General features: G+C 69.3%; 100 protein-coding genes and 1 riboswitch (2 of these 101 cut by a window edge). Of the genes, 56 read left to right on the top strand and 44 right to left on the bottom strand.

Annotated features, from left to right (window positions below):
- The 3 genes in view from OVA17_RS09825 to OVA17_RS09815 are tightly spaced (at most 48 nt apart) and all read left to right on the top strand, a layout consistent with a single transcriptional unit that may run on beyond the window.
- A protein-coding gene (locus OVA17_RS09825) for a glycosyltransferase family 4 protein (RefSeq protein WP_267786371.1) crosses the window boundary here: on the top strand, positions 1–654 show its 3' portion. Its footprint begins 408 nt before the window's first position; 654 of the gene's 1062 nt are visible here — the last part of the coding sequence; its start codon lies beyond the left edge, outside the window; the stop codon is at positions 652–654.
- Positions 655–691: 37 nt separating this feature from the next.
- Positions 692–1573, top strand: a complete 882-nt coding sequence (locus OVA17_RS09820) for a glycosyltransferase family 2 protein (protein ID WP_267786370.1) — start codon at positions 692–694, stop codon at positions 1571–1573.
- A gap of 48 nt (positions 1574–1621) precedes the next feature.
- Positions 1622–2563 carry a UDP-glucuronic acid decarboxylase family protein gene (locus OVA17_RS09815; protein WP_267786369.1) on the top strand — a complete coding sequence of 314 codons (942 nt, stop codon included), beginning with the start codon at positions 1622–1624 and terminating at the stop codon, positions 2561–2563.
- Between the two features lie 66 nt (positions 2564–2629).
- On the opposite strand, the gene OVA17_RS09810 is transcribed toward OVA17_RS09815, so the two are convergent.
- From OVA17_RS09810 to OVA17_RS09800, 3 genes are read right to left on the bottom strand one after another with little or no spacing between them, the layout of a single operon-like run.
- Entirely contained in the window at positions 2630–3508 is an 879-nt protein-coding gene (locus OVA17_RS09810; protein WP_267786368.1) for an alpha-1,2-fucosyltransferase, read from the bottom strand.
- Complete coding sequence (locus OVA17_RS09805) at positions 3505–4683, bottom strand: lipopolysaccharide biosynthesis protein (RefSeq protein WP_267786367.1); 1179 nt, start codon at positions 4681–4683, stop codon at positions 3505–3507. The genes OVA17_RS09810 and OVA17_RS09805 overlap by 4 nt, the downstream gene beginning before the upstream one ends.
- Before the next feature lie 59 nt (positions 4684–4742).
- On the bottom strand, positions 4743–6344 hold the full coding sequence (locus OVA17_RS09800; RefSeq protein WP_267786366.1) for a DUF2142 domain-containing protein: 1602 nt from the start codon (positions 6342–6344) through the stop codon (positions 4743–4745).
- 164 nt (positions 6345–6508) lie between these two features.
- On the opposite strand from OVA17_RS09800, the gene OVA17_RS09795 reads away from it, so the two are divergent.
- Together OVA17_RS09795 and OVA17_RS09790 are read left to right on the top strand one after the other, a co-directional pair.
- Positions 6509–7564, top strand: a complete 1056-nt coding sequence (locus OVA17_RS09795; protein ID WP_267786365.1) for a glycosyltransferase family 2 protein — start codon at positions 6509–6511, stop codon at positions 7562–7564.
- Positions 7561–8652 carry a UDP-N-acetylglucosamine 2-epimerase gene (locus tag OVA17_RS09790; protein ID WP_267786364.1) on the top strand — a complete coding sequence of 364 codons (1092 nt, stop codon included), beginning with the start codon at positions 7561–7563 and terminating at the stop codon, positions 8650–8652. The genes OVA17_RS09795 and OVA17_RS09790 overlap by 4 nt, the downstream gene beginning before the upstream one ends.
- Before the next feature lie 50 nt (positions 8653–8702).
- On the opposite strand, the gene OVA17_RS09785 is transcribed toward OVA17_RS09790, so the two are convergent.
- Positions 8703–9116 carry a DUF2304 domain-containing protein gene (locus OVA17_RS09785; protein WP_267786363.1) on the bottom strand — a complete coding sequence of 138 codons (414 nt, stop codon included), beginning with the start codon at positions 9114–9116 and terminating at the stop codon, positions 8703–8705.
- The gene (locus OVA17_RS09780; protein WP_267786362.1) at positions 9113–9841 is read right to left on the bottom strand and encodes a glycosyltransferase family 2 protein; all 729 of its coding nucleotides are present in this window, start codon (positions 9839–9841) and stop codon (positions 9113–9115) included. Before OVA17_RS09780 ends, OVA17_RS09785 begins: the two co-directional genes overlap by 4 nt.
- Before the next feature lie 844 nt (positions 9842–10685).
- Between OVA17_RS09780 and OVA17_RS09775 the strand changes: the two genes are divergently transcribed.
- Positions 10686–12071, top strand: a complete 1386-nt coding sequence (locus tag OVA17_RS09775; RefSeq protein WP_267786361.1) for a CgeB family protein — start codon at positions 10686–10688, stop codon at positions 12069–12071.
- Here OVA17_RS09775 and OVA17_RS09770 read toward each other — a convergent pair.
- The 5 genes from OVA17_RS09770 to rfbA form a co-directional block, all read right to left on the bottom strand.
- Positions 12068–13264, bottom strand: coding sequence for an ABC transporter ATP-binding protein (locus OVA17_RS09770; protein ID WP_267786360.1), 1197 nt, complete (start codon positions 13262–13264; stop codon positions 12068–12070). The two genes, OVA17_RS09775 and OVA17_RS09770, sit on opposite strands and share 4 nt — an antisense overlap.
- On the bottom strand, positions 13264–14175 hold the full coding sequence (locus tag OVA17_RS09765) for an ABC transporter permease (RefSeq protein WP_267786359.1): 912 nt from the start codon (positions 14173–14175) through the stop codon (positions 13264–13266). The genes OVA17_RS09770 and OVA17_RS09765 overlap by 1 nt, the downstream gene beginning before the upstream one ends.
- A gap of 78 nt (positions 14176–14253) precedes the next feature.
- Positions 14254–16161: a rhamnan synthesis F family protein gene (locus OVA17_RS09760; RefSeq protein ID WP_267786358.1), complete on the bottom strand. Its 1908-nt coding sequence runs from the start codon at positions 16159–16161 to the stop codon at positions 14254–14256.
- On the bottom strand, positions 16161–18044 hold the full coding sequence (locus OVA17_RS09755) for a rhamnan synthesis F family protein (RefSeq protein WP_267786357.1): 1884 nt from the start codon (positions 18042–18044) through the stop codon (positions 16161–16163). The genes OVA17_RS09760 and OVA17_RS09755 overlap by 1 nt, the downstream gene beginning before the upstream one ends.
- Positions 18037–18921, bottom strand: coding sequence for a glucose-1-phosphate thymidylyltransferase RfbA (rfbA, locus tag OVA17_RS09750; RefSeq protein WP_267786356.1), 885 nt, complete (start codon positions 18919–18921; stop codon positions 18037–18039). Before rfbA ends, OVA17_RS09755 begins: the two co-directional genes overlap by 8 nt.
- 82 nt (positions 18922–19003) lie before the next feature.
- Between rfbA and rfbB the strand changes: the two genes are divergently transcribed.
- Together rfbB and OVA17_RS09740 are read left to right on the top strand one after the other, a co-directional pair.
- Entirely contained in the window at positions 19004–19999 is a 996-nt protein-coding gene (gene rfbB / locus OVA17_RS09745) for a dTDP-glucose 4,6-dehydratase (protein ID WP_267786355.1), read from the top strand.
- A gap of 5 nt (positions 20000–20004) precedes the next feature.
- A complete protein-coding gene (locus tag OVA17_RS09740) occupies positions 20005–21423 on the top strand; it encodes a bifunctional dTDP-4-dehydrorhamnose 3,5-epimerase family protein/NAD(P)-dependent oxidoreductase (protein ID WP_267786353.1) in 1419 nt (472 codons plus the stop codon).
- Positions 21424–21497: 74 nt separating this feature from the next.
- Here the strand turns inward: OVA17_RS09740 and OVA17_RS09735 are convergent, their stop codons facing one another.
- The 9 genes from OVA17_RS09735 to OVA17_RS09695 form a co-directional block, all read right to left on the bottom strand.
- On the bottom strand, positions 21498–23927 hold the full coding sequence (locus OVA17_RS09735) for a hypothetical protein (protein WP_267786352.1): 2430 nt from the start codon (positions 23925–23927) through the stop codon (positions 21498–21500).
- A complete protein-coding gene (locus OVA17_RS09730; RefSeq protein WP_267786351.1) occupies positions 23924–24445 on the bottom strand; it encodes a hypothetical protein in 522 nt (173 codons plus the stop codon). Before OVA17_RS09730 ends, OVA17_RS09735 begins: the two co-directional genes overlap by 4 nt.
- A gap of 189 nt (positions 24446–24634) precedes the next feature.
- Entirely contained in the window at positions 24635–25444 is an 810-nt protein-coding gene (locus OVA17_RS09725; protein ID WP_267786350.1) for a glycosyltransferase family 2 protein, read from the bottom strand.
- Between the two features lie 26 nt (positions 25445–25470).
- Positions 25471–26574 carry a glycosyl transferase gene (locus tag OVA17_RS09720; protein ID WP_267786349.1) on the bottom strand — a complete coding sequence of 368 codons (1104 nt, stop codon included), beginning with the start codon at positions 26572–26574 and terminating at the stop codon, positions 25471–25473.
- A complete protein-coding gene (locus OVA17_RS09715; RefSeq protein WP_267786348.1) occupies positions 26571–28034 on the bottom strand; it encodes an LCP family protein in 1464 nt (487 codons plus the stop codon). The genes OVA17_RS09720 and OVA17_RS09715 overlap by 4 nt, the downstream gene beginning before the upstream one ends.
- Positions 28031–28498, bottom strand: coding sequence for a 5-(carboxyamino)imidazole ribonucleotide mutase (purE, locus tag OVA17_RS09710; RefSeq protein WP_267789377.1), 468 nt, complete (start codon positions 28496–28498; stop codon positions 28031–28033). The genes OVA17_RS09715 and purE overlap by 4 nt, the downstream gene beginning before the upstream one ends.
- Positions 28499–28592: 94 nt before the next feature.
- A complete protein-coding gene (locus OVA17_RS09705) occupies positions 28593–29726 on the bottom strand; it encodes a 5-(carboxyamino)imidazole ribonucleotide synthase (protein ID WP_267786347.1) in 1134 nt (377 codons plus the stop codon).
- A 130-nt stretch (positions 29727–29856) separates the two neighbouring features.
- On the bottom strand, positions 29857–30414 hold the full coding sequence (locus OVA17_RS09700) for a PH domain-containing protein (protein ID WP_267786346.1): 558 nt from the start codon (positions 30412–30414) through the stop codon (positions 29857–29859).
- Between the two features lie 59 nt (positions 30415–30473).
- Entirely contained in the window at positions 30474–31256 is a 783-nt protein-coding gene (locus OVA17_RS09695) for a biotin--[acetyl-CoA-carboxylase] ligase (RefSeq protein WP_267786344.1), read from the bottom strand.
- A gap of 157 nt (positions 31257–31413) precedes the next feature.
- Here OVA17_RS09695 and OVA17_RS09690 point away from each other — a divergent pair, with 157 nt between their 5' ends.
- Complete coding sequence (locus OVA17_RS09690; protein ID WP_373458845.1) at positions 31414–33003, top strand: acyl-CoA carboxylase subunit beta; 1590 nt, start codon at positions 31414–31416, stop codon at positions 33001–33003.
- Positions 33000–33236, top strand: coding sequence for an acyl-CoA carboxylase subunit epsilon (locus OVA17_RS09685; RefSeq protein ID WP_267786342.1), 237 nt, complete (start codon positions 33000–33002; stop codon positions 33234–33236). Before OVA17_RS09690 ends, OVA17_RS09685 begins: the two co-directional genes overlap by 4 nt.
- Positions 33237–33561: 325 nt before the next feature.
- Here OVA17_RS09685 and OVA17_RS09680 read toward each other — a convergent pair whose 3' ends face one another.
- From OVA17_RS09680 to OVA17_RS09665, 4 genes are read right to left on the bottom strand one after another with little or no spacing between them, the layout of a single operon-like run.
- Positions 33562–34596 (bottom strand): hypothetical protein, encoded by a 1035-nt coding sequence (locus OVA17_RS09680; protein ID WP_267786341.1) that lies wholly within the window; start codon positions 34594–34596, stop codon positions 33562–33564.
- Positions 34593–35849, bottom strand: coding sequence for a sensor histidine kinase (locus OVA17_RS09675; RefSeq protein WP_210072131.1), 1257 nt, complete (start codon positions 35847–35849; stop codon positions 34593–34595). Before OVA17_RS09675 ends, OVA17_RS09680 begins: the two co-directional genes overlap by 4 nt.
- Entirely contained in the window at positions 35842–36510 is a 669-nt protein-coding gene (locus OVA17_RS09670; protein WP_210072132.1) for a response regulator transcription factor, read from the bottom strand. The genes OVA17_RS09675 and OVA17_RS09670 overlap by 8 nt, the downstream gene beginning before the upstream one ends.
- A 59-nt stretch (positions 36511–36569) precedes the next feature.
- Positions 36570–37829 carry a class I SAM-dependent RNA methyltransferase gene (locus OVA17_RS09665; RefSeq protein ID WP_210072133.1) on the bottom strand — a complete coding sequence of 420 codons (1260 nt, stop codon included), beginning with the start codon at positions 37827–37829 and terminating at the stop codon, positions 36570–36572.
- 153 nt (positions 37830–37982) lie between these two features.
- Here OVA17_RS09665 and OVA17_RS09660 point away from each other — a divergent pair, with 153 nt between their 5' ends.
- Both OVA17_RS09660 and OVA17_RS09655 read left to right on the top strand, forming a co-directional pair.
- Entirely contained in the window at positions 37983–38630 is a 648-nt protein-coding gene (locus OVA17_RS09660) for a Maf family protein (RefSeq protein ID WP_210072134.1), read from the top strand.
- 77 nt (positions 38631–38707) lie between these two features.
- The gene (locus OVA17_RS09655) at positions 38708–40474 is read left to right on the top strand and encodes a biotin carboxylase N-terminal domain-containing protein (protein ID WP_267786340.1); all 1767 of its coding nucleotides are present in this window, start codon (positions 38708–38710) and stop codon (positions 40472–40474) included.
- Between the two features lie 383 nt (positions 40475–40857).
- On the opposite strand, the gene OVA17_RS09650 is transcribed toward OVA17_RS09655, so the two are convergent.
- The gene (locus tag OVA17_RS09650; protein WP_267786339.1) at positions 40858–42318 is read right to left on the bottom strand and encodes an NAD(P)H-quinone dehydrogenase; all 1461 of its coding nucleotides are present in this window, start codon (positions 42316–42318) and stop codon (positions 40858–40860) included.
- A 107-nt stretch (positions 42319–42425) separates the two neighbouring features.
- Between OVA17_RS09650 and OVA17_RS09645 the strand changes: the two genes are divergently transcribed.
- Entirely contained in the window at positions 42426–43259 is an 834-nt protein-coding gene (locus OVA17_RS09645) for a purine-nucleoside phosphorylase (RefSeq protein ID WP_267786338.1), read from the top strand.
- Positions 43256–44929 carry a phospho-sugar mutase gene (locus OVA17_RS09640; protein ID WP_116238537.1) on the top strand — a complete coding sequence of 558 codons (1674 nt, stop codon included), beginning with the start codon at positions 43256–43258 and terminating at the stop codon, positions 44927–44929. The genes OVA17_RS09645 and OVA17_RS09640 overlap by 4 nt, the downstream gene beginning before the upstream one ends.
- A gap of 77 nt (positions 44930–45006) precedes the next feature.
- Here OVA17_RS09640 and OVA17_RS09635 read toward each other — a convergent pair whose 3' ends face one another.
- On the bottom strand, positions 45007–47211 hold the full coding sequence (locus OVA17_RS09635; RefSeq protein ID WP_267786335.1) for a helix-turn-helix transcriptional regulator: 2205 nt from the start codon (positions 47209–47211) through the stop codon (positions 45007–45009).
- Between the two features lie 485 nt (positions 47212–47696).
- On the opposite strand from OVA17_RS09635, the gene OVA17_RS09630 reads away from it, so the two are divergent.
- From OVA17_RS09630 to wecB, 5 genes are read left to right on the top strand one after another with little or no spacing between them, the layout of a single operon-like run.
- Positions 47697–48998, top strand: coding sequence for a choice-of-anchor G family protein (locus OVA17_RS09630; protein ID WP_267786333.1), 1302 nt, complete (start codon positions 47697–47699; stop codon positions 48996–48998).
- Positions 48999–49002: 4 nt separating this feature from the next.
- Positions 49003–49197 carry a hypothetical protein gene (locus OVA17_RS09625; RefSeq protein WP_116238539.1) on the top strand — a complete coding sequence of 65 codons (195 nt, stop codon included), beginning with the start codon at positions 49003–49005 and terminating at the stop codon, positions 49195–49197.
- Positions 49194–50558 carry a glycosyltransferase gene (locus OVA17_RS09620; RefSeq protein ID WP_267786332.1) on the top strand — a complete coding sequence of 455 codons (1365 nt, stop codon included), beginning with the start codon at positions 49194–49196 and terminating at the stop codon, positions 50556–50558. Before OVA17_RS09625 ends, OVA17_RS09620 begins: the two co-directional genes overlap by 4 nt.
- Positions 50555–51289 (top strand): exosortase S, encoded by a 735-nt coding sequence (xrtS, locus tag OVA17_RS09615; RefSeq protein WP_267786330.1) that lies wholly within the window; start codon positions 50555–50557, stop codon positions 51287–51289. Before OVA17_RS09620 ends, xrtS begins: the two co-directional genes overlap by 4 nt.
- Positions 51286–52431, top strand: a complete 1146-nt coding sequence (gene wecB, locus OVA17_RS09610; protein WP_267786329.1) for a non-hydrolyzing UDP-N-acetylglucosamine 2-epimerase — start codon at positions 51286–51288, stop codon at positions 52429–52431. The genes xrtS and wecB overlap by 4 nt, the downstream gene beginning before the upstream one ends.
- 102 nt (positions 52432–52533) lie before the next feature.
- Here the strand turns inward: wecB and OVA17_RS09605 are convergent, their stop codons facing one another.
- Positions 52534–54462: a BglG family transcription antiterminator gene (locus tag OVA17_RS09605; protein ID WP_267786328.1), complete on the bottom strand. Its 1929-nt coding sequence runs from the start codon at positions 54460–54462 to the stop codon at positions 52534–52536.
- Between the two features lie 189 nt (positions 54463–54651).
- Here OVA17_RS09605 and OVA17_RS09600 point away from each other — a divergent pair, with 189 nt between their 5' ends.
- The 8 genes from OVA17_RS09600 to OVA17_RS09565 all read left to right on the top strand — a co-directional run bounded on the left by OVA17_RS09600 (position 54652) and on the right by OVA17_RS09565 (position 62433).
- On the top strand, positions 54652–54978 hold the full coding sequence (locus tag OVA17_RS09600; protein WP_267786327.1) for a PTS sugar transporter subunit IIB: 327 nt from the start codon (positions 54652–54654) through the stop codon (positions 54976–54978).
- Positions 54979–54998: 20 nt separating this feature from the next.
- Positions 54999–55274: an HPr family phosphocarrier protein gene (locus tag OVA17_RS09595; protein ID WP_210072145.1), complete on the top strand. Its 276-nt coding sequence runs from the start codon at positions 54999–55001 to the stop codon at positions 55272–55274.
- Between the two features lie 15 nt (positions 55275–55289).
- On the top strand, positions 55290–56972 hold the full coding sequence (ptsP, locus tag OVA17_RS09590) for a phosphoenolpyruvate--protein phosphotransferase (RefSeq protein ID WP_210072146.1): 1683 nt from the start codon (positions 55290–55292) through the stop codon (positions 56970–56972).
- Between the two features lie 51 nt (positions 56973–57023).
- Positions 57024–58688 carry a PTS mannitol transporter subunit IICB gene (locus OVA17_RS09585; protein WP_267786325.1) on the top strand — a complete coding sequence of 555 codons (1665 nt, stop codon included), beginning with the start codon at positions 57024–57026 and terminating at the stop codon, positions 58686–58688.
- A 104-nt stretch (positions 58689–58792) separates the two neighbouring features.
- Positions 58793–59230, top strand: coding sequence for a PTS sugar transporter subunit IIA (locus OVA17_RS09580; protein ID WP_267786324.1), 438 nt, complete (start codon positions 58793–58795; stop codon positions 59228–59230).
- On the top strand, positions 59227–60378 hold the full coding sequence (locus OVA17_RS09575) for a mannitol-1-phosphate 5-dehydrogenase (RefSeq protein ID WP_267786323.1): 1152 nt from the start codon (positions 59227–59229) through the stop codon (positions 60376–60378). Before OVA17_RS09580 ends, OVA17_RS09575 begins: the two co-directional genes overlap by 4 nt.
- Positions 60379–60496: 118 nt before the next feature.
- Positions 60497–61279 (top strand): alpha/beta hydrolase, encoded by a 783-nt coding sequence (locus OVA17_RS09570; protein ID WP_267786321.1) that lies wholly within the window; start codon positions 60497–60499, stop codon positions 61277–61279.
- A gap of 269 nt (positions 61280–61548) precedes the next feature.
- Positions 61549–62433, top strand: a complete 885-nt coding sequence (locus OVA17_RS09565) for a type IV toxin-antitoxin system AbiEi family antitoxin domain-containing protein (RefSeq protein ID WP_267786320.1) — start codon at positions 61549–61551, stop codon at positions 62431–62433.
- Between the two features lie 273 nt (positions 62434–62706).
- Here the strand turns inward: OVA17_RS09565 and OVA17_RS09560 are convergent, their stop codons facing one another.
- From OVA17_RS09560 to OVA17_RS09525, 8 genes are all read right to left on the bottom strand, one after another.
- Entirely contained in the window at positions 62707–63825 is a 1119-nt protein-coding gene (locus tag OVA17_RS09560; RefSeq protein WP_267789376.1) for an adenosine deaminase, read from the bottom strand.
- Positions 63826–63836: 11 nt separating this feature from the next.
- Positions 63837–65126 (bottom strand): thymidine phosphorylase, encoded by a 1290-nt coding sequence (locus OVA17_RS09555; protein WP_267786318.1) that lies wholly within the window; start codon positions 65124–65126, stop codon positions 63837–63839.
- Positions 65123–65524 (bottom strand): cytidine deaminase, encoded by a 402-nt coding sequence (locus OVA17_RS09550; RefSeq protein ID WP_013583709.1) that lies wholly within the window; start codon positions 65522–65524, stop codon positions 65123–65125. The genes OVA17_RS09555 and OVA17_RS09550 overlap by 4 nt, the downstream gene beginning before the upstream one ends.
- Positions 65525–65560: 36 nt before the next feature.
- Positions 65561–66838: an ABC transporter permease gene (locus tag OVA17_RS09545; protein WP_210072153.1), complete on the bottom strand. Its 1278-nt coding sequence runs from the start codon at positions 66836–66838 to the stop codon at positions 65561–65563.
- On the bottom strand, positions 66835–68163 hold the full coding sequence (locus OVA17_RS09540) for an ABC transporter permease (RefSeq protein ID WP_267786316.1): 1329 nt from the start codon (positions 68161–68163) through the stop codon (positions 66835–66837). The genes OVA17_RS09545 and OVA17_RS09540 overlap by 4 nt, the downstream gene beginning before the upstream one ends.
- Positions 68160–69677: an ABC transporter ATP-binding protein gene (locus OVA17_RS09535; protein WP_267786315.1), complete on the bottom strand. Its 1518-nt coding sequence runs from the start codon at positions 69675–69677 to the stop codon at positions 68160–68162. The genes OVA17_RS09540 and OVA17_RS09535 overlap by 4 nt, the downstream gene beginning before the upstream one ends.
- A gap of 152 nt (positions 69678–69829) precedes the next feature.
- Entirely contained in the window at positions 69830–70903 is a 1074-nt protein-coding gene (locus tag OVA17_RS09530) for a BMP family lipoprotein (protein WP_210072686.1), read from the bottom strand.
- A 258-nt stretch (positions 70904–71161) separates the two neighbouring features.
- Positions 71162–72280 carry a mannose-1-phosphate guanylyltransferase gene (locus OVA17_RS09525; RefSeq protein ID WP_103206556.1) on the bottom strand — a complete coding sequence of 373 codons (1119 nt, stop codon included), beginning with the start codon at positions 72278–72280 and terminating at the stop codon, positions 71162–71164.
- 214 nt (positions 72281–72494) lie between these two features.
- Between OVA17_RS09525 and sdhC the strand changes: the two genes are divergently transcribed.
- From sdhC to OVA17_RS09445, 16 genes are all read left to right on the top strand, one after another.
- Positions 72495–72929 carry a succinate dehydrogenase, cytochrome b556 subunit gene (gene sdhC / locus OVA17_RS09520; protein WP_013583715.1) on the top strand — a complete coding sequence of 145 codons (435 nt, stop codon included), beginning with the start codon at positions 72495–72497 and terminating at the stop codon, positions 72927–72929.
- The gene (locus OVA17_RS09515) at positions 72929–73387 is read left to right on the top strand and encodes a succinate dehydrogenase hydrophobic membrane anchor subunit (protein ID WP_210072155.1); all 459 of its coding nucleotides are present in this window, start codon (positions 72929–72931) and stop codon (positions 73385–73387) included. Before sdhC ends, OVA17_RS09515 begins: the two co-directional genes overlap by 1 nt.
- Positions 73388–73432: 45 nt before the next feature.
- The gene (sdhA, locus tag OVA17_RS09510; RefSeq protein ID WP_210072156.1) at positions 73433–75262 is read left to right on the top strand and encodes a succinate dehydrogenase flavoprotein subunit; all 1830 of its coding nucleotides are present in this window, start codon (positions 73433–73435) and stop codon (positions 75260–75262) included.
- Position 75263: 1 nt separating this feature from the next.
- Entirely contained in the window at positions 75264–76049 is a 786-nt protein-coding gene (locus OVA17_RS09505) for a succinate dehydrogenase iron-sulfur subunit (RefSeq protein ID WP_103206559.1), read from the top strand.
- A gap of 134 nt (positions 76050–76183) precedes the next feature.
- Positions 76184–77383: a YihY/virulence factor BrkB family protein gene (locus OVA17_RS09500; RefSeq protein ID WP_267786313.1), complete on the top strand. Its 1200-nt coding sequence runs from the start codon at positions 76184–76186 to the stop codon at positions 77381–77383.
- Between the two features lie 61 nt (positions 77384–77444).
- Positions 77445–78293 (top strand): exodeoxyribonuclease III, encoded by an 849-nt coding sequence (locus OVA17_RS09495; protein WP_267786312.1) that lies wholly within the window; start codon positions 77445–77447, stop codon positions 78291–78293.
- 121 nt (positions 78294–78414) lie between these two features.
- Positions 78415–79419, top strand: coding sequence for a tryptophan--tRNA ligase (gene trpS / locus OVA17_RS09490; RefSeq protein WP_267786311.1), 1005 nt, complete (start codon positions 78415–78417; stop codon positions 79417–79419).
- 196 nt (positions 79420–79615) lie between these two features.
- Entirely contained in the window at positions 79616–80173 is a 558-nt protein-coding gene (locus tag OVA17_RS09485) for a GNAT family N-acetyltransferase (protein ID WP_267786309.1), read from the top strand.
- A gap of 64 nt (positions 80174–80237) precedes the next feature.
- Positions 80238–81101, top strand: coding sequence for an Fpg/Nei family DNA glycosylase (locus tag OVA17_RS09480; RefSeq protein WP_267786308.1), 864 nt, complete (start codon positions 80238–80240; stop codon positions 81099–81101).
- 297 nt (positions 81102–81398) lie between these two features.
- On the top strand, positions 81399–82430 hold the full coding sequence (gene ribD, locus OVA17_RS09475; protein ID WP_267786307.1) for a bifunctional diaminohydroxyphosphoribosylaminopyrimidine deaminase/5-amino-6-(5-phosphoribosylamino)uracil reductase RibD: 1032 nt from the start codon (positions 81399–81401) through the stop codon (positions 82428–82430).
- On the top strand, positions 82430–83086 hold the full coding sequence (locus tag OVA17_RS09470) for a riboflavin synthase (protein WP_267786306.1): 657 nt from the start codon (positions 82430–82432) through the stop codon (positions 83084–83086). The genes ribD and OVA17_RS09470 overlap by 1 nt, the downstream gene beginning before the upstream one ends.
- Positions 83083–84351, top strand: coding sequence for a GTP cyclohydrolase II (gene ribA / locus OVA17_RS09465; RefSeq protein WP_267786305.1), 1269 nt, complete (start codon positions 83083–83085; stop codon positions 84349–84351). The genes OVA17_RS09470 and ribA overlap by 4 nt, the downstream gene beginning before the upstream one ends.
- A complete protein-coding gene (gene ribH, locus OVA17_RS09460; RefSeq protein WP_267786304.1) occupies positions 84351–84824 on the top strand; it encodes a 6,7-dimethyl-8-ribityllumazine synthase in 474 nt (157 codons plus the stop codon). Before ribA ends, ribH begins: the two co-directional genes overlap by 1 nt.
- A gap of 233 nt (positions 84825–85057) precedes the next feature.
- Positions 85058–85411, top strand: a complete 354-nt coding sequence (locus OVA17_RS09455; RefSeq protein ID WP_094735360.1) for a Fe-S protein — start codon at positions 85058–85060, stop codon at positions 85409–85411.
- 174 nt (positions 85412–85585) lie between these two features.
- Positions 85586–87037: an MFS transporter gene (locus tag OVA17_RS09450; RefSeq protein WP_267786303.1), complete on the top strand. Its 1452-nt coding sequence runs from the start codon at positions 85586–85588 to the stop codon at positions 87035–87037.
- 243 nt (positions 87038–87280) lie between these two features.
- Positions 87281–89155: an ABC transporter ATP-binding protein gene (locus OVA17_RS09445; RefSeq protein ID WP_267786302.1), complete on the top strand. Its 1875-nt coding sequence runs from the start codon at positions 87281–87283 to the stop codon at positions 89153–89155.
- 271 nt (positions 89156–89426) lie between these two features.
- Here the strand turns inward: OVA17_RS09445 and OVA17_RS09440 are convergent, their stop codons facing one another.
- Positions 89427–91319: a phosphoenolpyruvate carboxykinase (GTP) gene (locus OVA17_RS09440; RefSeq protein ID WP_267786301.1), complete on the bottom strand. Its 1893-nt coding sequence runs from the start codon at positions 91317–91319 to the stop codon at positions 89427–89429.
- 117 nt (positions 91320–91436) lie between these two features.
- Here OVA17_RS09440 and OVA17_RS09435 point away from each other — a divergent pair, with 117 nt between their 5' ends.
- Positions 91437–92876, top strand: coding sequence for an XRE family transcriptional regulator (locus OVA17_RS09435; RefSeq protein ID WP_267786300.1), 1440 nt, complete (start codon positions 91437–91439; stop codon positions 92874–92876).
- Between the two features lie 184 nt (positions 92877–93060).
- Here the strand turns inward: OVA17_RS09435 and OVA17_RS09430 are convergent, their stop codons facing one another.
- Positions 93061–94533, bottom strand: a complete 1473-nt coding sequence (locus tag OVA17_RS09430; RefSeq protein ID WP_267786299.1) for an NAD-dependent succinate-semialdehyde dehydrogenase — start codon at positions 94531–94533, stop codon at positions 93061–93063.
- 458 nt (positions 94534–94991) lie between these two features.
- Positions 94992–96836, bottom strand: a complete 1845-nt coding sequence (locus OVA17_RS09425; protein ID WP_267786298.1) for an FAD-dependent monooxygenase — start codon at positions 96834–96836, stop codon at positions 94992–94994.
- A 97-nt stretch (positions 96837–96933) separates the two neighbouring features.
- Here OVA17_RS09425 and OVA17_RS09420 point away from each other — a divergent pair, with 97 nt between their 5' ends.
- The gene (locus OVA17_RS09420; protein WP_267786296.1) at positions 96934–97638 is read left to right on the top strand and encodes an IclR family transcriptional regulator; all 705 of its coding nucleotides are present in this window, start codon (positions 96934–96936) and stop codon (positions 97636–97638) included.
- Positions 97639–97642: 4 nt separating this feature from the next.
- Here OVA17_RS09420 and OVA17_RS09415 read toward each other — a convergent pair whose 3' ends face one another.
- Both OVA17_RS09415 and OVA17_RS09410 read right to left on the bottom strand, forming a co-directional pair.
- Positions 97643–98284: a zinc ribbon domain-containing protein gene (locus tag OVA17_RS09415; protein WP_267786295.1), complete on the bottom strand. Its 642-nt coding sequence runs from the start codon at positions 98282–98284 to the stop codon at positions 97643–97645.
- A 1-nt stretch (position 98285) separates the two neighbouring features.
- Positions 98286–98873: a TetR/AcrR family transcriptional regulator gene (locus OVA17_RS09410; RefSeq protein WP_210072185.1), complete on the bottom strand. Its 588-nt coding sequence runs from the start codon at positions 98871–98873 to the stop codon at positions 98286–98288.
- Positions 98874–99094: 221 nt separating this feature from the next.
- On the opposite strand from OVA17_RS09410, the gene OVA17_RS09405 reads away from it, so the two are divergent.
- The gene (locus OVA17_RS09405) at positions 99095–100753 is read left to right on the top strand and encodes a thiamine pyrophosphate-binding protein (protein WP_267786294.1); all 1659 of its coding nucleotides are present in this window, start codon (positions 99095–99097) and stop codon (positions 100751–100753) included.
- 256 nt (positions 100754–101009) lie between these two features.
- Here OVA17_RS09405 and OVA17_RS09400 read toward each other — a convergent pair whose 3' ends face one another.
- Entirely contained in the window at positions 101010–102401 is a 1392-nt protein-coding gene (locus OVA17_RS09400) for an MFS transporter (protein WP_267786293.1), read from the bottom strand.
- A 122-nt stretch (positions 102402–102523) separates the two neighbouring features.
- Between OVA17_RS09400 and OVA17_RS09395 the strand changes: the two genes are divergently transcribed.
- From OVA17_RS09395 to OVA17_RS09370, 6 genes are read left to right on the top strand one after another with little or no spacing between them, the layout of a single operon-like run.
- Positions 102524–104062: a fumarylacetoacetate hydrolase family protein gene (locus tag OVA17_RS09395; protein WP_267786292.1), complete on the top strand. Its 1539-nt coding sequence runs from the start codon at positions 102524–102526 to the stop codon at positions 104060–104062.
- Complete coding sequence (locus OVA17_RS09390; RefSeq protein ID WP_267786291.1) at positions 104062–104748, top strand: GntR family transcriptional regulator; 687 nt, start codon at positions 104062–104064, stop codon at positions 104746–104748. The genes OVA17_RS09395 and OVA17_RS09390 overlap by 1 nt, the downstream gene beginning before the upstream one ends.
- A gap of 45 nt (positions 104749–104793) precedes the next feature.
- Entirely contained in the window at positions 104794–106302 is a 1509-nt protein-coding gene (hpaE, locus tag OVA17_RS09385) for a 5-carboxymethyl-2-hydroxymuconate semialdehyde dehydrogenase (RefSeq protein ID WP_267786290.1), read from the top strand.
- 55 nt (positions 106303–106357) lie between these two features.
- On the top strand, positions 106358–107515 hold the full coding sequence (hpaD, locus tag OVA17_RS09380; protein ID WP_267786289.1) for a 3,4-dihydroxyphenylacetate 2,3-dioxygenase: 1158 nt from the start codon (positions 106358–106360) through the stop codon (positions 107513–107515).
- Between the two features lies 1 nt (position 107516).
- On the top strand, positions 107517–108302 hold the full coding sequence (locus tag OVA17_RS09375) for a fumarylacetoacetate hydrolase family protein (protein ID WP_210072192.1): 786 nt from the start codon (positions 107517–107519) through the stop codon (positions 108300–108302).
- A complete protein-coding gene (locus tag OVA17_RS09370; RefSeq protein WP_267786288.1) occupies positions 108287–109093 on the top strand; it encodes an HpcH/HpaI aldolase family protein in 807 nt (268 codons plus the stop codon). Before OVA17_RS09375 ends, OVA17_RS09370 begins: the two co-directional genes overlap by 16 nt.
- An 18-nt stretch (positions 109094–109111) precedes the next feature.
- Here OVA17_RS09370 and OVA17_RS09365 read toward each other — a convergent pair whose 3' ends face one another.
- Positions 109112–109951 carry a helix-turn-helix transcriptional regulator gene (locus tag OVA17_RS09365; RefSeq protein ID WP_210072194.1) on the bottom strand — a complete coding sequence of 280 codons (840 nt, stop codon included), beginning with the start codon at positions 109949–109951 and terminating at the stop codon, positions 109112–109114.
- A 100-nt stretch (positions 109952–110051) separates the two neighbouring features.
- Here OVA17_RS09365 and hxlB point away from each other — a divergent pair, with 100 nt between their 5' ends.
- Complete coding sequence (gene hxlB, locus OVA17_RS09360) at positions 110052–110630, top strand: 6-phospho-3-hexuloisomerase (RefSeq protein WP_267786287.1); 579 nt, start codon at positions 110052–110054, stop codon at positions 110628–110630.
- A gap of 29 nt (positions 110631–110659) precedes the next feature.
- Positions 110660–111283, top strand: coding sequence for a 3-hexulose-6-phosphate synthase (hxlA, locus tag OVA17_RS09355; RefSeq protein ID WP_210072196.1), 624 nt, complete (start codon positions 110660–110662; stop codon positions 111281–111283).
- Between the two features lie 66 nt (positions 111284–111349).
- Here hxlA and OVA17_RS09350 read toward each other — a convergent pair whose 3' ends face one another.
- The 3 genes from OVA17_RS09350 to glyA all read right to left on the bottom strand — a co-directional run bounded on the left by OVA17_RS09350 (position 111350) and on the right by glyA (position 114578).
- Positions 111350–111835 (bottom strand): cytochrome C5, encoded by a 486-nt coding sequence (locus OVA17_RS09350; RefSeq protein ID WP_267786285.1) that lies wholly within the window; start codon positions 111833–111835, stop codon positions 111350–111352.
- 90 nt (positions 111836–111925) lie between these two features.
- Positions 111926–112810 (bottom strand): bifunctional methylenetetrahydrofolate dehydrogenase/methenyltetrahydrofolate cyclohydrolase, encoded by an 885-nt coding sequence (locus tag OVA17_RS09345; RefSeq protein ID WP_210072198.1) that lies wholly within the window; start codon positions 112808–112810, stop codon positions 111926–111928.
- 493 nt (positions 112811–113303) lie between these two features.
- Positions 113304–114578, bottom strand: a complete 1275-nt coding sequence (gene glyA, locus OVA17_RS09340; protein ID WP_267786284.1) for a serine hydroxymethyltransferase — start codon at positions 114576–114578, stop codon at positions 113304–113306.
- A 57-nt stretch (positions 114579–114635) separates the two neighbouring features.
- A riboswitch (ZMP/ZTP riboswitch) is annotated at positions 114636–114721 on the bottom strand.
- Between the two features lie 138 nt (positions 114722–114859).
- On the opposite strand from glyA, the gene OVA17_RS09335 reads away from it, so the two are divergent.
- Positions 114860–115246, top strand: coding sequence for a YrdB family protein (locus OVA17_RS09335; protein WP_267786283.1), 387 nt, complete (start codon positions 114860–114862; stop codon positions 115244–115246).
- A protein-coding gene (locus tag OVA17_RS09330) for an FAD-binding oxidoreductase (protein ID WP_267786282.1) crosses the window boundary here: on the top strand, positions 115243–115343 show its start. Its footprint extends 1264 nt past the window's final position; the window shows 101 of its 1365 coding nt (coding positions 1–101); it begins with the start codon at positions 115243–115245; the stop codon falls past the right edge of the window. The genes OVA17_RS09335 and OVA17_RS09330 overlap by 4 nt, the downstream gene beginning before the upstream one ends.

Below are 115343 nucleotides of genomic sequence, written 5' to 3'. Positions count from 1 at the left end.
GTCAGCCACGCGTCCCAGCGCGAGATCGCCGAGCGATTCGGGGTCGATCCTGCGACCATCGAGGTCGTCTACGAGGGGGCGGACAGCCTCCCTCTCGCACCCCGACAGGCGCCTTCGAGCGACCGCGGAACGCGCGTGGTCGCCTTCGGCCGTCACGGCGCGGCCAAGAACACCCGCGCGGTGATCGACGCTCTTGCACTCCTGCCCGAGTCCTCCGACGTCGAGGTCGAATTCGTCGGCAACCTCGACCCGGAGCTGGCTCCGCACGCGGCCTCTCGTGGCATCGATCCCGAGCGGATCCGATGGACCGGTCCGGTGAGCGACGACGAGCTCGCCGCCGCTTTCGCCCGCGCGGATGCGTTCGTGTGGCCGTCCCTGCACGAAGGGTTCGGCCTGCCGCCGCTCGAGGCGCAGCGGCTGGGCGCGCCCGTCCTGGCATCCGACATCCCCATCAATCGGGAGATCCTGGGCGATTCCGCGCGGTACTTCGCGCCGACACAGCCGCAAGAGCTGGCATCCCTCCTCTCGGAGATCTCCGCCTCCCCCGATCTGCGAACCACACTGTCCGAGGCGAGTCTCGCCAACGCGACGCGGTTCACGTGGGATGCCACGACCTCAGCCTGGAACCGGATCCTCGACCGCGAGGCGCGCTGATTCCCCACCCGACCGCTCAGACAGGCACAATCGTCTGGTGAACATCGGTTTCGTCGTGACCACCCTGGGACGCCTGGATCCCCTCCGCGCCCTTCTGACATCGCTCGAGGGGCAGCTGCACGAAGGCGACCACGTCGTCCTCGTCGCGCAGGGGGCGCAAGACGAGGTCGCCGCCCTGGCCGCGGAGTTCGCCGAGCGCGGCGTCGCCGTGTCGGCGACGACCTCGGGACGAGGTGCCTCCCTCGGACGTAACACCGGGGTGGCGGCCCTCCCCGCCGGTGAAGCCGTCGTGACCTTCCCGAACGACAACACGACCTATCCGGCCGGCACCGTGTCCGCCCTGCACGACGCCGTCGACGACGCGACCTTCCGCGCCGGGGGGTTCACCTCGTGGGACGAGCGCGGACCGAAGACGACGCTTCCCGAGCCGGGCACCCCTCTCGACAAGTACAACGTGTGGTCGGTGATCGAGATGGGGATCCTGATGCGACGCTCCCTCTTCGACGCCGTCGGCGGTTTCGACGAGCGGATGGGGCCGGGAGCCTCGACACCGTGGCAGGTGGCCGAGGGAACCGACCTCTTACTGCGCGCCCTGGCGCACGACCCGGGTCTCGTCCGCGACTTCCGGTGGCTGCCGGCATCCGTCCACGTCGACGGGATCTCGACCGGTTTCGGTCTCGGCGCCGCCGAGCGTCGCCGCAAGCTCCGCGCCTATGGGCGGGGAACCGGCCGCGCTTTCGCGACGCACGGCTACCCGCTGTGGTGGCGGGCGGCGTTCACCGGCGCGGGTCTGCTCTACGGCGTGCGCAATCCCCGGCCGATCACTCTCCTGGACGGCTGGCCCATGTTCGTGGGACGCCTCGAGGGCGCCCTGGGTCGGACGTTCGGCCAGGCCCGGATGGTGTCGACCACCCGCTGACCGGCGTCTTCCCCGGGCATCGTGGACCCCCGCTGATAGGGTGGGGAAGTGTCATCCAGAGTTCTGATCACCGGCGGAGCCGGCTTCATCGGGTCCCACTTGTCGGAACGCCTCCTCGCCGAGGGCAACGAGGTCATCTGCGTCGACAACTTCTTCACGGGTTCCCGCCGCAACGTCGAGCACCTCTTCGACAACCCGCGTTTCGAGCTGATGCGTCACGACGTGACCTTCCCGCTCTACGTCGAGGTCGACCAGATCTACAACCTGGCGTGCCCCGCCTCCCCGGTGCACTACCAGCACGACCCGGTGCAGACCACCAAGACCAGCGTCATGGGTGCGATCAACATGCTCGGTCTCGCCAAGCGCCTGCGTGTGCCGATCCTGCAGGCCTCGACCTCCGAGGTCTACGGCGACCCCGCCGTTCACCCCCAGACCGAGGACTACTGGGGCAACGTCAACCCCATCGGCACCCGCTCCTGCTACGACGAAGGGAAGCGCGCCGCCGAGACGCTCTTCTTCGACTACCGCCGTCAGCACGACCTGTCGATCAAGGTCATCCGCATCTTCAACACCTACGGCCCCCGCATGCACCCCAACGACGGCCGAGTGGTGTCGAACTTCATCGTGCAGGCGCTGCGCGGAGAGCCCATCACCATCTACGGCGACGGCTCGCAGACCCGCTCGTTCTGCTTCGTCGACGACCTCGTCGACGGCATGGTGCGCCTGATGAACACCGACCACTCGGTGACCGGTCCGATCAACGTCGGCAACCCCGGCGAGTTCACGATGCTCGAACTCGCGAACGCCGTGCTCGAGATCACCGGCAGCCCCTCGACCATCGAACACCGGCCGCTCCCCCAGGACGACCCCAAGCAGCGCCAGCCCAACATCGACCTCGCCCGTCGCGAGCTCGGCTGGGAGCCGACGATCGCGCTGCGCGCGGGCCTCGAGCGGACGGTGGAGTACTTCCGCGGGGTGCTCGCGGTCTGAGGCTCTTACCGAGAACGACGGAGCCGCCCGGTCCATCGGACCGGGCGGCTCCGTCGTCCGGGTCGGTCAGCGCGCGTCGAGGGTGATCCAATTGGGCGCGAGCAGATCGGCTTTCGCCGTCCCGCCCGATGTCCAAGGACGCGGTCCGATGATCACGGGAGAGCCTCCCCGGTGCTCCATCAGAGTTGCAGCCCACCAACTGAAGCTCGAGTTGCTCATGATCATCGCCGATCCTGACGCCATCGCCTTGATCGTGCTCCAGATGCCGAGCGAACCGTCGTCTTCGACGAAGTCGAACTGCGCGTCGACATCGGCGAGCTCGCCACGCACCAGATCCACCGAGTCGGAGAACACCCGAACCGGCAGGCGGACACCGAGATCGTCGAGCAGCCGTAGCGCGCGGCGAGCGTACGCGACCGACGCGATGAACTGACGATCCGACGGAACGGCCAGATAGTCGCCGCGGCGCAGGTGAAGCGTGACGGCCGGCTCGTCACGCATGCGCGCGAGAGCGGCCGCCTCGACCTCGGTCTCGGGCATGCCCTCCATCACATCCAGCAGACGTGGCCCCACCGTCGGAAAGTACCGCGGCGACTGAAAATAGCCCACCAGGGTCGTTCCCGGCTGGACGGAATCGATCGATGGGGAGTATCGATCCGCATCGCGTTCGAGATGGATCCGCCCCCAGCGCGTTGGGAGCGGCAGCACGCGCTCCGAGGAGATACGCACCGATCTCCAGCTCTCGCCTGCGCCCAGAACCTGCGCGGGCGTGGGAAGTGCGTCGAGCTCGAATCCACGCGTGCCCGTCACACCGAAGTGGGACCGGTCCAGGAACAGCGGAACTCCGAGACGCTCCGCCTGTTCCCACGCCGCACCGAGGATGAAGAGCTGGTTGCCCAGGCCCCCGGCGATGTAGCCGGTGATGCCTTCGCGGCGACGGTTCATCGAACACTCCGATCTGACGACACGCGTCTGAGTCTGACCATGATGGCGACGACGAGCACGCCGCACAGGACCCATCCAAGAGCTCCGAACGCCAGTAGCGTGGCACCGAGATCCGGCAGAAAGCCGAAGAAAACCGCGGCTTGCGCCCCGACCCCTAGGACCAACGTAACCGCCGCCACGCGAGACGCGTCGGAGATGAGTTGGATGAGCAGCCCCTGGAGGATGATCCAGGGCACGTAGGCCGCGGCGATAGGGACGAGGAGGGGCTTGGCGCCGGCGTAGCTCCCAGACAGGATGATGTCGATCACAGGGCCGCCCACCAACCAGAAGGCGAGGAGAAGCGCAAGGCCCGCCGCCGCCGAGACGGCGATCGAGGCGAAGACGCCGACCCGGGTGAGCTCGACGCTCTCCCTGTTGCGCGCGAATCTCGGCAAAAGGTAGAGCGACAAGGTAGACGGCAGGATGGATGAGGCCTTGACCAGGACGGCGACCGAGGCGTACTCCCCGGCGAGGGAGGCCGGAGCGAGAACGCGCAGGTAGAACACGTCGGCGCTCGTCAGCCACGCCAAGGCAATGGTGATGATCATGATGGTCGTGCCATCCGCCGTGAAGATCGACCGGCGCGGCGAGGGAGTCCGTCGTGCGGTAATCGCCGCACCCAGAGTCGCGAAACCCGTAGCCGCGACCACCGCCCCGGCGGCGCCGCCCACCCCGGCCCCCAACAGAAGCACGGGTACGGCGATCAGAACGCGCATGACGAGGGATGCCGTTGACCACCCGACTGCTGCGGTGGCGCGTCCCGCTCCCTGGATGCGGCCCACGTATGCCGCGAACAAGAAGCTCAGGGGGATGCTGACGGCTGCGGCCACCACGATGCCGAGGCTCGAACCGAGCGCAACGGCCAGTGACGGTGAGAGCACCAGGACCAGGATGCCGCCGGCCAGGCCCACGATCAGAGCATCGACGGGTACGCGCAACTTGGCGCGGGCGGTCACCGACTCGCTCCCCGCGGCCGTCTGCACCGCAACCGAATTCTGGAGGGCGGAGCTGCCGATCGCGGCGACGTTGACGATCGAGAAGAACGCCGCAAGCAATCCGAAATCGTCCGGACCGACCAGGCGCGCGGTCACAATCTGGAAGACGAAGGCGGCGACCGCGCCCACGACGCTCGCCACTCCCACCGACCCCAACGCGGTGGCATGAGATCGAATGTGTCCCCACCGACCGGTCGAGGTCACGATTGTCCGCCGTGGAGGGCCCGGCGGTCCGCCCGCGTCGTCGGCGCTCCCGCCTCCGATCCGGACGCGCCCTGGTCGACACGGACGCGGAAGGTGTCCGCCTCCTCCAGGACCCCGCCGGGACGCGGAGCACTCACCGGGCTGTCCGCCACGGGAACTCGCGGCCAGGCAATCGACAGCAGAAGGGCAACGGTCACGGCGAACGCGGCCGTGCCGATCGCCCAAAGCCCCATCGGCGACACCGGCGCATTCCACCACCACTCGATATCGCGGTCGAGGTTGACCCCCACGCGATCGAGGCCGGTGACATAACGGCGCAGGTTGACGTGCAAAGCCACGCTATTCGCCGTGACGAGCCCGATAGCCGCCACGCCGAGCTGAACGCGACCCATACCGAGAGAGGACCGCGCGAAGCCGAAGGCGGCGATTCCGGCGAACATGACGATGAGCGGGAAGACGTAGCGCGGCTGCACTCCGTTGCCGACGACGACGCCGTCATGCATGAGGATGTAGAGCGGCACCGCGATCACACCGGCGCCAACCCCCGCCAAGGCCAGCCATTTACGGGCATCGCCAAGACGCAGCCCCCAGAACACCACACCGGCGAACACCGACAGAGCCGTGACCCAGACAATGCCCGGCATGTACGTGTCGAGCCACCCCAGTCCCCAGGTGCCGAGGAAGCCCGTCAGAAGCTGTGGTAGTGCCTTGAGGTTGATAAAGAGCAGTTCGGAGAAGCTGTAGGTGTCATTCTTCACCACCGTCGCCCCGCCGACGACGGCGGATTGTCCTGCGGTGAAGAAGAGAGCTGCCGAGGCGGCCACTAGCCCCACCGGCAGCAGGAGATCGCGCAGGTATCTCCGGTCGCGGCGGAAGGCGAGAACTGCGCCAGCGATGAGAGCTAGCACCGAGTACGCCGCCGAGTCACCGCGAGAACCGGCGCCGACGATCACGAGGAGGACGGTGAGGACAGCCGCTCCCGCCTTGCGCCAGCCCGACTGCACGAAGAAGGCCCAGACCGCCACCCACAGTCCGGACGCCGAGATGACGGCCCACGAGCTCGGATTCACGCTCGCGACGATGAAGACGCCGAGAGGTACCGACGTGATCAGAGCCCCCCAGACGAGAGCTCGTCGTCCCGTGAGGGGCACCAGGAAGAAAAGGAGCGCGAGGACGCCGACGTAGAGCACAGCATTCGCCGCGCGGATGGTGACGATGGAGATGGAGAGATCATGTCCGGCGAAGGCATGCATCACGGAGTAATAGACGGGCGGGTAGGCCTCGCCGTTCCAATTACCGCGAGTGCTGAGCTTGATCGTGTCGGCGTCGAGGCGGCAATTCGCGGCTTTGTCGGGATCGAAGGCGAAGCAGCTCGAGGCTTCGAGAACATCCGCGGGGAGGGCGCGCTCAGACGGCACCCCTGTCTGCTCGCAGAGATCCGTTGAATCCGTCGTGCCGCACCAGATGCTGGCCATGTGGTAGTCGTCATCCGGGCTCGATCCGGGAGGGGATGACACGGCCCACGCCAGCAGCGCGACCAGTGCGGCAGCGATGACGAGGGCCGGGCGAACGGCGCGGCTCAAACGGCGGAGTCTCATGGATCCGGGCTCCTCGAGTGACGGGAACGAGAGAAGAAGGGCAAGAAGGAGCGACGCCGGCGGCACGGCTAGTCTGGGTGTGTGTTCCCCTGCCCCACTTCATGCTATCCGGCATGGTGCCCTGGACCTGAGCGCACCGTGACCGCCGGGGGTGACGACTGCCGATGAGCGCCCCCCTTGTCTCGCCCGACTTGAGCGTGGTGATTCCGTCCTATAACTCCGCCCCATGGCTTCCGAGCACTCTGACCGCCCTGCGGGGGGCCATCGATCGCGCCGGTGTCGCCGCCGAGGTGATCGTCGTCGACGACGGATCAACGGACGACACGGTGGCCGTCCTCCGTGGCTGGCAGGACGACAGTGTCGTCCCGGTGACGGTGCTCTCCCAGCCCAACGCCGGTCGTTTCGAGGCCCGTCGCTCGGGCCTCGAAGCCGCCTCCGCATCGACCGTCATGCTTCTCGATTCGCGCGTCTTGATCGAAGCGGACAGTCTTGCGCGTATCTGGGGTGAGGCCCAAGACGGTGTGCGTGTCTGGAATGCTCACATCGAAACTGATCCCGCCGCTCCCCTGGTCGGTCGGTTCTGGGACGTACCGACTCGACTGTTCTGGGGCCATTACCTTCGGCGTCCACGAGCGATGGTCCTCACCGCTGAGAATTTCGACTCCGCCCCGAAGGGCACGACCCTCCTGCTCGCACCCCGCGATCTGCTCACCGAGGCATTCCATCACGCTGCCCCCACCGTCGCATCGACACTGGTATCCGACGACACCAAGATCTTGCGCTGGGTCGCGGAGAACCACGGAATCCGCATCGACCCGCGTTTCTCTGCGGTCTACAGACCGCGGACGACCGTGAGAGGCTTCCTCGGGCACGCAAGAGACCGGGGCACACTTTTTGTCGACTCCTACGCGGGGACGACTCCCGCTCGATCGGCGATCCTTCTCGGGCTCGCTGTCGCCCCCATCGTCGTGCTGGGCCTGCTGACGTCTCTCGTTCTGCGGGGCAGGGCGTCCGTCGCGCTCGCCATACTGGCCGCGGGCGGTCTCACGGCGGCGGCACCCGCGATCCTCGCCGCGGTCCAACGGACCCCACGCCGCTCCGTCCTGGCTTACCTGACTTACATCGTCCCCTTCGCAGGCCCCTTCTGGGCGGGTATCGTGCGCGGCATCTTCGTCCATCGCTCCGCTTTCTCGCCTTCGTCGAAAGAACCGACCCCATGATCGTCTTTATCTACGGAACCACCGCCGAGGCCATCAAGCTCGCCCCCGTGATGCGGCGACTCGACGCGCGCGAAGTCCCTTACCAGCAATGGGTGACTTTCCAGCACACAGAGGCTTTGCGCACCGCCATGCCGCAGCTCGGTCTGCGCGCTCCCGACCGCGTGATCGCGAACGGATGGAGGGGCAAGCCTCTCAAGAAACCCGTCCACATGGTGGGCTGGATGACAACGGTCGGCCTGTGGACCCTCAAGAATCTGGGGTCACTGCGTCGCGCGTCACGACCGAGCGTCGTTCTGGTCCACGGGGACACGATGACCACCGTTCTCGGCACGTTCATCGGACGTCTCGCAGGGCTCCCCGTCGCGCACGTCGAAGCGGGCTTGCGCTCGGGCGATTGGCGACACCCCTTCCCCGAGGAGCTCGACCGTCGCATCGTTGGCCGCCTGGCTGAGGTGCACTACGCACCCACAGACGAGACGGCAAGAAACCTCGCCGGGCGTCGCAACGTCATCGTGACCCAGGGCAACACGGTCAAGGACGCGGTTCGCGATAGCGCCGCAAAACGTGCGGGCAATCCTGGTGAGGACGTCTCCGACGAACCGTACGGTCTCGTTCTTCTGCACCGATTCGAGTTCATCTCCAATCTCACCCTCGTGCGGGACACACTGCAGACATTGAATGATCAGAGCCCGGTCGCCTTACAGGTGGTAGTCGACTCGTATTCGCGCGATGCGATCGAGGAGGTCATCGGCGAGCTGGGCTTGGACCGCCTCACCACAGCTCCCAAGTTGGAGCACGCCGCCTTCGTGGAGCGTCTGCAGAACGCACAGCTGGTCGTGACCGATTCGGGCGGCGTGCAGGAAGAGTCGGCGGTGTTCGGCATCCCGACCCTCATCCACCGCATGGCGACCGAGCGGAATGAGGGCTTGGGCACCAGCGCCCTGCTCTCACGGTGGGACCAGGATGTCGTCCGGCAATTCCTTCAGGACGCCGACGCACATCGAGCCGGTAGCGACGAGGTCGCGGCTTCTCCGTCGGACATAATCGTCGAGGACCTGCTGGCTCGCGGGTACGGCACGTCCTCCTGAGCGACGGCGAGTCCGGCTTGTCACGGGCTCTCCCTCGAGGGTGGTATCGCTCAGGGCGCCGAGGGCTCCTCGGGGTCTTCGGGGTCGGCGTGTGCCCGGAAGCGCAGATCGGACGCGGTATTCGCGGCTGATTGCAAACGCGCCATGTCCGTGCGAAGGATCGCGACCTCCTCGGCGACGCGGCGGATCTCCTCCTCGGCGCGGGACAGCTCCCACGAAAGGTGGAGCGTCACGCCGATCAAGAGCGCCACGGCAAGAGCGAACAGCAGGTTCGAGGGAACGATTACTCCCAGAACCCCCGCCAGCGCGCCGAGGAGGTCGGGGAACAACGCGAGGACGAGCATGGCGGCGCCGATGAGAAGCCACATGACCGCGTACTTCTCGCGAAGGTGGCGCCGCATCAACATCGTCACGATGAGAGCGAGGATGACGAGGGCGAAGGCGATTCCGACGGGGACAATCATGCGCGGGGTCTCCGACGTAGCGCGCCGCGCATGAGCGCGAGCGAGATGGCGAACACGGACCTCACCAAGTACACGGTCGATCCGATGACGTTCTGACTGGGTTTGCCGTGCATCCGCGGCCGCATCGCGACTGGAACCTGAGTCACGGTTAGGCCGGAGTGCACCGCTTCGACGAGCGAATCGAGGGTGTCGCCGAGGTACTCCGCCGGGTAATAGCGGACGTACTGTCGGATCGCGCGCTGGTTCGCGGCTCTGAAGCCGCTGGTCACATCGGTCAGCCGCACACCCGCGACCCGGGACACCACGAAAGCAAGGAAGACCATCGCCCACTTTCGCGGGCCACGGACAGAGTAATCGCCCACGTCGGCGAACCGCGCACCGATCGAGATGTCGGCACGATCGAGGCCGTCGAGGACGAGGCGGATGTGCTCCGGATTGTGTTGGCCGTCGGCGTCCACCTGTATCGCGCGACCATACCCGCGTCGATCGGCGAAGGTGAAGCCGGTCCGCATGGCACCGCCTACACCGAGGTTGAAAGGAAGAACGAGAACCTCGGCGCCCGCGTCCCGGGCGGCGGAAGCCGTTCCGTCGACAGAACCGTCATCGATGACGATCACGTCGTACAGCGGATCGGCCGAACGGATCTCTTTCACGGTGTGTCCGACGTTGCGGACCTCATTCCACGCCGGCACGAGCACAGCGACGCGATCACCCAGTTCGGTCATAACGCTGCAATTCTAGTAGGCGGACTGCTGGGGCTCCGGGGAGCGTCGAGCCCCGTGCCTCGACGCTTCGTATACTCGGGGGATGCTGAGACGAGCCCGAGCCGTCTGGAGGCACGCCCGTTCCCTTCCCCTGCTCGCCCCCACCCTTCGGGAGGTCGACCGCTGGTGGTGGGCACGGACCATTGGTGCGGCGGACGTCGTGGACATCGACTACGTGCAGGCTCAGGGCGGTCCGCGGACGATCCGCGGAGCGATCCGGCTCTATACGCGCACGGGATATCGCAGGGATTTCGCTCTGAACCCTCTCTTCATGGAGCGTCTCGTCTCCTCCCAGCTGCCAGATGCGGGGCGTGTCCCTGCGCTCTACGCGTACCTTGTCAGCGACGCCGATGACGTAGACGTATCCGTCGCCTGGGACGCGGTGAGTTACGGTCGTCGGGTCCCGACGTCCCGGCGAGCCCCGGGCCGGGCTCTCGGGCACGCTTGGCGCGCCGCTCGCGTCTCGGGAACGATCGAGATGCCATCGAACGCGGGCGAGACAGCAGTCGACTGGAGGAAAGCGCACCGTCAGGTCGTCGAGATCCTCGCAGGAAGCGGCGACCATATCCTTCCCCCAATCACGACTGACGTCGTCGTGTGCCGATTGGCTCGAGACGAGGGCCTGCCCGCACGGCCCCTCGCAGAAGCCGTTCGGGCTGCTGATGATCTGTCGGCTGCTTTGATCGTCGCTGTTGCGCCCGGGGGCACCGAAGCGACATCCGCTGCGGCTTTGCTATGCAGCTCTCGCGTACACACGTTCCTTCTGATCGATGACGACATGCTCCTCCAGCGTGTTGAGGAGGCAATGGTCGAGGGAGCAACGCTGATCGTGCGAGGACCGCACAGCGAGATCTCCGCTCCGTCCCTGATCCAGCTCGCCGAGGCAGCTGCCCATGGCCCCGTCGCACCCCTCTGGCTCGGCTGGGACGGCGCGGTCGCCTCTGCCGGACTGGGCGTGCACGACGGGCTCCCTTTCCATCTCCTCTCAGGTGCGCCGAGCGAAGACGCCTTCGCACTCGGACCTGAGATCTTTCCGTGGCGGAGAGCGGGCATGACCTTCGCCCACCGCGCGGGAGACGCCTCGAAGACTCATCGCACACTCACCACCGTCGTCGTGCGCGCCCCCGCTTCGGACGACGACCTCGACCAGGATGCTTCGGGCATCCCCGACACCGACATCGAACCGTTGGTCGCGCAGCGCGGATGGCGAGTATCCCATTGGGGACCCTCCGGCCCGGCCTTCGCGCGCAATCCTGCGTCGGTCACCCTCGCAGATGGAAGTCGTGTCCCCTCGTTGCGATGGGCGCTGAAGATCGCCGCGCCCCCCGGTCGACCGGGTGAGGCGTGGGGCGACACCCATTTCGCCCGCGGCCTGGCCGGCGCGCTGCGACGGCGTGGTCAAGAGGTCGTCATCGACGCCTACGCCGCTCGCAACAGGTCTACGACCGGCCTCGACGACGTCTCGCTCGCACTCCGCGGCCCCGAGCACCTGGAACCGCAGGCCGACGCCCTCTCGCTGCTTTGGGTCATCAGCCATCCCGACGAGATCGCCGCCTCCGACGTAGCCGGTTTCGACGCGGTGTTCGCCGCTTCCGAAAAATGGGCAGACGAAACGTCGAGGGCGTGGGCCCGCCCGATCCTGCCCTTGTTGCAGTGCACAGATGCCGCGCGCTTCCGGCCTCAGGGGACCCTCCGAACAAACCGATTCGTTTTCGTTGGAACAGCCCGTGGGATCGCCCGACCGTCGGTGGTCGAGCCCGTCCGCGCGGGGTTGCCCGTCGATGTGTATGGACCGGATTGGCGCGGGTACATCCCCTCGGCGGTCATCCGGGCCGAGGGAGTTCCAAACGACCAGTTGCCCCGGCTGTACGAGGGCGCGCGGGCCGTGCTGAATGATCATTGGCCAGCGATGCAGCGGCACGGATTCGTCTCGAACCGCCTCTTCGACGTGGTCGCGGCGGGAGGGCGTGCAGTCAGCGACGACGTGGCCGGCATCGCCGAGCTCTTTCACGGTGCCGTCGCGACCTATCGCTCGGTTCCCGAGATGCTTCGCATCTTGGAGCACGATCTCGACGACGTTCTCCCGGACGACCGGTCTCTGGAAGCGATCTCCGCCTCCGTACGCCGCGATCACTCGTTCGACGCGCGGGCCGACACGCTCCTGCGAACAGCAATCGAGCTCCGCCGTTAGCGCTCGCCGAACGAGACCGAGACGTCCGCGGTAGTGGTCCCGAGCGTCTGCTCCGGAGTTTCGACCGTGAAGGTCGCTCCGTGGGAGATGCCATGAACCCCTCCCTCGTCCGACGCCACGGCGTTGGCGTGCACATGGTAGGTGCCAGCGCCGAGGTGGAGGGCGTCGACCCTGAAGTCGACCGTCATCTCACCCTCCATTGTCGGGAGGCTGGTGTTCAGCAGATCGGTGTTCGACGCGAACACCATGTGTCCCAACGGAGTGTTGACGCTGAACCCGGCGGCCCATCGCGAAATCGGATGGTCGGATTCGAGAGCGAGCCGGATGCCGATCGTCTCGGCCGACAGAAAGCTGCGGCGTTTCTCGCCGCGGTCATCCACGATCTCGACCCCGGAGACGCGGATGGGAGCACGTTCGGCCGCCTCCGCGGCGCTCGCCTCGTCACGACCCTCGAGGACATCGCGCAGGACACCGATCGCTTCATCGACGTCGCCATCATGGACGACCTCGCCCTTGCGGAGAACGATTCCACGATCGCAGAGCTCGGCGACCTGCTGCGCAGAATGGCTGACGAGAATGATCGTGCAACCGTTAGCGCGGAACTGGGCGATGCGATCCATGCACTTGCGTTGGAAGGCCTCGTCGCCGACGGCGAGGACCTCGTCCACGAGCAGAATGTCGGGATTGGTGTGGATGGCGACGGAGAAGGCCAGACGCACATACATCCCGGAGGAGTAAAACTTCACCGCGGTGTCGATGAAGTCTGCGATCCCGCTGAACTCGACTATCTCACCGAATCGCGCGTCGATCTCCGGACGGGTCAGGCCCAGGATCGACGCATTCAGATAGATGTTCTCACGTCCGCTCAGGTCGGGGTGAAAACCGGCCCCGAGTTCGAGCAGGGCAGCCATTCGTCCGCGGGTATGGATGGACCCGGAGGTCGGGGCGACGATCCCTCCGATGAGCTTCAGCAGCGTGCTCTTACCGGATCCATTCGCCCCCATGAGAGCGACCGTGGTACCAGCCTCGATGTCGAGGGAGACGTCCCTGACCGCGATGAAGTCCTCGCGATGGGTCTTTCCCTGACGCCCGAGGTGGACGATGCGGTCTTTTAGGCTGTTATCTCTGCGTACGCGGAAGCGTTTGCGTACCTTGTCGATGCGGACGACGACCGGGGCGTGGGCGATGCTCATCACAGCTCCTGCGCAAAATTGCCTTGCAGACGGGTGAACACCCGGTGCGAGATGAACAGGAAGACGAGTCCGACGACACCTGCAACGAGCATGCGCAACTCGAGGCCCGGGGGGTAATCCTGTGGCGTTCCCGCACCCCAGAAAGCCTTGTGGAACCCAAGAATGGCGAGCGTCAGCGGGTTGGCGAGGTAGATCTCGAGGACCCACGAGGGCAAGGAGAACCGAGCGATGACATCGCTCACCATTCGCCAGGAATACACGATCGGGGAGGCCCACATCGCAAGCATCAGGACGACATCGGTCAGGTACTGGATGTCACGCAGGTAAACATTCACGGCGCTGAGCAGCAGGCCGATCGCCGTGCCGTAGATGAGCACGAGTCCGAGCGCCGGGAAGAACCAGAGCATCTGCGCAGGTGCCGGTAGTGCTTGAAAGACCAAGGCAGCGATGACGAGGACGGCCAACTGCACCAAGAACATGAACCCGGCGCCACCGACGCTGGCGAACGGGAAGATCTCACGCGGCAGGTAGATCTTCTTGACAAGTCCCCCATTCATCAAGATGGACCCGGTGGCACCCGCCACCGTATCGTTGAAGAACTGGTAAAGCGTCAGGCCCGCGAAAAGGTAGATGGCGAAGTTCGGAATGCCTTCGGCGGCCCGGAGGAACTGCCCGAGCACAATGAAATACATCAAGAACTGGATCAGCGGCCGGATGACAGTCCAGAGGAAACCGAGGAAGCTGTCGCGGTAGCGAGCTTGCAGGTCCCGGCGGACCAGAAGGAACAGCAGATCGCGTCGAGAGTACAGCTCTCGGAGCTTCCCCCCGCGGCCGGGGAAACTCATGCCTTTGGCGTCGACCGTTGAGAACGGGAGCTCTTCCAAGGCCGCAAATCGTTCTATTTTTTCCAAGCCTGACCATCGTCTTTCGGGATAACTCGATCCTACCGGGCGTCGCCTGAGTCCTCTCTCACGGCGCTCTCAGGTGCGTCAGGTGCGCGTGGTACCGAGAAAACGACGAACGGCGTTCACGACTCGACGCGGGCGCGCGACCGCACCGCGCACACTCTGCCACCGGGCCAGCTGATGCGGCTTGTTGAAGCGTAGGTACATCTCGAGGAAATCGACGGCCCGCCCGGTGCCGATCCAACCAGCTCGGTGCAGGAACAGGGTCTTGTCACGGAGGGAGCCGGGGAGCGTCGCCGCCATCTCATCGACTTTGAATTCGAGGGAGGTGTGGCTCAGAGCCGCATACTCGGCGGTCAAGACCGTGCGAGTGTGAAAGCCTCGCTCGGCCGCCGCGTAGGAGGGGAGGCGTTCCAGCACGTGGGCAAGGCCGCCGTCCTTGTATGCGTCTTTTCCGCCGAACTCCTCGTACCGCCACTCCCGCTCGGCAAGCAACCGGAGCGCCTCCGGACGAGCGGCGTACATCGACCCGAAGGGGGCGAGAGGGGAGACGGTGTCGACCGGCACCGCGATACCCAGTTGCGCCGCGACGTGTTCGAAACGCGGACGGTTACCCCACCATGCATGCCCCAGAGTGCCATGCCCGATGTGGATCATCGGGGGGTAGGTAAGTCCGAGCCCCTCCTCGCGTTGGAACAGCCCGATGAGGTTCGCCGCGTAGCCCGCCGTCGGCAGGAGGTTGTCGAGCTGCTGTCCCTTGAAGTGCTGCCCTACGGCGTACCCCTGCTGCGGCGTCCGCTTCGTGTGCACCTTCACAATGACGTCATACGCGTCACCCAGGATGAGGTCGCGACAGGCGATGAGGAAAGCGCTCTGATCTCGTCCGTCGTTCGACGGCAACACGCGTACCTCGGTCCGTCGACCGGGGCGACGCCGCGTGTGGAGGATGCCCTCGATCTCTCGAGCACGATGGGCGTCGGGAGTGGTCACCACGAGGTCGTAGTCGCACGGCAGGAGATCACCACGGTCAAGGATCTCGTCTGTCATGTCCACATAGAAAATGTGTGCTACGAGCACCACACGCAGCGGATTCGACGGATCGTACGAAACGTCGACGTCAGAGAGGATGTCGAGCATGCCCAGATCGGTCGTCACATCTCGCGGCGGAGAGTTGCGAGCGAGGTTGGGGAGGATGAGGTCGCGTGAGTAGCCGAAGGACTCGACCTTCTCGATCAGCCACTTGCCGATGGACGCCTCGTGGTCCATGGTTACGGGCCAGAAGAAGAACGGCTTGCGCTTGACAATCGGACACCCGTCATCGAGCAGCTGCTCCGCGTTGAAGATCGACGGGTTCTCGGTGTCGTATCGCTCGTGACCGAAGGCCACGCGGTGCGTATATCCGGCAGAACTGAACCGCTCGGTGAACGTCACCTCGTGCAGCGTGACGGCCTCCGTCCAATCCTCGAGTACAGGGAGCGACCGCCAGTAATCACGCCAGACGTCCGAGGTAAACATCCGGCGGCGGACCGCGATCCAGAAAGACTGAAGATGGTAGGGGATGACCTCACCCGTCCAGGACGAGTTCTGCTCGACCCGCGGGTGATCAGTGAGACCCCAGAAGTCGACTTCGCTGGCATCCATATCCGCAAAAACCGGAGCGAAGGGGCGTACGGGCCCGAACCATGTGTCGTTTGTGAGGATGACTTCGTCGTACCGCGCGATGTCGTCGCCGAGGAACTCGAGGCCAGCTTTCTGCCCCCAGATGTCCATTCCGGTGTTCTCGCGCTGGAGGACGTCGTCTGCCACCGCCTCAAGCCGAGCCCGGGCGTCCTCGAGGAGCACCCCGTTAACGACCGCGATGATGCGATCGGCGTGTTCACGCAGACCTGACAGCGCATGCAGAACGAAGTCGTCGACGCGACCTCGACGGTCGTATATGACGTAGACGACAGCGCGCGAGCCCGATTCGGGAAAACGACCTGGACCGGGCATCAATTCTCCCTCCGTTCGGACCGGGCTGCTCTGCGCACGACGCGGCGCATCCGCCGTGCAAGTCGACCGACGCGCGAGATGGTGCCCAACCAGCCCGGATGCCGATATCGAAGCCACATGCGAGCGAAATCAACGCCCCGTCCCGACCCCACGGGCCCCGCCCGGTGAAGGAGCGAGGTGTAGCCCGCCGGATAGCCGTATGAGGTCATCGCCATATGATCGCCGATGTACTCGAGAGAGCCATGACTCAGGCCCGCATGCTCGCTCGTCGCCGCCGTTCGCGTGTAGTAGCCGCGTTCACCGGCGACGTAGGCGTGCAAACGGGAATGCACAGCGCTGGCGGCGGAATCGGTCCCCCACCGCTCTTCGGCAAGCAGACGCACCGCGTCCGGCCGACCCCACCACATCCCCCCGACGGGGGCGTGTGGGCTCGCCCAATCGAGCGGCACATTGACGCCGAGTTTCGTGAGGACGCGTTCGGCGCGCGAACGCTGCCCCACCCACCCGTCGCCGAGCGTCGACATCCCGATATGAGGAGTCGGGGGGAACACCAGGCCCAGCTCGGCTTCGCGCCGGAAGAGCTCGATGATGTTCGCTGCGTACCCCGCGTCACCGCCCAGAAGGCAGTCGTACTGCTGCCGACGGAAGTAGCGAGCTGCGTTGTGCGAAAGACGCTCTTCGACCCCCGTGTGCAACGCCACGACGAGGTCTATGTCGTCGGAGAACACCACGTCACGACACTCGTCGAACACGACGGCGGTGTCGGCCTGCCGGCGAGTGGTTGCGGCTCTGACCTCACAGGGCACATCCCTCGAGACAGAGGTTCTGCTCCACGCCGTCTCGACCGCCGTGCGGGTCGACTCCTCTGAAAGGGTGAAGATGACACGAGCGAGACCGGGGATCGCCGCGACGCGTCCGACGACGTCGGTGAGGACTTCGATGTCGAGAACGTGGACCACCGCGAGTACTGTCATCGCATCGCGCCCGGGAGCACGCTCCGTGGCGGGCAGAATCTCGAACATGGCTCCGTTGGTGTGTACGCGTTTGGGCGGGCACGTGCGTGCAAGATCGGACCACATCAGGCCCACCGGATAGCCCCGCGCGGCCATGGCGGCCGAGATCCGGCGACCAGCGATGGCGTGCTGGTCATAAAACAACGGATACCCGTCCAGGACTTCCCGGGCGACCGCGGGACAGCCGTCCTCAATGAGAAGGTCGACGTTGAACATGTCGGGATGCTCAGCCGGGTAGTCATCGCTGGCGAAAGCCGCACCGATGCGGAAGCCCGCACGGGTCACGACCTCGCTGAGATGGGACTCGGCGTTGCGCACCTCCCAGCTGTGGCCCGGACGCGCCGGGAGGTGAGACCAGAATTTTCCCCACGCGCTCGACTCGCGGACCCGGCGCCGGACCGCTATCCAATAGGCGCTCAGGCGCACGGCGCCGTCGCGGCCCTCTGATCGGTCGCGGTGCCGGGCATCCCGGCGATCCGTGATCGACCACATATCGAGGTAGCGGGCCTCCATGCGTTCGATCACGGGGCCCAGAGGGCTCACCGGACCGAACCACCCATCCCCCGTGAGGACGATCTCGTCGAACGTGCGCTCCGCGGAACCCCAGGCGCGCAGGCCTTCGGCATACGCCCACAAACCATGCACGTTCGGGCCCACGCCCACGACGCGATCAGCGAGCGACTCAGCCTCCGATCGACCTTGCGCATCGAGGCCTCCGACAACGAGGAGCAAATGATCGACGTGCTCACGGAGAGCCGACAACGAGTAGAGAGTGGCATCTGTCAGTCGGCCGCTGCGCGCCTGAGCGGAGAAGATCGCGCCGCGTGTCCCCCCGAGAGGAAACCGGACGGGGACAGTGGAGTCATTCACCCGGTCGCACCTGCCCCTGCGCCAATGCCTTGATCAGATAGTCGCCGTATCCACTCTTGGCCAGGCTCTCTGCGCGCGTCCGCAGCTCGTCGTCTGTCAAGAAACCCATCCGCCAGGCGACCTCCTCCGGGCAGCCAATAGACAGACCCTGGCGTTTTTCGACCGTGCGGATGAATTCGGTCGCTTCGCTCAGCGAATCGAAGGTGCCGGTGTCGAGCCACGCCGTGCCTCGCGGAAGAATCTCGACCTTGAGCTTGCCCTCGTCAAGATAGGCCCGATTCACGTCGGTGATCTCGAGCTCGCCGCGCGGCGACGGCCGGAGATTCCGGGCGATGTCGACGACGGCGTTGTCGTAGAAGTACAACCCCGGTACGGCGTAGTTGCTCTTGGGTGCGACGGGCTTCTCCTCGAGCGAGACGACCGCCCCCGAGGAGTCGAACTCGACGACGCCATACGCGGAGGGGTCGTCCACCCAATAGCCGAAGACGACACCGCCGTCGAGGTGATTGTACCGACGGAGGCGTGTTCCCATGCCCTGTCCGTAGAAGATGTTGTCGCCGAGCACGAGGGCCACCGAATCGGACCCTATGTGGTCTGCTCCGAGGACGAACGCCTGGGCCAGGCCGTCGGGCGAAGGCTGCTGCTTGTACGTGATGGAAACGCCGAAGGCCGAACCGTCGCCCAGGAGGCGCTCGAACTGCCCGGCGTCGGACGGCGTCGTGATGACCAGGATGTCGCGAACCCCCGCCAGGATGAGAGTGGACAGCGGGTAGTAGATCATCGGCTTGTCATAGACGGGGACGAGCTGCTTGGAAACGCCGAGCGTGATGGGGTGCAGTCGCGACCCGGTTCCGCCCGCGAGAATGATGCCACGCATGCTGCCAGTCTCGTCGATTTTCGCGGAAGCGGCCAAACCGGCGTCATCAGGAAGATCCGGCGATCCCGACTAACCTGACCTCATGCGTCTTCTCGTCACCGGTGGCGCCGGTTTCATCGGGTCCAATTTCGTGCATCACGTCATCGCGCACACCGAACACACGGTGACCGTGCTCGACAAGCTGACATACGCCGGCAACCGTGCTTCTTTGGAGGGGCTTCCCGCCGACCGCGTCCGCCTCGTGGTGGGCGACATCGCCGATGCGGCCGCCGTCGACCCGCTCGTCGAGGAAGCCGACGCCGTCGTGCACTACGCCGCCGAGTCGCACAACGACAACTCCCTGCATGATCCGCGCCCGTTCCTCGACACGAACATCATCGGTACCTACACGCTGCTCGAGGCCGCGCGCCGCCATGACGTGCGCTTCCACCACATCTCCACGGACGAGGTCTACGGCGACCTCGAACTCGACGACCCGGCGCGCTTTACGGAGCAGACGCCGTACAACCCCTCGTCGCCGTACTCGTCGACCAAAGCCGGATCCGACCTGTTGGTGCGGGCATGGGTGCGTTCGTTCGGCTTACGCGCCACCATCAGCAACTGCTCGAACAACTACGGGCCCTACCAGCACGTGGAGAAGTTCATCCCCCGCCAGATCACCAACGTGCTGCGCGGAGTTCGCCCCAAGCTGTACGGCACCGGAGAGAACGTCCGCGACTGGATCCACGCCGACGACCACTCCTCCGCTGTCCTCACAATCCTCGACAAGGGCGAGATCGGCGAGACGTACCTCATCGGCGCCGATGGCGAGAAGGACAACAAGAGCGTCGTCGAGCTGATCCTGCAGATCGCCGGTCAGCCGACGGACGCGTACGACCTCGTCGCAGATCGTCCCGGTCATGACATGCGCTACGCCATCGACTCGACCAAGCTCCGTGCCGAGCTCGGCTGGGCTCCTACCTACGGGGACTTCGAATCAGGACTCGCCGCCACCATCGACTGGTACCGCGACAACGAAGCCTGGTGGGCACCCGCCAAGGACGGCGTCGAAGCGTTCTACGCCGGCAAGGGGCAGTGACCGCGATGTCGATTGCCTTCGGTAAGCCCCTCGCCGTGCGCGAGACGCCCATCCCCGGTCTCGTCGTCCTCGACCTGCCGGTGCACGGGGATGCACGCGGATGGTTCAAGGAGAACTGGCAGCGCGAGAAGATGATCTCCGCCGGCGTCGATCTGCCGGACTTCGGTCCGGTCCAGAACAACATTTCGTTCAACGACGCCGTCGGCACGACCCGTGGCATCCACGCGGAACCCTGGGACAAGTACGTCTCGGTCGCGACCGGGCGCATCTTCGGCGCGTGGGTCGACCTCCGCGAGGGCGAGACCTTCGGCGCCGTGTTCACGACCGAGCTCGACCCGTCGACGGCGATCTTCGTTCCGCGCGGAGTCGGCAACTCGTACCAGACCCTCGAAGCCGACACCGCGTACACCTACCTCGTGAACGATCACTGGTCGCCCGACGCGACGTATACCTTCCTGAACCTGGCAGATGAGACGGCCGCCATCGAGTGGCCCATCCCCCTGTCCGAGGTCGAGATCAGCGCGAAAGACAGGGCGCACCCGCGACTGTCCGACGTGGTCCCGATGCCACCGCAGAAGCTCCTCGTCACCGGTGCGAACGGTCAGCTCGGCCGGGCTCTCCGCGCGGAGTTCGGTGAGCATCCCTGGATCGAGTACGCGGCGCGCGACGACCTCGACCTCACTTCGCCCGATCTGGACGTTGCCCGACGCTGGCGTGACTACGGCACCATCATCAACGCCGCCGCGTATACGCAGGTAGACGCCGCGGAGTCGCCGGAGGGGCGCAGCCAGGCGTGGGCCGCCAACGTTAGCGCCGTTGCAGCTCTCGCGCGTGTCGCGTCGGCGAACGGCATCACTCTCGTTCACATCTCGAGCGACTACGTGTTCGACGGCTCGGCTGCGGATCCCTACGAAGAGTCATCGGCATTCTCGCCGCTGGGTGTCTACGGTCAGACCAAGGCCGCGGGAGACGCGATCGCGTCGACGGTCCCGCGACACTACATCCTGCGTACCAGTTGGGTCATCGGCCAGGGCTCGAACTTCGTCCGGACCATGGCTTCGCTCGCGCAGAAAGGCGTTGATCCGAAGGTGGTCGACGATCAGATCGGCCGACTCACCTTCACCGACGACATCGCGTCGTCGATCCGTCACTTCCTCAGGACCGGCGCGCCCTTCGGCACGTATAACGTGACCAGTTCCGGCGATGCACTCTCGTGGTACGACGTCGCGCGAGAAGTCTTCCGTCTCACTGGCCACGACCCCGACCGTGTCGGCGCGGTATCGACCGAACGGTACTTCCACGACGCGCAAGGACCAGTTGCACCGCGCCCCCGAAACAGCGTTCTTGACCTGAAACGCTCACAAGCCGCCGGAGTCGAGACCCTCCCTAGCCTAGACGCCCTCGCCCTCTACCTCCGAGCCTGATCGGACACAGCGGCCTGAACGGCGAAAACGAAGGAGGGGCGACCGGATGATTGGTCGCCCCTCCTTCGTGTCAGTCACGGAACGGTGACGCTTCGACACCCAAGGAGGCTGTTCGGTCCCACCCCGTTGTCGTTAATCGGGTACACACACACGTTGTGCAACCCGCGGCTCGCGGGAACCGTTGCCGAGAAACCGTGACGATCACCGAGCCCGAATGCTGCGCCGATATCGCCCCGCGGAACATCGGCGAGGATCGCTCGCCCGACACCATCGACGTAAACGTGCACAGCGATCGAATCGGTCGTATCGGGATCTAGAGCCCAGCCGCCCACCACGACCGCGCCTGAGGTGACACCGACCGACTCGAGATTGCCAATGGGCGGACGGGAGTGGTCGGCAACCGTGATTGACCGGCACCCGATCAGGGTGTTTCCGCCGTCACCATTATTGATCGCGTAAACGCAGACGTTCGACTGTCCGGGCGGTGCTGCGATTCTCTCCGAATAACCATGCTGACCGCCCTGCAGCGGATAGGCAGCTCCAACGTCGGGGCGGGACTTGTCAGCCGTGTAGGCAGCTCCCGCATTGCCGACGTAGATGTGCACAGGGATCGATGCGGCCGTGTCAAGGTCGAGCGCCCACCCGCTGACGTTGACGGAGTTGCCCGATACCGATACATCGTCGATGACGCCGATCGGGGCGCGAGACCGATCTGGGACCGCAACGGTGACCGAGCGGCATCCGAGAGTCGTGTCACCCCCCGCGCCATTGTTCACCGCCACGACGCAGACCTGGTAGGACCCTCCCATCAACGTAAGCTGCGACGCAAAGCCGTGATTGGCCCCGTAGCTCGGGTAAGCCGCTCCCACGTCTGAGCGGGGGAGGTTCGCTGTGGCGTTCGACGACTTTCCGCTGGCGGTCATCCGCACCTGAATGGGCAGTGCCGTATCAGGGTCGATGGTCCACCCGCTCGCCGAGACCGAGGCACCGTTCACTGTTATGGCGTCAAGCGCCCCGAAGGGAACGCGTCCCTGATCGACAGGGGCCTGAACGACGACCGTTCGGCAGCCCAGCTGAACATTTCCGCCCAGACCGACGTTGATGCCGTAGGCGCAGACGGTGTGCGAACCAGGGTCAGCGGGCAGGACACCGCCGAACCCGTGGTTGGCCCCGTAGGCGGGGTAGGAGGAGCCCACATCATTGCGCGAGCTGTCGGCGGTAATGGCGGTGCCCGCGCCATCAATGTAGATGTGGACGGCGATGGGCGATGTTGTATCCGGGTCGATGGCCCATCCACCAACCGAGATCGCGCCGGAGCGCGCATCGACCCCCTCGAGGTTTCCGAAAGGCGACCCGGCCATCGCGGTGACTGCGGAGCATTTCAGCTGCTGGTCGCGCCCCGCGCCGACGTTCACGCCGGTTACGCAGACATTGTTATTTCCCTCCTGCGCGGCGGGGACGTACGCGGAGAACGCGTGATTTCCACCCAATGCCGGATACGCCGCCGCAACATCGGCGCGGTAGCCGTCAGCGGTGACCGTGGTGAGGGCGCTTTCCACGCGGATCTGGATCTGAATCGGGTTCGCCGTGTCAGGATCGGCGGTCCACCCCTCGACGCGGAAGCCCCCGGGAACCGCGTAAATGGTATCGACCGAGCCGAATGGCCCCGAGGGGTTGCCCTGTGCCCGTGTGGACCCGAACCAGTCCGTGAACGTCCGCCAGAAGTTGCGGTTACCGTAAGCGGAGCAGCCGTCACCCGTGCCGTAGAGGTTGTTCAGCGCGGCCTGGTTCGGCACGTACGGGGTGTAGATGTAGAGGCCCGCGGTCGCGGCGTTCTCGATGTAGACGCGTTGAGTGCCACACCCGCCGTTGGGGTTGTAGAGGATGTTGTTCCATCGGCCCGACTGATAACCCCACCACGTCGGGTTGAGGCGGTAGACCTCGAACTGACGGGCCGCGTAATAGACCTGATAAAAGAATCCGGCGGTTGCCGCGTCGCATGGAGCCGTGTCGGGGCACCCCTGGCCGGTGGCGGCGGAGTAATTCCACGACGACGGCGCTGTCGACGTGATCAGGCCCTGCTCCTTCTGCAGCAGGACGAGAAGCGCTTTCTGGCTGATGCCGCAAGAGCGGGCAACCTTGTCGATGATGGTCGAGGCACTTTCGTTCGGCGCGCCCGAGTAGCCATTGCAGTACTTGTCGACGGGCCGATTGTCGGTGTTCTGTCGGTAGTCCTTGACGCATGTGTACCCGGACTGGCAGCTGCGCACTTGGCGCTCCATGAAGGCCTGGATTTCGGGGGAACCCATCGCATTGCCGTCGTAGAAGACGGAATCATCGATAATGTTGCCCGGGTTCCAATCTGCTGCATCGGCGGCCGCCGCGGAATCCACCGGAGCGATCGTGGCCGGCAGCGCCAGAGGCGCGGCGACGAGCAACGCGAGCGCACCGGCCCACACCGCGACCGCCGCCGCGAAGCGGCGCCAGCGGGTGGGACCGATCACGAGGCCGGCTCGACCGTCGTCACTGCGGACTTGGCCGAGGTCGTGCGCGATGAGTATGTGACCTGGAAAGCCGGGTCGGCCTCGTCGCCGACGGCGATCGTCATGAGGCCGCAGTAGGTCACGTCCTTGCCCTCGTTCGCGGCGGAGTCGACCGTCGCCCCCGAGGAGACGAGCGTGAGCGAGCACGTTCCACCGGACTCGGAAACCCCGGGAACCATCGCGGAAACCTGTAGAGCACCGTCGCGGACCTCGGAGGTGACGATGAGGATCTCCCCGTTGAAAGGTGCCGCCGTCGCCTCGGAGCCCCCCGCGGTGGGAGCGGGAGACGGCGTCCCGGTGGCGTCGGGCGAGACCGTAGGCGTAGCAGTGGGCCCCGACGTGGTCGGAGTCGGAGTGGCAGAGCCGGAGGTCCCGGCACATCCGGAGAATGTGAGCACCCCGGCGAGGAGCAAGACGGGCAGCACGACGCGCGTGCGCCGGAGGGAGGACGAAACGGCGGCGTCGATGGCGTACTTCACGGCAATATTATGCGGGTGCGGCGAGGAACCCGCAGCCGCCCACGCCGCGAAACGCCAGGTCTTCACTGACGGGAGATCCGTCGACGCAATCTCCGCACGCGCGACCACAACGGCTGGTGAGCATCGAGCTCATGTCGAAGATCATCCCGGATCTCCGCACGCACCCGAGCCGCACTTGCCGCAAGCCGCTCATCGACATGCGCCTTGAGGCTCCGCCTGCAACGCCGCCAGGTACAGCGGCAGCCCGTCGCCCTCGCGCCCGATCCACTCCGCGAGCGCACGATCACGTACCCGCGCATCATCGACGGCGTGCACCTCGGTGAGGGCGAACATGCTGTTGGCGTCGAGGCCCGTGGCATCCGGTCTCTGCGTCCAGAAAGCGAGCGCTTCTCCCGGGAGGAAGCCGATCCCCCCGTGCCGAAGGATCCGAAGGTAGAGATCCCAGTCCTCCACGGCGTCGAGCGACTCGTCGTACCAACCGATCTCGTTGTGGATCGACCGCCGATAGAGAACCGAAATGGGGACAGCCCGGTTCACGCTGAGCATCTCGGTCAGCGAGATGCGTTGCATACCCGCCCAGAACGGCGCCCGCCCGACCTCGACCCATGCACCTTCGCGCTTCTCTTCGTAGACGATCTCTGTCGGCACGGCGACGGCCGCGTCAGAAGGGGTCGCGTCGAGCCACGCGAGGGTTCGAGAGAGGAACTCGGGATGCCAGCGATCGTCGTCGTCGTGAAGCACGACATACTCGGTACCAACGTCGCGAACACCCCGATTCGCAGCGACGCAGCGACCGCCCTCACCGTCCGCGATGTGTAGGGCGGAGACGTCGAGGCCGGCCCCCGAGACGATCGATTCGACCTCGGCGGGGTCTCCCCCGTCGTTCACCACGATGACCCGGTGGTCGACGAAGGTCTGAGCGCCGATGTCGCTGAGCGCCCGTCGGAGGAAGTCCGGCCGCCGCCGGGTACGGACGACGATCCCGACGCGCGCAGTCATGCTGTCGAGCATAGGGGCCGTCGACCTCACAGCTCCGCGTGCAGCGCCCACACCCGCTCGGCCGACGCTCTCCACGCGAAGCCCTTGGCGCGGTCGCCGGCCAGGACCCGCAGTCGCTCGGCGTCCTCGCCCAGGGCACGCTCGAGGGCGGCACCGAGCTGGTCGGAGGTCGCGAACGCTGCGGCATCGGCGAGCACTTCGTGCAGCACCGGGGTGTCGACGGCGGCGATGGGGACACCCACCGCGAGGGCGTCGACCGCCCGCCACGGCCAGTCGACCCGGGGGCTCGCGGCGACGAAGGCCGCGGCGTGCGAGAGGACCGCTGCGCGATCCCAGCGGTCGAGGGAGCCGCGGGCGTGGATCCGCGTCTCGGCGAGGCCCGCGGCCGAGGCGATGTCGATGACGGCCGGCTCCTCCCCCTCGGGGACGTCGAGGACGACGACGTCGCCCTCCCAGCCGGACGCGACCACGGCCGCGAAAGCCGCGCCGAGGGCGTCGGAGGCCGCGCTCCCTCCGGCGGCGGCGACGAAGGTCTGAGGCAGATCGAGGGCGCGGAGCCTCCCCACCGCATCCGACGGGACGCGCAGCCCCGCTGCCGGGGCCCCGTTGATCACACGGACTTTCTTCACCAGCTTGGCCTTCGCGACCTCTGCGAGGCGCTCGGCCATGGCGTGCGTGGGGACGATCACCGCGTCGGCGTGCTTTCCCACTCGCGACAGCAACGCTCGAGCGGCGAGGACCTCGGCCTTGGGCAGCTCCTCGGGGGTCTCCCACGCCCGCAGGTCCCACACCGTCACCACGATCTGGTGCGTCTCGTTGACGCGGTCGTGACGCACCAGCGGCGCCAGCGGGGTCGGCGAGTGGATGAGTCCCTTGCCGATGCCGGGAGCCACCCCCAGCTGCCATGATGCCGCGAGCTCGCGCCGACGCATCGACAGACGCGTCTCGGAGCTGAGACCGGCGATGGCATCGTCGTCGGGGATGCCCGGCGACGGGACGATGGCCCCGACATCGCAGCCGCGCGGGGCGGTGGCGATGAGGGCCTCGGTCAGCGAGGCCGAGGCTTCGGCGAGGTCGCGGGAAGTCGGGGCGACGAGCTGATCCAGCACGACGCGCAGGGTCACGGTCACGAGGAGGGCGCCTCCGTCTCGGTCGGCGGGTGCAGCTTGTCGTGCACCATCTGCTGCACCTGGGCGTAGTCGGGGTCGAACTCGTCGACGCCGCCCGCCGGGGTGAGCTCGAGGGTGCCGACCGGCTGGTCTTTGGCCTTGAGCGCCAGGTTCACCAGGGTCGGGGCGATGAGGCCCTGCGGCAGGTCGGTCTCGACGATGTTGGTGCCCGCGGTGGCGACGTCCTGGAAGTGCGCGAGCACGTTCTGCGGGGTGGTCTGCGCGAGGATCGCCTCCTGCAGCTCGCGCTGACGGCGCATGCGATCGAAGTCGCTCGTCGTGTACCGCGAGCGGGCGTACCACTGCGCGGTGTCGCCGTTCATGTGCTGCTGTCCGGCCTCGACCCAGCCGAAGGCCCAGTCGTCGACGGGCTGGCCGTCGTAGGCGGGGCCACCCTTCGGCAGGCGCTCCTTGACGTCGATGTCGACGCCGCCGAGCGCGTCGACCAGGTCGGCGAAGCCCTTCATGTCGATGAGCACGTAGTACGGGATCTGGATGCCCATGATCCCCTCGGCGGCATCCTTCGTCGCTTCGATGCCGGGCTCGGATCCCTGAGAAAAGGCGTTCGGGTAGAGCGTGTTGCCGTCCTGGCACACCTCGACCTCGGTGCGGAGCTGATTGATGCCGCTCCCCCAGCCGCAGGTCGCGTTGGCATAGCCGGTGTGGCCGTTCGGGTACTTGTCCTGCATCGGTCCCGGCGCGAAGGGGAAGTGCGGCATGTCGCGCGGGATGCCGGTGATGGTGGTCGCTCCGGTGTCGGCGTTGATCGAGACGACCGAGATGCTGTCGAAGCGCATCGAGTCCCGCCCCTCACCGGAGTCGGCGCCGAGAAGGAGGATGTTGTAGTACCCGTCCGACGGCGGCACGACGGGGGCGGACTGCGCGAACAACTCCGAGAAGGTGTCTCGGGTCGTGCCCGCGGTCTGCGCGGCCCACGCCGCGCCCGAGCCCGAGAGCACGAGGAGCGCGACGGAGACGAACGCCACGCCCACGCGCGAGAACGCGCGCAGACGGACCAGTCGGACCAGTCGGAGGGTGTCGATCGTGAGCACGACCCACAGCACGATGTAGGCGACGAGGACGATCTGCACGAGTGTCAGTGGGAGGGGGCGGAACCACGACAGGAAGTCGGGGATGAACGATCCGGTTGCCAGGGCGAACAGTCCGCTGGGCATGAGCAGCGCACCGAGTCCCGCGAGCACGAGGATGGTCCACATCAGCAGGGTCGCTGCGAGGCCGAACCGCCCCAGCCGCCTGTTGCCGGCGAGCACCTGGGCGGAGCCCGGGAGCAGGAAGTTCAACGCGACGAGCCACCAGCCGCGGCGCGTCATGACGGCCGTCGAGGTGGCGTCGGGGTTGCGCAGGGGACGCTGCTCGACGACGTGCGCCTGGGATCGTGGACGAGCGGCCGCGAGCGTCATAGGGAGTCCTTCAGACGTCGGTTCTTCTCTTCGACCTGCGCTTCGAGTTCGCGCGCGTAGGCCTCGACGCGTTCGGCGAGGGCGGCGTCGGCGCTGCCGAGGATCCGCGCGGCCAGGAGACCGGCGTTCTTCGCCCCGTTGATCGAGACGGTCGCCACGGGGATGCCCGCGGGCATCTGGACGATCGAGAGCAGCGAGTCGAGGCCGTCGAGCGTCGCCAGCTGCACCGGCACCCCGATGACGGGGAGGGCGGTGACGGATGCCAGCATGCCCGGCAGGTGCGCCGCACCCCCGGCCCCCGCGATGATGGCGCGCAGCCCGCGTTCACGCGCCTCTCGCCCGTAACGGACGAGCTTGTCGGGTGTGCGGTGCGCCGAGACCACCTCGACCTCGTGCGGGATGCCGAACTCGGTCAGCACTTCGCTGGCGGCGTTCATCACGCGCCAGTCGGAGTCGGAGCCCATGACGACGCCGACCACGGGCGTCTCGGAAGAATGCAGCGGCCGGGTCACCGGTCCAGGGTAGGTGGACTCGCTGGAAGATCTCGGAACGGCGCGCTCAGTCGAAGAACGCGGCGGCCGCGCGGCCCTCGTAGACGACGTCGTCGAGGTCCTCACCGATGACGTTGACGTGACCGACCTTGCGGCCCGGACGCGGGGCTTTGCCGTAGGTGTGGATCTTCGCGGCGGGGTGCGCGGCCATCGCCGCGGAGAACCGCTCGTCGAGGGTGCCTTCGGCAGGCCCACCCAGGACGTTGATCATCACCGACCAGGGTGCCACGGCATCCGTCGATCCGAGGGGCAGATCGAGGACCGCGCGCAGGTGCTGCTCGAACTGGCTCGTGACCGCTCCGTCCTGCGTCCAGTGACCGCTGTTGTGGGGGCGCATGGCGAGTTCGTTGATGAGGATGCGCTCGTCGCTCGTCTCGAAGAGCTCGACGGCGAGCATGCCCGTGACACCGAGCCCCTCGGCGACGGCGACGCCGATCTCGGCGGCCACGCGCTGCACGCGGGCGTCGGCGCGAGGAGCCGGGGCGACGACCTCGGCGCACACGCCGTCGCGCTGCACGGTCTCGACCACGGGGTAGGCGCGCACCTCGCCCGAGGGACGACGTGCCACCTGCTGGGCGAGTTCGCGCGTGAAATCGACGAGCTCCTCGACCAGGAGCGAGCCGCCGTTGCCATCCTCGGCGAGGGCGGCGAACCAGTCTTCGGCTTCGGTCGCGGCCGACACGACCCGCACGCCCTTGCCGTCGTATCCGCCCCGCGGCGTCTTCACGACGGCGCGGCCGCCGTGGGCGTCGAGGAAGTCCTTCAGCTCGGATGCCGCGGACACCGCCGCCCAGTCGGGCTGCGGGAGCCCCAGCTCGGCCATCTTGGCGCGCATGACCAGCTTGTCCTGCGCGACCCCGAGGGGTGCCGGCCCCGGGTGGACGCTGACACCGGCGTCGACGAGGGCGGCGAGCACATCTTGCGGCACGTGCTCGTGGTCGAAGGTGATCACGTCGACGTCGCGGGCGAAAGCCAGCACGGTGTCGGCGTCGCGGTAGTCGCCGACCGCTGTCGCGGCGAGCGCGGCCGACATGCCCTCGCTCTCGGCGAGGACGCGGATCTCGACCCCGAGCTCCACGGCGGGCGCGATCATCATCCGCGCCAGCTGTCCGCCACCGACCACTCCGACTCGCAGCGCCATGCCGCTCCTTCCGTCGGCATCCATTCTGTCTGGCCGCCCGCGGGGACGCGAGCCGGACGGATGCCGACACGGCTCCCGCGACGAAACTGCCTGCCGGCGACGGTTGGGGCTCTGAGGGGCGAGGCTCGGCTCAGACGCCGCCGACGGCCCCCGAGCCGAAGGTCTGCGCGTCGCGGTGGGCGAGGATCTGGTTGACCTCGACCTGGTCGACCAGCGTCTCGTGCACCAGAGCCGCGTGCGGGATGTTCTTCAGCCGCAGCACCGGCTCGACGCCGTTCGAGAGCGAGAGGGTCCCGGCTCCCCACATCCGTTGCAGGATGCCGCGGCGCATCTGGATCGCGTATCCGCGTACGTGCGAGATCTCGCGACGGTTCGCTCCGAACGGTCCCGAGCGCTCGATCACGCGGCGCGTCGTGATGGTCCACGTGTGCGACAGCCACACGAGGTACGGAATCACGGTGAGCAGCAGCACGAGCAGGCCCGCCGCCGTCAGCAGCATCCAGTTCTCGTAGGGGGCGGGAAGGTTGTCGTAGTAGTAGGCCGTGGCCCCGGCGACCCCGATCAGCACGAGGGCCGACCAGAACAGCCGCCGCGCGTGCGAGCGCAGGCGCGCGATGCGCAACTCGGGCGCAGCCGTGCCCGGCGCCGGCGTGCGCGGGCGCCCGATCGAGTTCGACGGCTGGGTCACGGTCTCATTCTGCGAGACGGAGGCGCCCGCGTGCCGCCGCCACGCGGAGTGCCGCGCCGTCAGCGCACGTGGACGACGTCGCCGGCCGAGACGACGGTCTCGATGGTGCCGGCTTCGACGACGAGCCGTCCGTCGCGGTCCAGACGCGCGGCGGTGCCCTGGAGCGTCGACCCGTCGGGCAGGGCGACGGTCACCTCTCGGCCGACGGTGGCGCAGAGCTTCTCGATCTCGTGGTGGACACGCTCGACATCGTCGTGCACGAGACGGGCCAGGGTCTTACCGAGATCCTCGAGGTAGTCGGCGAGCAGCCGGTCGTCGTCGCAGTCCGCACCGATCGCGGCGAACGAGGTCGCGGTCGTCACCGGAAGATCGGTCCGGCCCATCCGGGTGTTGACGCCCGCCCCCACCACGACGGTGTCGGGTGCCCCGGGGACGACCTCGGCCAGGATGCCGCAGATCTTGCCCCCGTCGACGAGCACGTCGTTGGGCCACTTCAACTCGGCCGTCCCCCCGTGGCCGGTGAGCTGGGCGCGAACGGCGCGGGTCATGGCCGCACCGGCCGCGAGCGGGATCCACCCGCGCTGCTCCGCCGGGATCATCGTCGCATCGACGACGACCGAGACGGCGAGGGCGGTTCCGGCCGGGGCCGTCCAGGTTCGGTCGAGGCGCCCGCGCCCAGCGCGCTGGTCGTCGGTGACGAGGAGCGACAGGTGCGGCCAGCCGCCGGGGTCGGCCGCGACCGCGGCGATCACGTCGGCGTTGGTGGAGTCGGTCGTCTCGACGACCTGCACGCGGGGGCTGTGGGCGGCGGCTTGCGGGTATCCAGCGGCGGGGATCGGCATGAGCACACCCTAGGGAACGGCCGGGTTCCCGGCATCCGCTTGCGTTCTCCTTCGCGGCGCGACAGGGCGGGGCATAGGCGGATGCCACAGCGCCCCGCGCATTCGCTTGTGCGCACCCTCCAACGCGGGCGGCGATGCGGTCGCTAGGGTGGAAAGCGTGACCGACCAGCCCGATCTCTTCACCACCGCCGGCAAGATCGCGGACCTCCGCAGCAGGTTCCAGGAGGCGGTCGTCGATGCCGAAGCCGCCGCTCGAGACAAGCAGCACGCGAAGGGCAAGCTCACCGCCCGCGAGCGCCTCGAGATGCTGGTCGACCCCGGCTCCTTCGTCGAGCTCGACGAGTACGTGCGCCACCGCACCACCGCCTTCGGCATGGACAAGTCCCGCCCCTACGGCGACTCCGTCGTCACCGGCACGGGCACGATCCACGGTCGGACCGTGGCCGTCTACGCGCAGGACTTCTCGACCTTCGGCGGCTCTCTCGGCGAGGTCGCCGGCGACAAGATCATCAAGGTGATGGAGCTGGCCCTGCGAAGCGGCATCCCCATCATCGGCATCCTGGACTCGGGCGGCGCCCGCATCCAGGAGGGCGTCGTGGCGCTCGGCAAGTACGGCGAGATCTTCCGGCTGAACACCGCGGCCTCCGGCGTCATCCCGCAGATCTCGATCATCATGGGCCCGGCCGCCGGTGGCGCGGTCTACTCCCCCGCCCTCACCGACTTCGTCATCATGGTCGACAAGACCAGCCAGATGTTCGTCACCGGGCCCGACGTGATCAAGACCGTCACCGGCGAAGACGTCGGCATGGAAGAACTCGGCGGCGCCCACACCCACAACACCCGCTCGGGCGTCGCGCATTACCTGGCCGACGACGAGGACGACGCGATCGACTACGCCCGCGGCCTCATCAGCTACCTCCCCGACAACAACCTCGCCGAGATCCCGGTCTACGACACCCCCTTCGAGTTCGAGACGACGGATGCCGATCGCTCGCTGAACACGGTCATCCCCGACTCCCCGAACCAGCCGTACGACATCCACACCGTCATCGACGGCATCGTGGATGCCGCCGAATTCCTCGAGGTGCAGCCGCTGTTCGCGCCGAACATCGTGATCGGCTTCGGTCGCATCGAGGGGCGCACGGTCGGCATCATCGCCAACCAGCCCTCGCAGATGGCCGGCACGTTGAACATCGACGCGGGCGAGAAGGCCAGCCGCTTCGTGCGTTTCTGCGACGCGTTCTCGGTGCCCATCGTGACCCTCGTCGACGTGCCCGGCTATCTCCCCGGCACCGATCAGGAGTGGACCGGCGTCATCCGCCGCGGCGCCAAGCTGCTGTACGCCTACGCCGAGGCCACCGTGCCCCTGGTCACCGTGATCCTGCGCAAGGCCTACGGCGGCGCATACATCGTCATGGGCTCGAAGCAGCTCGGTGCCGACATCAACCTCGCGTGGCCCACCGCCGAGATCGCCGTCATGGGCGGCCAGGGCGCGGTGAACATCCTCTACCGCGGCGAGATCAAGCGCGCAGAGGAGGCCGGCGAAGACGTCGCCGCCGTGCGCACGCGCCTCGCGAACGAGTACACCTACAACGTGGCATCCCCGTTCCTGGCCGCCGAGCGCGGCGAGCTCGACGGGATCATCGAGCCGGCGCAGACGCGCGTGTCGATCGCCAAGGCGCTTCGGGCCCTGCGCAACAAGCGCGCGAGCCTGCCCGCGAAGAAGCACGGGAACATCCCGCTGTGAGCGACGCCCCCCGCACCGACGACCCCCGCCCGTTCGTGGCGGAGGTCGTTCGCGGCACGCCCACCGAGGAGGAGCTGGCCGCGGCGATCGTCGTGGTCAGCGACGCGTACGTCCGCGAGGTGGCCGACGCCACCGTCCCCGACGACACTCCGCGCTCGCGCTGGGAGCTATCCGCGCGGGGCCTGCGCGCCCCGCTGAACCGCACCGCGGGATGGCACGGCTTCATCGGCTGAGACCTGTTCGAAATGTCCCCCGAAATACCTACAGACGGACGGGAGACACTGCCGAATACTGGAGGAGCTGGAACGCATCACGCGTTCGGTCGGACCGCTCACTCGAGCCGGATTCGGCCGTGCGGACGGTTTTCGGGTAACCGTTCGCCCGGGTGAGGGGCTGGCGCATTCGCCGCCCCTCACCCTCATCCTCTTCCCCCGCGGAGGGCATGGCGGCGCCGACGGACCCCCCTCACGTCGCCGCCGCCGGCCGCGCGCGGTGCGAGTTCGACGTGTGCGGCGCGGGGTCTTCTCGGATCAGCGAACGGCACCCCTCGGGTCGCCGTCAGCGCGGGCGACGGATCTCCCGCCAAAGGTCGACCTGATCGTCGTCTCCCCCGGCGCTGTCGCCGGCGGAGCGCCCCACGATCGTCACGGCGATCTCGTGGTGCGGCGACGTGCGGATGATCACCCGCTCCGACGACGCCTCGCGGAGGATCTCGGCCAGCTCGGCACGGATGCCGTTCAGGGCGCCGATGCCGAGCCCCTCCAGACCCCCCTCGTCGAAGAGGCTGACCGCGGAGCCGCGGCGCCTCGCGGCGTCGATCTCGGCGCGGACGCCGTCGTCGAGGAGCCGGTTTCCGCGCAGTTCATCGCGCAGGCTCGCCTCGGCGCGCCGGGCCGCCTGCTTGTCCGCGGCACGCAGGTTGCCGCCGTTCTCGATGGTGCGGGCGAGGATCGGACCCGCCGCCTGCAGGGCCCGCTGCACGTGCAGCCGACGCTCGCGCTGACGACCGCTCTGCGAGGCCTGCCAGGCGGATGCCGCCTGCTGGAGCTCCGCGAGGTGCTCGGCGTCGCGGGCCGCGCGATCGAGGGCGATGGTCACGAGCTGCGCCGCCGTGACCCAGACGATCGAGCCCACGAGGCCCAGGCTGAGCGCCTGGAGCGGCCCGAGCCAGAAGGACGTCGAGACGGTCAGGACCAGCGTGCCGACCCAGGCGACGATCGGACGGCGCCGCACCATGACGATGGTCATGAGCGCACCGACGCCGCCGATCACCCAGGTGACGAACGGCTGCGTGCGACCGGCCTCGGTGACGGCGAGGAACGGCGCGTTCGAGACGATCACCGCGACGAAGAGGGCGAGGGTGACGCCCCACGCGGGGAGCCGCGCCCGCGTCGCCGACGACGACTGCCCCCGCCTGTCGCGGGCACCGATCGCGAAGATCCACAACCACGTCACGGGGAGGTAGATCACCAGCGCCGCAACGATCAGCCATCCGCGCACGACGGTCTCGGGCGAGGTCCAGATGAGGCCGCGCGCGGCGAGATAGGCGGTGAAGGCCAGGCCGATGACCGAGAGGATGGAGCGGACGGTCACCAGCGGTCACCGCTCTCCCACTCGAGGGTCACGGTCGTTCCGCCTGCGTGGGAGTCGATCTCGCTGCGACCGCCGACGGCGGCGAGCCGCGCGTCGATCGAGCCGCGGATGCCGAGCCGATCGGCCGGGATTGAAGCGATGTCGAAACCGGGTCCGGTATCGCGCACCCGCACCGAGACGCTCCCCGGCGAGGCATAGCCGGTCAATTGCACGGTGAGGCCCTGCGCGTCGGCGTGCTGTACCGCGTTCGCGACCGCCTGCATCGCCGCGAGGACGAGCGCGCGCGCGATGCGGCCCGGCACGTGCGGCGTGCCCTCGTCGACGTGACGGACCACGGTCAGATCGACCCCGAGGTCCCGAGCGGACGCCTCGATGTCCTCGGCCAGACGCAGCGCGGAGACGGGCTCGTCGCTGCCCTCCAGAGAGTCCTTCTCGGCGTTGGCCAGTCGCGTCAGCGCCTCGCGGGCCATGCTGACCGCCAGCGTGCGCTCACGGGGGGTGGTCGCGCGGTCGGCCGCCAGCAGGGCCCCCAGCACGCTGTCGTGCATGAGGGCGGCCACGGCGACGCGCTCGTGCTCCGTCGCGGCGGTGGCGGCCGCTGCGGCGTAGCTGGTAACCGCCGAGGCGCGGGCCTGATCCACGTTCGCGGCGATGGAGCGGTACATCCAGCCGAGCGTCACCAGGACGCTGCCCAGGATGAGCGCGAACGAGACGTCCAGGGCGATCGGGACGAAGAACTCGCTGCGTCCGCCGGCCTGCAGCAGGCGGACCACGCCGAACAGAAGCGGCGCCGCGACCGTCCATACGACCTGCAACGACAGGGGGAAAGCGACCACGGTCGCGACGGTGGCGACGTTGACCAAGTAGAAGATCCACGGGTTCTCGGTGGGGACGGGCGTGGGCCCCCCGGCCGTGGCAACCGGCCAGAGCGTCAGCGCGAGCATGAAGACGACCGCGAACACGCCCGAGAACACTCGCGCGAAGCGCCCCACGGTGCACGCGGCGATCATGGCCACCAACGGGACGAAGACCGAGAGCACGAGCGGAATGTGCCATCCGGCGGCCTCGTCTCCGGGCCCGAACGCCGCGACGAAGGCCTGGAGCCCCAGCACGAGCGAGCCCGGCCCCACGATGAGGGTGATGACGCGCTCGATGCGCGTCTGCGTGAACGCCCCCTGCTCCGCCTGCCCCTCGCGCGTGTGCGGGATGCGTCCCCACGCCTCGTCGAGCACGGACCGATGGTTCTCAGCCATGGAGTGGAGCGTCATCGGGTGCGTCCTGCAGGATGCCGTCTTCCATGGCCCGTCGCAGCAGATCGACCTTGGTCGGTGCCGGACGCCCCACCTCGACGTACTTCACGCGGACGCGGGTGATGTTCTCCTTGGCGGTGGAGTACGCAACGCCCAGTCGATCGGCGACCGCCTTGAGCGGCAGACCGGCGGCGTACAGACGCAGGACCTCTCGCTCGCGGGTCGAGAGCTGCGCGTCGGCGAACTCGCGATCGCCCTCGACGGCGCTGGCCCACTCGACGTTGTCGAGCACCTCTCCGCGGGCCACGGTGCTGATGGCGCCGAGCACCTCGTGCGTCGGCGACGACTTGCTGACGATCCCCGCGGCTCCGGCGGCGAGCGCCTCGCGCACCGCCGCGGCGCGGTCGGCGACGCTGTGGATGATGACGCTCGAGCCGTCGCGGACGACACGGTCGACGTTCTCCGAAACGGTCGTGCCGTCTCCGAGCGTCAGATCGAGCACGACGACGTCGGCGGGGGTCGCCGCGGCGGCCTGCCTCCACGAGAGGTACGAGGCGACGTTCGCGCCCGAGAAGACGACCTCGGTGGCTTCGGTGCGCGCGAGAGCGGCCTCCAGCCCGAGTCGGACCGATTCGTGGTCATCGATCAAGGCGACGCGCGTCATCCCCACATCGTATCGGCGCGGGGGCAGGCGGGGCGGGAGCGATCTCGCGGTCCGGCGCGTCAGCGGCGCAGGACCGTGACAGCTTCGACGTGATGCGAGTTCGGGAACAGGTCCACACCCCGGATGCCACGCTCCGCCCGATAACCGAGCTCCGCGAACAGCGCCAGATCGCGGGCGAGGGCGACGGGATCGCAGGCGACGTAGACGACCGCCGAGGGAGAGAGCGCGGCGATGCCCTCCACCGCCGCGCGGCCGGCACCCGCACGCGGCGGATCCAGCAGCACGACGCCGCGCTCCAGGCGCGCGCGCTCGCGCTCCGACGCACCGGCGGCGAGGGTCTTTACGTAGCGGTCGACCCGCGCGGTCTCGGCGCGCGCGCCGACCCACTCGGCGAGGTTCTCTCCGGCGTGCTCCGTAGCACGGGGATCGGACTCCACGCTGACCACGCGCGTGGACGCCCCGCCCAGCTCGGCGAGGGATGCGGCGAAGAGCCCGACCCCGCCGTAGAGGTCGAGGTGCGTCGCCTCGGGGTCGAGCTCGCCCACCGAGGCGCGCAGTTCCGTCTTCACGAGAGAGGTCAGGGTGTGCGCGGCGAGGCGGTGCACCTGCCAGAAACCCCCGGCATCGACCCGGAAGACGCGCTCGCCCACGATCTCTTCGACGACCTCGGGTGCGGCGCTCGAGCGCTCGCCGTCGGGACGGGGAAGCACGCGGACGCGTCCGTCGGTCGGCTGGACGAGGTCGATGCGCCCGGGCCGTGCTCCCGCGCGGACCTCGGCGGCCGCGCGGGCGATCGCCTCGGTCGCGAGGGGGAGGTCGGGGGTCTCGACGACGTGGTGCGAGCGTGCGGCGTACGCGCCAACGCGACCTTCGTCGTCGACGTGGAGGCTCACGCGCGTGCGCCATCCGGTTCCATCGGCGGTCTCGGGGCGATCCGCATCTCCGGCCGGACGCAGATCGATCGGCAGCTCGAGGCGGCCGACGCGCTCCATCGCCTCGCGCACGACGCGCTCCTTCAGCACGCGCTGATGCGACAGGTCGATGTGGCCGAACTCGGCACCGCCCACGCGCTCCGCGGGATCGACGTCGATGCCGGCCGAACGCCACACGTGCGGACGACGCTCGGCAGCGGCATCCACGACTTCGACGGCCTCGGCGCGCCAGAACGCCTTCTTGCGCGTGTCGGTGAGCCGCGCGCGGACGCGCTCGCCCGGCAGCGTGTCGGATACGAAGACGACGCGCCCCTCGTGCCGCCCGACGAACACACCGCCGTGGGCGATACCGGTGATGTCGAGTTCGATGAGGTCGCCGTCGTGCATGCTCCGAGCCTGTCACATGCGGCCGGGAGAGCACCCGGCGGTTGGGCGAGACAGCGCGCCGAGGCCGCCGAAAAGGGCTCGCGCCCGGGTCGACGGGGTCGCGAGCCGGCGCGAACCGCCGACGCCGAGCGCGCTCGTGGGTAGCGTTGTCGTATGCGCGTGTGCCTGGCATCCACCTCTCCCGCCCGCCTGATGCTGCTGCGGCAGGCGGGGATCGAGCCCGAAGCGCGCGCACCGCAGGTCGACGAGGAGGCCGTGGTCGCCGAGGTCGAGGCCGCCGAGGGGCGACGTCTGCCCGCGACGGAGCACGTCCTGCTGCTCGCGCGCCGCAAGGCCGAGGACGTCGCCCGGCGACTGCACGCCGAGGAGCCCGACTTCGACGGGTTCGTCATCGGCGGCGACTCCATGTTCGCGCTCGGCGACGAGATCCTCGGCAAGCCCTACACACCCGAGGCGGCGACCGCACGCTGGCTCGACATGCGCGGGCGTACCGGCGTACTGCACTCCGGCCACAGCGTGTTCCGCCTCTCCCCCGGCAGCGAGCCGCGTGAGGCACACGCGGTGGCGGAGGCGTCGGTGACCTTCGCCGACGACGTCGACGAGGACGAGATCGCAGCCTACGTCGCCAGCGGCGAGCCCCTGCTCGTGGCGGGGGCCTTCACGGTCGACAGCCTCGGCGGCGCCTTCATCGAGCGCGTCGAGGGCGACCCCTCCACGGTGGTCGGGATGTCGCTGTCGACCATCCGGCGCCTTGTGCGGGAACTCGGCGGTTCGTGGACCGCGCTGTGGAACCGTTCGTAGACTCCCCCACACGTTTTTCGGCGTTTCTTGTCGAGGAGGGTCAAAAGGCAGGGGTGCCCCCTCGCTAGGCTGGGAGGATGCCGAAGATCGCCAAGGTCCTTGTCGCCAACCGCGGCGAGATCGCCGTCCGAGTCATCCGCGCCGCCCGTGATTCGGGGAAGGCCTCCGTCGCCGTCTACGCCGATCAGGACCGTGACGCTCTGCACACCCGCCTCGCCGACGAGGCGTACGCCCTGGACGGGGCGACGAGTGCCGACACCTACCTGTCGATCGAGAAGATCCTCTCGGTCGCCCGCCGCTCCGGCGCCGACGCCGTCCACCCCGGCTACGGCTTCCTCGCCGAGAACGCCGACTTCGCCCGCGCCGTGATCGGCGCCGGCCTCGTGTGGATCGGCCCCTCCCCCGATGCCATCGAGGCCCTCGGCGACAAGGTCACGGCGCGTCACGTCGCCGAGAAGGTCGGCGCACCGCTGGCCCCCGGAACCCCCGGCCCCGTCTCGGGTGCTGACGAGGTCATCGCCTTCGCCGAGCAGGTGGGCCTGCCCATCGCCATCAAGGCCGCATACGGTGGCGGCGGACGCGGGCTCAAGGTCGCCCGCGAGCTCGACGAGGTCGCCGAGATGTTCGAGTCGGCCACGCGCGAGGCGGTCGCCGCCTTCGGTCGCGGCGAGTGCTTCGTCGAGAAGTACCTCGACAAGCCGCGACACGTCGAGACCCAGTGCCTCGCGGATGCCGCCGGCAACGTCGTCGTCGTCTCGACCCGCGACTGCTCGCTGCAGCGCCGTCACCAGAAACTCGTGGAGGAGGCCCCGGCCCCCTTCCTCACCGACGAGCAGAACGCGGTGCTGTACTCGGCATCCAAGGCCATCCTGAAAGAGGTCGGCTACGTCGGCGCGGGCACCTGCGAGTTCCTCATCGGCGCGGACGGCACCATCTCGTTCCTCGAGGTCAACACGCGCCTGCAGGTCGAGCACCCCGTGTCCGAGGAGGTCACCGGGATCGATCTGGTGCGCGAGCAGTTCCGCATCGCCGAGGGCGAGGAGCTCGGCTACGACGACCCCGCGCCGACCGGCCACTCGATCGAGTTCCGTATCAACGGCGAGGACCCTGGCCGCGGGTTCCTGCCTCAGCCCGGCCCCATCCACGTCTTCAAGACGTTCGGCGGTCCCGGCATCCGTCTCGACTCCGGCGTGACCGCCGGCGACAGCGTCTCGGGCGCCTTCGACTCGCTGCTGGCGAAGATCATCGTCACCGGTCGCGACCGCGCCGAGGCCCTCGAGCGCGCCCGCCGCGCCCTCGACGAGTTCGAGGTCGCCGGCATGCCGACCGTGATCCCCTTCCACCGCAAGGTCGTTCGCGACCCCGCCTTCACCGCTGAGAACGGCGAGTTCGGCGTCTTCACGCGCTGGATCGAGACCGAGTTCGTCAACGACATCCCCGCGTGGGACGGCGAGCTCGAAGCTCCCGCCGCCGCACCCGGCCGCCACACCGTGGTCGTCGAGGTCGGTGGCAAGCGTCTCGAGGTGAGCCTTCCCGACCGCATCACTGCTGCCGCTCCCCAGGTGGGCCGCCCGGCCGTCGCTCCCCCCACGCGCCGCTCGCACGGGGCGTCGCCCACCGCCGGAGCCACCGGAGACGCGGTCAAGTCGCCCATGCAGGCGACGATCGTCAAGGTCGCCGTCGAGGAGGGCCAGCAGGTCGTCAAGGGCGACCTGGTCGTCGTGCTCGAGGCGATGAAGATGGAGCAGCCGATCCAGGCCCACAAGGACGGCACGGTCGCGGGCATCGACGCCGCCCCCGGCACCACCGTCTCGGCCGGTCACCAGTTGCTGCTGATCAGCTGACGTCGCGTTCCGATCGACCGGCGCCGCGCTCCCCCGGGGGTGCGGCGCCGTCGTTCGTCTCCGGCGTCGTTCCCCGCCGCCCCACCTCACGCATAAACGCTCTCCGCGCGCAGAAACACGAGCACAACGCGTTTCCGCGCGCAGGAAGCGTTTATGCGTCAGCCAAACCCCTCGGGACGGCCACCGGGCGACGGATGCCGTACGCCCACGGCATCCGCAACGCTCAGTCGTCGCCGGGGCCTTCCCCCGCGCAGAAACGCTCTCCCCACGCAGAAACACGAGCACAACGCGTTTCCGTCCGCAGGAAGCGTTTATGCGTCAGCCAGAGCCCGCGGGACGACCACCCGACGACGGATACCGCAAGCCCACGGCATCCGCACCGCTCAGTCCTCGCCGGGGTCGTCGCGGTCGACGATGTGCATGGCGCGGGCGGCGTCGGTGATGCTCGACGTGAGCGAGGGGTACACGGCGAACACGCGCGCGACCTGGTCCACGGTCAGGCGGCGCTCGACGGCGATCGCGATCGGGTAGATGAGCTCCGACGCCTTGGGGCCGACGATCACGCCGCCCATCACGGTGCCGCTGCCCTCGCGGGCGATGAGCTTGACGAAGCCGTCGGTGATGCCCTGCATCTTGGCGCGGGGGTTCGCCGAGAGCGGGAGCTTGCGCACCTTGCCGGCGATGCGCCCCTCGATGACGTCCTGCTCGCTGAAGCCGACCGTGGCGATCTCGGGCGCCGTGAAGATGTTGGCCGTGATGCGGCGGGTCTCGAGCGGGATGACGATGTCGCCCAGCGCGTGGAAGATCGCCTGACGGCCCTGCATCGAGGCGACGGATGCCAGGGGGTAGAAGTTCGTGCAGTCGCCGGCGGCGTAGATGTTGGGCACCGAGGTGCGGGCGACGCGGTTGACGCGGATGTGGCCCGTGGGGGTCATCTGCACGCCCGCCTGCTCGAGACCGAGGCCGGCGGTGTTGGGGATCGAGCCGACCGCCATGAGACAGTGGCTGCCCTCGATCGTGCGTCCGTCGGCGAGGGTGACGACCACCCCGTCGCCGGTGTTCACGACCGAATCGGCCCGCGCCTTCGACAGCAGCGTCATGCCGCCGCGCTGGAAGACGCGTTCGAGGACGGCCGCGGCATCCTGATCCTCACCGGGGAGCACCTGGTCGCGGCTCGAGACGAGCGTGACCTTCGCGCCGAGGTTCATGTAGGCCGAGGCGAACTCCGCACCCGTCACGCCCGAGCCGACCACGATCAAGTGAGAGGGCACCGACTTCATGTTGTACAGCTGCGTCCACGTGAGGATGCGCTCGCCGTCGGGCTGGGCCGAGGGGAGCTCCCGGGGCGAGGCACCGACCGAGACGACGAGGGTCTCGGCCTCGATGCGATCGAAGTCCGTGCCGCCGGCCTCGGTCGAGACGACCACGGCGCCGTTGCCGTCGAGCCGGCCGTGGCCGGAGATGATGCGCACGCCCGCCTCGAGGAGCGAGGAGCGCATGTCGTCGGACTGCTGACGGGCGAGGGACAGCAGACGCTGGTTGACGGCGGCGAGGTTGATCGCGACCTCGGGGGTCAGGGGCTTGCCCCGGTCGTCCTTGGCGAACAGCTGCACGCCGAGGCTGCTGGCGTTGCGGATGGCGACGGCCGCATCGGCGGTGGCGATGAGGGTCTTGGAGGGCACGACGTCGGTGATGACGGCCGAGCCGCCCACGCCGGCGCGCTCGACGAGGGTGACGTCGGCACCGAGCTGGGCCGCCGACAGAGCGGCCTCGTACCCGCCGGGGCCGCCGCCGACGATCGCGACGGACTGCTTGCGCTCGAAGCTCTGCACCATGGCATCCATTCTGTCAGCGCCGGGTGGGTGCCGATGCGCCACCCCGCCCGCCCGACACGATCGACACGGTTGCCTGCCGTCTGGCCCGCGGGCCCCGTAGTTTCTAGAGTGGGGGAATGTCCAACAGCACTTCTCACCCGCTCGATGACCCGGCGGTCGACCCGTTCGAGGTCGCCACGGCCGCAGCGTCCGACATCGCCCGTCTCTCGGGCGTCGAGCACCACGACATCGCCGTGACCCTCGGGTCGGGCTGGGGCCGCGCCGCCGAACTCATCGGCGAAGAGACGGCGTCGTTCCCGGCCACCGAGGTCACCGGCTTCAGCAAGCCCGCTCTCGAGGGGCACGTCGGCACGCTCCGCAGCGTCCGCACCCCGGGCGGTAAGAACGTGCTCGTCATCGGCGCGCGCACGCACTACTACGAGGGCCACGGCGTCCGACGGGTCGTGCACAGCGTGCGCACGGCCGCGGCGACGGGCGCGACCACGATGATCCTCACCAACGGGGCCGGCGGCATCCGCGAGACGTGGAAGCCCGGCCAGCCCGTGCTCATCAGCGACCACATCAACCTCACGGCCGACTCGCCCCTCGAGGGCGCGACCTTCATCGACCTCACCGACCTGTACTCCAAGCGCCTGCGCGCGATCGCGCGCGAGATCGACCCCACGCTCGACGAGGGCGTCTACACGCAGTTCCGAGGGCCCCACTACGAGACCCCCGCCGAGGTGCAGATGGCCAAGGCCATCGGCGGCCACATCGTCGGGATGTCCACGGCCCTCGAGGCCATCGCGGCACGCCAGGCGGGCATGGAGATCCTCGGCTTCTCGCTCATCACGAACCTGGCCGCCGGCATCCAGCAGACCCCGCTCAGCCACGCCGAGGTGCTCGAAGCCGGCCGCGAGGCCGAGCCGGTCATCTCGGCGCTGCTGGCCCGCGTGATCGGCTCGCTGTGAGCGAGTACCTGTCCGCCGCCCGCGCCTGGCTCGCGCAGGACCCGGATGCCGTGACCCGTGACGAGCTGACACAGCTCATCGCACGCGTCGAGGGCGGGGATGCCGAGGCGACCGCCGACCTCGAGGACCGCTTCGCGACCCGTCTGGCCTTCGGCACCGCCGGGCTGCGCGGCACTCTCGGGGCGGGATCGAACCGCATGAACCGTGTGCTCGTGGCCCAGGCCGCCGCGGGCTTCGCCGCGTACCTGAACGAGCGCTCGTCCGGCGAGGCGCCGACCGTCGTGGTCGGCTACGACGGTCGGCGCAACTCCGACGTGTTCGCGCGCGACTCGGTCGAGATCTTCGCCGGGGCGGGCCTGAATGCGATCCTGCTGCCCCGACTGCTGCCCACTCCCGTGCTCGCCTTCGCGGTGCGGCACCTGGGCGCCGATGCCGGCGTGATGGTCACCGCCAGCCATAACCCGCCGGACGACAACGGGTACAAGGTCTACCTCGGCGGCGACGACCAGGGCGCTCAGATCGTGTCGCCGGCCGACGCCGAGATCGCCGCCCACATCCAGCGCATCGCCGACGCCGGTGACGTCACGGTGCTACCGCGCTCGGTCGGGTACGCCAACGCCCCCGAGTCCGTCGTCGAGGCGTACATCGCGTCCACCGCCGAGGTGGCGCCGGCGCCCGCGGGAGCCTCGGGACTGCGCTGGGTGTACACCGCGATGCACGGCGTGGGATGGGAGACGTTCTCGCGCGTGCTGACGCAGGCCGGATACCCCGCGCCGGTGCTCGTCGAGGCGCAGATCCACCCCGACGGACGCTTCCCGACGGTGGCCTTCCCCAATCCCGAGGAACCCGGCGCGATGGACCTCGCGTTCGAGACGGCGCGGGTGTCCGACGCCGAGCTGGTCATCGCGAACGATCCGGATGCCGACCGCCTCGCCGTCGCGATCCCGGATGCCGAGACCGAGGGCGGATGGCGCCGGTTGAGCGGCAACGAGATCGGTCTGCTGTTGGGCTGGCGTGCGGCGCGCGCCGCGGCCTCGGCCGGAACGGGCGGCACTCTGGCCTGCTCTCTCGTCTCGTCGCCCGGTCTGCAGGCGGTGGCCGAGCACTACGGTCTCGACTTCCGCGCGACGCTCACCGGGTTCAAGTGGATCTCGCGTGCGCCGGGGATCGTCTTCGGCTTCGAGGAGGCGCTGGGCTACCTCGTGAACCCCGACGTCGTCCGCGACAAGGACGGGATCTCCGCCGCGATCGCACTGCTGGGCATGGCCGCCGACGCCCGAGCCCAGGGCCGGACCGTCGCGGACCTGCTCCGTGAGTTCCGGGAGACGTTCGAGGCCTTCGCGAGCGACCAGATCTCGATCCGGGTCACCGATGTGAGCGAGATCGCCGGGATCATGGCATCCCTGCGTGCTCATCCGCCCGTCGCGGTCGGCGAGGTCGGCGTGAGCCGCATCGACGATCTGCTCCTCGGGGTGGACGGGCTGCCGCCCGGCGACGTGCTGCGCCTGTGGCTCGAGGACGGCTCGCGCCTGATCGTTCGCCCCAGCGGCACCGAGCCGAAGCTCAAGCTGTACCTCGATGTGCACGCGGGTTCGGCCAAGAAGGCCAATCGTCGTCTGACGGCGCTGCGCGCCGGCGCCGAGGAGTTGCTCGTCGCCGCACGTAGCTGACGAGCGTCGTCCCGCGTCCGGATCACGGACGCGGGACGACGACGTCGGTCGGCGTGCGCCCCGTAGGCGCCGTCGACTCAGCGGCTGCCGGCCGCCAGTGAGGCGGGCACGGACGAGAACCTCTCGTAACGCCCCATCCCCAGTCGTGTTCGCGCGTGGTGCAGGTGGGATTCGACGGTTCGGACCGACAGACTCAGGCGAGCGGCGATCTCGGCGTTCGAGAACCCCGACGCGGCGAACTGGACGACCTCCCTCTCGCGCGCGGTCAACACTTCCAAGCGCGCCACGTCGCGTCCGGTCATCGTTCGCAACTCGTCCACGAAGGCGTGCAGCGAGGCGATGTCGAGCTGCTGGGTGAGGAGCTCGGCACGCTCGAGAACCTCCTCGGCCGGGACTCCGCTCTGCAACTGGAAGCGCAGGAGCACGGGCACGAGGATGGGCATCGTCCGCTGGGCTTGTTCGAGCACCCGTTCCGCTCGCGCAGCGGCCGCGAGCGGCCGACGACTCGCGGCGTCGAACAGCGCGCACACGGTGTCGCGAACGGCACCGAACCCCCCACGACCCCAGTCCTCGGAGACGGCGTCGATACGCTCGATGGCGGCGGCGGCGTGCACGAGATCGCCGTTGACGACGAGCGCCGCCGCGCGGACGACCTCGCACCAGATGCGTACCGGCTCCGTGGGGCTCCCGTCGATGAGTCCCAGGCTCAGCAGGGCGTCCGCAGGTCGACCCCGGATGACCTGGATCGACGCGTCCGTGAGAGCGAGCAGCGCCACATCGTCTTGCCGGTCCTCCCACCGTGCGACCAGCAGGCGACGCCGCGTGGCCCTCTGGACCAGGTCCAGATCCTCTCCGAGCATCATCAGGGCGAAGGCGTGCAGCCGGAAGACCGTGAAGTTGGACTCCACGTCCATCCCGTGCGTCTGATGCCGTCGGTGCAGGAGCTCGTGCACTCTCGCGCTGTCGCCGCGCGAGGCCTCGAAGGCCGCCTGACACGCCTCGGTCAGACTGACCGTCTCCTCGTCCGCGTGGGGGTCCAGCATGGTCAGGTCGTCCGGAAGATCGGGGGCCGACCCGCTGGACAACGACAGGGCGTTGACCGAGCACTCCAGCCGAAGCCGCCATGCCTCGTCGTCAGGGGCCCAGTCGGCCAAGGTCCGCAGCCGCTCCAGGGCCGCGTCGATCCCCGTGCAGGTGGCGAACAGGACGCTCACGTGCACGTGGAGAGCCCCCTCGCGCTCCTCCTTCGTCGTGGGAACGGGGTAGTGATCCAGCAGACGTTCGGCCTCGGAGTACTCCCCGAGAGCGACGCGGGCGAGGATGAGCGCGGAGAACGCGGTCGCATCGGGCTTCGCCTCGAGCACTCTTTCCGCGACGGGCAGGGCCTCACAGGGCGAACTCGACCGCGCGAGCGCAAGCGCTGCCCGCGGAAGAATCCGGGCGAGGGCCTTCTCGAGCGACGCGTCGCCCGCGGCGTCGGCCCACCGCGCGCAGAACTTCTCCTCCCCCGGCGTCAGACGCGACGAGTGCCGGGAGAGAAGGAGCAATTCTCGCGCCAGCGCTCGCCGCTCGTCGTCGAAATTGCCGAGATCGCTCGAATCGGTCACCATCCGCGCGATCACACCGCTCACGGCGGAGGTACTGGGATCCGCCCCCGCCGACAGCAGGCCGCCGTCGTGCAGCCGCGCAAGGACGTCAGAGGCAACGATCGACCCGAGATGCCCGTTGGGCACGGGCCCGAGCTCGGCCAGGGCCGCGAGGATCCGTCGCTCACGAGCGTCCAGGGGAGCAAGCATCTTCATCGCGGATGCCACGACCGCCCCCGGGAGAGCGTCAGTCTGGGGATCGATCGGGAGAAGCGCATGAAGACGCCCGCGGGCCGCCGCCGCCTCGACGATCTCGCGCACGAGGGCCGGGCTCCCCCCGCTGAGGTGGTGCAGCGCCATGTGCCAGGCGTCGTCCGCGCGATCGGCCCCGTAGCGGGCCGTGCGCAGGGCATCGCCGAGATCCGCCGTCTCGCGCAGAGACAGCGGCGGCAAGGGTATGGCGAGGGCCTCGGACTGATCGAACATCGGGCGCAGTGTCTCCCATCGCTCCGCACTCGCCGACGCCACGACATGACGAGGCGACATGGCGGCCAGGAAGACGGTCGGCGTCGTGCGGAAGGCGTCGATGAGCGGGGCCAGCACCGGGTACGGGAGCAGGTCCAGGTCGTCGACGACGAGAGGGATGTCGTGGGCGAGCGCGTCGATCAGAGCGGCGACATCGTCCTCCCCCGTCACCGGATGCCGGTCCGTCGTGCGGGGACCGCACCGTGTCACGCCGTTCGGACGACGTTCCAGGAAAACCGTGGGCCGGGCCAGATCCCTCACGACCGACGTCAGGAGCGTTGAGCGCCCGCTCCGGCTGGGGCCTGTCACGAACACGCTCCGATTCCGGCTGAAGGCGGCTACCGCCAGGGCTCGTTCCACCGAGCGCCCTACGAATGTTCGAGCACCACTCATTGTTTGCAACCCCCTTGTACTAGGGGTACGCGAGGCGGCACCCCCCTCCGTTCCTACACCGAATTCCGCGCGTCTCCCTGGTCACTGAGAGGCATCAGTGTTTGCGCAGCCATACCGAGCACCACGCTGAGAGCCCCCTCCGGAACGTTACGTGTGCCACACCGATGTGCCGATCTCTGCGAGCCCCTAGCGTCACCACGACCCGCATGACCCGACCCGATCGCGGGCTCCACGGCGCGCGGATTGACCAGGAAGAAGACACCATGACCACCGGATCATCAACGTCCTACGGCCGGGTGCGGCGCACGACGCGGACCGCAGGTGCGGTCGCCGTCGCCGCCGCCCTGCTCATCCCGGCGACCAGCGCCCAAGCTGCAGCCGTCGTCTCACAGGGCACCGGGCGGCTCGTCGAGACGTCCCTGCTCGGGACGAACGTGCTCGACAACGCCCTCGCCTTGAGGGGAGCGCAGGCGGTCAACCCCGATGCCAGCGGCGACGTTACCACCGACCAGCCGCTCGACGCCTCGGCGATCGCGGGCCTCGTCGGCCTGTCGGCGGGATCGACGAACCTCTTCGGCGACAACGGGATCATCCAGCTCGGCGCTGTCGGCCAGTACGCCCAGGCGCGCGACGACGGCAGTTCTTCCGCGTTCTCCGGTGCCGTCTCGGCTGCCCCCAGCCTCATCGGCGCGGGCACGGTCACGCCCTCGAACGTCGGCTCGCCGTCCGCGAACCAGTCGGCGACCTTCCGGCTGGGATCGTCGTCGGCGCCCGTCGGGCTGAAAGTCGATCTGGGTGTGCTGGCCGCCTCCGCCCAGCAAGCCGCCGACGGCACGCAGACCGGTCAGTACGTCCTCTCCGACGCCGGTTTCGTGGTCGACGGCACGATCGTCTCCGGTGTGCTCGGCATCATCAACCCGGCGCTGAACACGCTGATCGCGCTCGCGAACACCAGCGGTGCGGGACTGACGAATCCGTTCTCGTCGGGCACGGTCCAGCTGACGCTCGACGACCTGACCTCGGCCGCCGGTGTCTCCAGCGTCAACGCTCTGCCGCCGGGCACCGACCTGCTCTCGTACGTCCCGCAGGCCGTGGCGAACAAGATCGTCAGCCAGGTCGACGGTGTGCTGAACGCGGCGAGCGCCCTCGCCACGAACCTGCGGTCGAACATCTTCACCGCGGCTGCGGGCATCGCCCTGCAAGCGGCCGTCGACACCGCGAAGGCGACGATCGTGCCCGCGCTGAACGGGATCAGCAGCACCGTCGTCACCCCGCTCAGCAATGCGCTGACGCAACTGGCACAGATGCAGGTCAACGTGCAGTCGACCGGTTCGGACGGTTCGTTCACGCAGACCGCGCTGCGTCTGGGCCTCGGTCCCTCCGGGTCGGTGGCCAGCGTGAACCTCGCGAACGCGACGGTCGGTCCCAACGCCGGACAGCTCGCCGTTCCGGTCGCCGGGCCCGAGTCGTCAGCCCTGGCCGGCGGGTTCATCGGCGTCGGTGCGATCGTCCTGGCCGGGATCGCGTTGCGTCGTCGTGCCCGTGCGGCATCCATCCGGGGCTGACGCGATGTACCGCAACGGCGCGATGGGCGGAGGGGCCGCGATCCTTGCGGTCACCGGCTCGACGGCCCCGACGGCGACGCTCGTCGTCGTCGGGGCCGGCGCGGCCCTGCTCGGCGCACTCCTGGCGTGGCGCTCGGCGTGGCTGCGCGGTCACGGCGACGAGGCGGCGGCATCCGGAGAGGCCCGACGAAACTCGTGAACCCTCTCGACATCCTCTTCTCGCTCTCGTTCGTGTTCCTGGTGATGTTCCTGACCTACACGACGCTCATCGTCGTCCCGTTCGCTCGTCGGAGGCGCGCTCGCGGCGGCGACCGTCGGGAGTTCGAGTGGCACGCCTTCATCCCCTGCCGGGATGAGGCGACCGTGATCGCGGAGACGCTGACGAGGATGCGGGAGCGGTTCCCCGACGTGCACGTGTGGATCATCGATGACGCGAGCACGGACGGCACCGGGGACATCGTCTCGACCGTCGCCGCCGGCGACTGCTTCGTGCACGCGGTGATCCGCCGCCTCCCCGACGCTCGCACCGGCAAAGGGGCGGCCCTCAACGCCGCCTACGCGCAGCTGATGCACTGGCGGGCGTCCCGGGGCGAGGGCGGCGTCGAGGACGATCGCACCATCGTGATCGTCCTCGACGCCGATGGATCCCTCGCCCCGAACGCCCTCCGTCAGGCGTCGGGCCCCACCGCCTTCGGCTCAGCCGACGTCGGTGCCGTACAGGTCGCGGTGCGGATGAGCAACAGAGACGACCCCGCACCCCTGGGGGGACGGGGTCGTCTCGCTCAGGCGTGGGCTCGCTACCTCGTGAGGATGCAGGACATCGAGTTCCGCACCACGATCGCGGCGATGCAGGTCCTGCGTATGCGCACGGTCTCGGTCGGTCTCGGTGGAAACGGGCAGTTCACCCGTCTGAGTGCCCTCCGTGCCGCCTCGTCGGCGAAGGGGGAACCGTGGGGCGATGCGCTGCTCGAGGACTACGAGGTGGGGCTGCGGATCATGCTCGCCGGATATCGGACGGTGTACGTCCACGACACGTGGGTCTCACAGGAAGCACTCCCCTCGGCGCGTCGACTGCTCACGCAGCGCACGCGATGGTGCCAGGGCGGACTGCAGTGCGCACGGTACCTCCCGCGCATCTTCTCGTCACGTCATTTCACCAATGCCGGCGCCCTCGAGGCGGCGTACTTCCTCGCGATCCCCTACATCCAGCTCGCCGGATCGGTGCTGTGGCCCAGCGTGGCCGTGGCGATGCTCGTTTCGGGGGCCCTCGCGCCCGGTGGCATCCTCAGCTGGGTCTCGTCGTCCACGTGGATCCTGCCGCTGTGGGTGCTCACCGGCATCCTGCCGTTCTCGCTCTGGCCGCTCGTGTACGTGCTGCGCGAGGAGCGACACCCGCTCTGGCGTGCGGCGGTGTGGGGGCTGGGCTACTGGCTGTACATGTACCAGAGCTACGTCTGCGTGATCCGCGCGTTCGGCCGCATGCTGACGGGGCGGCGCGGGTGGACGAAGACACGCCGTAACGCCGAGGCCGGACGCCTTCTGCTGGCGGTCGAGTCGTGAGCGTCGCTGCGGCCGTCTCCCTCCCCCGCGCCGGTCGGGCCCATCGCACGCTACTGGTGGCGCTTCTGCTCGCGATCGCGGCACTGTTGGTCATCGCGGAAGCCGACACGCGTCGGGCCGAGGCACAGCTCGCGCGCGCCGTCGTCGCCGCGCTCACCCCTGGTCGCGCGGTCGCGTCGGGCTCGATCGTGTACTTCGGCATCGGCACCCCCGAGGTCGCGGGACTCTCGATCACGGCTCTGTGCTCGACGACCGTCCTCGTCGTTCCGTTGGTGCTCCTGGCCGCCGCCGTGCTGGGGGTGACGCGCGCACGCTCCGCGCGGGTCGTTCTGGGTCTCGCCGTCGGCGTGGCCGTCGCCGTGGCCAGCAACATGATCCGTTTCGGCTCCGCCGCGTGGGCGTACAGCGGATACGGACGCGAAGGCTTCGACCTCGTGCATCGCTACCTCGGCTCGCTCTTCGTCATCGCCGGCTTCATCGCCGCGATCCTTCTCGTATTGCGCATCGCCCTGCGCGAGTCCCCGCGGCGAGGGGTCGCGGATCCCGACGTCGGACGACGAGGTCGCGCACGCGCCGGGGGCGCCTCGCACCCCGTCCGACGAGACGGCTCCACGACCACGTCGACGGCCAGAAGTGCCACGCCCCCCGCCGATCACCCCGATGTTGCGGCACCCCTTCGCCGCGACCGACGCCGCACCGGTACCCGACCGGGCAGAAAGGACCGCCGATGAGTCGTCCCTGGATCGATGTCGTGTACGGCACCCGCCCGGAGGCGGTGAAGTGCGCGCCGCTGGTCGCGGAACTCCGGCGACGCAGTTCGGCGCGCACGACCGTGACCGTCACCGGTCAGCACCGGCAGATGGCCGACGAGGTCAACGCATCGTTCGGTATCGCGCCCGACGTCGACCTCGATGTCTTTCGGAGCGGGGCATCGCTCGCCGAGACATCGTCCGCGATCTTCGCCGCCCTCGCGCACCGCTGGGCGGAGGCGGCCCCGGATGCCGTCGTCGTGCAGGGAGACACCGCCAGTGCCGCGCTGGCCGCCGTCGCGGCGTACTACGCGGGGTCGCGCGTGATCCACCTGGAGGCCGGGCTGCGATCGGGCGATCTGCGCTCGCCCTTCCCCGAGGAAGGCAACCGCCGGCTGATCGCGCCACTGGCCTCGCTTCATCTCGCACCGACCGACAGCGCGGCCGCCAACCTCCGCGCCGAGGGGATCGCCCCCGACGACATCGTGGTCACGGGCAACACCGGTATCGATGCCCTCCGCTGGCAGAGGACGCATCCGCAGCGTTTCGACGATCCCGCGATGGAGGAGATCGCGAACGGGTGGGAAAGGATCGTGCTCGTCACGGTCCACCGGCGCGAGTCGTGGGACGGCCCGCTCGCGCGCGTCGTGGCCGCGGTGGCCGAGACGGTCACCGCCCGCTCCGACGTCGTGGCCATCCTGCCAATGCACCCGAACCCGCGCGTACGCCGCGAGGTCCTCTCTGCTGTGGGCGACACCGATCGCGTGATCCTGTGCGAACCTCTGCCCTACGCCCAGTTCGGTCGCCTGCTCGCCCGCGCTCATTGCGTGGTCACGGACTCGGGCGGGGTGCAGGAGGAGGCTCCCGCGCTCGGCGTGCCCGCCCTGGTCGTGCGGGACACCACCGAGCGCGGAGAGGGGGTCGAGGCCGGAGCCGCGCGGCTCATCGGCACACGCCGGGAGGTGGTCGCCGCCGAACTTGCCACCCTGCTCGACGACCCCGCCGCACACGCCCGTATGTCTCGTGCCCGGGAGCTCTACGGCGATGGCCGGGCAGCCCCGCGCGCGGCCGACGCGATCGAGCGCCTGCTCGGTGTCGCACGCTCCGATGCCCTGGCGGGTTGACGCTCGCGGGAGCGCCCCGCGATCGCGGACGAGCTCTCCCCGCCCGCGAGCGCATCGCGTCCGCCGACCGGCGGAGTCCGAGCCCCGGCCGGCCGCGCGGGGTCAGCCGTCGATCACGGCGACCAGTTCGTCCAGGAACGCCGCGAAGTCCGTGCCGCGGCGAACGATGCGCTGCACGCTGTCGCGCTCGCTGAAGACCTCGACGAACTGCTCGAACACCGTCTGGAACGCCTCGCGGTCGGTCTCGCTGAAAGCCACGAGCGCCACCACCTGCACGCGGCCCTCGCCCCAGGCGATCGAGGGGTCGGCGATGCCGATCGCGATGCGGGTCTGGGTCGCGGTCATGCCCATCGCGTGCGGAACGGCGAGAGCGTCGGTGAACGCCGTGGACGAGATCGCCTCGCGCTCCACCGCCCGGGCCACGTACGCGTCGTCGATCACGTTCTGCTCGACCAGCATGCCGCCGAGACGCCGGATGACGCCCGCCTCGCCCTCGGCGGCATCCACCCCCCGCACGAAAGCCTCGGGCGTGAAGTACCGCTCGAGCTCGGCCCGGAGACGGGCGAGGCGGCGACCGCGGCGGATACGCCCGGCCGCGGCCTGCACCCGCTCGACGTCGGCGTCGGTGAGGAACGGCTGGATACGTACGAACCGGTCCCCCGGACGTGGCGGATCGATGGTCGTGAGCACGAGGTCGGTCTCGATCGAGTCCCACGCCGGGTCGATGCGGGTCTCGACGCCGACGACCTCGATGGCCTGACCGAGCGAGCGGTCGACGCTCGAACGCAGCAGCTCGTGCAGTTCGTAGTACCCCGGGCACACGATCGTCGCCGTCAGCAGCTGATCGGCCCGACGACTGCGCTCCAGTCGCCCGCCGACGTGCATCGCGATGTAGGCGATCTCGTCGTCGAGGATCGGGATGCCGAGACCGTCCTGCAGCCCCTTCGCGATGTACACCGCGACCTCGAAGATCATCGGGTACGTCGACTTCAGCGACCGCGTCAGCGGGTTGCGCGACCACGCCTGCTCACGCGATCGGTGCAGCAGGTTCTGCACGTGCAGCGCCAGGCGCAGGATGAAGTCGTCGTGTGCGATGTCGACGAGGAACTCGGATGCCGCATTCTCGACGACCCGCCGCACGGCCGTCTCGACCGAGGGATCCAGGCGAGCACGCACGCCGTCACCGCCCGAGGATCCCGGGGCGACGATGCGCGTCAGCACCAGGGTCGCGAGATGCCGCAGATCGCCCGAGCCGAGCTGGACGCCGATGTGCTTCAGGGTGAGCCGGTCGAGCACGTCGACCACGGCGGCCGCCGCGTCCGAGGAGTCGCCGCCGGGAGAGCCGAGGGCGCGGTCGCGAGTGGTGCGGTCGGCGGCGATCGCGATGTGCATCACGACGTCGCCGATGCCGATCTCGTTGACGTAGTAGCCCAGCGCCCCGAGTTCCGCGACGAGCTCGGCTTTGAACGGCCCGAAGGCGCGCGCCCCGACCGACTGCTCGCCGAGCGTGCGGCGCAGGGCGTCGAGGTCGAAGAGTCCGGCGTCCATCTCGTCGTGGGCGAGCTTCGACAACAGGCGGCGCTGGGCGACCTCGGTTCCGCGCAGGCGAGCGGTGGATGCCGAGCGCTCGAGGGTGAGCTCGGTTCCGCCGAGCAGTCCCCGGACCCGGGAAAGGTCGGCCTCGAGGGTCGCCGCGCTGACGTGCAGGGCGTCCGCCGTGTCGTAGACGTCGATCCCCTCGGCGGAATCCAGCAATCGGCGCACGAGGGTGTGGAGGCGGTCGCGGGGGGTGCCGGCATCCGTTCCGGTAAGGGCGCGAAGGGCCGCGGCCGCCGCCGTCCCCGCGCGATAGCCCAGCGGACCGGACTCGATCGCCGCGCCGCCCGGGACGCGCGCGTTGATCGCCGTGACGTAGGAGCGGATGCTGCGCGGGGTCACCCCGAGGGCGTCGGCGAGCGATGCCGCGGTCGACCATTCCCCGTCCCGCAGCAACAGGGCCAGCAGGCGGTCTTGGCGAGCTTTCGTCGTCACGATCCGTCCTCCGCGCCGCACCGGTGAGCGGCGATTCGTCCATCCTTTCACGCCCTCCCGCACCGGGCGCAGGAGCGTGCACGCTCGCAGCGGAAAGGTCACGGCATCCGCGTTCCGGGGGGTGGGAAACGAACCTGGTTGTCCGCTGTGAGCGGGGTGCGGACAATCGAGAGGAAGAAAGGCCGGTCGATGAAGATCCTCGTGGTGTGTGGAGCGGGTGCGTCGAGCACGTTCGTCGCGCAACGCGTTCGTCGCGCTGCCCACGAGAAGGGCCTGGACTACTCCGCGTCGGCGGGAACCTCGCAGTCCCTCCCGATCGACCTGGACGCGGCCGACATCGTGCTGGTGGGTCCGCACCTGGCCCTCGAGCTCGAGGACATCCGCCTCCAGGCCGCGCCCCGCGGCGTGAGCGTTGTGCTGCTTCCCGACAATGTCTTCACGGACCACAGCGGCACCCGAACCCTCGCCCTGGTCGAGGACGCCCTGCGATCCCGCCAGCCCGCGGACACGATCTGAAAAACGACGGAGAGGACACCATGCCCCACTTGACCCGCACCGTCCGCATCGGATCGTCGCACGGCCTGCACGCGCGCCCCGCGAAGCTCTTCGCCCAGGCGGCGAAGGACTCCGGTATCCCCGTGACCCTCGCCAAAGACGCCGGCAAGCCCATCAACGCCGCGAGCATCCTCGGGATCATCGCTCTCGGGCTCGAGCAGGGCGACTACGTGACCCTCACCGCCGACGGCGACACCGCCGAAGCGACGTTGGAGCGCCTCGCGGAGCTTCTGACCACCGACCACGATGCCGAGTAAAGGAAACACAGCACCATGACGGAACTCCGTGGAGTCGGAATCGGACTGGGCGTCGCCCAGGGACCCATCGCGCGCATGGCAGAGCCCCTGCCCGCCCCGAAGGACGCGAAGAGCGAGCTCTCGGTCGAAGACGAGACCGCGCGCGTGCGCGAGGCCATCGGCGCGGTCGCCCGTGAGCTCGAAGCCCGCGGCGCCCAGGCCGGGGGAGCTGCGCGCGACGTGCTCGAGGCGCAGGCGATGATCGCCGAGGACCCCACGCTCGAGGCCGAGGTCGACAGCCGTCTGGCGGCCGGGAAGACCGGCGAGTTCGCCGTGCACGATGCCTTCGCCTCCTTCCGCGAGCAGCTCGTGGCCCTCGGCGGCTATCTGGGTGAGCGTGCCGCCGACCTCGACGACGTCGCCCAGCGGGTCATCGCGCGTCTGCGCGGGGTCGCAGCTCCCGGCATCCCGGATCCGGGCCACCCCTTCGTGCTGGTCGCCAAGGATCTGGCACCCGCCGACACCGCGCTGCTCGACCTCGAGAAGGTGCTCGCCCTGATCACGACCGAGGGCGGTCCCACCTCGCACACGGCGATCCTGGCCCGAGAGAAGTCGATCGTCGCCGTCGTCGGCGCGGCCGGCGCGAAAGACCTCGTCGACGGGCAGTCCGTCATCGTGGACGCCGCCGCAGGTGTCGTCACCGTCGATCCCACCGACGACGACCTCGCCCGCGCGCAGAACCGCGCCGACGCCCGCAGGACCGCGGCATCCGCCCCCATCACCGACGGCGCCCTCTCCGACGGCACGAAGGTCCCCCTGCTCGCGAACCTCGGCAAGCCCGGCGGCGCGGCCGAGGCCGTCGAGCTCGGCGCCGAGGGCGTGGGTCTGTTCCGCACCGAGTTCCTCTTCCTCAGCTCGAGCTCCGCGCCCACCGTCGAGGAGCAGCGCGCCGCCTACATCGAACTGCTCAGCGCTTTCCCCGGCAAGAAGGTCGTCGTGCGTGTGCTCGACGCTGGCGCCGACAAGCCGCTGCCCTTCCTCAACGACGCGCACGAAGAGAACCCGGCGCTGGGCCTGCGGGGCCTGCGCGCCCTCCGCGCGAGCGAGGACATCCTGCGCGAGCAGCTCACCGCCCTGGCGGAAGCGGATGCCGCGACCCGGGCTTCCGAGGCGGGCCCGGCCGACCTCTGGGTCATGGCGCCGATGGTCTCGACCGTCGAGGAGACCCGTTACTTCACCGCACTGGCGAAGGACTACGGCCTGAAGACCACCGGTGTGATGGTCGAGGTGCCCTCGTCGGCGCTGCTGGCCGACCGGATCCTGCAGATCGCGGATTTCGCCTCGATCGGCACCAACGACCTGACGCAGTACACGCTCGCCGCGGACCGCCTGCTCGGCTCGGTCGCGTCGTTCCAGGACCCGTGGCACCCGGCCGTGCTGCGCCTCATCCGCGAGGTCGGGGCCGCCGGTCGCGCTCACGACAAGCCCGTCGGCATCTGCGGCGAGGCGGCGGCCGACCCGCTGCTCGCTGTCGTGCTGGTCGGTCTCGGCGCCACCACGCTGTCGATGGCTCCCACGGCCCTCGCCGACGTGCGCGCCACCTTGCTCACCCACTCTCTCGACGATGCCCGTCGCATCGCCGAGGCCGCCCTGGCCGCGGATGACGCGGCCTCTGCCCGAGAGGCCGCCCAGGCAGCCTCCGCCCACTCGGCGGCGTAAGCCGCCCCCCACCGCGGCTCCCGCCGTGCAGCCAGTCAAGGAGACACAGCAATGACGACGACGTCACCCACCAAGAAGCCGGGAGGGGCTCGGATCGCGGTTCAGCGATTCGGCACGTTCCTCTCCGGCATGATCATGCCGAACATCGCGGCATTCATCGCATGGGGTTTCATCACCATGCTCTTCATCCCCGCCGGCTTCTTCGGTGCCAAGAGCCCCTTCGGCTGGCACTGGGCTCCGGTCGCCGAGATCCTCGGCGGCGGCGGCGACGCCGCGACCATCAACTGGCCGGGCGCCATGACCGCGCTGACCGCGAACGCGGACGGCGGCACCTACCAGGGCTACGTCGGCCTGGTCAGCGTCATGATCACGTACCTGCTGCCGCTGCTCATCGCCAACACCGGTGGGCGCATCGTCTACGGCGCGCGCGGTGGCGTGGTCGCCACGATCGCGGTGATGGGCGTCATCGTCGGCACCAACATCCCGATGTTCCTCGGCGCGATGATCATGGGCCCGCTCGCGGCCTGGGTCACCAAGCAGATGGACAAGCTGTGGGACGGCAAGATCCGCCCCGGCTTCGAGATGCTCGTGAACAACTTCTCCGCCGGCATCCTCGGCATGATCCTCGCGATCGTCGGCTTCTTCGCCTTCGGCCCGGTCTTCCTCGGCATCAGCGCGGTCCTCGGCAGCATCGTCGCGTTCCTCGTGCAGTTCAACCTGCTCCCGGTGCTGTCGATCATCGTCGAGCCGGCCAAGGTGCTGTTCCTCAACAACGCGATCAACCACGGTGTCTTCACCCCTCTCGGCATCGAGCAGGCGGCGGAGTCGGGCAAGTCGATCCTGTTCCTCATCGAGGCGAACCCCGGCCCCGGCCTGGGTCTGCTGCTCGCCTTCACCTTCTTCGGTGTCGGCGCGGCGAAGGCGTCGGCCCCCGGCGCGATCATCATCCAGTTCCTCGGCGGCATCCACGAGATCTATTTCCCGTACGCCCTCGCGAAGCCCATGACGATCCTCGCGCTGATCGCCGGTGGCGCCTCGGGTGTCGCGACGAACATGATCTTCCAGGGCGGCCTGGCCTTCCCTGCCGCTCCCGGCAGCATCATCGCCGTCACCGTCGCCGCCATCGGCGCCGGTCCCGCCAACCTCCTCGTGGTCTACCTGTCGGTCGTCGTGGCCGCCGCGGTGACCTTCCTGGTGGCCGGCGTCATCCTCCGCGCCTCGCGCAAGCGCGACCAGGAGGCCGAGGGCGACAGCTTCGCCGCCGCGATCGACCAGACCGCGGCCAACAAGGGCAAGGAGTCCTCGGCCCTCGGCGCCCTCCGCACCCGTGCCGCCGGCACGACCGGCTCGGGCACGACCGAGGCGGCCGACCGCGATGTCGACGCCGCCCTCGGCGGCGCCGCGGGAACTGTGGCGACCAAGCAGCTGAACAACATCGTGTTCGCCTGCGACGCCGGCATGGGCTCCTCGGCCATGGGCGCCAGCGTCCTGCGCAACAAGATCAAGAAGGCCGGCATCGACGGCGTCACGGTCACCAACCAGGCGATCGCGAACCTCGACGGCTCCGCCGACCTGGTCATCACGCAGAACCAGCTCACCGACCGCGCCAAGGCGCAGTCGCCCGACTCGCTCCACGTGTCGGTCGACAACTTCATGAACTCGCCGAAGTACGACGAGGTCGTGGAGATGGTGCGCGCTCAGCACGAGGCCAAGTAATCCCCTAGCACGCCAGGGGTCGGTGCGTCAGCCCGACCCCTGGCGTCTTCCCGTCCGGCCCGCGTTTTGCGAGGCTGGACAGCACGACGAGAAAGGCGAGAACCATGTCAGACGTCCTCCGCAGTGAATCCGTCCGCATCCACCCCGGCAGCGCCACCCGCGAGGAGGCGATGAAGGAAGCCGCCGACCTGCTCCAGGCCACCGGTGCCGTCACCGCCGAGTACTTCGACGCCATGCAGCAGCGCGAGGTGACCGTGTCGACGTACATGGGCAACGAGCTCGCGATCCCCCACGGCACCAACGAGACCAAGCAGGCCATCCTCACCTCGGGCCTGTCGGTCGTCCGCTACGACGGCGGCGTGGACTGGGGCGGAGAGCCCGTCACGTTCGTGATCGGCATCGCCGGCAAGGGCGACGAGCACCTCGAGATCCTGTCGCAGATCGCCATCCTCTTCTCCGAGGAGGACGACGTCGCGCGTCTGAAGGCCGCCTCTTCCCCCGAGGAGCTCTTCGAGGCCCTCTCCGGATCCGTCAACGCATGAAGGCCGTCCACTTCGGCGCCGGCAACATCGGCCGCGGCTTCGTCGGCCTGCTCCTACACGAGGGCGGCTACGAGCTGGTCTTCTCGGATGTGTCGGCCGCTCTGGTCGAGGCCATCAACTCGGCGTCGTCGTACACCGTCCACGAGGTGGGCGAGGGCGGCGTCGACAAAGAGGTGACGGGCTTCCGCGCGATCGACAGTTCCGTGGACGCCGAGGCGCTCGTCGACGAGATCGCGACCGCCGACGTGGTGACCACCGCCGTCGGCCCCACCATCTTGAAGTTCGTGGCCCCGCACATCGTGGCGGGTCTCGCCCTGCGCGATCCGGCGCTCCCCCCGCTGCAGATCATGGCGTGCGAGAACGCGATCGGCGCGACCGATCAGCTGCGCGAGCACGTGGTCGAGCTCGCGGGCGAGTCGTGGGATGCCTTGGCATCCCGCGCCGTCTTCGCCAACACCGCGGTCGACCGGATCGTCCCGGCGCAGTCCGGTGGCGGTGTCGATGTCACCGTCGAGCCGTTCTACGAGTGGGCGATCGAGCGTCTGCCGTTCGGCGACACTCCGCCGAGCATCCCCGGCGCGCACTTCGTCGACGACCTCGAGCCCTACATCGAGCGCAAGCTCTTCACGGTCAACACCGGGCACGCCACCACGGCGTACTTCGGCGCGCAGGCCGGGATCGACCGCATCTCGGACGCTCTGTCGAACCCCGAGATCGCGGCCAAGGTCGAGGCGGCCCTCGAGGAGACCAGCGCTCTGCTCGTCGAGAAGCACGAGCTCGACGCCGACGTGCAGGGTGAGTACCGCGCGACCATCCTGCGCCGGTTCCGCAACGCCGCCCTCCCCGACACCGTGTGGCGGGTGGGCCGCCAGCCCCTGCGCAAACTCTCGCGACACGAGCGCTTCGTGGGCCCGGCGGCCGAAGCCGTCGACCGGGGTCTTCCCGTCGACGCGCTGGTGGCCGCGATGGCCGCGGCTCTCGAGTTCTCGGATGCCGAGGACGCCCAGGCCGTCGACCTGCAGCGGATGCTGCGCGAGCTCGACGCCGAGGCGTTCACCGCCGAGGTCACCGGCCTCGACGTCGAGCACCCGTTGTACGCGCGCATCGTCGAGATCGTGTCGGCCCGCAAGGCTGCCCTTCCCGCCTGACACCCGCTACGCTCCGAACCTCCGCCGATGTGACGCCCCGCGCGCCACATCGGCGGAGGCGTTTCGGCGGGGGGGGTCCCGCGCCCTCGACGCCGACCGGCGAGGATACGCTCGAGAGGTGACCCCCAGCGAGACCCCCGCCGATCCCCCTCCCGCGCGCGCTCCTCGCCGTCGCCGGCGATGGCTGCGGTGGACTCTCGGCGGGTTGGGCGCTCTCGTCGTGCTGCTGGTCGTCGGCATCCTGGTCTACACCCAGGTGGGAGTGATGGGCGCCGAACCCGGCCCGCTCGCCGAGGCCCGGGCGAACCCGGCTCTGACGATCACCGATGACGGTGCGGGCATCGTCCTCTCCCCCGCGACGGGGGCGACCGGGCAGGGGCTGGTCTTCATCCCGGGCGCGAAGGTCGAGGCGGAGGGGTACATCGCCACCTTCGCGGACACGGTCGTCGACGACGGTGTGACCGTGGTGATCACGCGCCCCTGGCTCAACCTGGCCTTCTTCGATCCCCGTCCCCTGTCGACGTTCACCGACCTCGCGCCGGACGTGTCGACCTGGGCTGTCGGCGGTCATTCCCTCGGCGGCGTCCGCGCCTGCCAGCTCGCCGGCGACGTCGACGCTCTCGTGCTCTTCGCCTCGTACTGCGCGAACGACCTCTCGGCATCCGGCCTTCCCGTCCTCAGCCTCTCGGGATCCGAAGACGGCCTGTCCACCCCGCAGAAGATCGCGGATGCCAAGGGCGAGCTGCCCGCGACCGCCACCTTCGTCGAGATCCCCGGCGCCTCGCACGCCTCGTTCGGCTCCTACGGTCCGCAACCCGGCGATGGCACCCCCACGGCCGACCCCGCCGAGGTCGACCGGGTGATCGCCGAGCAGCTCGCGGGCTTCCTGCCGCGGCCCTGACGCCGCCCGCGGTCGCGCGGACGGCCACGCGAGCGAAACTCCTGAGAACCTCGCGACTCAGGCACCATCGCGGACGGCCACGTGGGCGAAATTCCTGAGAACCTCGCGGCTCAGGCACGATCGCCGCCGACGCACGGCGCGTGCAGCGCGGAGAGTCAGGAGTTCGGCACGGGTCAGCTCGGTGCCGGCCGTTCCTCCCCAGCACCCGTCATCCACAGCTCGGGCGCTCGCCATCCGAAGACGGCGATCAGATCGGCCAGGGTGGGCGGGTGACGTCCCTCGTTCCCCTGTCCGAAGAGAACCAGGAGACGGTGTGGACGACGCGCGAACTCCTGGCCGCCGGATGGTCGCGGCGCGCTCTCGCTCGCGCTGTCGCAGACGGCAGCCTCGCGCGTGTGCGGCAAGGGCGATTCGTCGCGGCCGGAACGCACGGCGACATCGTTGCGGCGGCGCGCCTGGGCGGGCGGCTGGACTGCATCAGCCTGTTGGCCATGCGCGGGGTGTTCGTCCATCATCATTCGCACCGCCACGTGCAACAGGACCCGTTCGCGAGCCGTCGACCTCCGGCACCCCGCGACGTCGTCTACCACTGGCGTCCATCGTCGGCACCACGCGATCGTGCAGCAGTCGACGTCGTCGAGGCGCTCGCCCAGGCGACCCGATGCCAACCGCCGCGGTCTGCTGTCGCCACTCTCGACAACGCCTGGCACCTCGGGCTTGTCGATGAAGCGGACATCGGCGAAGTCTTCGCGCGCATCCCTCATCGCTTCCAGGCCCTACGTCCACTGCTGGATTCGCGCGCGGAAGCGGGGACAGAGTCGCTGGTTCGTCTGCTTCTGCGTCAGCTGGGCTGCCGTGTCGAGCTGCAGGTCCGTATCGACGGTGTGGGCCGTGTCGACCTGCTCGTCGACGGATGGCTCATCATCGAGTGCGACAGCGAGCAGTTCCACGGCTCCTGGCCAGTCCATAAGAAGGACCGGCGCCGCGACATGGCGGCTCTGGAACGCGGCTACGCCACGCTGCGACTCCTAGCCGAAGACATCCTGTATCACCCGGACCGTGTCCGCGCCGCTCTCGAGCGCATCTTGGCGCACGGCGCCCCGGGCAGCACTCCTGAGTCTTCGACCCCACGGCACCGCGACCGGCCCACGTGACGGCGTGCAGGCGCACATCTCAGGATGTTTCGCACGCCACACGCCCGGGCGCGCCGTCCCTCCGTCTCGCGCTCGGCTCCCCCACCCGCCGCGCCGACGGCGACCCCGGCCGAACCGAACTCCTGGGAAACGGTGCAATCGCGCCTGGGCAGGGCACCGCGCCGCCGCGTCAGGCACACATCTCAGGAGTTTCGCACGCCGCGCGCCCCTCCCCGCCGCTCCCAGAAACGACGACGGCGCCCACCGAAACCGGTGAGCGCCGCCCGCACCGCCTCAGCGGTGGAACCCCTCCGAGATGATCTCGATGAGCTCCTCGCGTTCCTCGACCGGCAGGAAGGCCCCCGCCGCCGCGTTCAGCTGGAACGCCTCGAGGTCGTCGAGGTCGTACTCGAACGCCTGCGCGAGCAGACCCAGCTCGCGCGTGAGCGTGGTCGCGCTCATGAGGCGGTTGTCGACGTTCACGGTCACCGAGAAATCGAGCTGATACAGCAGGTCGAACGGGTGCGCATCCATCGTGTCGCCCCAGGCCGTGACGGCCCCGCTCTGCAGGTTCGACGTGGGCGACAGCTCGAGCGTGATCTCGCGATCGCGCACCCAGCGGGCGAGGTCGCCGAAAGTGACCTGCACCTCTTCGCCCTCGCGCGAGACGACATCGAGGTCGTTGGCGATGCGCACGCCGTGGCCGAGACGCAGCGCCCGTCCGTCGAGGAGAGCGGAGCGGATCGATGCCAGTCCCGCCCCCTCTCCCGCGTGCACGGTGGTGGGGAAGAACTGCTCGGCCAGGTAGTCGAACGCCTCGCGATGCCGCTGCGGCAGGAACCCGTCCTCCGGTCCGGCGAGGTCGAAGCCGACCACACCGCGCCCGCGCCACGAAACCGCGAGCTCGGCGATGTCGCGCGCGTTGTCGTTGTGCCGGAGGGCCGTCAGCAGCTGTCCGACGCGGATGTCGCGGCCGCGTGCGTCGGCGGCATCTTCTCCCTGCTCGATGCCTTCCTGCACGGCGTCCACCACGTCGTCGAGGCTGAGACCGCGGGTGAGGTGCTGCTCGGGGGCCCACCGCACCTCGCCGTAGACGACGCCGTCGGCCGCGAGGTCTTCGACGAACTCCTTGGCCGTGCGTACGAGGCCCTCACGGGTCTGCATGACGCCGACGGTCACCGAGAACTTCTCGAGGTAATCCTCCAGCGAGCCTCCGTCGAGGTGGTCCGAGAACCACGCTTCGAGGCCCTTCGCGTCGTCGGCGGGCAGGTCGAGCCCGATCTCGTCGGCCAGCTCGAGCACCGTCTGCGGGCGCAGCCCGCCGTCGAGGTGGTCGTGCAGCGAGACCTTCGGCAGATCGGCGATCTTCGTCCGGCCGATACGGAATTCTTCGGATGCCACGGTGTCCCTCATTCCGGATGCCATCACGCGGTGATGCGCTCGCGCACGATGGGCGATGCCGCGGGGGCGGTGTCGCCGATCTCGAGGGCGCCCTCGACGGCGCCGAGTGCACGCTCGAAGCGCGACTCGTCGTCCGCGGACAGGGTGAACAGCGGCTGACCGGCGGTCACGGACTGCCCGACGGTGACGTGCAGGTCGATTCCCGCGGCGTGCACGACGGCGTCCTCGGCCCGTGCGCGACCCGCGCCCAGGCGCCAGGCGCCGATGCCGAACGGCAGGGCCTCGACGCGCGTGACGACGCCCGCACGCTCGGCCACGACCGTGTGCGTCTCACGCGGCTCGGGGAGAGCGGCATCCGGATCTCCGTCCTGCGCGCGGATCATGCGGTTCCAGACGTCCATCGCACGGCCGTCCTTCAGCGCTTCCTCGACGTCGGCGTCGGGCCGGCCCGCCAGCGTGAGCATCTCACGGGCCAGTGCCACCGTCAGCTCGACGACGTCGGTGGGTCCTCCCCCGGCGAGCACCTCCACCGACTCGCGCACCTCGTTGGCATTGCCGATGGCCAGGCCCAACGGGGTGTTCATGTCGGTCAGCAGGGCGGTGGTGTTCACGCCCGAGTCGGTGCCGAGGGCGACCATCGTCTCGGCGAGCTCGCGCGCGCGGTCGATGTCCTGCATGAAGGCGCCGGAGCCGAACTTCACGTCGAGCACGAGCGAGTCGGTGCCCTCGGCGATCTTCTTCGACATGATGCTCGAGGCGATCAGCGGGATCGCCTCGACGGTGCCGGTGACGTCGCGGAGCGCGTAGAGCTTCTTGTCGGCGGGTGCCAGGCCCGTGCCGGCGGCGCAGATGACCGCACCCACGTCGCGCAGCTGCGCCATGATCTCGTCGTTCGACAGCGCCGCACGCCAGCCGGGGATGGACTCGAGCTTGTCGAGCGTCCCGCCGGTGTGGCCGAGTCCACGGCCCGAGAGCTGCGGTACCGCGACGCCGAAGGCGGCGACGAGCGGGGCGAGCGGAAGGGTGATCTTGTCGCCTACGCCGCCGGTCGAGTGCTTGTCGACGGTGACCTTGCCGAGCGAGCCGAAGTCCATGCGCTCACCCGAGGCGATCATCGCGTCGGTGAGCACGCGGATCTGGTCGCGACCGAGGCCGTTCAACAGCACCGCCATGGTGAACGCCGACATCTGCGCGTCCATGACGTAGCCGCGCGTGTACGCGTCGACCAGCCAGCGGATCTCGCCCTCGGTGATGGCGCGTCCGTCGCGCTGCGCACGGATGATGTCGACGGCATCGTACTGCTCGGCGCTCATCGTGCCGCCTCCTCGAGGTCGCGGGGGCCGAAGGCGTCGGGCAGCACCTCGTCGATGGTCCGGATGCCGCTGACGGTCTCGAGCAGCATGCCCGGGATCGCGTGCTCGAACAGCAGCTGACGGCAGCGGCCGCACGGCATGAGGGTGCGCCCCTCACCGTCGACGCAGACGAAGGCCACGAGCTGGCCGCCCCCGCTCATGTGCAGGTCGGATACGAGTCCGCACTCGGCGCACAACGTCACGCCGTACGAGGCGTTCTCGACGTTGCACCCCGAGACGATGCGCCCGTCGGCGACGAGCGCCGCGGCGCCCACCTTGAAGCGCGAATAGGGCGCGTAGGCGCGGTGCATGGCATCCGTGGCGGCCGAACGAAGTTCGTCCCAGTCGATGTCGGTCATCGTGGAGTGGTGGATCCTCTCGTGAAGGGAAGGGGGTCAGCCCTTGATGTAGGGCTTTCCGGCGGCTGCGGGCCCCCGGATCTGGCCGGCGAAACCCGCCACCGCGATGATCGTCACGATGTAGGGCAGCATGAGCATGAACTCGCTGGGGATGGGCGTGCGCAGCACCGTGAGCAGGTTCTGCAGGTTCGTCGCGAAGCCGAACAGCAGTGCCGCGAGCGTCGCGCGGATCGGGTCCCAGCGACCGAAGATGACGGCGGCGAGGGCGATGAAGCCGAGGCCCGCGGTCATCTCCTTGGTGAACTGACCCACCGACACGAGGGTGAAGTACGCGCCGCCGATACCGGCGATCGCACCGGCGAGCGAGACGTTCCAGAAGCGGCTCGAATTGACCTTGATTCCGACGGTGTCGGCGGCCTGGGGGTGCTCGCCCACGGCACGCAGGCGAAGACCCCAGCGGGTGCGGTACAGGCCCCACGCGACCACGGCGACGACGGCGTACATCAGGTAGACGATGAAGGTCTGGTTGAACAGCACCGGTCCGATGATCGGGATGTCGCCCAGCAGGGGGATCTCGATGCGGGGGAAGCGCTCCGGGCGGTTCAGCACGTCCTCGTTCGGCACGAGCAGCGCGCCGTAGAGGAAGCCCGTGAGACCGGTGACGAGCACGTTGAGCACGACACCGACGATCACCTGGTCGACGAGGTACTTGATCGAGAAGGCCGCGAGCACGAAGGCCACGAGGACGCCGCCGATCATGGCCGCGACGAGCCCCAGGAAGGGGTTGCGGGTGAGGGATGCCACCAGAGCCGCGCTGAACGCGCCGAAGAGGAACTGTCCCTCGATGGCGACGTTCACGACGCCGACCCGCTCGCCGATCACGCCGCCCAGCGCGCCGAAGATCAGCGGGACGGAGAGCGAGAGCGCTCCGAACAGCAGGCCGGTGACCGGCACGAGGCCGTCGGCCGCGGCCCACACGAGGAAGGCGAAGACGGCCAGGGCGCCGAAGGCGATCGGCAGCCACAGCGGGGTGCGGCGGTAGCTCACGGCATCCCAGACCGACCAGGCGGTCAGGAGCACGAGCAGCACGAGCACGCCCCAGCTCGTGGCCGCGGTGGGCACCGCGACGCTGCCGAGGTCGATGTCGGAGGCCGGGTCGCCCAGGCGGAAGGTGCTCTGCCCGTCGCGAGGGACAAGGGCGAACAGCAGCGCGAGCAGCACCGTCACGACCGTCAGGCTCACCGCCAGCTTGATGTGGCGCACGCGCACCGTGGTCAGCTGGATCGCGTCATCCGCGAGATGCGTCGCGGTCATGCCGCCACCGCCTTCTTGGCCGCCTTGGCCCGGTCTTTGGCCGCGCGCTCGGCCTCGCTCTTGGGGAGGAAGAAGATCGTGCGCACCAGCGGCGGGGCCGCGATGAACAGCACGATGAGGGCCTGCACGACCAGCACGATGTCGACGGGGATGCCCTGCGACGCCTGCATCGTGAACGAGCCCGACTTGAGGGCGCCGAACAGGATGCCGGCCGCGAACACGCCCCACGGGCGGCTGCGGCCGAGGAGGGCCACGGTGATGGCGTCGAAACCGATGCCGGAGTCGATGAGACCGTCGAAGCCCGTGGTCACCGCCCCCTGGATCTGGTTCATACCCGCGAGACCCGCCAGGCCTCCGGCGAACAGCATCGCGTAGACGTACATGCGGGGTACCGAGATTCCGGCCGCGCGGGCCGCGTGCGGGTTCTCGCCCACGGCGCGCAGGCGGAAGCCGAGGCTCGAGCGCTCCATGAGCCACCAGACGAAGACCGTCGCCGCGATCACGAAGACGAAGCCGAGGTCGAGCAGCGGGAACTGCGGACCGAACAGTTCGGGGAACTGGGCGTTCGCGGGAGTCGCCGACGAGATCGGCTGGTCGCCCGCGGGGCGCTGCAGCAGACCGGGGGTGCGCACCATCCACGTCACCAGGTAGTAGGCGACGTAGTTGAGCATGATCGTGAGGATCACCTCGTGCGCGCCGGTGCGCGCCTTGAGCAGACCGACGATGCCGCCCCAGAGCGCTCCGCCCGCGATACCCACGATGAGCGTCAGCGGCAGCTGGATGATCATCGGCAGGTCGAGGTTGAAGGTGACGAGACCGGCGAAGGCGCAGGCGATGAGGATCTGGCCGCGTCCGCCGATGTTGAACAGACCCACGCGGAAGGCGAGAGCGACGCCCAGACCGGCCGCGATCAGCGGAGCCGCGAACCCGAGGGTGTTCGTGAGCGGGCGGATCTGCGCACCGAAGTCGGAGACGCGGGAGTTGAACACCGCGCCGCGGAACAGCGCCTCGTAGCCGCCGTAGACGGAGTTCCAGATCGCACCCAGCATGTCGCCGGGACGCGCGAAGAAGTAGCCCGAGGTTTCGCGCACCTGGTCGTTGGTGGCCGCCATCAGGATGCCGCCGACGATCATCGCCGCGACGACGGCGAGGAGCGTGGTGATCCACGACGAGCGCAGCAACTCGGTGAGGAACTGGTTCGTGCGCGGCGGCGCGGGCGTCTCGGCGGGGGTGTGGCCGGTCAGCGGCCCCGATGCGTTCGGCAGCTGCTCGGGCGGCAGACCTGCGTCTCCGGTCGGGCCCGTGCTCGGGATGTGGCCGCTCACGCTGTCTCCTCCGCGGGCTGCTCGCCCGCCATCATGAGCCCGAGGATCTCGCGCGGGGTGTTCCCCGGCACGATGCCCACGATGCCGCCGCGGTACATCACCGCGATGCGGTCGCCGAGGGCGGCGATCTCGTCGAGCTCGGTCGACACGACGATCACGGGCACGCCCGCATCGCGCGCGGCGACGATCTGCTTATGGATGAATTCGATCGAGCCGACGTCGACGCCGCGGGTGGGCTGAGCGGCGACGAACAGCTTCAGCGGGCGGCTCATCTCGCGGGCGATGACCACCTTCTGCTGGTTGCCGCCCGACAGCGTGCCGACCGGGGTGGATGCCGACTGGGTGCGGATGTCGTACTCGGCGATGCGCTCGCGGGCGAAAGCGGTGAGCGCGGCGCGCTTGATCGTGCCGCCGGAGACGAAGGCGGAGTCGGATGAACGGTCGAGGATGAGGTTCTCGGCGACGGAGAAGCCTCCGACCAGGCCGTCCTCTTTTCGGTCCTCGGGGACGAAGCCGACGCCCGCGTCGAGGATGGCGCGCACGCTCTTTCCGACCAATTCGGTGCCATCGAGGTCGACGGTGCCGGTCACCCCCTCGGCGAGGCCCACGATGGCCTCGACGAGCTCCGTCTGACCGTTGCCCTGCACACCCGCGATCGCGACGATCTCGCCGGGACGCACGTCGAGATCGACGTCGTCGACGACCACGGCTCCCTCGGGCGTGACCACGCGCAGGTTGCGGATGGACAGGCCCCCGGATGCCGCGGCCTTCGGGGCGGCCTTGACCACGGTGAGCTCGACCGCGCGGCCGACCATGAGCGAGGCGAGCTCGCCGTTGCTGGCAGTGGGTTCGGCTTCGCCGACGATCTTGCCCAGGCGAACGACGGTGATGCGGTCGGCGACCTCGCGCACCTCGCGGAGCTTGTGGGTGATGAAGACGATCGAGGTGCCCTCGTCGCGCAGCTGCCGCATGATGCCCATGAGCTCATCGGTCTCCTGCGGGGTGAGCACGGCCGTGGGCTCGTCGAACACGAGCACCTTGGCATCCCGAGACAGAGCCTTGATGATCTCCACGCGCTGCTGCACGCCGACGGGCAGGTCGCCGACCAGAGCGTCGGGGTCGACCTCGAAGCCGAAGCGCTGCGCGACGTCGCGCACGTGCTTGCGGGCGGCGTTCAGATCGAGCGCGCCCAGGGCCTTGGTGCTCTCGTGGCCGAGCATGACGTTCTCGGCGACGGTGAAGACGGGGATGAGCATGAAGTGCTGGTGCACCATGCCGATTCCCGCGGCCATGGCATCGCCGGGGCCGCGGAAGCGCTGGACGACGTCGTCCAGCAGGATCTCGCCCTCGTCGGCCTGATACAGGCCGTAGAGGACGTTCATGAGTGTGGATTTACCGGCACCGTTCTCTCCGAGGAGAGCGTGGATCTCGCCAGGCTGGACGACCAGATCGATGTGGTCGTTCGCAACCAGGGACCCGAACCGCTTGGTGATGCCGCGGAGCTCGAGCTTCATGCTGTGCACCCTATTCGAAGACGTTAAGAAGACGGAAAGAAACCGCGGTCGCTCGGACTCCTGGTCCGAGCGACCGCGGTTGGTTCTCTGGGGCTCACGGCCGCGGCCGCTCGAACTCCTGGTCCGAGCGACCGCGGCGCGAGAGGTGGTGCTTACGGGGAGCTGGGCGAGGTGACCTTCAGCGAGCCGGAGACGATCTGCTCGCGCAGAGCGGACAGCTCGTCGGCCAGACCGGCCGGCAGGGTGAACTTCGAGTTGAAGTCCGCCAGGCCGACGCCGTCGTTCTCGAGCGTGCCGACGTAGGGGGTCGCGTCGAAGTCGCCCTTGGCAGCCTGCGTCACCGAGTCGTACACGGCGGTGTCGATGCGCTTGAGGATCGAGGTCAGCACCAGGTCCGACACGTTCGGGTCGGCCTTGGCGAGGTCGGAGTCGACGCCGAGCATGACGCTCTTCGAGCCGCTGTCGCGGATCGCGTCGGCCGCGCTGCTGTAGATCGGGCCACCCACGGGCAGGAGCACGTCGACACCCTGGTCGAGCAGACCCTGCGCGGCCTGCTTGGCTGCGTCGTTGGCCGCGAAGCCGCCGGTGAACGAGCCGTTCTGCGCGGCGACGTCCCACCCGAAGGTCTGGACGCTGGCGCCCTTGTCCTCGTCGTACTTCTTCACGCCGTCGACGAAGCCGTCCATGAAGATGGTGACGGGCGGGATCGGGATGCCACCGACGGTGCCGACCTTGTTGACGCCGTTCTCCGCGGAGTACGCGGCGGCGGCGTATCCACCGAGGTAGGCGGCCTGGACGGTGTCGAACAGCAGCGGCTTGATGTTCGGGGCGTCGGTCTTGCCGTCGTTGTCGGTGTCGGCGCGGTCGTCGATGATCGCGTACTGGAGGTTGGGGTTCGCCTTGGCCGAGGCCACGGTGTCGGCGCTGAGCTTGAAGCCCACCGCGACGATGAACGTGCAGCCCTCGGCCACGAGGTTCTCGAGGTTCGGGGCGTAGTCGTTCGCCGAGCTGGACTCGACCTCGATGGCCTTGACGCCGAGCTCGCTCGCGGCCTTGTCGATGCCTTCCTTGGCCGACTGGTTGAACGAACGGTCGTTCCAGCCGCCGTCATCCGAGATGATGCAGGGGGTGAAGCCCTCGACGAGGTCTCCCCCGGCGGCAGCGGTCGAGCCGTTGCTCTCGGGCGCGGCGCCGCAACCGGCGAGCAGCACGGCGGCGCCGATCATGGCGAGGCCGCTGACGACGGCCTTCTTCGTGGTCTTCACGAATGGTCCTCCAAGACGGATGCCCCCAACGGGTTTGAGGGACGATCCCGTCACGTTACCCACTGTGTCGCCGCGCTTGCGCACCGGGAGCCCCCGCGCGCGGCAATGGTTACAAAGACGCAATCTCGCGTCATCCCCCCGCCACACGCCCCGCGAAAAAGAGAGACCGGATACCACGAGGCGTGGCATCCGGTCTCAGAATGTTGCGGGTACGCGGTGCTAGAGGACGTCGCCCCGGCCCGTCAGCTTCAGCGCGTCGACGACGCCCTTCACGCGCTGGGCGTTCTCGCTGGTGGTCACGAGCAGGGCGTCGGGGGTGTCGACCACGACAATGTCGCGCACGCCGATGAGGCTGATCACACGCTTCGTCTGCGAGACGACGATGCCGCTGGAGGCGTCGGAGAGGACGCGCGCGTCTTCGCCGAGGATGGCGAGTTCGTTCCGACCACCCGACGAGTTGAGCTTGGACAGGCTCGCGAAATCGCCCACGTCGTCCCAGTCGAAGTGCCCGGGGATGACCGCGAGGCGGCCCTTCTCCGCGGCGGGCTCGGCGACGGAATAGTCGATGGCGATCTTCTTCAGCCCCGGCCAGATGCGGTCGACCGCGGGGCCGCGACGATCGCGGTCGTCCCACGCCTCGGCGAGCTCGAGCAGACCCGCGTGGAGCTCGGGCTCGTTGACGGCGAGCTCGGCGAGCAGGACGTCGGCGCGGGTGATGAACATGCCCGCGTTCCAGAGGTAGGCCCGGTCGGCGAAGTACTCCTTCGCCGTGTCGAGGTCGGGCTTCTCGACGAAGCGCTCGACCAGGTAGGCCTCGGGGGCACCGTCGACGATGAGCTCGCCGGCCTGCTTGATGTAGCCGAATCCGACGGACGGCTCGGCGGGCTGGATGCCGATCGTGCAGATGTATCCCTCGCGCGCGACCGCGACGGCCTGGCGCACGGCGAACTCGAACTGGCGGGTCTGCCGGATGACGTGATCGGCCGCGAACGAGCCGATGATGACGTCGGGCTCACGACGGACGAGGATGGCCGCGGCGAGGCCGATCGCGGCCGAGGAGTCGCGCGGCTCGGACTCGAGGAAGACGTTGTGGTCGGGCACACCCGGAAGCTCGCGCTCGACGGCGGCACGGTGGGCACGGCCGGTGACGACCGCGATGCGACCCTCGCCCGAGAGCGGGGCGAGCCGGTCCCAGGTGTCGCGCAGCAGCGTCTGCCCCGACCCGGTCAGGTCGTGCAGGAACTTGGGCGCGTCGGCGCGCGAGAGGGGCCAGAGGCGGCTGCCGATCCCTCCGGCGGGGATCACGGCGTAGAAGTCGTCGATAGCGGGGTCTGCCATGGCTCCGACCCTAGCGGTCGCACCTGCGAGCGCACGGAGGCTCCGCACGGGCCGGCGCCGACGCGAGCGGCATCCGCAGATATCTCGATATCGAGAGAGTCTTAGGCGGCCCTAATCCCCGCCGTTCATAGGCCGGACGTAGTATTCAGTGGCGCCCGTGTGACGCTGGGAGCCCGTGCGGGCCCCACACCGTGTTCGATCAGGGAGGACGACCGTGTCAGCACCAGCACGTGCCACGCCGTCGGTGAAAGAGACCACCTCGAAGAGGCCCCGCGGCACTCTCTACCGGGGCCGCGAAGGCATGTGGTCGTGGGTTCTGCACCGCATCACCGGTGTCGCCATCTTCTTCTTCCTCCTGGTGCACATCCTCGACACGGCGCTCATCCGGGTCTCCCCCGAGGCCTACGACGCTGTCATCGGCACCTACAAGAACCCGATCATGGGTCTCGGCGAGGTGGCCCTGGTCGGCGCGATCGCTTACCACGCGTTCAACGGCCTGCGCATCATCCTCGTCGACTTCTGGCCCTGGGCCACGCGCCACCAGCGCCAGCTGTGGTGGGGCGTGCTCGGCCTCTGGGTCGTCACCATGCTCGGCTTCACGCCGCGCCACCTCATCAACGTCTTCAGCGCCGTCACCGGGAGCCACTGATGTCCGTCGCCCAAGAAGCCGCCACGATCCCCGCGCCCCGCACGCCCAGCGTGCGGAAGAAGGGCTCCAACCTCGAGAAGTGGGGCTGGATCTACATGCGCGCCTCCGGCGTGCTGCTGATCGTCCTGATCTTCGGCCACCTCTTCGTCAACCTCATGACCGGCGAGGGCATCCATCAGATCGACTTCGCCTTCGTCGCGGGCAAGCTCGCTTCGCCGTTCTGGCAGTGGTGGGACGTCCTCATGCTGTGGCTGGCCCTCATCCACGGCGCCAACGGCATGCGCACGATCGTCAACGACTACGTCGGCAACGCCACCGTCCGCAAGATCCTCATCGGGTCGCTGTGGACGTCGGCCGGGTTCCTCATCCTGCTCGGCACGCTCGTCGTCTTCACCTTCGACCCCTGCCTCGGTGTGACCGAGAGCAGCTCCCTGTGGGACGTGTGCCAGTCGGCCTGAGCCGGCGGCATCCCTTCTTCCCCTGACAGCAGAGGTATTGCACACGTGAGCACTCAGACCGCTTCGGACTCGATCGTCAAGGACGGCGTCCACTACCACCAGTTCGACGTCGTGATCGTCGGCGCCGGCGGCGCCGGCATGCGCGCGGCCATCGAGGCCGGCCCGGGGGCGAAGACAGCCGTCATCTCGAAGCTGTACCCCACCCGCTCGCACACCGGCGCGGCGCAGGGCGGCATGGCCGCGGCGCTCGCCAACGTCGAAGAGGACTCGTGGGAGTGGCACACCTTCGACACCATCAAGGGCGGCGACTACCTCGTCGACCAAGACGCCGCGGAGATCCTCGCCAAAGAGGCCATCGACGCCGTCATCGACCTCGAGAACATGGGCCTGCCCTTCAACCGCACCCCCGAGGGCAAGATCGACCAGCGTCGCTTCGGCGGTCACACGGCCGATCACGGCAAGACCCCCGTGCGCCGCGCGTGCTACGCCGCCGACCGCACGGGCCACATGATCCTGCAGACGCTGTTCCAGAACTGCGTCAAGCTCGGCATCAACTTCTTCAACGAGTTCTACGTGCTCGACCTCGTCACGGTGAAAGATGCCGCGGGCAAGACGCAGGTCGCCGGCGTCGTGGCCTACGACCTGGCCACCGGTGAGCTGCACGTCTTCCAGTCCAAGGCCGTGATCTTCGCGACCGGCGGCTTCGGAAAGATCTTCAAGACCACCTCCAACGCCCACACCCTCACCGGTGACGGCGTGGGCATCGTGTGGCGCAAGGGCCTGCCGCTCGAGGACATGGAGTTCTTCCAGTTCCACCCGACCGGCCTCGCCGGTCTCGGCATCCTGCTGACCGAAGGTGCCCGCGGCGAAGGCGCGATCCTGCGCAACGCGAGCGGTGAGCGCTTCATGGAGCGCTACGCCCCGACCATCAAGGACCTCGCGCCGCGTGACATCGTCGCCCGCTGCATGGTGCAGGAAGTGGCCGAGGGCCGCGGCGCCGGCCCCCACCGCGACTACGTGCTGCTGGACTGCACGCACCTGGGTGCCGAGGTCCTCGAGACCAAGCTCCCCGACATCACCGAGTTCGCCCGCACCTACCTGGGTGTCGACCCGGTCGTCGAGCCGGTCCCGGTCATGCCGACCGCGCACTACGCGATGGGCGGCATCCCCACCAACATCAAGGCAGAGGTGCTGGCCGACAACGACACCGTCGTCCCCGGCCTCTACGCCGCCGGCGAGTGCGCGTGCGTCTCGGTGCACGGCTCGAACCGTCTCGGCACCAACTCGCTGCTCGACATCAACGTCTTCGGCAAGCGCGCCGGCCGCAACGCGGTCGAGTACGTCAAGACCGCCGATTTCGTGCCGCTCCCCGAAGACCCGGCCGCCGAGGTGCGCGGCCTGATCGAGGGCCTGCGAAGCAACTCGGGCACAGAGCGCATCGCCGTGCTCCGCAAGACGCTGCAGGACGAGATGGACAAGGGTGCGCAGGTCTTCCGCACGCACGAGTCCCTCGCGCACGTGATGGACGTCATCGCCGACCTGCGCGAGCGCTACAAGAACATCCACGTCGACGACAAGGGCAAGCGCTTCAACACCGACCTGCTCGAGGCCGTCGAGCTCGGCTTCCTGCTCGACCTCGCCGAGGTCGTCGTGTACTCGGCGCAGAACCGCGAAGAGAGCCGCGGCGGTCACATGCGCGACGACTTCCCGACGCGCGACGACGAGAACTACATGCAGCACACCATGGCGTACCTGTCGGGCGACCCCCACTCGTCGCACCCGGCCGATCACATCGAACTCGGTTGGAAGCCCGTGGTGTTCACCAAGAACGAGGCCGGGGAGCTGCGCTACCCGCCCCTGGAGAGGAAGTACTGAGATGGCATCCACCGTCATCGAGCAGGTAGACACCTCGGACGAGGTCGCCGAGACCCCCGAAGACACGGGGATCCAGTCGTTCCTCGTCACCTTCAACATCCGCCGCTTCGACCCCGAGGTCGACGACGAGCCCCGCTGGGTCGACTACGACGTGGAGCTGTACTCCACCGACCGCGTGCTCGACGCGCTGCACAAGATCAAGTGGGAGGTCGATGGCTCGCTGTCGTTCCGCCGCTCGTGCGCGCACGGCATCTGCGGCTCCGACGCGATGCGCATCAACGGTCGCAACCGCCTCGCCTGCAAGACGCTGATCAAGGATCTCGACATCTCGCAGCCGATCTACGTCGAGGCGATCAAGGGCCTGCCCCTCGAGAAGGACCTCATCGTCGACATGGAGCCGTTCTTCGCCTCCTACCGCGAGGTGCAGCCCTTCCTGATCTCGAACTCGAAGCCCGAGCCCGGCAAGGAGCGCGTGCAGTCGATCGTCGACCGTGAGGTCTTCGACGACACCACCAAGTGCATCCTGTGCGCCGCGTGCACCTCGTCGTGCCCCGTCTTCTGGACGGACGGCCAGTACTTCGGCCCCGCCGCGATCGTCAACGCGCACCGCTTCATCTTCGACTCGCGCGACGACGCCGGAGATGTGCGCCTCGACATCCTCAACGACAAAGAGGGCGTGTGGCGTTGCCGCACGACCTTCAACTGCACCGAGGCCTGCCCCCGCGGCATCGAGGTCACCAAGGCCATCGCCGAGGTCAAGCAGGCCGTCCTCCGCGGCGGTCGCTGACTCTCACTCCCTCGAACGGCGGGTGCGCTCCGGCGCCCCGCCGTTCGGCGTTCTCGGGGGTCGCACACGGATCGCGGATGCCGTGGCCTGTCCGCGGAGCGGGAGTCGCGGCATCCATTCATTAGGCTTTCACAGTGACCGAGAACCGCCACGACCCGCGGCCGCTGCCCGCGGTGCGCGACGACGACGCCTCGCTGCGCGAGCGGCTCGAGGCGGCGCAGACCGCCGTTCGGGAACGCCTCGACGAGCCCATTGCCCGTGCGGCGAAGATCGCGCAGTGGTTCCCGATCCGGGTGTGGCGGCACTTCTTGCAGCACAACGGATTCCTGCTCGCGGCGGGCATGAGCTACCAGGGCCTGTTCGCCGTGTTCTCGGCCCTGTACCTGGCGTTCGCGGGTGTCGGGATCTGGCTGGGCGGAAGCAAGACCGCGATCGACGGTCTCATCCACATCGTCAACAGCTACATCCCCGGGATCATCAGCAAGAACGGTCTCGTCGATCGCGAGCAGGTGGAGGCCGTCGCGCAGGAGAGCGGGCGGCTTCTGACCATAACCGGCATCGTGGCCGTCGTCGTGGTCGTGTGGACGGCGATCGGCTTCGTGACCTTCACCCGACGCGCGGTACGCGACACCTTCGGACTCCCCTTCGACCTGCGCAACTACGTGCTGTTGAAGGCCCGTGATCTCGTCGCCTCGCTCCTGTTCGGGATCGCCCTGCTGGTGGGGGCTCTGCTGGGTTCGATCACCACCGGCGCCGTCGACCTGGTGTTCGGTCTCATCGGGTGGGACCGCGAGACCCTCGGCTGGTCGGCGGGCGCGCGGATCGTCTCGCTCGTGGTGGCTTTCGGCGTCAACACCGTGGCCCTCGCTTCGCTCTTCCGCTTCCTCACGGGCACCACGCTGACCTGGCGTCGCACGTGGCCGGGCGCGATCGTCGGCGCCACGGGCATGGTCGTGCTGCAGGTCGCCGCGGGCTTCCTCTTCGTCTACACGCCGTCGAACCCCTTGCTGGCCACCTTCGCCGTGCTCATCGGGTTCCTGTTGTGGTTCCGCTTCATCGGGATCGTGATCCTCGTCTCGGCCGCCTGGATCGCCGTCGCCGCGAGCGACCGCGACGTTCCCCTGCGCTCCCCCGAGGACCGGCTCGCGATGGAACAGGCGGCTCTCGTCATCGCCGCCCAGGTCGGGGTGCGCGAGGCCGAGAAGGACCTCGCGCTGTCGCGCTGGCCGTGGCGCTGGAGCGCGAGGCGAAAGCTCGACGCGGCGGAGAAGCAGCTGGCACGCGCACGGGCCGACGTCCCCGCGCCGCGCCGCGTGTCGCTCATCCCCGATTGAGCGGGGCTCGCGTCCTCCCCCGCGCGATCTCGATGTCGGAGGCCTTCGTTAGGCTCGGAGGGTGGCCCGTTCCGTACGTATCGTCTCCGTCAACGTCAATGGCATCCGTGCCGCCGTCCGCAAGGGCATGACCGAGTGGCTCGACGCCTCGGGCGCCGACATCGTGGCTCTGCAAGAGGTGCGCGCGACCGCCGATCAGCTGGCCGAGGCCCTGCCCGGGTGGGAGATCGTCAACGACGAGGCCCTGCAGAAGGGCCGCGCGGGCGTCGCCATCATCAGCCGCCTGCCCGGCGTCGAGACCCGAACGCACCTCGGTCCCGAGCCGCTCGATGCCTCCGGCCGGTGGATCGAGACCGACTTCGACATCGACGGCGAGACCGTCACGATCGTCAGCGCCTACGTGCACAGCGGCGAGGTCGACACCCCCAAGCAGGACGCCAAGTGGTTGTTCCTCGATGCGATGGAGCGTCGCCTCCCCGAGCTCAAGGCCGAGCGAGAGCTGGCCCTGGTGGTGGGCGACCTCAACGTCGGTCACCGCGAGCTCGACATCAAGAACTGGCGAGGCAACCGCAAGAACGCCGGCTTCCTCCCCCGCGAGCGCGCGTACCTCGACCGCTTCTTCGGGCCCGAGGGCGAGACGGTCGAGGGCGTCGACGGCTCGATCGGCACGGGCCTGGGCTGGATCGATGTGGGCCGCCGCGCGGTCGGCGAAGTAGACGGGCCCTACACGTTCTGGTCGATGCGCGGCAAAGCATTCGACACCGACAGCGGCTGGCGCATCGACTACCACGTCGCCACGCCATCCCTCGCCGAGCGGGTGACGTCGTACACGGTCGAGCGTGCCCCCTCGTACGACACCCGGTGGAGCGACCACGCACCGGTGATCGTGGACTACACGCTCGGGGGCTGACGGCAGCTCGCGGACGCCGGGGGCCGGCATCCACTCGCCTGCCCGTCCTCTTGCCGTCGGCCCACCGGGGCGGATCGACCGGGGGCGGAGGGGCTGCCGCCTCGGCACCTAGGATCGAGGGGTGACCCAGCAGCGCCTCTACTCCGGAATGCAGCCCTCCGCCGACAGCCTCCAGATCGGCAACTACATCGGGGCCCTGCTGCAGTGGCGCGACCTCCAAGACGAGTACGACGCCTTCTTCTCGGTCGTCGACCTGCACGCCCTGACGCAGCCCGGCGATCCCGCCGAACGCCGCGAGAAGACCCGTCGCACCGCCGCCCAGTACATTGCCGCCGGTATCGAGCCCTCTCGCTCGACCCTGTACGTGCAGTCGCACGTGCCGGCGCACGCCGAACTGCAGTGGGTGCTGTCGACCCTCACCGGTTTCGGCGAGGCCGGGCGGATGACGCAGTTCAAGGACAAGTCGGCGCGCTACGGCACGGATGCCACCAACGTCGGCCTCTTCACCTATCCGGTGCTGATGGCCGCCGACATCCTGCTGTACCAGACCGACGTCGTGCCCGTCGGCGACGACCAGAAGCAGCACATCGAGCTCACGCGCGACCTCGCCGAGCGCTTCAACCAGCGCTTCGGCGAGACCTTCACGGTTCCGAAGCCCGTCATCCGGCGCGAGACCGCCCGCATCTACGACCTGCAGAACCCGACGTCGAAGATGTCGAAATCGGCCGAGTCCGACGCGGGCGTGCTGTGGCTGCTCGACGACCCCAAGGTCAGCGCGAAGAAGATCATGCGCGCGGTCACCGACTCCGAGGGCGCGGTGCGCTTCGACCGCGACGAGAAGCCGGGCGTCTCGAACCTGCTGGTGATCTACTCGGCCCTGACGGGTCGCGACGTCACCTCGATCGAGGACGAGTACGCCGGGCGCGGGTACGGCGATTTCAAGAAGGGCCTGGCCGAGGTCGTCGTGAACGAGTTCGAGCCCGTGCGCACCCGAGCCCTCGAGCTCCTCGACGACCCCGCCGAGCTCGACCGCGTGCTGGCCGTGAACGCCGGCAAGGCCGCCTCGGTCGCCGAGAAGACCCTCACGGATGTGTACGACCGGATCGGTCTGCTGCGCCGCGGCTGACCCATCCCCTCCGACGCCCGCACGCCCTCCCGGGTCGTGCGGGCGTCGTCGTTCCCGTGTCCGGGTCCCTTGGCGTGTGGCAGGGGAATCGGATCGGTGCACCAGAATCGGACCCCGGGCTCGTCGGCATCCGGTTCTGGCGCGCCGATCCGGTCCTGCGAGGCGCAGGCTCCACGCCCGCCGGTAGCGTGGCCGAATGGAACCGGAGACCCTGCGCACGTCCCGCCTCGAGCTGTCCACGCCCCGCGCCGGCGATGTCGCCGCCATTCACGAAGAGTGCCAGGATGCCGCGATCCAGCGCTTCACGACCGTTCCGTCTCCCTATTTGCTCGCCGATGCCGAAGCGTTCGTCGAGCTCGCCCACCGGTGGTGGGCCGAGGGTTCGGAGGCGACCTGGGCGATCCGGCTCGACGAACGCCTGGTCGGGATGGTGGGCCTGGCCAAGCTGCCGAGCGGCGCCCCGGAGATCGGGTACTGGGTGTCGTCGAGCGTGCGCGGGCGCGGCGTCGCGAGAGAGGCGGTACGAGCGGTGATCGATTGGGCCTTCTCCCCCGCGCGTCCGGCACTGGCGCGCGTCGAGTGGCGCGCGGCCGTCGGCAACCTCGGATCGGCGCGCGTCGCGCGGTCTCTCGGCTTCCGCTACGAGGGGCTGCTGCGCCAGGCGCACGTCAATTCGCTCGGTCGCTCGGACCTGTGGGTGGCCGGCCTGCTGCGCGGCGACGACCGCCGACCCGTGAGCTGGCCGGTGGGCTGAGCCCCTTCCGGGACACCGGCGCAAGGCCCGACCCGATCTCGGAGGGCGGTGGCACCATGTATTCATGCCGGAGATGCCAGAGGTCGAAGGGCTCGTCGAGTTCCTGCGGGGGCGACTCGCGGGGCTCCGTTTCGAGAGAGCGACCGTGTCGGCCATCAACGCCCTCAAGACGTACGACCCGCCCCTGACCGATCTGGTCGGCGCCCAGGTGACGGCCGTCGAGCGGCACGGCAAGTTCGTCGACGTGGCGACCGACGGCGGCATCCACCTCGTCTTCCATCTCGCCAAGGCGGGCTGGCTGCGGTGGTACGACGCACTGCCGACGACCCTCATCAAACCCGGCAAGACTCCGATCGCGCTGCGCGTCGGCTTCGACGACAGATCGGGCTTCGACCTCACCGAGGCAGGAACGAAGAAGTCGCTGGCGGTCTACGCCGTGACCGATCCGGCTGAGGTACCGGGCATCGCCCGTCTCGGCCCCGACCCGCTCGACGACGATTTCGGTCGTGCCGAGTTCGGCGCGCTGCTCACGGGGCGCCGCACGCAGATCAAGGGAGTGCTGCGCGACCAGACGATCATCGCGGGGGTCGGAAACGCCTACTCCGACGAGATCTTGCACGCGGCCAAGATGTCGCCGTACGCCCTGGCGGCCAACCTCTCCGACGAAGAGGTGGATTACCTCTTCGCAGCCATGACCACGACTCTCGCCGAAGCGATCACCGTCGCACGGGGGAAGCCGCCTGCGGAACTCAAAGACGCGAAGCGCCGCGGCATGCGCGTGCACGGCCGCCGAGGTGAGGCGTGCCCGGTGTGCGGCGACGAGGTGCGCAGCGTGTTCTTCGCCGACAACTCCCTCGAGTACTGCCCCACGTGTCAGACCGGCGGCAAGCTCCTGGCCGACCGGCGCTTGTCGCGGTTGCTCAAGTAGCTAGGGGCATTGACCGTCGACTGCTCGAAACGTCGCCGTATGACCGGGAATGAAACCGCGGAGGGCACGTTGAGTAGGATCAGAAGTGCAACAACGTGCTCCGGGGTCGGTGAGAATCCGAACCGGCGGTGATAGTCCGCGAACCCTGCCGCTCACGCGGGAGGGCCGATCCGGTGGAATTCCGGGACCGACGGTGATGCGAGGGTCAGCTCTCGCTAGTCCGGATAGGAGGCAGCACGGATGGCGCGACGCGCCTTCCCGCTGGCCCTGCCCCGATTCCGCGGGAAGGACAAGGAAATGGCATCCGCCGTCGAGATCGACGCCATGCGGCGAGCGCTGCAGCTCGCCCGGCGCGGGCCGCGCGGGCTGAATCCCCAGGTGGGTGCCGTGATCCTCTCCCCCGCCGGAGAGATCCTCGCCGAGGGTTACCACCGCGGCGCCGGCACCGCGCACGCCGAGGTCGACGCCCTCTCGCGGTTGTCGCCGGATGCCGCGCGCGGCGCCACCGCCGTCGTCACCCTCGAGCCCTGCAATCACACCGGTCGCACCGGGCCCTGTGCACTCGCGCTCATCGAGGCCGGCATCGGCCGCGTCGTCTACGCCCTGGACGACCCCACCGACGCCGCGTCGGGTGGGGCAGACCGACTGCGCGCAGCCGGGGTCGACGTCGAGAGCGGGGCGGAGCGCGAGGCGGCCGAAGCGCTCGTGCACGACTGGGCCGTCCTCAAGCGCACCGGTCGCCCGCACGTCACCGTCAAGTGGGCGCAGAGCCTCGACGGTCGCGCCGCCGCCGACGACGGCTCGAGCCAGTGGATCACCGGTCCCGCCGCGCGTCGCGACGTGCACGCCCGACGCGCCCGGGCCGATGCGATCGTCGCCGGTACGGGAACCGTGCGAGCCGACGATCCGGCACTGACCGCGCGCGCCGATGACGGCTCCCTGCTCGGGACCCAGCCCGTGCCCGTGGTCGTCGGTCGCAGCGAGACGGCCCCGGATGCCGCCGTCCGCCGCCACCCGCGCACGCCCCTGTTCTACGACTCGCACGACCTGGCCGCCGTGCTCGCCGACCTGGGCGAGAAGGGGATCCAGCGGGTGTTCGTGGAAGGCGGGCCGACGCTTGCGAGCGCCGTCGTCCGCGCCGGTCTCGCCGACGAACTGCTGGTCTACCTCGCCCCCGTGCTGTTGGGCGGCTCGCGCCTCGCCCTCGGCGACGTGGGGGTGCCCACCATCGCGGATGCCCGTCGGCTGGCCGTGGCATCCGTCCAGAACCTCGGTGACGATCTGCTGATCGTCGCCCACCCCAGCTCGGATCGAGAGGGAGAATCCTGATGTTCACCGGAATCGTGGAAGAGATCGGTGCCGTCACCGCCGTCGAACCCTCGGGAGACGGCGTGCGGCTGACGTTGCACGCCCCCCTCTCGGTATCGGATGCCGGCCACGGCGATTCGATCTCGGTCAGCGGCGTGTGCCTCACGGTCGTCGAACAGGGCGAGGACTGGTTCACCGCCGACGTCATGAAGCAGACCCTCGACATGTCGACCCTCGCCGATGTCGCTCCGGGGCGCCCGGTGAACCTCGAGCGGGCCACCGCGGCCCACGGTCGCCTGGGCGGTCACATCGTGCAGGGGCACATCGACGGCACCGGCGTGGTGCGCGACGTGCGGCCCGGAGCCCAGTGGAGCGTCGTGCGGGTCGGCATCCCGGCCCACCTCGCTCCCCTCGTGGTCGACAAGGGGTCCATCGCGATCGACGGTGTCTCGCTCACGGTGAGCGCCGTCAGCGAGGCCGACGAAGTCGAGCCCTGGCTCGAGGTGTCTCTCATTCCCGAGACCCTCGAGGCGACGACGCTCGGCCGCGCCGAGGCCGGCACCCCCGTCAACCTCGAGACCGACATCCTCGCGCGCCACGTCCAGCGCATGCTCGCCTTCCGTACGACAGAGAATCCCGCGGCGACCGCCGCACAGACCGAGAGGGGCTCCCGATGAGCCTGTCCACCATCCCCGAGGCCCTCGAGGCCCTTCGTCAGGGTCGCCCGATCCTGGTCGCCGACGACGAGAACCGCGAGAACGAGGGAGACGTCATCCTCTCTGCGCAGCTGGCCACCCCCGAGGCCCTCGCGTGGACCGTGCGGTGGTCGAGCGGGTACGTGTGCGCGCCCATGCCGGCCGAGTGGGCCGACCGTCTCGACCTGCCGCCCATGGTCGAGGTCAACCAGGATGCCCGCGGCACCGCGTACACGGTGAGCGTCGACGCCGCGACCGGTGTGACCACCGGCATCAGCGCTGCCGACCGCGCGCGCACGCTGAACGTGCTGGCCGACCCCGAATCGGTCCCGACGAGCGTCATCCGCCCGGGTCACGTCCTGCCGCTGCGCGCCGTCGACGGCGGCGTCCGCGAACGCGCCGGTCACACCGAGGCCGCGGTCGACCTCATGCGCCTCGCGGGCCTGGAGCCCGTCGGCGCGATCGCCGAGGTCGTGGCCGAGGACGGCAGCATGATGCGCCTGCCCGGGCTCTTCGAGCTCGGCGAGCGCGACGGCATCCCGGTCATCACGATCGAGCAGCTCATCGGTTACCTGAACGACACCGATCCGCTGCCGGCGACCGCCCCCGCGCGACGCCGCGTGAGCCTGCGCGCCGAGTCGAACGTCCCCACCTCGCACGGCACGTTCCGCTTCCTCGCCTACAAGGACCGCATCACCGGCACCGACCACCTCGCGGTGGTCTCGGGCGACCTCACCGAGAAGGCTCCTTTGGTGCGCGTGCACTCGGAGTGCCTCACGGGCGAGGCGTTCGGCTCGCTCAAGTGCGAGTGCGGTCCCCAGCTCGAGGCGGCGCTCGACACGATCGACCGCGACGGCGGCATCGTCATCTACATGCGCGGTCACGAGGGTCGCGGCATCGGCCTCATCAACAAGCTGCGCGCGTACAACCTGCAGGAGCGCGGCCTCGACACCGTCGACGCCAACCTCGCTCTGGGCCTGCCCGCCGATGCGCGCGACTATGCCGCGGCCGCCGGCATCCTGTCGGACCTCGGGGTCGACAAGGTGCGCCTGCTCACCAACAACACCGACAAGGTCGCGCAGCTGCGCGGCTTCGGTCTCGACGTCGTCGAGCAGGTTCCGCTGCTCGTGGGCGTGGGGCCGAACAACCACCAGTACCTCGAGACGAAGCGTGACCGCATGGGTCACATCATCGCCGAGGACGACCTGCGCGACGCCCTCGCGCACATGAAGGAAGAGAGCGCCTGATGGCCGGCAGTGGAGCACCCGAGACCGGCGGCGTCGACGCGTCGGGCCTGAACGTCGTCGTGGTCGCGGGAACGTGGCACGAGGTCATCACGAACGGTCTCATCGCCGGAGCGAAGCGCGTGCTCGACGCCACGGGCGCGACCTACCGGGTCGTGCGGGTACCCGGATCGTTCGAACTGCCCGTGGCGGCCAAGGCCGCTCTCGACGCCGGGGCGGATGCCGTGGTCGCGCTCGGCGTGATCATCCGGGGTGGGACGCCGCACTTCGAGTTCGTCTCGTCGGCGGCGACCGACGGCCTGACGCGGGTCGCCCTCGACACGGGCAAGCCGGTCGGGTTCGGCGTTCTGACCCTCGACGACGAACAACAGGGCCTGGACCGCGCGGGTCTCGAAGGATCGAAGGAAGACAAGGGCGAGGAGGCCGCGGATGCCGCGATCCGCACCGCCCTGGTGCTGCGGGAGCTGCGCGGCTGAGGCATTCCTCCGACGGGCCCGGTGACCTCCGCGGTCGCCGGGCCCGTCGTCGTCTGCGGGACGGGGCGGACCCTTCGACAGGCTCAGGGACCTCGCACCGCGGCTCAGGGGCCTCGCGCCGCGGCTCAGGGACCGCGCGCCGCGAGCCGGGACCGCGCGTGGCGGCTCGGGCTGCCGCGCGGTGAGGCGCGCCTTCCTGGCGGGCGGTGCGCCGCGTCCCTACCCTGACCGGTATGGAGATCCTGCGCAGTGTCGTCGTCCTCGTCCACCTCGTCGGCTTCGCCGTCCTGTTCGGCGCCTGGGTCGTCGAGGCCGTCGCCCGCCGTGTGCGTGTGACGCCGCTGATGAACTACGCCCTGCTCCTCTCCCTCGTCACGGGCCTCGCCCTGTCGGCTCCGTGGGGCCTCGACCACGACCTCAACTACGCCAAGATCGGCATCAAGCTCGTGGTGCTCCTCGTCATCGGCGCTCTGCTCGGCATCGGCTCCGCCCGCCAGAAGCGCACGGGTTCGCTGTCGCCCGCGATCTTCTGGCCCATCGGCATCCTGGCTCTGCTCAACGCCGGTCTCGCGGTGATCTGGCACTGAGGCCGCGGGCCCCGCACTCAGCGCACGCATAGACTGGAGGGTCTGGACGCCCCTCACTCGGGGACGTCTCCGGTGCTCCTTCGCGCACCCGCTCACACCCACCCCCGTGATCGCGGCGCGCCACCGCTGCGCCCCATCCCGGACGCGATTGATCGACCTTCTCGTCAGGCAGTCATGACCACCTCATCCCCCTCCACCCGATCCGCCTCGGCCCCCGCGAACCCGCGTTCGCGCGTCATCACCGCGAGCCTGATCGGCACCACGATCGAGTTCTACGACTTCTACGCGTACGCCACGGCCGCGGTCCTCGTCTTCCCGATCCTCTTCTTCCCGACCGGCAACGAGACCACCTCGCTGCTGCTGTCGTTCAGCGTCTTCGGCGCCGCCATGGTCGCCCGCCCCCTCGGCGCCATCGTCTTCGGACACTTCGGCGACCGCTTCGGCCGCAAGGCCACGCTCGTGGCATCCCTTCTGACCATGGGGGTGGCGACCTTCCTCATCGGCTGCCTCCCCACCTTCAACGAGATCGGCGTGTGGGCGGCGATCCTGCTGCTGGTCATGCGTCTCGCGCAGGGCTTCGCGCTCGGCGGCGAGTGGTCGGGAGCGGCACTGGTCGCCACCGAGAACGCCCCGAAGGGCAAGCGCGCGCTGTTCGGCACGTTCCCGCAGCTGGGCGCTCCGATCGGCTTCATCATCGCCAACGGCGTGTTCCTCTTCATCAACTTCGCCCTGCCGCACCCTGACGGCACCGCACAGCGCTCGGCCGAGTTCCTCGCGTGGGGCTGGCGCGTGCCGTTCCTGTTCTCGGCCGTGATGGTCATCGTCGGCCTCTGGGTGCGGCTCCGTCTGGTCGAGAGCGAGTCGTTCGCCAAGGCCGAGAAGACCGGGGCGATCAAGAAGTTCCCGCTCGGTGAGGCCGTGCGCCGCACCTGGAAGCAGCTCATCCTCGGCACGTTCATCATGCTGGCGACCTACGTGCTGTTCTACCTGATGACGAGCTTCACCCTCTCGTACGGCACGAAGGCGACCCTCGAGGGTGCGCAGGCCGCAGCCGAGAAGGCCGGCACCCCGTTCAACGCCGCCGAGTACGTGCCCGGCCTCGGCTTCGGGTACACGGACTTCGTGATCATGCAGATCATCGGCGTCGTGTTCTTCGGCATCTTCACGATGCTGTCGGGCCCCATCGCCGACCGCATCGGCCGCAAGCGCCTGCTGATCGGCGTCACCGCCGCGATCATCGTGTTCGGCCTGACGTTCTCGTTCTTCCTCGTGCCGCACGCCGACCCCGGCTTCACGCGGGTGCTCGTGCAGGCGTTCCTCATCCTCGGGTTCCTGCTGATGGGCGCGACCTTCGGCCCCATGGGCGCCGTGCTGCCGGAGCTGTTCCCGACGAACGTGCGCTACACCGGCTCGGCCATCTCGTACAACGTCTCGTCGATCCTCGGCGCGGCCCTCGCACCGATCGTCGCGGTGGCCCTGTGGGCGGCGGGCGACGGCAACCCGTGGCTGGTGGGCGTGTACCTCTCGGCGATGGGCGTGCTGACCCTCGTCGCACTCGTGCTCTCGCCCGAAACGAAGGACGTCGACTACGACGACAACCTCGCCGCGGGAGCGACCGCGCCGTAACGGGTTCGTTCTCGACACCGGATGCCACGGGGCCCAGGCCTCGTGGCATCCGTCGTTGCGATCGGGCTTCGTCGGCGGGCGGGCCGAACTCCTGAAGATCGGTGCGCCCCGGGGGTCTTCACCCGGGAACGACGGCGCTTCGCGGGATTTCTCCGGAGTTTCGCACGCCATCGAGGGGACCGACCGGCGGTGTCGGTGGGGCGGGGTACGGTCGAAGCACCCCATTCCTTTCCCGAGGTGAGCATGTCGTTTTCCGCTCCCGCGCGTGGTCGGCGCGGCCGGCGCGCGCCCGAAGGCCCGCGCGCGTCGTTCCGTCAGCTGCTGCCGTTCCTGCTCGAGCACACGCGCACACTCGTCGTCGTGGGCGTGCTGAGCGTGCTCGGCGCCGCCGCCACGCTCGCGCAGCCGCTGGTCGTGGGCGAGGTCATCTCGCGCGTGCAGAACAGCGTCCCCCTCGGCGCTCTCGTCTGGATGCTCGTCGCCTTCGTCGTGCTGTCGTCGGTGATCTCGGGCTTCCAGCACTATCTGCTGCAGCGCACGGGCACCGCGGTGGTCTTCTCGAGCCGGCGGCGGCTCATCGGGCGCATCCTACGGCTGCCGATCAGCGAGTTCGACGCGCGCCGCACGGGCGACCTCGTCTCGCGCGTGGGAACCGATACGACGCTGTTGTACGCGGTGCTCACCCAGGGATTCGCGGATGCCGTGGGCAACGCCCTCATCCTCGTCGGCGCAGTCATCGCGATGGCGTTCATCGACCCGCTGCTGCTCGCGCTCATCGTCGTGGTCGTGGGCGCCTCCCTCGCCGTCGTCGTGCTGCTGAGCACGCGCATCCGCGCGGCATCCGCCGTCCAACAGGCCAAGGTCGGCGAGCTGTCGTCGGGCGTCGAGCGCGCGGTGGGGTCGATCCGGACCATCCGCGCATCGGGCGCCACCGAGCGCGAGATCGCCGCCGTGACCGAGAACGCCACGGCAGCCTACGCCGCGGGGGTGCGCATCGCGCGGGTGTCGGCGCTCATCGTGCCCATCGCGTTCGTCGCCCTGCAGGTGTCGCTGCTGGTCGTGCTCGGCGTCGGCGGATACCGCGTGGCATCCGGCGCCATCGACGTGGCCTCGCTCGTCACGTTCGTGATCTTCCTGTTCCTGCTCGTGCAGCCTCTCGCCTCGGCGATCGGCGCGATCACCTCGGTGAACCAGGCGCTCGGGGCGCTCGGGCGCATCCAGGAGGTCCTCGACCTTCCGCTCGAAGACGACGGCGACCGGCCGTCGGCGACGACCGCGACCCCGGATGCCGCGGCGATCGAGTTCCGCGACGTGCACTTCCGCTATCCCGATCACGTCGTCAGAGCGCGCGAGGCCGCGGCGAAAGAGGCACGTTCGGTGCTCGCCGAGGTGCACCTCGAGGCGAACGAGCCCGGGGACGCGGAACCCGAGACCGATCACGAGGTGCTGCGCGGGGTGTCGTTCACCGTCCCACGCGGCGCGCGCGTGGCGCTCGTCGGTCCCTCGGGAGCCGGCAAGAGCACGATCCTCTCTCTCGTCGAGCGGTTCTACGACCCCACCGGCGGGGCGATCATCATCGACGGAGCCGATGCGCGCGACCTTCCCCGCGAGCAGCTGCGCGCTCGCTTCGGATACGTCGAGCAGGATGCCCCGACCCTCGCCGGCACCATCGCCGACAACCTGCGTCTCGCCTCGCCCGACGCCACCGACGCCGACTGCGAGCGAGTGCTTCGCGCGGTGAACCTGGGCGACGTCGTCGAGCGCGACGTGCTCGGCGTCGACGCCCCGGTGGGCGAGGACGGCGTCATGCTCTCGGGTGGAGAGCGCCAACGTCTCGCGATCGCCCGCGCCCTGCTGGCCGCTCCCCCGGTCCTGCTGCTCGACGAGTCGACCTCGTCGCTCGACGGCGTCAACGAGCAGCGCATGCGCGAAGCGATCGACGCGGTGGCGACCGACCGTACGCTCCTCGTCATCGCGCACCGTCTGTCGACCGTCGTCGACAGCGACCTCATCGTGGTGCTCGACGACGGCCGGGTGGTCGGCCAGGGCACGCACAGCGAGCTGGTGGCATCCACTCCCCTGTATCGCGACCTGGCCAAGCACCAGCTGCTGGTGTAGCCGGCGGGCTGGCCGCGTGAGGCGCTCCAGCGCCGACGCGTCCCGCGGCTTCGCCCCGCTCGCCGCTGCTCTGCACCGCTCGGCGCCCTCGCAACGCGAGACTGCATCTCGCTGACACGTCGGCTGCAGCGTGACGCCGAGTTGTCAGCGGGATGCAGTCTCGCTGACCTGACCGATACGCACCGACGCCCCTCCCGCGCGCCATGAACGGGAGGGGCGTCGATTCACATGCTCGCCCGGTCCGCGCGAAACGGCGCGGGGGCGAGCGGTCTCAGGACCGCTGCAGGCGGTAGCGGAGAGCCGCGAGCTCGGCGCGCAGGGCGGCCGGCAGGTGGGAACCGAAGGTGGCGTAGAACTCCTCGGTCAGGTCGGCCTCGGCCAGCCACGACGCGGTGTCGATCGAGAACAGCTCCTCGAGGTCGGCGGCCGGCAGGTCGAGACCCGACAACTCGAGGTCCTCGAGGCGGGGCAGACGGCCGATCGGGCTGTCCACGGCATCCACCTGTCCGTCGACGCGACGGATGATCCAGTCGATCACGCGAGCGTTGTCACCGAATCCGGGCCAGAGGAAGCGTCCGTCGTCGCCCTTGCGGAACCAGTTGACCTGGAAGATGCGCGGTGCGCGGTCGAAGCGCAGCTTCTGCCCGACCTTCAGCCAGTGGCCGAAGTAGTCGCCCATGTTGTACCCGCAGAAGGGCAGCATCGCGAACGGGTCGCGGCGGAGCTCGCCGACCGTGCCCTCCTGCGCCGCCGTCTTCTCGCTCGACACGGTCGAGCCGATGAACACGCCGTGCGACCAGTCGGTGGCCTCGACCACCAGCGGCACGTTGGTGGCGCGGCGACCGCCGAACAGGATCACATCGAGCGGTACACCCTCGGGGGCCTCCCAGTCCTCGGCGATCTGCGGGCACTGCGCGGCCCCCACGGTGAAGCGCGAGTTGGGGTGCGCGGCGGGGCGGCCCGACGCGGGGGTCCAGGGCTTTCCCTCCCAGTCGATGAGGTGCGGGGGTGCCTCGTCGGTCAGGCCCTCCCACCAGACGTCGCCGTCGGGGCGGAGAGCGACGTTCGTGAAGATCGTGTTGCCCCAGAGCGTCTCGATCGCGGTGACGTTGGTCGACTCGCCGGTGCCGGGCGCGACGCCGAAGAAGCCGGCCTCGGGGTTGATGGCCCACAGGCGCCCGTCCTCGCCGGGGCGGATCCACGTGATGTCGTCGCCGAGGGTCTCGACGCGCCAGCCGGGAATCGTCGGCCGCAGCATCGCGAGGTTCGTCTTGCCGCAGGCCGAGGGGAACGCGGCGGCCACGTGGTACGCCTTGCCGGCCGGGTCGATCACGCGGATGAGCAGCATGTGCTCGGCGAGCCAGCCCTCGTCGCGGCCGATGACCGAGGCGATGCGCAGGGCGAAGCACTTCTTCGCGAGGATCGCGTTGCCGCCGTACCCCGAGCCGAACGACCAGACTTCGAGGGTGTCGGGGAAGTGCACGATGTACTTCTCGCCGTTGCAGGGCCAGGCGACGTCGTCCTCGCCGGGGGCGAGCGGCGCCCCGACCGAGTGCACGGTCTTGACCCAGGGCGCACCCTGGGCGATCTGCTCCGTGACAGCGGTGCCGACGCGGGTCATCACGCCGATGGATGCCACGGCGTAGGCGCTGTCGGTGATCTGCACGCCGATGTGGCTCAGGGGGCCGCCGACCGCGCCCATCGAGAAGGGCACGACGTACATGGTGCGACCGCGCATCGAGCCCTCGAAGACAGCGTCGAGCGTCTCGCGGATCTCGGCGGGGGCGATCCAGTTGTTCGTGGGACCGGCGTCTTCTTCGCGGTTCGATGCGATGTAGGTGCGCGACTCCAGCCGGGCGACATCGCCCGGGTGCGAGCGGGCCAGGTACGACCCCGGACGCCACTCGGGGTTGAGCTTGATGAGCTTGCCCTCGTCGACCATCTCGCGCAGCAGCGCGTCGTTCTCGGCCGCCGAGCCGTCGACCCAGTGGATGCGGGCGGGCTGGGTGAGGGCGGCGACCTGGTCGACCCACGCGGTGAGGGCGGCGAGGCCCGGACCCTGGACGGCGGGGAACTCACCGTGGCCGGGGCGCTGGCCGCGAGCGGCGCGGGCGGTGGGCGCGGCGGTGCGCGGGGTGGAGCTGAAGATGTCGGCGAGTGCCATGTCGTTCTCCTCGGTTGAGAGCGAAATCGGTGGTCTTCCTTCATGTTGCGCGTTCTCACAACTTCTTTCCAAGAATTCGAGCGGTAAGAATCGCCGATTTTTCGATATGGTCAAGGAATGGCATCGTCGTTCGAACTCACGACCCTGGGTCACCGCATCCGGCACCACCGCCTCGCGCGGGGCTACACGCTCGACGAACTCGGCGCGATGGTCGGAGTCGCCGGAAGCCAGCTGAGCCTCATCGAGAACGGCAAACGCGAGCCCAAGCTCTCTCTCCTCCAGGAGATCGCCCGCGCCACCGAGACCGAGGTCACCGAACTGCTCTCACGCGAACCCCCGAACCGTCGGGCGGCGCTCGAGATCGAGCTCGAGCGGGCTCAGACCAGTCCGTTCTTCCGTCAGCTCGGCATCCCTCCCGTCAAGGTCACCAAGGGCACGAGCGACGACACCATCGAAGCGGTCCTGGGCCTGCACCGCGAGCTGCAGCGCCGCGAGCGCGAGACGATCGCGAGCCCCGAGGAAGCCCGCCGCGCCAACACCGAGCTGCGCCTGCGCATGCGCGAGATGTCGAACCACCTGCCCGAGGTCGAGCGGCTCGCCGAGAAGCAGCTCAAGGCCGCGGGGCACTCCACCGGTGCGCTCACCCACCGCACGGTGAGCATCATGGCCGAGCAGCTGGGCTTCGAGCTCATCTACGTCAGCGACCTGCCCCACTCGGCCCGTTCGGTCACCGACCTCGAGAACGGCCGCATCTACCTCCCGCCCGCCTCGATCCCCGGGGGGCACGGATTGCGCTCGATGGCGCTGCAGGCGATGGCACATCGCCTGCTGGGGCATCGCCCACCCACCGACTACGCGGACTTCCTGCAGCAGCGACTCGAGATCAACTACTACGCGGCCTGCTGCCTGATGCCCGAGACGAGCGCCGTCGCGTTCCTCACGCAGGCGAAGAAGGACCGCAACCTCGCCGTCGAGGATTTCCGCGACGCGTTCGGCGTGACCCACGAGGCCGCGGCTATGCGCATGACGAATCTCATGACGGTGCACCTCGGCATCCGCCTGCACTTCATGCGCGTCGACGGAGACGGCGCCATCTCGCGCGTCTACGAGAACGACGACCTCCCCCTTCCCACCGACGTCACCGGGTCGGTCGAGGGGCAGATCGTGTGCAAGAAGTTCTCGGCGAGGTCGGCGTTCGACGAGCACAACCGCACCACCGAGCACTACCAGTACACCGACACCCCGGCCGGAACCTTCTGGTGCTCGACCCAGACGGGGAGCACGTCGAGCGGCGACTTCTCGATCACCGTCGGGGTGCCCTTCGACGACGCGCGCTGGTTCCGCGGACGCGAGACCACGAAGCGCGGCATCTCGCACTGCCCCGACGAGTCGTGCTGCCGTCGCCCCGACACGGAGGCCGCCGAGCGCTGGTCGGGCAAGGCGTGGCCGAGCGCCCGCGTGCACCAGTACATGTTCTCGCCGCTGCCCCGCGGCATGTTCCCGGGCGTTGACGACGCCGAGGTGTTCGCTTTCCTGGATCGGCACGCGAACGGCTGATTACCGTTCGGTGGGTCCGGGTGAGCCAAACTCCTGACGAACAGGGCTGGACCGCCGCAGATCACCCCACACCGCGCTCCACTCCCCGGAGACTCAGGAGTCTCGGGCGGTCGAGGGGACGAGAACGACGGATGCCACGGCCCCGAGCCCTCGCGGGGCGCCGGGATCGCGGCATCCGGTGTCGTCAGGCGTAGGGGTTCGCCGTCAGCGTGTACTTCGTCTGCAGGTACTCGTGGATGCCCTCGTCGCCGCCCTCGCGACCGAGGCCGGACTGCTTCCAGCCGCCGAAGGGGGCGGCGGCGTTGGAGACGACGCCGACGTTGAGGCCCATCATCCCCGTCTCGAGCTTGTCGATCATGCGCTGGCCGCGAGCAAGCGACTCGGTGAAGACGTACGAGACCAGGCCGTACTCGGTGTCGTTGGCGAGGCGCACGGCGTCGTCCTCGTCGTCGAAGGGGACGATCGCGAGGACCGGTCCGAAGATCTCCTCACGCAGGATGTCGCTGCCGGGCTGCACGTCCGCCACGACGGTCGGCTCGAAGAAGGTGCCGGGGCCGTCGACGGGCGCGCCGCCGGTGGTGACGGTGGCTCCGCGCTCGACGGCATCCCCCACGAGGGTCTTGGCCTTGTCGACGGCACGGTCGTCGATGAGGGGGCCGATCTGCACGCCCTCCTCGGTGCCGCGGCCGATCCTCATCGCCCGCACGCGCTCGGTGACCCGCGCGGTGAACTCCTCGACGATCGAGCGCTGCACGATGAAGCGGTTCGCGGCGGTGCACGCCTGGCCGATGTTGCGGAACTTCGCGAGCATCGCCCCCTCGACCGCCTTGTCGAGGTCGGCGTCGTCGAACACGACGAAGGGCGCGTTGCCGCCGAGCTCCATCGAGGTGCGCAGCACACCGGGTGCGGCCTGCTGCAGCAGCTTCACGCCGACCGGGGTCGAGCCGGTGAACGACAGCTTGCGCAGCCGCGGGTCGGAGATGATGCGCTCGGAGACGGGGCCGGTGTTCGTGGTCGTGACCACGTTGACGACACCGGCGGGCAGCCCCGCGTCTTGCAGGATCTGCGCGAAGAACAGCGTCGTGAGCGGGGTGAGGGTGGCCGGCTTGATGACGACCGTGCACCCGGCGGCGAGCGCGGGCGCGATCTTGCGGGTGGCCATCGCGAGGGGGAAGTTCCACGGGGTGATCAGGTAGCAGGGCCCCACGGGGTGCTGCGTCACGATCATGCGACCGGTGCCCTCGGGGTTCGCGCCGTAGCGACCCTGGGTGTGCGCGGTGACCTCGCTGAACCAGCGGAGGAACTCCCCTCCGTAGCCGACCTCGCCGCGCGCCTCGGCGAGGGGCTTGCCCATCTCGAGGGTCATCAGCAGCGCGACGTCTTCCTTGCGCTCCTGCAGCAGGTCGAAGGCGCGGCGCAGGATCTCGGCACGCTCACGAGCCGGGGTCGCCGCCCACGACGGGAACGCCTCGGCCGCGGCATCCATCGCGGCGACACCGTCGTCGACGCTCGCGTCGGCGATCTCGCGGATGACCTCGCCGGTGGCGGGGTCGTTGACCGCGACGGTCTTCCCGCCTTCGGCTGCGCGCCACTCGCCGTTGATCAGCAGACCGGTGGGCACGGATGCCAGCAGCTCGCTCTCGCGCGAATCAGTCATGAATCCTCCTGGATCGGGGCGGGGGTATACCGCCCATTCTTCTCAGCACGCCGGCGCGTGCCGATATACCTGGCGTACAAGGGGGTGGTTGCGGTCGCCGTCACGGCGAGTCCGTGCGCCGTATGGATGTTCGTTTCGTGTGCGCACGGCCGGCGGGCCGGCGTTGCACGCACGCATAAACGCTTCCCGCACGCGGAAACGCGAGGTGCTCGCGTTTCTGCGCGGGGATCGCGTTTCTGCGTGGGTGGGGCGGATGCCTCACGACGCCGGGCTCCGGCATTCGGGCGACTCCGGCATCCGCGCTCCGGCATCCGCGCTCCGGCATCCGGGCGCTCCAGCATCCGCGCACCGCCGGGGTCACGCAAAAACGCTTCCCGCACGCGGAAACGCGAGGTGCTCGCGTTTCTGCGCGCGGATCGCGTTTCTGCGTGGGGCGGGGCGGATGCCGGGCCGGGGCGTCAGCGCGATGCCGCGGCCATCGGCACCGCCATCGCGCCCGCCAGGAAGCGCTCCAGCCCCGCCGCATCGTCCAGCGCGAGCACCTGCGCGACGTACTGGTCGGGACGCACGAGCACCACGGCCCCCTCAGCGCCGATGCCCCGCTCGGCGAAGACGTCGCTGGTCGTCCAGGCCGAGGGCGCGGCGGCGAAGACCTTCTCAAGGTCGGTGAGACCCAGCGGCCCCGACCGGGGGCGAAACAGCGAGGGGACCTCGACCACGTCCTCCCAACGCCCCGGGAACACGACCTTGACGTCGAAGACCGCGTCGGGGTCGGCCCCTCCGGGGGTGAATCGCTCGACCACGGCCCGCGCGGCCTCGGCCCACTCCCGCAGCGCCGAGCCCTCGGCATCCGCGAAGGCATACAGACGCCACCGCCCGTCGGCTTTCGCGTGGTGGCCCAGGTGCACGGCGTTGCCGTCGCACACCCGCACGACCTCGACGCTGTGGAAGCGCTTTCCGACGGGGAATCCGGATGCCAGCTCCTGGGCCGCGTCGGCGGCGACGATCCGCGACGAGGCGTAGTGCGTACCGAAGCCCGAGGGGAACTCCGCGGTGGCGAGGTAGTAGGTCGCGAGCTCGTCGGGGTCGGTGATCTCGCCGGGCTTGCGGGCCATGAGCGAGGACCACTCGCGGTCGAAGTCGATGAGCTGCTGAGCGACGGGGCGGCGCTCGGCGTCGTAGGTGCGCAGCAACTCGGTGGGGGCGAGACCGGTGAGAACGTGACCCAGCTTCCAGCCGAGGTTGAAGCCGTCCTGCATCGAGACGTTCATGCCCTGGCCGGCCTTCGCGCTGTGTGTGTGGCAGGCGTCGCCCGTCAGGAAAACCCGCGGGTTCTGCAGGTCGTCGACGAACTGGTCGGTCACCCGGTGGCCCACCTCGTAGACGCTGCTCCACGCGACCTGCTTCACATCGATCGAGTACGGGTGCAGGATCTCGTTCGCCCGCCGGATGACCTCGTCGATCGGCGTCTGGCGCACGCGGTGGTCGTCGTCCTCGGCGACCTCGCCGAGGTCGATGTACATGCGGCTGAGGTAGCCGCCCTCGCGCGGGATGTGCAGAATGTTGCCGGCCGCGGCGTTGATCGCGCACTTGATGCGCCAGTCGGGGAAGTCGGTCTCGACGAGGACGTCCATCACGCCCCAGGCGTGGCGGGAGGCCGCGCCGACGTGCGTGCGGCCGATCGCCTGACGGACGCCGCTGCGCGCGCCGTCGCACCCGGCGACGTACTTCGCCCGAACCGTGCGCTCCCCCTCGTCCGTGCGCACGCGCACCTCGACGTGGTCGCCCTGCACCTCGAGGCCGAGGAACTCCACGCCGTAGTCGGGAACGATGCGCGCGGGGCCCTGAGCCGCCGCCTCGGCGAAGTAGTCGAGCACGCGCGCCTGGTTGACGATGAGGTGCGGGAACTCGCTGATCTTGTAGCCGTAGTCCTCGGTGCGACTGGTGCGGACGATGCGCTCGGGATTCTCGGGGTCGGGCGCCCAGAAGTTCATCCAGCCGATGTTGTAGGCCTCGGCGGTGATGCGGTCGGCGAACCCGAACGCCTGGAAGGTCTCGACGCTGCGCGGCTGGATGCCGTCGGCCTGGCCGAGAGCCAGTCGCCCCTCGCGCTTCTCGATCAGGCGGGTCGTGAGCTGCGGGAACTGCGACATCTGGGCCGCGAGCAGCATTCCGGCGGGACCGGAGCCCACGATGAGCACGTCGACCTCGTCGGGGAGGCGGTCGGGCCGATCGATGCCGGTCCCGGCGGCATTCTGCACGCGCGGGTCACCCGAGACGTAACCGTGGTGGTGGAACTGCACTGTTTCTCCTGACGTCGATGTCGGGGTTGCTCACCGAAACGTTGTGTTCTATATTCGAACGCAACGTTCCGGTATCGAACGAGAGGCTAGTCGAGCCATGTCATCGCGGCAAGACGCAACGCCCGCTTCGCAGACGCTCAGCCGCGGCATCCGCCTGCTCGAAGAACTCGCCGACGCCCGCACCCCGCTGACGATCGACGACCTGGCCACCCGCGTCGGGCTTCACCGCTCCGTGGCCTATCGACTCCTGCGCACGCTCGAGGACCACGGACTCGTGACGAGGGATGCCGCGGGCGCGGTGCGCCTGGGAACGGGCCTGGCGGCTCTCGCCGCGGGGGTCGCCGCCGACCTGCAGGCCGAGGCCCTGCCCGAGCTCACGGCCGCGGCGAACGAGCTGGGCATGACGTGCTTCCTCGTCGTGCTCGACCACGACGAGTGCGTGACCCTCACGAGCGTCGAACCACGTCACGCGACGACGACCGTCGCGCAGCGGCCGGGGACGCGGCATCCGGTCACCCGAGGGGCCCCGGGGCGGGCGATCCTCGCGCTGCTGCCTCCGCGCCGCTGGCCCGACGCCGTCGACGCCCGACTGGCGGCCGAGGTCACCGATGCCGCCGAGCGCGGCTGGGCGACCAGCCACGACGAGGTGATCCCGACCCTGCGCGCCGTCGCCGTGCCCCTCAGCGTGCAGGGCCGCGAGCCCGCCGCCGTCGCCGCGGTGCACGTGGCGACGGACCGCGACGACGGGGAGATCGCCGCGCGACTGCAGGCGGCGGCCGAGGCCATCCGCCGCGCGCTCTAGGACATCAGCGCGTCAGGCCGGTCCCGCACGAGGAACAGAAGCGCGCACCCGCGGGATTCTCGGAGCCGCACCCACCGCACGACGCGACCACCGCGAGCGGCGAGCCGCACTCACCGCAGAACTTGCCGCCGTGGGACTGGGCGCCGCACGCACCGCAGCGCGGGCGGGCCTGCGTCTTGAGATCGGCACCGCCGAGCAGGTCGACGGTTTCGAGCCGCTCCTGCACCTGGCGGCGTCGCGCCTCGGCCTGCAGCTGAGCGAGCTCTTCCGTGGCGTTCGGCGAGCAGCGCACGCACTGGCCCACCCCGTCGTTCCAGCAGCCGTCGCCGCAGACCCAGTCGCTGCAGCCCCGACACTGGTGGAAGCGCGGCGCGATCTCCGCCGTCGCGGCGCGGAGAGCCTCGTCTTTCGCCGGCGAGTTGGTGCCGCGGTCGAGGAACCGGTCGGCCATCGACGCGAACTGCGACACCGGCCCGCCGAAGAGGTTTCCGATGCCGCGGGCGAGCTTCTGTCCCGCGGCCCGCGGGTCGGGTCGGAACGCCGACCGGTAGCCGTTGCCGCAGCGTTCGCAGCGGAACTCGAACTGGAACCCGTCCATGTTGGACAGGTCGGTGAAGTTGTCGGTGAACGGGACGAGGTCGCTCATGTCACTCCTGATCGAGGCGAGGGGCGCCGTCGGCGCCGTGGGGGGATTCGGGCCGCGGCCCGAAGACGAGGTCGACGAGAGGTCCGAAGTCATATCGATCGCCGAAGTCGGGAGCCTGCATGAGGAGCAGGTTGTTCATCAGCATTCCGCGGCCCATGAAGGCCCACAGATCGAGGTCGGAGGCGCCGGCCTCGCGCAGCGTGCGATAGACCTCGTCGAACTGTCGACGCGACTCGACACCGATCTCGGGCTCCGCCGTCGCGGCCGAGAACGCGTGCGCCCAGACGAGAACCGCGTCCGGTCGCGACAGGACGAGCGAGCGGTACGCACCGCCCAAGCGGTCCGGGTCGAAGCCCTCGCCCGTCGCTTCGCGGAAGACACGCGTGATCTCCGCTCCGGCGTGCGCGTGCGTGCGCACGAACAGCTCGAGCTTCGACCCGAAGGTGCGGATGACGTAGGGCTGCGACACCCCCATCTCGCTCGCGACCTGAGCGGTCGAGGTGCCGAAGTACCCGCGAGCGGCGAAGGCCCGGACGGATGCCGTGAGCAGCTCGTCGTCGCGCGCGGTACGGCGGCGGGGGCTCGGCATCCGTTCTCCTTCCGGGAGGTTATCGCTTGATAATACTGGGGGACGCCGCCCGCGCCAGCGGATCCTTCCGCGGTGACGGGAGCGGTCGCCCCGCGCCCCTATACTCGATCCCGTCAGGCGCACGGGGCCGTGCGTCGCTGCTCGAAAAAAGGGCACGTAGCGGAGGACCCGCGAGACACATACGGCAACCATCCGTCCCGTCTCGAAAGGCTTCCTCTGCCATGCCCACCGTCTCCGCGCACGTCGCGCACACCCTCGCCCGCCACATCGACACCGTCTTCGGCGTCATGGGCAACGGCAACGCCTACTTCCTCGATGCTCTCGGGCGCGAGACCTCGTCGCGCTTCGTCGCCGTGCGCCATGAGGCCGCGGGAGTCGTCGCCGCCGACGCGCACTACCGCGCGTGCGGGCGCCTGGCCGCCGCCACCGCCACGTACGGCGCCGGCTTCACCAACACGCTCACGGCGTTGGCCGAGGCCGTGCAGGCGCGCACCCCTCTCGTGCTGATCGTCGGCGACGAGCCGACCTCGGGCCCGCGCCCCTGGGGCGTCGACCAGATTGCCCTCGCCGCCGCCGTCGGCGCGCGCACCTATACGGTCGGTCACCGCGACGCCGCGGCCACGATCGTCATCGCGATCGAGCACGCCCTGACCTATCGCCTGCCCGTCGTGCTCGGCATCCCCTACGACGTCGCGACCCGCGAGGCGGGACCGGTCCCGGATGCCGACGCCCCCGGCGCCGCGCCCCAGGTCACTCCCGAGCACCCCCCGCTCGGCGCCTACGCCGACGCGGTCATCGATCAGATCGTCGACGCGTTGGCATCGGCCGAGCGCCCCCTGCTGCTCGGCGGTCGCGGGGCGTGGCTCGCCGGCGCAGGAGCGGCCCTCGACGGCCTGGCCGAGACCGCCGGGGCGCTGACCACCACGAGCGCCCTGGGCCGCGGCCTGTTCTCGGACCCCGAGCGCGACCTCGGTGTCGCCGGCGGCTTCGGCGCCCCCGGTGCGATGGAGCTCGTGCGCGAGGCCGACGTCGCCGTCGTCTTCGGCGCGGGTCTGAACCAGTTCACGATGCGCTTCGGTGAGCTCTTCGCCCCCGGCACGCGCGTCTTCCAGGTCGATCTCGCGCCGACCGCGACGCACGCGAACATCGGCGGATACGTGCGGGGGGATGCCGCCGACGTGGCGACCGAGATCACGCGACGCCTGCACCAGCGCGGTGCGACCGGCTCGACCTGGGGCCGGGGCCTCGACCTCGCCGCGGCCCGCCGACAGCCCGAGGGCCAGGGCACGGGCCCCGACGGACGCCTCGACCCGCGCACCGCCGCCGCCCGCATCGCGGAACTCCTGCCCGAGGACCGGGTGATCGTCTCGGACGGCGGGCACTTCCTCGGCTGGTCGAACATGTACTGGCCGGTGGCCTCGCCCGACCGCATGATCATGGTCGGAACGGCGTATCAGTCGATCGGCCTGGGCTTCCCGAGCGTCCCCGGCGCCGCGGTCGCCCGCCCCGACTCGACGATCGTGCTCACCACCGGCGACGGCGGCGGGCTCATGGCCCTCGCCGATCTCGAGACCGCGGTCCGGGTCGCGGGCGGCCGCGGCATCGCGGTGGTCTGGAACGACGCGCAGTACGGCGCCGAGGTCCTCAACTACGGGGTGAAGGGCCTGCATCCCGACCCCATGCTGATCCCCCAGGTCGACTTCGCCGCGGTCGCGCGCGGGTTCGGCGCCGAGGGTGTGGTCGTCGAGTCGGTCGGCGACCTCGAGGCCCTGGCATCCTGGGTCGCTCGCCCGGCCTCCGAGCGGGGCTTCCTGCTGCTGGACCTCCGCGTGAGCGCGGCGGTCGTGGCGCCGTACTGGGAAGAGATCGCGGCGCGCTGAGCGCGCGGGTACGGGCCTCCGGACAATCCGGCGCGTCCGGGGACTACCGGACCGCGAGAAGCCGGGGCGGGCACCCGCCCCGACGCGTACCCAACTCCTGAACATCTCGGGCTGCGAGGTCCGGAGAACGGCTGCCTGAGCCGCGGCGGCCCGGATCTCAGGAGTTCGGTACGCCCGCAGAACCCGGGAGCCGGGCACCTCCCCCATGCCGAAGGCCCCGCCGCACCGGAGCGCGACGGGGCCGAACCGGACGGACTCAGACCTTCGAGAGCCCCCGCACCGGACTGACCGCCTGCTCGGCCTCGTGGTCGGGGCCCAGCGGGATGCCGCTGCGATCGCGGAGCACCAGCGTGGCGATCGCGCCGAGCACCACCATGCCCGCGAGGTACCAGGTCACCGACGCGGTCGACCCCGTCTCGCGCACCAGCGCCTCGGCGATCGTCGGGGCGAACGCACCGCCCAGGATCGCGCCGAGCGCGTACGAGATCGACACCCCCGAGAAGCGGATGGATGCCGGGAACAGCTCGGCGTAGAGCGCCGCCTGGGGCCCGTAGGTGAGGCCGAGGCCCACGGTCAGCACCACGAGCCCCAGGGTCAGCAGGCCGATGCTCGCGGTGTTGACCAGGGGGAACAGCAGGAAGACACCGACCAACAGCGCCGCCCACCCGATGAGGTAGGTGGTGCGACGACCGATGACGTCACCGATCCACCCGCCGATCCAGGTGAAGACGAGCCACGACACGGCCGAGATGGTGACGGCTCCCAGCACGTCGGCCGTCGCCAGGCCCACGGGCCCGTCGGGGTTCGTGGCGTAACGCTGGATGTAGCCGCCCGTGGTCATGTACCCCACGGCGTTGTTGCCGGCGAAGACGAGCGCGGCGATGAGCACGAGCAGCGCGTGCTTGCGGAACAGCTGCACGATCGGCATCCGCGTCTTCTCTTTGCGCTCGGCCAGCTCGAGGAAGACCGGGCTCTCCTCGACCTTCCGGCGCACGTAGTAGCCGATGAGGATCAGCACGAACGACAGCAGGAACGGCACGCGCCAGCCCCACGCGAAGAAGGCGTCGCCGGGGGCGATGACCGCCATGAGTGCGAGCATGCCGCTCGCCAGCAGCAGACCCAGCGGAACGCCGAGCTGGGGGGCGGCGCCGAAGAGGCTCCGCTTGGCCTTGGGGGCGTGCTCGACGGCCATGAGCACCGCGCCGCCCCACTCGCCTCCGGCCGAGACGCCCTGCAGCACGCGCAGCAGGATCAGCAGCACGGGGGCCGCGACGCCGATGACGTCGAAGGTCGGAAGCACTCCGATCAGGGTCGTCGAGGCGCCCATGAGGATCAGCGTGATCATCAGCACCACCCGACGGCCGTACTTGTCGCCGAGGTGGCCGGCGAGGAAGGCGCCGAGGGGGCGGAAGAGGAAGCTCAGCCCCACGGTGAGGAACGACAGGATCTGTGCGACCCCGGGTCCGGCCGGGGCGAAGAAGAGCTGGCCGAAGACCAGACCCGCCGCCGAGGCGTAGAGGAAGAAGTCGTACCACTCGACGGTGGTTCCGACGACGGTGGCGAAGACCACGCGGCGGCGATCGCCGGAGGTCGAGATGGTGCCGGTCGGCGTGAAACCGTCCGAGGGGCGAGGAGATGCGGTGGACATGGGTGGGCTCCTTTGACGTCATCGTCGAGACCGCGACGTCGCTGTCGAGAGGGGGGGCGGGGCCGTGCTTGCCCCCGCCTTTCGGATCATATACGATTTCGAATACGACGCAAGGGAGCTTCATGAACGACACCACCGACCCCCGGTTCGCCGCTCTCGGCGCCCGTCCGGGCAAGATCGTGGCCGTCCACCTGTCGTACGCCTCGCGCGCCGATCAACGCGGCCGACGCCCCGCCGCCCCCTCGTACTTCTTCAAGCCGTCGAGCTCACTGGCCCCCTCGGGGGTCGACATCGAACGCCCCGCGGGTACCGAACTCCTCGCGTTCGAGGGCGAGATCGCGCTGGTCATCGGCACCCCCGCGCGGTGGGTGACTCCGGATGCCGCGTGGTCGCACGTGGCATCGGTCACCGCCGCGAACGACTTCGGCCTCTACGACCTCCGGGCCAACGACAAGGGCTCGAACGTCCGGTCGAAGGGCGGTGACGGCTACACGCCGCTCGGCCCCGCACTCATCGATGCCCGCGATGTCGACCCCGAGAACCTGCGGCTGCGCACCTGGGTCGACGGAGAGCTCGTTCAAGACGACTCGACCGCGGGCCTCATCTTCCCCCTCGCCCGGATCGTCGCCGACCTGTCGCAGCACTTCACCCTCGAGACCGGAGACGTCGTCCTGACCGGCACCCCCGCGGGCTCCTCGGTCGTCACGCCGGGCCAGGTGGTCGAGGTGCAGGTCGATGCCGGAGCCCTCTCGACAGGAAAGCTCCGCACCACGGTGGTCCAGGGCGACCGGGCGTTCGACGCCGCGATCGGCTCGCTGCCCGCGGCGGACGACACCCAGCGCACCGAGGCGTGGGGGTCGCCGGAGGCCGCGGCCGCAGCGAGATCAGGCGATGCCACCAAAACAGCCGGCGAGGCGGCGGACGAGCCCGTTTCCGTGGCGTCCCCCGTTCTCGCGACCGGGTCCGACCCTCTCTCCCCCGCCCTGCGCGACAAGCTCTCGCGCGTCCCCGTCGCCGCCCTCAGCGGGCAGCTGCGCAAGCGCGGCCTGAACGACGTGACCATCGACGGGGTGCACCCGCTGACCCCGGGCAGCCGCTTCGTGGGCACGGCCCGGACCCTGCGCTTCGTCCCGCACCGCGAAGACCTCTTCGCCGCCCACGGCGGCGGCCAGAACGCGCAGAAGCGCGCCTTCGACGCGGTCGAAGCGGGCGAGGTCATCGTCATCGAGGCGCGCGGTGAGACCGGATCCGGGACGCTCGGAGACATCCTCGCCCTCCGCGCGCACGCCCGCGGCGCCGCAGCGATCGTCACCGACGGGGGCGTCCGCGACGCCGAGGCCGTGGCCGCCGTCGGAATCCCCGTCTTCACCGCCGGCGCCCACCCCGCCGTCCTCGGAAGGCGCCACGTGCCGTGGGAAACCGACGTGGCCGTCGGCTGCGGCGGCACCACCGTCGAGCCCGGCGACATCCTCGTGGGCGACGGCGACGGGGTCATCGTCATCCCGCCCGCCCTGGCCGACGAGGTGGCCGACGCCGCCCTCGCGCAGGAGGAAGAAGATGCGTGGATCGCCCGCCAGGTGGCATCCGGTCATCCCGTCGAGGGCCTCTTCCCGATGAACGCCGCGTGGCGCGCCCGCTTCGACAGCGAGAAGAACGCCTGATGGATGCCAGCACCTCGACCCAGAGCAAATCCCAGCGCGCGTACCACTGGATCAAGACCCGCATCGCCTCTCAGGAGTTCACCCCCGGCTACCGGCTCGTCCTGGGCTCGATCGCCGGAGAACTCGACATGAGCGTCGTGCCGGTGCGCGAAGCGATCCGTCAGCTCGAGGCCGAGGGGCTCGTCATGTTCGAGCGCAACGTCGGCGCCCGCGTCTCGATGGTCGACGACACCGCCTACCGCTTCAGCATGCAGGCGCTCAGCCTGCTCGAGGGCGCGGCGACCGCGCTGTCGGCCCGCGCGCTGACCACCGACGACGTGCGACGCGCACGCCAGGTCAACGAGCTCATGGTCGAGACGCTCGAGCACTTCGATCCGCGGTCCTTCACCGCGCTGAACCAGGAGTTCCACGCGATCCTGTTCACCAAGTGCGCCAACCCGCGCATGCTCGAGCTCGTGCAGGCCGAGTGGGCGCGCCTCGGCCACCTGCGCGACTCCACCTTCAGCTTCGTGCCCGGTCGCGCCGCCGAGTCCGTGCGCGAGCACGAGAACATCCTCGTGCTGATCGAGAACGGCGCCCCGCTCGCCGAGATCGAGAAGGTCTCGCGACGCCATCGCTCGGCGACTCTCGACGCCTACATGATCCACGAGCACCCCGACCAGGTGCTCGGCCTGCCCGCTTTCTGATTCCGGATGCCATCGGCATCCGCCCCCTCCGAAGAAGGAGCATCAATGACCCGCCGTATCCCCGCCGAGCTGCCCGAGCGCATCCAGCACTACATCGGCGGCCGGTTCGTCGACTCCGTCGACGGCGACACGTTCGACGTGCTCGACCCGGTGACCAACCAGACCTACGTCTCGGCCGCCGCCGGCAAGAAAGCCGACATCGACCTCGCGGTCGCCGCCGCCCGCACGGCCTTCGCCGAGGGCCCCTGGCCGCGCATGCTCCCCCGCGAGCGTTCGCGCGTGCTGCATCGCATCGCCGACCTCGTCGAATCGCGCGACGAGCGTCTCGCGGAGCTCGAGTCGTTCGACTCGGGGCTCCCGATCACGCAGGCGCTCGGCCAGGCCCGCCGCGCAGCCGAGAACTTCCGCTTCTTCGCCGACCTGATCGTGGCGCAGACCGACGACGCCTTCAAGGTGCCCGGACGCCAGCTCAACTACGTCAATCGCAAGCCGATCGGCGTCGCCGGCCTCATCACGCCGTGGAACACCCCCTTCATGCTCGAGTCGTGGAAGCTCGGTCCCGCCCTGGCCACCGGCAACACCGTGGTGCTCAAGCCCGCGGAGTTCACGCCCCTGTCGGCGTCGCTGTGGGCGGGCATCTTCGAGGAGGCGGGGCTTCCCGAGGGCGTGTTCAACCTCGTCAACGGCCTCGGCGAAGACGCCGGCGATGCCCTGGTGAAGCACCCCGACGTGCCGCTCATCTCGTTCACGGGCGAGAGCAGCACGGGCCAGCTGATCTTCGCCAACGCCGCCCCGTTCCTCAAGGGTCTGTCGATGGAGCTCGGGGGCAAGAGCCCGGCGATCGTCTTCGCGGATGCCGACCTGGATGCCGCGATCGACGCGACCATCTTCGGCGTGTTCTCGCTCAACGGCGAGCGCTGCACCGCGGGGAGCCGCATCCTCGTCGAGCGCTCGGTGTACGACGTCTTCGTCGAGCGCTACGCCGCGCAGGCCGACCGCGTGAAGGTCGGTTATCCCGACGACCCCGCGACCGAGGTCGGGGCGCTCGTGCACCCCGAGCACTACGAGAAGGTCATGTCGTACGTCGAGCTCGGCAAGAGCGAGGGACGTCTCGTCGCCGGCGGCGGCCGGCCGCAGGAGTTCGCGGAGGGCAACTTCGTGCGGCCCACGGTGTTCGCCGACGTCGCGCCCGACGCGCGCATCTTCCAGGAGGAGATTTTCGGCCCCGTCGTCGCGATCACGCCCTTCGACACCGACGAAGAAGCCCTCGCTCTGGCGAATAACACGAAGTACGGCCTGGCCGCCTACGTCTGGACCAACGACCTGAAGCGCGCGCACCTGTTCGCCCAGAACGTCGAGGCGGGCATGGTGTGGCTGAACTCCAACAACGTCCGCGACCTGCGCACCCCGTTCGGCGGGGTGAAGGCCTCGGGCCTCGGACACGAGGGCGGCTACCGCTCGATCGACTTCTACACCGACCAGCAGGCGGTGCACATCACCCTCGGGCCCGCCCACAACCCCACCTTCGGCAAAGCTCCGAGCCCGGCCCACTGAGCGAGACCCCGACCCGCGCACGCAGACGCAGACACACACGCAAGGACGCGACCCCATGACGAAGCACACCGAAGAAGAGAAGACCTCCTCCGGGTTCTGGGTGACCCAGGAGGCCCCGATCGCCTCGGACGATCCCATCCCCACCCCCACGTCTCCCGCACCCGACATCCTGCGCTGCGCGTACATGGAGCTCGTGGTCACCGATCTCCCGGCATCCCGGGTCTTCTACGTCGACGTGCTGGGACTGCACGTCACCGCAGAGGACGACGAGGCGATCTACCTCCGCTCCACCGAGGAGTTCATCCACCACAACCTCGTGCTGCGTCAGGGCGACGTGGCCGCGGTCGCCGCGTTCTCGTATCGCGTGCGGTCGGCGGAAGATCTCGACAAGGCGGTGGCGTTCTACGAGGAGCTCGGCTGCGACGTCCGCCGCGAGCCGGGCGGGTTCACCGAGGGCATCGGCGATTCCGTGCGCGTGGTCGACCCTCTCGGATTCCCCTACGAGTTCTTCTTCGACACCGAGCACCAGGAGCGCCTCTCGTGGCGCTACGACCTGCACTCCCCCGGTGAGCTCGTGCGCCTCGACCACTTCAACCAGATCACGCCCGACGTCCCCCGCGCGGTGAACTTCATGCAGTCGCTCGGTTTCCGCGTGACCGAGGACATCCAAGACGAGGAGGGCACGGTCTACGCCGCCTGGATGCGCCGCAAGCCCACCGTGCACGACACCGCCATGACCGGCGGCGACGGCCCCCGCATGCACCACGTCTGCTTCGCGACGCACGAGAAGCACAACATCCTCGCCATCTGCGACAAGCTCGGCGCGCTCCGCCGCTCGGATGCCATCGAGCGCGGTCCCGGCCGCCACGGCGTCTCGAACGCGTTCTACCTGTACCTGCGCGACCCCGACGGGCACCGCGTCGAGATCTACACGCAGGACTACTACACCGGCGACCCCGACAACCCGGTCATCACGTGGGACGTGCACGACAATCAGCGCCGCGACTGGTGGGGCAACCCGGTGGTCCCCAGCTGGTACACCGACGGCTCGCTCGTGCTCGACCTCGACGGCAACCCGCAGCCGGTCCGCGCGCGCGAACACTCCAGCGAGATGGCCGTCACCATCGGCGCCGACGGTTTCAGCTACACCCGCGCGCCGGAGGAATCGGCATCCGCCCCCTCCGCCGAGTTCAAGCTCGGCAACCAGCTCTGACATGCTCACCGACGCACAGATCGACGCCATCGCGGCCGAGCTCGCCGAGGCCGACCGCACGCACGCGGTCATTCCGCGCATCACGGCGAGGTACCCGGATGCCACGGTCGACGACTCGTACCGGATCCAGGGCCGCTGGCGCGATACGCAGCTCGCCGCGGGTCGCACCCTCGTGGGGCGCAAAATCGGGCTGACGTCGAAGGCCATGCAGCAGGCGACCGGCATCACCGAGCCCGACTACGGCGTGATGTTCGACGACACCGTGTACCGCTCGGGGGCCGAGATCCCCGTGGATCACTTCTCGAACGTGCGTATCGAGGTCGAACTCGCCTTCGTGCTGAAGAAGCCACTCGAGGGCCCCGACTGCACACTCGACGACGCACTGGCCGCGATCGACTACGCCGTGCCGGCCCTCGAGGTGCTCAACTCGCACATCGAGCTCGAGGGCCGCACGATCGTCGACACCATCAGTGACAACGCGGCCTACGGCGCCATGGTGCTCGGCGAGGTGCACAGGCGCCCCGACGAGATCGACCTGCGGTGGGTGCCGGGCGTGCTCAGCCGCAACGGCGAGATCGAGGAGACCGGGGTCGCGGCCGGTGTCCTCGGCCATCCCGCTACCGGCGTCGCCTGGCTCGCGAACAAGTTCGCCCAGCACGGCGCGCGCCTGGAGGCGGGCGAGATCATCCTGGCAGGATCGTTCACGCGCCCGATGTGGGTGTCGCGGGGCGATGACGTCCTCTGCGACTACGGACCGATGGGAACGATCTCGTGCCGCTTCGTCTGACCCCGACGTTCCGCGCCGCGCTCGCGGCGTCCGATCGACCTCTCGCGGGGATGTGGGTGTGCTCGGGCAGCACCGTCAGCGCCGAGATCGCCGCGGGCTCGGGCCTGGACTGGCTGCTGATCGACATGGAGCACTCCGCCACCTCGCTTGAAACCGTGCTCGCGCTGTTGCAGGTGAGCGCCGCGTACCCGGTGACCCCCGTCGTCCGCGTGCCGTGGAACGACCCGGTCGTCATCAAACAGGTGCTCGACCTCGGCGCGCAGAGCCTCATCGTCCCGATGGTGTCCTCGGCCGACGAGGCCCGCGCCGCGGTCGCCGCCACTCGCTATCCGCCCGCCGGGGTTCGCGGGGTCGGGAGCGCCTTGGCCCGCAGCGCGCGCTGGAACCGGATCGACGGGTACCTCGCCGACGCCGCCGAGCACGTCTCGCTCACCGTGCAGATCGAGACGACCGACGGCGTCGCCGCCGCGGCAGATATCGCCGCCGTCGAGGGGGTGGATGCCGTCTTCGTCGGCCCCTCCGACCTCTCGGCATCCATGGGTCTTCTCGGACAGCAGACGCACCCCGACGTGGTCGCCGCCGTGCACGCCGTGTTCGCCGCGGCCCGGGATGCCGGAACCCCGGTCGGCGTGAACGCGTTCGACCCCGCGGTGGCCGAGGCCTACCTCGACGCGGGCGCCGACTTCGTCGCCGTCGGGGCGGACGTCGCCCTGCTCGCGCGGGCTTCCGAGGCGCTCGCTACGCGGTTCGTCACCGCGCGGGTGGCCTCGGGCGAGCGCGACAGTTACTGACGGCTCCCCCGCGCGAGGCTAGGGAACGCGAGACGCACCCAGCGCCACGAGTTCCGCCCGGGTCGCGACCCCGGCTTTGCGCAGCAGGTTGGACACGTGGAACTTCACGGTGTTCTCGCTGATCCCCAACTGCGTCGCGATGGCGCGGTTGCGCGAGCCGACGATGACGAGCGTGAGCACTTCTCGCTCTCGCGGGCTCAGATCCACCGCGTCGTCGAGGAACTCGGGGCGCGCCGGCGGGTCGAGAGGAAGCCGCACCGATACCTCCGAGCCCCACCCGGGCGTCGAGGCGACGTCGAAGGCCCCGTTCAGCGCGCTCACCCGTTCGACGATCGGGCGCAGCGAATCGTCGTGCGCGGTCAGCCGCCCCTCGCCGTCGTCGCGGATACCGATGAGCAGGTTCAGGCCGTCGCAATCCCACTGGATGCGCACGCGGTGCGGCGCTCCACGGTCGAGCAGGGCCAGTACCGCGCTGCGGACGATCGCGCGCGCTTCGTGCGCGACCTCACCGGGAAGGGCGCGCCCGGTGGTCGGCGGCTCGACGAACTGCACGTCGAGGTCGCCGTGGCGCACGAGCGGACGCAGGTCGCTGCGTAGGCGCGCGAAGGCACCGGTGACCGGCTCGAGCAGAACGCCGTGCTGCTGGTCGGTCGAGGTGCGCAGCACCACCAGAGCCGCGGCCGCGGTCTCGGTGGCGAGGGTCCGGGCCGCGCGGTCGTCGAGGCGCGATGAGCGCAGGACCGCGAGCACGGACTCGAGCGTGACCGCGTGCCGATCGGCCTGTTCGGCGACGATGCGTTCGTGCTCGGTGACGAGCGCGCGGGATGCCGGGGAGGCGAGGGCGGGTACGGACGTCACGTGTTCAACCTAGACCACGGCGTGCACCTACCCATTCGGGTAGGTGGCCCCCTGCGGTCGACCGGCCCGTGCGGCGTCCGCACCGGCGCAGCATGGGGTCATGATGTCCCGCGACGACGCCACCGTCGATTCCTCCCTCTCGCGCATCGCCGGGGAGCTGGCATCCGTCGTCGATCGTCTCGTCTCGGAGCCCGGTGACCTCGACGGCGTGCTCGACGTGCTCACAGAGGTCGATCGTGTCTTCGTCCTCGGCGCGGGGCGCTCGGGCCTCGCGCTGCGCATGACGGCGATGCGCCTGATGCACCTCGGCCTCGAGGTGCACGTCGTCGGCGAGACCACGACACCCGCGATCGGCGCGAAGGACGCCCTGCTGACCGCCAGCGGCTCGGGCACCACCGGAGGCATCGTCCGCGCGGCAGAGACCGCGGCCGATGTCGGCGCCCGCGTCGTCGCGATCACCACCGCGCCCGACTCGCCGCTGGGGCGCGCCGCCGACGCCCTCGTCACCGTTCCCGCTGCCGCCAAGCTCGACCGCTCCGAGGCCGCCTCGACCCAGTACGCGGGCAGCCTCTTCGAGCAGGCCGTCGTGCTCGTGGGAGACGCGATCTTCGACGCCCTCTGGCACCGCTCGGGCCTCTCGGCCGATGAGATCTGGCCGCGCCACGCCAACCTCGAATGACCCACCCCGCAGAGAAGAAGGACCCCCTCATGAAGCTGCAGTTCGCCATGGACACCCTGTCCACCGAAGCCGCCCTCGACCTCGCCGCCGCCGCGGCGCCGCACGTCGACATCCTCGAGCTCGGCACCCCGCTCATCAAGAGCGAGGGCCTCTCCGCCATCACCGCGATCAAGCGCGCGCACCCCGACAAGATCGTCTTCGCCGACCTCAAGACGATGGATGCCGGCGAGCTCGAGGCCGACATCGCCTTCAGCGCCGGTGCCGACCTCGTCACCGTCCTCGGTTCGGCCGGCGACAGCACGATCGCCGGCGCCGTCAAGGCCGCCAAGAAGCACGGCAAGGGCGTGGTCGTCGACCTCATCGGCGTCGCCGACAAGCCCGCCCGCGCCAAGGAGGTCGTGGCCCTCGGCGCCGAGTTCGTCGAGATGCACGCCGGCCTCGACGAGCAGGCCGAGGAAGGCTTCACCTTCAGCACGCTGCTGCGCGACGGCGAGGCGGCCGGTGTGCCGTTCTCCGTCGCCGGAGGCGTCAACACCTCGAGCATCGCCGACGTGCAGAAGTCGGGCGCCCAGGTCGCCGTCGCCGGGAGCGCGATCTACAGCGCCCCCGACGTGGGTGCCGCGGCGGCCGCGCTGCGCGCCGCGATCGTCTGATCGCAGAGCCTCAACGAGAGAGGGACCGGGCCGAAACGGCCCGGTCCCTCTCTGACGTGGAGAGGATCACTCCTCGTCGTCGCCGTCCTCGTCGTCGTCGTCCCCGATGATCTCGATGTCCTCGACCTCGAGCTCGGGGGTGAGCTGCACGTGCACGAGGGCGTCGGGGAACGAGGTCTGCCCGGCGAACACGACGATGATCGCGTCGGCGAAGACGCCCACGCCGATCGCCTCGAGGTCGGTGCGCAGGTCCACATCGGTGTCGAGCTCGTCGTCGTCGAGGGCGTCCTCGATGTCGCTCGAGATCTCCTCGACGATCGCGCGCCAGCGCTCCTCGCCGACCGAGAGCACGTCCTTCAGGTTGCTCATGATCGCGTCGAGATCGGGCTCTTCGTCCTCGTCGAGCTCGGGGTCGAGGTCGACCTCCACCTCGACGCCGGCGGCATCCAGGTGTCCGGAACCGATGACGCTGTCTTCGTCGATCTGGGCGTCTTCGAGCAGGCCGCTCTCGGTGACGCGGCGGAGGAGGTCGTTCAGCACAGACTCAGTCATGAGAAAACCTTGCCACGTCGGTCGCGCTCGCGCCTCCCCATTGCGTGCGACGCTCCGTCTGTTCAACCGGCGGCATGCCGCGGTTCACCATCAGACGGCGGTGGCGCGCTCCGCGGCCTCGACGACGTTGGTCATCAGCAGGGCGACCGTCATGGGGCCGACTCCGCCCGGGTTGGGCGAGACGAAGCCGGCGACCTCGGCGACGTCGGGGTGCACGTCGCCGTACACGCGCGACTTGCCGGTCTCGGGGTCGGTCTCGCGCGTGACGCCCACGTCGAGCACCGCGGCGCCGGGTTTGACGTCGGCGGCGCGCACGATGTGCTTCACGCCCGCGGCAGCGACGATGACGTCGGCCTCACGCAGGTGCTTCGCGAGGTCGGCGGTGCCGGTGTGGGTGAGGGTCACGGTGGCGTTGATCTCACGGCGCGTGAGCAGCAGGCCGATGGAGCGACCGATGGTGACACCTCGACCCACGACGACGACCTCTTTGCCCTTCAGGTCGTAGTCGTTGCGCAGCAGCAGCTCGATGACCCCGCGCGGCGTGCACGGAAGCGGCGTGAGGATCGGCGCGTTGACGTTGAGCACGAGACGCCCGAGGTTGGTGGGGTGCAGGCCGTCGGCATCCTTCGCCGGGTCGATCCGCTCCAGAATCGCGTCGGTGTCGAGGTGCTTCGGCAGCGGCAGCTGCACGATGTAGCCGTGGCAGGCGGGATCGGCGTTGAGGCGGTCGATGACGGCCTCGACCTCTCGCTGCGTCGCCTCGGCGGGCAGCTCCACCTGGATCGAGTTCATGCCGATCGCCTCGGACTGCTTGTGCTTCATGCCGACGTACAGCTGCGAGGCGGGATCCGCGCCCACGAGCACGGTGGCGATGCCGGGCACGATGCCTCGCTCGCGCAGAGCGGCGACACGCTCGGCCAGCTCCGCCTTGATCGCCGCCGACGCGGCCTTTCCGTCGAGAATCGTCGCCGTCATGGCATCCCTCTTCCTGGTTATCGATCGGGGTCGTGCGGGTGAGGTGCCGCACGCATAAACGCTGTCTGGTCGCAGAAACGCGCTCTCCTCGCGTTTATGTGCGCGAATCGCGTTTCTGCGTGGGATGGGGCGGGCGGGCGGGCAGCGATCCGGCGCCGCAGGGACGCCGCGGCGGGTGCCCGGACCGGGGCCATCCGCTGTCACGCATAAACGCTATCCAGTCGCAGAAACGCGTTCTCCCCGCGTTTTCGTGCGCGGATCGCGTTTATGCGTGGAGTGCACGGGCCGGGCTCGGCGCCCCGGGGCGACCGGACGGGGCGGATGCCGAGACCCCGCGCGGACGCGGGTACCGGGCACCGAGACCCCGCGCGGGCGCGGGGGCCGGGCACCGAGACCCCGCGCGGACGCGGGTACCGGGCACCGAGACCCCGCGCGGACGCGGAGACCGGGTACCGGGACGGGGCCGCACGCGCGACGCCCGCCCCGGCCGGGCTCACTGCTGCAGGTCGGGGTAGAGCGGGAAGGCGTCGGCCAGCTTCGCGACGCGTGCGCGCAGGGCCTCGACGTCGGCGCCGGGGATCAACGCGAGCGCGATGATGTCGGCCACCTCGGTGAACTCGGCGTCGCCGAAGCCGCGGGTCGCGAGCGCCGGGGTCCCGATGCGCAGGCCCGACGTCACCATCGGCGGGCGCGGGTCGTTCGGCACGGCGTTGCGGTTCACGGTGATGTGGATGTCGTGCAGCAGGTCTTCGGCCTGCTTGCCGTCGATCTCGGCTTCGCGCAGGTCCACGAGCACGAGGTGCACGTCGGTGCCGCCCGAGCGCACGGCGATGCCGGCGTTCTTGACGTCGTCCTGGGTGAGGCGGTCGGCGAGGATCGAGGCACCGCGCAGGGTGCGCTCCTGGCGCTCCTTGAACTCCGGCGTGAGAGCCAGCTTGAACGCCGTCGCCTTGGCGGCGATGACGTGCATGAGCGGACCGCCCTGCTGGCCGGGGAAGACCGCGGTGTTGATCTTCTTGGCGAGGTCGGCGTCGTTGGTCAGGATGAGGCCCGAGCGGGGACCACCGATCGTCTTGTGCACGGTGGTCGACACGACGTGCGCGTGCGGGATGGGTGAGGGGTGCACGCCCGCGGCGACGAGGCCGGCGAAGTGCGCCATGTCGACCCAGAGAAGGGCCCCGACCTCGTCGGCGATCGCGCGGAAGGCGGCGAAGTCGAGCTGGCGCGGGTAGGCCGACCAGCCGGCGATGATGACCTTCGGCTTGTGCTCGAGGGCGAGGCGGCGCACCTCGTCCATGTCGATGATGCTGGTCTCGGGGTCGACGCCGTAGGCGACGATGTCGTACAGGCGGCCCGAGAAGTTGATCTTCATGCCGTGGGTCAGGTGACCGCCCTGGTCGAGGGCGAGACCGAGCAGCGTGTCGCCGGGGCGGGCGATCGCGTGCAGCACGGCGGCGTTGGCCGACGCACCGGAGTGCGGCTGGACGTTGGCGAACTCGGCGCCGAACAGGGTCTTCGCCCGCTCGATCGCGAGCGACTCGGCGACGTCGACCTCTTCGCAACCGCCGTAGTATCGGCGACCGGGGTAGCCCTCGGCGTACTTGTTCGTCAGCACCGAGCCCTGCGACTGCAGCACCGAGACGGGAACGAAGTTCTCGGACGCGATCATCTCGAGGAAGCCGCGCTGGCGGTTGAGCTCGCGCTCGAGGACCTCGGCGATCTCGGGGTCGACCTCCGAGAGAGGGGCGTTGAAGTACGGATCGGTCATGCGATCTCCTTGACGATGGTTCCGGATGCCGCGGGCTCGGCGAGCCCGCGTAGATACCGCACCGACCCAGGCGTGCGGTCGAATACCGTCAAGCGGTCGCTCCCCGGTGGTTCCCCACCTCAACGCCAGTCGCGACGGTGCCACTTTAGCGGGTAAACCCGCCGCCGCCCCACGCATCTCGGCATCCACCGTTCCTCCACAGGGAGATCTCGGAGCGCGCGGTCCACTCGACGCCGAGGCATCGCGGATGCCGGGCTCCGAGGCCCGCGTAAAATGGCGGAGTGACCGACTCCCGCAACGTCCGCGCCCAGGCGCCTCTCGCTCCCGGCATGCGCCCCCGGCCGTCGGCGCTGGAGATCGGCAGTGTCATCTGCGGCCTGTTCGCCTTCGTGACCCTCGCCATCTGGGGCTTCCTGGCGTGGCCGTTCCCGTGGAACATCGTCGCCGGCATCGGCGCCCCGGCCCTGGCGATCCTGGTGTGGGCGCTGTTCGTCTCACCGCGGGCCGTGCTCGCCGTGCACCCCTTCGTGCGCGCGCTCGTCGAGCTGTTCGTCTACGCCGCCGCCACCGTCGCCTGGTGGAGCATGGGTCAAGCCTGGATCGGCCTGGTCTTCGCGATCGTCGCCGTCGTCCTCGGCGCGCTGAACGGGCGACGGCGCCTGGCATGACCGCCGAGGTCGTCGCGCTGCTCCGGGCCGAGCTCGGCGCGCGCGTCGACACGGACCCCGCCGCCCTCGAGGCGGCTCGCGCCGACAAGTCGGGGCA

Source organism: Microbacterium sp. SL75 (assembly GCF_026625865.1).
Taxonomy (GTDB): domain Bacteria; phylum Actinomycetota; class Actinomycetes; order Actinomycetales; family Microbacteriaceae; genus Microbacterium.
Note: the sequence above shows the minus strand (reverse complement) of the source record. Positions and strands in the feature narration are given on the sequence as shown.

Bases quoted from the DNA above. Each gene is read 5' to 3' on its own strand.
- OVA17_RS09810 (WP_267786368.1), bottom strand. From the start codon at position 3,508: ATGAACCGTCGCCGCGAAGGCATCACCGGCTACATCGCCGGGGGCCTG.
- OVA17_RS09800 (WP_267786366.1), bottom strand. From the start codon at position 6,344: ATGAGACTCCGCCGTTTGAGCCGCGCCGTTCGCCCGGCCCTCGTCATC.
- OVA17_RS09795 (WP_267786365.1), top strand. From the start codon at position 6,509: ATGAGCGCCCCCCTTGTCTCGCCCGACTTGAGCGTGGTGATTCCGTCC.
- OVA17_RS09790 (WP_267786364.1), top strand. From the start codon at position 7,561: ATGATCGTCTTTATCTACGGAACCACCGCCGAGGCCATCAAGCTCGCC.
- OVA17_RS09785 (WP_267786363.1), bottom strand. From the start codon at position 9,116: ATGATTGTCCCCGTCGGAATCGCCTTCGCCCTCGTCATCCTCGCTCTC.
- OVA17_RS09780 (WP_267786362.1), bottom strand. From the start codon at position 9,841: ATGACCGAACTGGGTGATCGCGTCGCTGTGCTCGTGCCGGCGTGGAAT.
- OVA17_RS09775 (WP_267786361.1), top strand. From the start codon at position 10,686: ATGGTCGAGGGAGCAACGCTGATCGTGCGAGGACCGCACAGCGAGATC.
- OVA17_RS09770 (WP_267786360.1), bottom strand. From the start codon at position 13,264: ATGAGCATCGCCCACGCCCCGGTCGTCGTCCGCATCGACAAGGTACGC.
- OVA17_RS09760 (WP_267786358.1), bottom strand. From the start codon at position 16,161: ATGCCCGGTCCAGGTCGTTTTCCCGAATCGGGCTCGCGCGCTGTCGTC.
- rfbA (WP_267786356.1), bottom strand. From the start codon at position 18,921: ATGCGTGGCATCATTCTCGCGGGCGGAACCGGGTCGCGACTGCACCCC.
- rfbB (WP_267786355.1), top strand. From the start codon at position 19,004: ATGCGTCTTCTCGTCACCGGTGGCGCCGGTTTCATCGGGTCCAATTTC.
- OVA17_RS09740 (WP_267786353.1), top strand. From the start codon at position 20,005: ATGTCGATTGCCTTCGGTAAGCCCCTCGCCGTGCGCGAGACGCCCATC.
- OVA17_RS09725 (WP_267786350.1), bottom strand. From the start codon at position 25,444: ATGACTGCGCGCGTCGGGATCGTCGTCCGTACCCGGCGGCGGCCGGAC.
- OVA17_RS09715 (WP_267786348.1), bottom strand. From the start codon at position 28,034: ATGACGCTCGCGGCCGCTCGTCCACGATCCCAGGCGCACGTCGTCGAG.
- purE (WP_267789377.1), bottom strand. From the start codon at position 28,498: ATGGGCTCCGACTCCGACTGGCGCGTGATGAACGCCGCCAGCGAAGTG.
- OVA17_RS09705 (WP_267786347.1), bottom strand. From the start codon at position 29,726: ATGGCGCTGCGAGTCGGAGTGGTCGGTGGCGGACAGCTGGCGCGGATG.
- OVA17_RS09695 (WP_267786344.1), bottom strand. From the start codon at position 31,256: ATGCCGATCCCCGCCGCTGGATACCCGCAAGCCGCCGCCCACAGCCCC.
- OVA17_RS09675 (WP_210072131.1), bottom strand. From the start codon at position 35,849: ATGGCTGAGAACCATCGGTCCGTGCTCGACGAGGCGTGGGGACGCATC.
- OVA17_RS09670 (WP_210072132.1), bottom strand. From the start codon at position 36,510: ATGACGCGCGTCGCCTTGATCGATGACCACGAATCGGTCCGACTCGGG.
- OVA17_RS09665 (WP_210072133.1), bottom strand. From the start codon at position 37,829: ATGCACGACGGCGACCTCATCGAACTCGACATCACCGGTATCGCCCAC.
- OVA17_RS09660 (WP_210072134.1), top strand. From the start codon at position 37,983: ATGCGCGTGTGCCTGGCATCCACCTCTCCCGCCCGCCTGATGCTGCTG.
- OVA17_RS09655 (WP_267786340.1), top strand. From the start codon at position 38,708: ATGCCGAAGATCGCCAAGGTCCTTGTCGCCAACCGCGGCGAGATCGCC.
- OVA17_RS09650 (WP_267786339.1), bottom strand. From the start codon at position 42,318: ATGGATGCCATGGTGCAGAGCTTCGAGCGCAAGCAGTCCGTCGCGATC.
- OVA17_RS09645 (WP_267786338.1), top strand. From the start codon at position 42,426: ATGTCCAACAGCACTTCTCACCCGCTCGATGACCCGGCGGTCGACCCG.
- OVA17_RS09630 (WP_267786333.1), top strand. From the start codon at position 47,697: ATGACCACCGGATCATCAACGTCCTACGGCCGGGTGCGGCGCACGACG.
- OVA17_RS09625 (WP_116238539.1), top strand. From the start codon at position 49,003: ATGTACCGCAACGGCGCGATGGGCGGAGGGGCCGCGATCCTTGCGGTC.
- wecB (WP_267786329.1), top strand. From the start codon at position 51,286: ATGAGTCGTCCCTGGATCGATGTCGTGTACGGCACCCGCCCGGAGGCG.
- OVA17_RS09600 (WP_267786327.1), top strand. From the start codon at position 54,652: ATGAAGATCCTCGTGGTGTGTGGAGCGGGTGCGTCGAGCACGTTCGTC.
- OVA17_RS09595 (WP_210072145.1), top strand. From the start codon at position 54,999: ATGCCCCACTTGACCCGCACCGTCCGCATCGGATCGTCGCACGGCCTG.
- ptsP (WP_210072146.1), top strand. From the start codon at position 55,290: ATGACGGAACTCCGTGGAGTCGGAATCGGACTGGGCGTCGCCCAGGGA.
- OVA17_RS09585 (WP_267786325.1), top strand. From the start codon at position 57,024: ATGACGACGACGTCACCCACCAAGAAGCCGGGAGGGGCTCGGATCGCG.
- OVA17_RS09580 (WP_267786324.1), top strand. From the start codon at position 58,793: ATGTCAGACGTCCTCCGCAGTGAATCCGTCCGCATCCACCCCGGCAGC.
- OVA17_RS09575 (WP_267786323.1), top strand. From the start codon at position 59,227: ATGAAGGCCGTCCACTTCGGCGCCGGCAACATCGGCCGCGGCTTCGTC.
- OVA17_RS09560 (WP_267789376.1), bottom strand. From the start codon at position 63,825: ATGAGGGACACCGTGGCATCCGAAGAATTCCGTATCGGCCGGACGAAG.
- OVA17_RS09555 (WP_267786318.1), bottom strand. From the start codon at position 65,126: ATGAGCGCCGAGCAGTACGATGCCGTCGACATCATCCGTGCGCAGCGC.
- OVA17_RS09550 (WP_013583709.1), bottom strand. From the start codon at position 65,524: ATGACCGACATCGACTGGGACGAACTTCGTTCGGCCGCCACGGATGCC.
- OVA17_RS09545 (WP_210072153.1), bottom strand. From the start codon at position 66,838: ATGACCGCGACGCATCTCGCGGATGACGCGATCCAGCTGACCACGGTG.
- OVA17_RS09535 (WP_267786315.1), bottom strand. From the start codon at position 69,677: ATGAAGCTCGAGCTCCGCGGCATCACCAAGCGGTTCGGGTCCCTGGTT.
- OVA17_RS09530 (WP_210072686.1), bottom strand. From the start codon at position 70,903: ATGATCGGCGCCGCCGTGCTGCTCGCCGGTTGCGGCGCCGCGCCCGAG.
- OVA17_RS09525 (WP_103206556.1), bottom strand. From the start codon at position 72,280: ATGGCAGACCCCGCTATCGACGACTTCTACGCCGTGATCCCCGCCGGA.
- OVA17_RS09515 (WP_210072155.1), top strand. From the start codon at position 72,929: ATGTCCGTCGCCCAAGAAGCCGCCACGATCCCCGCGCCCCGCACGCCC.
- OVA17_RS09505 (WP_103206559.1), top strand. From the start codon at position 75,264: ATGGCATCCACCGTCATCGAGCAGGTAGACACCTCGGACGAGGTCGCC.
- OVA17_RS09485 (WP_267786309.1), top strand. From the start codon at position 79,616: ATGGAACCGGAGACCCTGCGCACGTCCCGCCTCGAGCTGTCCACGCCC.
- OVA17_RS09480 (WP_267786308.1), top strand. From the start codon at position 80,238: ATGCCGGAGATGCCAGAGGTCGAAGGGCTCGTCGAGTTCCTGCGGGGG.
- ribD (WP_267786307.1), top strand. From the start codon at position 81,399: ATGGCATCCGCCGTCGAGATCGACGCCATGCGGCGAGCGCTGCAGCTC.
- OVA17_RS09470 (WP_267786306.1), top strand. From the start codon at position 82,430: ATGTTCACCGGAATCGTGGAAGAGATCGGTGCCGTCACCGCCGTCGAA.
- ribA (WP_267786305.1), top strand. From the start codon at position 83,083: ATGAGCCTGTCCACCATCCCCGAGGCCCTCGAGGCCCTTCGTCAGGGT.
- ribH (WP_267786304.1), top strand. From the start codon at position 84,351: ATGGCCGGCAGTGGAGCACCCGAGACCGGCGGCGTCGACGCGTCGGGC.
- OVA17_RS09455 (WP_094735360.1), top strand. From the start codon at position 85,058: ATGGAGATCCTGCGCAGTGTCGTCGTCCTCGTCCACCTCGTCGGCTTC.
- OVA17_RS09450 (WP_267786303.1), top strand. From the start codon at position 85,586: ATGACCACCTCATCCCCCTCCACCCGATCCGCCTCGGCCCCCGCGAAC.
- OVA17_RS09445 (WP_267786302.1), top strand. From the start codon at position 87,281: ATGTCGTTTTCCGCTCCCGCGCGTGGTCGGCGCGGCCGGCGCGCGCCC.
- OVA17_RS09440 (WP_267786301.1), bottom strand. From the start codon at position 91,319: ATGGCACTCGCCGACATCTTCAGCTCCACCCCGCGCACCGCCGCGCCC.
- OVA17_RS09435 (WP_267786300.1), top strand. From the start codon at position 91,437: ATGGCATCGTCGTTCGAACTCACGACCCTGGGTCACCGCATCCGGCAC.
- OVA17_RS09430 (WP_267786299.1), bottom strand. From the start codon at position 94,533: ATGACTGATTCGCGCGAGAGCGAGCTGCTGGCATCCGTGCCCACCGGT.
- OVA17_RS09420 (WP_267786296.1), top strand. From the start codon at position 96,934: ATGTCATCGCGGCAAGACGCAACGCCCGCTTCGCAGACGCTCAGCCGC.
- OVA17_RS09415 (WP_267786295.1), bottom strand. From the start codon at position 98,284: ATGAGCGACCTCGTCCCGTTCACCGACAACTTCACCGACCTGTCCAAC.
- OVA17_RS09410 (WP_210072185.1), bottom strand. From the start codon at position 98,873: ATGCCGAGCCCCCGCCGCCGTACCGCGCGCGACGACGAGCTGCTCACG.
- OVA17_RS09405 (WP_267786294.1), top strand. From the start codon at position 99,095: ATGCCCACCGTCTCCGCGCACGTCGCGCACACCCTCGCCCGCCACATC.
- OVA17_RS09400 (WP_267786293.1), bottom strand. From the start codon at position 102,401: ATGTCCACCGCATCTCCTCGCCCCTCGGACGGTTTCACGCCGACCGGC.
- OVA17_RS09395 (WP_267786292.1), top strand. From the start codon at position 102,524: ATGAACGACACCACCGACCCCCGGTTCGCCGCTCTCGGCGCCCGTCCG.
- OVA17_RS09390 (WP_267786291.1), top strand. From the start codon at position 104,062: ATGGATGCCAGCACCTCGACCCAGAGCAAATCCCAGCGCGCGTACCAC.
- hpaE (WP_267786290.1), top strand. From the start codon at position 104,794: ATGACCCGCCGTATCCCCGCCGAGCTGCCCGAGCGCATCCAGCACTAC.
- hpaD (WP_267786289.1), top strand. From the start codon at position 106,358: ATGACGAAGCACACCGAAGAAGAGAAGACCTCCTCCGGGTTCTGGGTG.
- OVA17_RS09375 (WP_210072192.1), top strand. From the start codon at position 107,517: ATGCTCACCGACGCACAGATCGACGCCATCGCGGCCGAGCTCGCCGAG.
- hxlB (WP_267786287.1), top strand. From the start codon at position 110,052: ATGATGTCCCGCGACGACGCCACCGTCGATTCCTCCCTCTCGCGCATC.
- hxlA (WP_210072196.1), top strand. From the start codon at position 110,660: ATGAAGCTGCAGTTCGCCATGGACACCCTGTCCACCGAAGCCGCCCTC.
- OVA17_RS09350 (WP_267786285.1), bottom strand. From the start codon at position 111,835: ATGACTGAGTCTGTGCTGAACGACCTCCTCCGCCGCGTCACCGAGAGC.
- OVA17_RS09345 (WP_210072198.1), bottom strand. From the start codon at position 112,810: ATGACGGCGACGATTCTCGACGGAAAGGCCGCGTCGGCGGCGATCAAG.
- glyA (WP_267786284.1), bottom strand. From the start codon at position 114,578: ATGACCGATCCGTACTTCAACGCCCCTCTCTCGGAGGTCGACCCCGAG.